This is a genomic window from Rhodothalassium salexigens DSM 2132, assembly GCF_004341375.1.
GTDB lineage: Bacteria > Pseudomonadota > Alphaproteobacteria > Sphingomonadales > Rhodothalassiaceae > Rhodothalassium > Rhodothalassium salexigens.
This window is the reverse complement of record NZ_SLXO01000004.1, coordinates 1-111,498: the sequence shown is the minus strand read 5'-3', so window position 1 is coordinate 111,498 and position 111,498 is coordinate 1. Positions and strand designations below refer to the sequence as shown.

107 protein-coding genes, 1 tRNA gene and 1 pseudogene (1 of these 109 only partly in view) are annotated in these 111,498 nt (G+C 69.2%); 55 read left to right on the top strand and 54 right to left on the bottom strand.

Annotated elements, in window-relative coordinates; translation table 11 throughout:
* Together EV659_RS07015 and EV659_RS07010 are read right to left on the bottom strand one after the other, a co-directional pair.
* Positions 1-738 carry the 5' portion of a methyltransferase gene (locus EV659_RS07015; protein WP_132708162.1) on the bottom strand. It extends 504 nt beyond the left edge of the window, so 738 of the gene's 1,242 nt are visible here — the first part of the coding sequence; it begins with the start codon at positions 736-738; its stop codon lies off the left edge, out of view.
* A gap of 48 nt (positions 739-786) precedes the next feature.
* A complete protein-coding gene (locus tag EV659_RS07010; RefSeq protein ID WP_132708161.1) occupies positions 787-1,665 on the bottom strand; it encodes a polyprenyl synthetase family protein in 879 nt (292 codons plus the stop codon).
* Positions 1,666-1,967: 302 nt separating this feature from the next.
* Here EV659_RS07010 and EV659_RS07005 point away from each other — a divergent pair, with 302 nt between their 5' ends.
* Positions 1,968-2,807 (top strand): M23 family metallopeptidase, encoded by an 840-nt coding sequence (locus EV659_RS07005; RefSeq protein WP_132708160.1) that lies wholly within the window; start codon positions 1,968-1,970, stop codon positions 2,805-2,807.
* A 26-nt stretch (positions 2,808-2,833) separates the two neighbouring features.
* On the opposite strand, the gene EV659_RS07000 is transcribed toward EV659_RS07005, so the two are convergent.
* The 5 genes from EV659_RS07000 to EV659_RS06980 form a co-directional block, all read right to left on the bottom strand.
* A complete protein-coding gene (locus EV659_RS07000; RefSeq protein WP_132708159.1) occupies positions 2,834-3,277 on the bottom strand; it encodes a DUF2948 family protein in 444 nt (147 codons plus the stop codon).
* Positions 3,278-3,405: 128 nt separating this feature from the next.
* Positions 3,406-4,707: a UDP-N-acetylglucosamine 1-carboxyvinyltransferase gene (gene murA / locus EV659_RS06995; protein ID WP_132708158.1), complete on the bottom strand. Its 1,302-nt coding sequence runs from the start codon at positions 4,705-4,707 to the stop codon at positions 3,406-3,408.
* 58 nt (positions 4,708-4,765) lie between these two features.
* On the bottom strand, positions 4,766-5,320 hold the full coding sequence (gene dcd / locus EV659_RS06990) for a dCTP deaminase (protein ID WP_132708157.1): 555 nt from the start codon (positions 5,318-5,320) through the stop codon (positions 4,766-4,768).
* 94 nt (positions 5,321-5,414) lie between these two features.
* On the bottom strand, positions 5,415-5,609 hold the full coding sequence (locus tag EV659_RS06985; protein WP_132708156.1) for a hypothetical protein: 195 nt from the start codon (positions 5,607-5,609) through the stop codon (positions 5,415-5,417).
* On the bottom strand, positions 5,606-6,841 hold the full coding sequence (locus EV659_RS06980; RefSeq protein ID WP_132708155.1) for a tetratricopeptide repeat protein: 1,236 nt from the start codon (positions 6,839-6,841) through the stop codon (positions 5,606-5,608). The genes EV659_RS06985 and EV659_RS06980 overlap by 4 nt, the downstream gene beginning before the upstream one ends.
* A gap of 276 nt (positions 6,842-7,117) precedes the next feature.
* On the opposite strand from EV659_RS06980, the gene EV659_RS06975 reads away from it, so the two are divergent.
* Positions 7,118-7,531 carry an Hsp20 family protein gene (locus tag EV659_RS06975; protein WP_274600068.1) on the top strand — a complete coding sequence of 138 codons (414 nt, stop codon included), beginning with the start codon at positions 7,118-7,120 and terminating at the stop codon, positions 7,529-7,531.
* A gap of 3 nt (positions 7,532-7,534) precedes the next feature.
* Positions 7,535-7,762 (top strand): DUF1150 family protein, encoded by a 228-nt coding sequence (locus EV659_RS06970; protein WP_132708153.1) that lies wholly within the window; start codon positions 7,535-7,537, stop codon positions 7,760-7,762.
* Between the two features lie 145 nt (positions 7,763-7,907).
* Here EV659_RS06970 and ptsN read toward each other — a convergent pair whose 3' ends face one another.
* The 8 genes from ptsN to EV659_RS06930 all read right to left on the bottom strand — a co-directional run bounded on the left by ptsN (position 7,908) and on the right by EV659_RS06930 (position 14,448).
* A complete protein-coding gene (gene ptsN / locus EV659_RS06965) occupies positions 7,908-8,369 on the bottom strand; it encodes a PTS IIA-like nitrogen regulatory protein PtsN (RefSeq protein WP_132708152.1) in 462 nt (153 codons plus the stop codon).
* Positions 8,370-8,452: 83 nt separating this feature from the next.
* A complete protein-coding gene (hpf, locus tag EV659_RS06960) occupies positions 8,453-9,067 on the bottom strand; it encodes a ribosome hibernation-promoting factor, HPF/YfiA family (RefSeq protein ID WP_132708151.1) in 615 nt (204 codons plus the stop codon).
* A 115-nt stretch (positions 9,068-9,182) separates the two neighbouring features.
* The gene (gene rpoN / locus EV659_RS06955) at positions 9,183-10,745 is read right to left on the bottom strand and encodes an RNA polymerase factor sigma-54 (protein WP_132708150.1); all 1,563 of its coding nucleotides are present in this window, start codon (positions 10,743-10,745) and stop codon (positions 9,183-9,185) included.
* A gap of 49 nt (positions 10,746-10,794) precedes the next feature.
* Positions 10,795-11,619, bottom strand: a complete 825-nt coding sequence (gene lptB / locus EV659_RS06950) for an LPS export ABC transporter ATP-binding protein (protein WP_420877607.1) — start codon at positions 11,617-11,619, stop codon at positions 10,795-10,797.
* A gap of 208 nt (positions 11,620-11,827) precedes the next feature.
* Positions 11,828-12,376: an LptA/OstA family protein gene (locus EV659_RS06945; RefSeq protein ID WP_132708148.1), complete on the bottom strand. Its 549-nt coding sequence runs from the start codon at positions 12,374-12,376 to the stop codon at positions 11,828-11,830.
* The gene (lptC, locus tag EV659_RS06940) at positions 12,373-13,128 is read right to left on the bottom strand and encodes an LPS export ABC transporter periplasmic protein LptC (protein WP_132708147.1); all 756 of its coding nucleotides are present in this window, start codon (positions 13,126-13,128) and stop codon (positions 12,373-12,375) included. The genes EV659_RS06945 and lptC overlap by 4 nt, the downstream gene beginning before the upstream one ends.
* 58 nt (positions 13,129-13,186) lie before the next feature.
* Complete coding sequence (locus EV659_RS06935; RefSeq protein WP_132708146.1) at positions 13,187-13,801, bottom strand: ribonuclease D; 615 nt, start codon at positions 13,799-13,801, stop codon at positions 13,187-13,189.
* A gap of 179 nt (positions 13,802-13,980) precedes the next feature.
* Complete coding sequence (locus tag EV659_RS06930; RefSeq protein WP_132708145.1) at positions 13,981-14,448, bottom strand: MaoC family dehydratase; 468 nt, start codon at positions 14,446-14,448, stop codon at positions 13,981-13,983.
* Positions 14,449-14,649: 201 nt separating this feature from the next.
* Between EV659_RS06930 and EV659_RS06925 the strand changes: the two genes are divergently transcribed.
* Positions 14,650-15,489 carry a ferritin-like domain-containing protein gene (locus EV659_RS06925; RefSeq protein ID WP_132708144.1) on the top strand — a complete coding sequence of 280 codons (840 nt, stop codon included), beginning with the start codon at positions 14,650-14,652 and terminating at the stop codon, positions 15,487-15,489.
* Between the two features lie 175 nt (positions 15,490-15,664).
* Here the strand turns inward: EV659_RS06925 and EV659_RS14835 are convergent, their stop codons facing one another.
* The 4 genes from EV659_RS14835 to EV659_RS06910 form a co-directional block, all read right to left on the bottom strand.
* Positions 15,665-15,847: a hypothetical protein gene (locus tag EV659_RS14835; protein WP_200287841.1), complete on the bottom strand. Its 183-nt coding sequence runs from the start codon at positions 15,845-15,847 to the stop codon at positions 15,665-15,667.
* A gap of 62 nt (positions 15,848-15,909) precedes the next feature.
* Positions 15,910-17,556, bottom strand: a complete 1,647-nt coding sequence (locus EV659_RS06920; RefSeq protein ID WP_200287843.1) for an amidohydrolase family protein — start codon at positions 17,554-17,556, stop codon at positions 15,910-15,912.
* 57 nt (positions 17,557-17,613) lie between these two features.
* A complete protein-coding gene (locus tag EV659_RS06915; protein WP_132708143.1) occupies positions 17,614-18,522 on the bottom strand; it encodes an alpha/beta fold hydrolase in 909 nt (302 codons plus the stop codon).
* A complete protein-coding gene (locus EV659_RS06910) occupies positions 18,506-19,507 on the bottom strand; it encodes a bifunctional riboflavin kinase/FAD synthetase (protein WP_132708142.1) in 1,002 nt (333 codons plus the stop codon). Before EV659_RS06910 ends, EV659_RS06915 begins: the two co-directional genes overlap by 17 nt.
* Before the next feature lie 348 nt (positions 19,508-19,855).
* Between EV659_RS06910 and EV659_RS06905 the strand changes: the two genes are divergently transcribed.
* Together EV659_RS06905 and EV659_RS06900 are read left to right on the top strand one after the other, a co-directional pair.
* Complete coding sequence (locus EV659_RS06905; protein WP_132708141.1) at positions 19,856-20,242, top strand: response regulator; 387 nt, start codon at positions 19,856-19,858, stop codon at positions 20,240-20,242.
* Position 20,243: 1 nt separating this feature from the next.
* Positions 20,244-21,419 carry a protein phosphatase CheZ gene (locus EV659_RS06900; RefSeq protein ID WP_200287845.1) on the top strand — a complete coding sequence of 392 codons (1,176 nt, stop codon included), beginning with the start codon at positions 20,244-20,246 and terminating at the stop codon, positions 21,417-21,419.
* A 27-nt stretch (positions 21,420-21,446) separates the two neighbouring features.
* On the opposite strand, the gene EV659_RS06895 is transcribed toward EV659_RS06900, so the two are convergent.
* Positions 21,447-22,322 (bottom strand): TIGR01459 family HAD-type hydrolase, encoded by an 876-nt coding sequence (locus EV659_RS06895; RefSeq protein ID WP_165878767.1) that lies wholly within the window; start codon positions 22,320-22,322, stop codon positions 21,447-21,449.
* A 325-nt stretch (positions 22,323-22,647) separates the two neighbouring features.
* Between EV659_RS06895 and EV659_RS06890 the strand changes: the two genes are divergently transcribed.
* The 4 genes from EV659_RS06890 to EV659_RS06875 all read left to right on the top strand — a co-directional run bounded on the left by EV659_RS06890 (position 22,648) and on the right by EV659_RS06875 (position 25,739).
* Positions 22,648-22,938: an SCP2 sterol-binding domain-containing protein gene (locus tag EV659_RS06890; protein WP_132708138.1), complete on the top strand. Its 291-nt coding sequence runs from the start codon at positions 22,648-22,650 to the stop codon at positions 22,936-22,938.
* A 203-nt stretch (positions 22,939-23,141) separates the two neighbouring features.
* A complete protein-coding gene (locus EV659_RS06885) occupies positions 23,142-24,338 on the top strand; it encodes an acyl-CoA dehydrogenase family protein (RefSeq protein ID WP_132708137.1) in 1,197 nt (398 codons plus the stop codon).
* A 54-nt stretch (positions 24,339-24,392) separates the two neighbouring features.
* Positions 24,393-24,932 (top strand): DUF1499 domain-containing protein, encoded by a 540-nt coding sequence (locus EV659_RS06880; RefSeq protein WP_132708136.1) that lies wholly within the window; start codon positions 24,393-24,395, stop codon positions 24,930-24,932.
* 240 nt (positions 24,933-25,172) lie between these two features.
* On the top strand, positions 25,173-25,739 hold the full coding sequence (locus EV659_RS06875; RefSeq protein ID WP_132708135.1) for a hypothetical protein: 567 nt from the start codon (positions 25,173-25,175) through the stop codon (positions 25,737-25,739).
* Positions 25,740-25,749: 10 nt separating this feature from the next.
* Here EV659_RS06875 and EV659_RS06870 read toward each other — a convergent pair whose 3' ends face one another.
* Positions 25,750-26,937, bottom strand: a complete 1,188-nt coding sequence (locus tag EV659_RS06870; protein WP_132708134.1) for a glycosyltransferase — start codon at positions 26,935-26,937, stop codon at positions 25,750-25,752.
* A gap of 71 nt (positions 26,938-27,008) precedes the next feature.
* Entirely contained in the window at positions 27,009-28,337 is a 1,329-nt protein-coding gene (locus tag EV659_RS06865; protein WP_132708133.1) for a glycosyltransferase family 4 protein, read from the bottom strand.
* 408 nt (positions 28,338-28,745) lie between these two features.
* Here EV659_RS06865 and EV659_RS06860 point away from each other — a divergent pair, with 408 nt between their 5' ends.
* The 4 genes from EV659_RS06860 to EV659_RS06845 all read left to right on the top strand — a co-directional run bounded on the left by EV659_RS06860 (position 28,746) and on the right by EV659_RS06845 (position 38,121).
* Positions 28,746-30,710 carry a TonB-dependent receptor gene (locus tag EV659_RS06860; protein ID WP_165878766.1) on the top strand — a complete coding sequence of 655 codons (1,965 nt, stop codon included), beginning with the start codon at positions 28,746-28,748 and terminating at the stop codon, positions 30,708-30,710.
* Positions 30,711-30,844: 134 nt separating this feature from the next.
* Complete coding sequence (locus EV659_RS06855; protein ID WP_132708131.1) at positions 30,845-31,378, top strand: PepSY domain-containing protein; 534 nt, start codon at positions 30,845-30,847, stop codon at positions 31,376-31,378.
* Between the two features lie 62 nt (positions 31,379-31,440).
* Positions 31,441-34,653, top strand: a complete 3,213-nt coding sequence (locus EV659_RS06850; protein ID WP_132708130.1) for a VPS10 domain-containing protein — start codon at positions 31,441-31,443, stop codon at positions 34,651-34,653.
* A gap of 81 nt (positions 34,654-34,734) precedes the next feature.
* Positions 34,735-38,121 carry a VPS10 domain-containing protein gene (locus EV659_RS06845; protein ID WP_132708129.1) on the top strand — a complete coding sequence of 1,129 codons (3,387 nt, stop codon included), beginning with the start codon at positions 34,735-34,737 and terminating at the stop codon, positions 38,119-38,121.
* Between the two features lie 88 nt (positions 38,122-38,209).
* Here EV659_RS06845 and EV659_RS06840 read toward each other — a convergent pair whose 3' ends face one another.
* The 11 genes from EV659_RS06840 to ccrA all read right to left on the bottom strand — a co-directional run bounded on the left by EV659_RS06840 (position 38,210) and on the right by ccrA (position 49,851).
* Positions 38,210-39,541 carry a hypothetical protein gene (locus EV659_RS06840; protein ID WP_132708128.1) on the bottom strand — a complete coding sequence of 444 codons (1,332 nt, stop codon included), beginning with the start codon at positions 39,539-39,541 and terminating at the stop codon, positions 38,210-38,212.
* 1 nt (position 39,542) lies between these two features.
* Complete coding sequence (locus EV659_RS06835) at positions 39,543-40,328, bottom strand: energy transducer TonB (protein ID WP_132708127.1); 786 nt, start codon at positions 40,326-40,328, stop codon at positions 39,543-39,545.
* A gap of 5 nt (positions 40,329-40,333) precedes the next feature.
* Positions 40,334-40,867, bottom strand: a complete 534-nt coding sequence (locus EV659_RS06830) for a MotA/TolQ/ExbB proton channel family protein (RefSeq protein ID WP_132708126.1) — start codon at positions 40,865-40,867, stop codon at positions 40,334-40,336.
* The gene (locus EV659_RS06825) at positions 40,854-42,332 is read right to left on the bottom strand and encodes a MotA/TolQ/ExbB proton channel family protein (RefSeq protein WP_132708125.1); all 1,479 of its coding nucleotides are present in this window, start codon (positions 42,330-42,332) and stop codon (positions 40,854-40,856) included. Before EV659_RS06825 ends, EV659_RS06830 begins: the two co-directional genes overlap by 14 nt.
* On the bottom strand, positions 42,329-43,264 hold the full coding sequence (locus tag EV659_RS06820) for a DUF3450 domain-containing protein (protein ID WP_132708124.1): 936 nt from the start codon (positions 43,262-43,264) through the stop codon (positions 42,329-42,331). The genes EV659_RS06825 and EV659_RS06820 overlap by 4 nt, the downstream gene beginning before the upstream one ends.
* A 176-nt stretch (positions 43,265-43,440) precedes the next feature.
* On the bottom strand, positions 43,441-44,316 hold the full coding sequence (locus EV659_RS06815; protein ID WP_132708123.1) for a 3-hydroxybutyryl-CoA dehydrogenase: 876 nt from the start codon (positions 44,314-44,316) through the stop codon (positions 43,441-43,443).
* Between the two features lie 104 nt (positions 44,317-44,420).
* Entirely contained in the window at positions 44,421-45,353 is a 933-nt protein-coding gene (locus EV659_RS06810) for an electron transfer flavoprotein subunit alpha/FixB family protein (RefSeq protein ID WP_132708122.1), read from the bottom strand.
* Position 45,354: 1 nt separating this feature from the next.
* Positions 45,355-46,101 (bottom strand): electron transfer flavoprotein subunit beta/FixA family protein, encoded by a 747-nt coding sequence (locus EV659_RS06805; protein WP_132708121.1) that lies wholly within the window; start codon positions 46,099-46,101, stop codon positions 45,355-45,357.
* A 198-nt stretch (positions 46,102-46,299) separates the two neighbouring features.
* Positions 46,300-46,500, bottom strand: coding sequence for a twin transmembrane helix small protein (locus EV659_RS06800; protein ID WP_200287849.1), 201 nt, complete (start codon positions 46,498-46,500; stop codon positions 46,300-46,302).
* Between the two features lie 156 nt (positions 46,501-46,656).
* Complete coding sequence (locus EV659_RS06795; protein WP_132708305.1) at positions 46,657-48,309, bottom strand: acyl-CoA dehydrogenase family protein; 1,653 nt, start codon at positions 48,307-48,309, stop codon at positions 46,657-46,659.
* Between the two features lie 258 nt (positions 48,310-48,567).
* Positions 48,568-49,851: a crotonyl-CoA carboxylase/reductase gene (ccrA, locus tag EV659_RS06790; RefSeq protein ID WP_200288141.1), complete on the bottom strand. Its 1,284-nt coding sequence runs from the start codon at positions 49,849-49,851 to the stop codon at positions 48,568-48,570.
* A 466-nt stretch (positions 49,852-50,317) separates the two neighbouring features.
* Here ccrA and EV659_RS06785 point away from each other — a divergent pair, with 466 nt between their 5' ends.
* The 13 genes from EV659_RS06785 (at position 50,318) to irrA (ending at position 67,377) form a co-directional block, all read left to right on the top strand.
* A complete protein-coding gene (locus EV659_RS06785) occupies positions 50,318-52,333 on the top strand; it encodes a protein meaA (protein WP_132708119.1) in 2,016 nt (671 codons plus the stop codon).
* 640 nt (positions 52,334-52,973) lie between these two features.
* Positions 52,974-54,146 (top strand): methionine adenosyltransferase, encoded by a 1,173-nt coding sequence (gene metK, locus EV659_RS06780; RefSeq protein ID WP_132708118.1) that lies wholly within the window; start codon positions 52,974-52,976, stop codon positions 54,144-54,146.
* 81 nt (positions 54,147-54,227) lie between these two features.
* Positions 54,228-54,995 (top strand): tRNA (guanine(46)-N(7))-methyltransferase TrmB, encoded by a 768-nt coding sequence (gene trmB, locus EV659_RS06775; protein ID WP_132708117.1) that lies wholly within the window; start codon positions 54,228-54,230, stop codon positions 54,993-54,995.
* Positions 54,996-55,147: 152 nt separating this feature from the next.
* Positions 55,148-55,684 carry a ribosome maturation factor RimP gene (gene rimP, locus EV659_RS06770; RefSeq protein ID WP_132708116.1) on the top strand — a complete coding sequence of 179 codons (537 nt, stop codon included), beginning with the start codon at positions 55,148-55,150 and terminating at the stop codon, positions 55,682-55,684.
* A 4-nt stretch (positions 55,685-55,688) separates the two neighbouring features.
* On the top strand, positions 55,689-57,458 hold the full coding sequence (nusA, locus tag EV659_RS06765) for a transcription termination factor NusA (protein WP_132708115.1): 1,770 nt from the start codon (positions 55,689-55,691) through the stop codon (positions 57,456-57,458).
* An 11-nt stretch (positions 57,459-57,469) separates the two neighbouring features.
* Positions 57,470-58,336 (top strand): RNA-binding protein, encoded by an 867-nt coding sequence (locus tag EV659_RS06760; protein ID WP_132708114.1) that lies wholly within the window; start codon positions 57,470-57,472, stop codon positions 58,334-58,336.
* An 11-nt stretch (positions 58,337-58,347) separates the two neighbouring features.
* Complete coding sequence (gene infB, locus EV659_RS06755; protein ID WP_132708113.1) at positions 58,348-60,999, top strand: translation initiation factor IF-2; 2,652 nt, start codon at positions 58,348-58,350, stop codon at positions 60,997-60,999.
* A 181-nt stretch (positions 61,000-61,180) separates the two neighbouring features.
* Complete coding sequence (rbfA, locus tag EV659_RS06750) at positions 61,181-61,600, top strand: 30S ribosome-binding factor RbfA (protein ID WP_200287915.1); 420 nt, start codon at positions 61,181-61,183, stop codon at positions 61,598-61,600.
* Between the two features lie 4 nt (positions 61,601-61,604).
* Positions 61,605-62,504, top strand: a complete 900-nt coding sequence (gene truB / locus EV659_RS06745; RefSeq protein ID WP_132708111.1) for a tRNA pseudouridine(55) synthase TruB — start codon at positions 61,605-61,607, stop codon at positions 62,502-62,504.
* 18 nt (positions 62,505-62,522) lie between these two features.
* Entirely contained in the window at positions 62,523-62,792 is a 270-nt protein-coding gene (gene rpsO, locus EV659_RS06740) for a 30S ribosomal protein S15 (protein ID WP_132708110.1), read from the top strand.
* Between the two features lie 221 nt (positions 62,793-63,013).
* A complete protein-coding gene (gene pnp, locus EV659_RS06735; RefSeq protein ID WP_132708109.1) occupies positions 63,014-65,158 on the top strand; it encodes a polyribonucleotide nucleotidyltransferase in 2,145 nt (714 codons plus the stop codon).
* A 198-nt stretch (positions 65,159-65,356) separates the two neighbouring features.
* On the top strand, positions 65,357-66,754 hold the full coding sequence (locus EV659_RS06730) for an NAD(P)H-dependent flavin oxidoreductase (protein ID WP_132708108.1): 1,398 nt from the start codon (positions 65,357-65,359) through the stop codon (positions 66,752-66,754).
* A gap of 173 nt (positions 66,755-66,927) precedes the next feature.
* The gene (gene irrA / locus EV659_RS06725) at positions 66,928-67,377 is read left to right on the top strand and encodes an iron response transcriptional regulator IrrA (protein ID WP_132708107.1); all 450 of its coding nucleotides are present in this window, start codon (positions 66,928-66,930) and stop codon (positions 67,375-67,377) included.
* Between the two features lie 91 nt (positions 67,378-67,468).
* On the opposite strand, the gene EV659_RS06720 is transcribed toward irrA, so the two are convergent.
* Positions 67,469-68,035, bottom strand: coding sequence for an SH3 domain-containing protein (locus EV659_RS06720; RefSeq protein ID WP_132708106.1), 567 nt, complete (start codon positions 68,033-68,035; stop codon positions 67,469-67,471).
* A gap of 185 nt (positions 68,036-68,220) precedes the next feature.
* On the opposite strand from EV659_RS06720, the gene EV659_RS06715 reads away from it, so the two are divergent.
* Positions 68,221-69,213 carry a 2-hydroxyacid dehydrogenase gene (locus EV659_RS06715; protein ID WP_132708105.1) on the top strand — a complete coding sequence of 331 codons (993 nt, stop codon included), beginning with the start codon at positions 68,221-68,223 and terminating at the stop codon, positions 69,211-69,213.
* Positions 69,214-69,287: 74 nt separating this feature from the next.
* Here EV659_RS06715 and EV659_RS06710 read toward each other — a convergent pair whose 3' ends face one another.
* The 5 genes from EV659_RS06710 to EV659_RS06690 all read right to left on the bottom strand — a co-directional run bounded on the left by EV659_RS06710 (position 69,288) and on the right by EV659_RS06690 (position 73,746).
* Positions 69,288-70,058, bottom strand: coding sequence for a HesA/MoeB/ThiF family protein (locus tag EV659_RS06710; protein WP_132708104.1), 771 nt, complete (start codon positions 70,056-70,058; stop codon positions 69,288-69,290).
* Positions 70,059-70,227: 169 nt separating this feature from the next.
* Entirely contained in the window at positions 70,228-70,713 is a 486-nt protein-coding gene (locus tag EV659_RS06705; RefSeq protein ID WP_242463636.1) for an RrF2 family transcriptional regulator, read from the bottom strand.
* A 140-nt stretch (positions 70,714-70,853) separates the two neighbouring features.
* Entirely contained in the window at positions 70,854-71,342 is a 489-nt protein-coding gene (dut, locus tag EV659_RS06700) for a dUTP diphosphatase (protein WP_132708102.1), read from the bottom strand.
* On the bottom strand, positions 71,339-72,598 hold the full coding sequence (gene coaBC / locus EV659_RS06695; RefSeq protein WP_132708101.1) for a bifunctional phosphopantothenoylcysteine decarboxylase/phosphopantothenate--cysteine ligase CoaBC: 1,260 nt from the start codon (positions 72,596-72,598) through the stop codon (positions 71,339-71,341). Before coaBC ends, dut begins: the two co-directional genes overlap by 4 nt.
* 122 nt (positions 72,599-72,720) lie before the next feature.
* Positions 72,721-73,746, bottom strand: coding sequence for a GNAT family N-acetyltransferase (locus EV659_RS06690; protein WP_132708100.1), 1,026 nt, complete (start codon positions 73,744-73,746; stop codon positions 72,721-72,723).
* Between the two features lie 81 nt (positions 73,747-73,827).
* Here EV659_RS06690 and EV659_RS06685 point away from each other — a divergent pair, with 81 nt between their 5' ends.
* Entirely contained in the window at positions 73,828-74,034 is a 207-nt protein-coding gene (locus EV659_RS06685) for a hypothetical protein (protein WP_132708099.1), read from the top strand.
* Between the two features lie 52 nt (positions 74,035-74,086).
* A complete protein-coding gene (locus tag EV659_RS06680; RefSeq protein ID WP_132708098.1) occupies positions 74,087-74,947 on the top strand; it encodes an ion transporter in 861 nt (286 codons plus the stop codon).
* Positions 74,948-75,024: 77 nt separating this feature from the next.
* Here EV659_RS06680 and bamJ read toward each other — a convergent pair whose 3' ends face one another.
* Positions 75,025-75,603, bottom strand: a complete 579-nt coding sequence (bamJ, locus tag EV659_RS06675; RefSeq protein WP_132708097.1) for a BamJ family beta-barrel-assembly machinery protein — start codon at positions 75,601-75,603, stop codon at positions 75,025-75,027.
* Between the two features lie 127 nt (positions 75,604-75,730).
* On the opposite strand from bamJ, the gene EV659_RS06670 reads away from it, so the two are divergent.
* A complete protein-coding gene (locus EV659_RS06670) occupies positions 75,731-76,063 on the top strand; it encodes a DUF1491 family protein (protein ID WP_132708096.1) in 333 nt (110 codons plus the stop codon).
* 9 nt (positions 76,064-76,072) lie between these two features.
* Positions 76,073-77,041, top strand: a complete 969-nt coding sequence (locus EV659_RS06665; RefSeq protein ID WP_132708095.1) for a DMT family transporter — start codon at positions 76,073-76,075, stop codon at positions 77,039-77,041.
* Between the two features lie 22 nt (positions 77,042-77,063).
* On the opposite strand, the gene EV659_RS06660 is transcribed toward EV659_RS06665, so the two are convergent.
* The 4 genes from EV659_RS06660 to tsaD all read right to left on the bottom strand — a co-directional run bounded on the left by EV659_RS06660 (position 77,064) and on the right by tsaD (position 80,165).
* Entirely contained in the window at positions 77,064-77,525 is a 462-nt protein-coding gene (locus EV659_RS06660; RefSeq protein ID WP_132708094.1) for an EVE domain-containing protein, read from the bottom strand.
* Positions 77,522-77,827 (bottom strand): YciI family protein, encoded by a 306-nt coding sequence (locus EV659_RS06655; RefSeq protein WP_132708093.1) that lies wholly within the window; start codon positions 77,825-77,827, stop codon positions 77,522-77,524. Before EV659_RS06655 ends, EV659_RS06660 begins: the two co-directional genes overlap by 4 nt.
* Position 77,828: 1 nt before the next feature.
* Positions 77,829-78,875, bottom strand: coding sequence for an NAD(P)H-dependent glycerol-3-phosphate dehydrogenase (locus tag EV659_RS06650; RefSeq protein WP_132708304.1), 1,047 nt, complete (start codon positions 78,873-78,875; stop codon positions 77,829-77,831).
* Between the two features lie 135 nt (positions 78,876-79,010).
* Entirely contained in the window at positions 79,011-80,165 is a 1,155-nt protein-coding gene (tsaD, locus tag EV659_RS06645) for a tRNA (adenosine(37)-N6)-threonylcarbamoyltransferase complex transferase subunit TsaD (protein WP_132708092.1), read from the bottom strand.
* Positions 80,166-80,217: 52 nt separating this feature from the next.
* Here tsaD and hemC point away from each other — a divergent pair, with 52 nt between their 5' ends.
* From hemC to EV659_RS06610, 7 genes are all read left to right on the top strand, one after another.
* Positions 80,218-81,171 (top strand): hydroxymethylbilane synthase, encoded by a 954-nt coding sequence (gene hemC / locus EV659_RS06640; protein ID WP_200287835.1) that lies wholly within the window; start codon positions 80,218-80,220, stop codon positions 81,169-81,171.
* Between the two features lie 4 nt (positions 81,172-81,175).
* Positions 81,176-81,916, top strand: a complete 741-nt coding sequence (locus EV659_RS06635) for a uroporphyrinogen-III synthase (RefSeq protein ID WP_132708090.1) — start codon at positions 81,176-81,178, stop codon at positions 81,914-81,916.
* 25 nt (positions 81,917-81,941) lie between these two features.
* The gene (locus tag EV659_RS06630; protein WP_132708089.1) at positions 81,942-83,813 is read left to right on the top strand and encodes a COG4223 family protein; all 1,872 of its coding nucleotides are present in this window, start codon (positions 81,942-81,944) and stop codon (positions 83,811-83,813) included.
* 10 nt (positions 83,814-83,823) lie between these two features.
* The gene (locus EV659_RS06625) at positions 83,824-85,185 is read left to right on the top strand and encodes a heme biosynthesis HemY N-terminal domain-containing protein (protein WP_132708088.1); all 1,362 of its coding nucleotides are present in this window, start codon (positions 83,824-83,826) and stop codon (positions 85,183-85,185) included.
* Between the two features lie 127 nt (positions 85,186-85,312).
* Positions 85,313-85,388: transfer RNA gene (locus EV659_RS06620), tRNA-Thr, on the top strand.
* Positions 85,389-85,808: 420 nt separating this feature from the next.
* Positions 85,809-86,111 (top strand): hypothetical protein, encoded by a 303-nt coding sequence (locus EV659_RS06615; protein ID WP_132708087.1) that lies wholly within the window; start codon positions 85,809-85,811, stop codon positions 86,109-86,111.
* Between the two features lie 194 nt (positions 86,112-86,305).
* Positions 86,306-86,968 (top strand): glutathione S-transferase family protein, encoded by a 663-nt coding sequence (locus EV659_RS06610; RefSeq protein ID WP_132708086.1) that lies wholly within the window; start codon positions 86,306-86,308, stop codon positions 86,966-86,968.
* 90 nt (positions 86,969-87,058) lie between these two features.
* Here the strand turns inward: EV659_RS06610 and EV659_RS06605 are convergent, their stop codons facing one another.
* The 4 genes from EV659_RS06605 to EV659_RS06590 form a co-directional block, all read right to left on the bottom strand.
* Complete coding sequence (locus EV659_RS06605) at positions 87,059-88,324, bottom strand: SAM-dependent methyltransferase (RefSeq protein ID WP_200287833.1); 1,266 nt, start codon at positions 88,322-88,324, stop codon at positions 87,059-87,061.
* 99 nt (positions 88,325-88,423) lie between these two features.
* Complete coding sequence (locus EV659_RS06600; protein WP_132708085.1) at positions 88,424-89,242, bottom strand: DUF1365 domain-containing protein; 819 nt, start codon at positions 89,240-89,242, stop codon at positions 88,424-88,426.
* Positions 89,239-90,624 (bottom strand): NAD(P)/FAD-dependent oxidoreductase, encoded by a 1,386-nt coding sequence (locus EV659_RS06595; protein WP_200287830.1) that lies wholly within the window; start codon positions 90,622-90,624, stop codon positions 89,239-89,241. Before EV659_RS06595 ends, EV659_RS06600 begins: the two co-directional genes overlap by 4 nt.
* Positions 90,621-92,057, bottom strand: a complete 1,437-nt coding sequence (locus EV659_RS06590) for a cryptochrome/photolyase family protein (RefSeq protein ID WP_132708084.1) — start codon at positions 92,055-92,057, stop codon at positions 90,621-90,623. Before EV659_RS06590 ends, EV659_RS06595 begins: the two co-directional genes overlap by 4 nt.
* Positions 92,058-92,205: 148 nt before the next feature.
* Between EV659_RS06590 and EV659_RS06585 the strand changes: the two genes are divergently transcribed.
* Complete coding sequence (locus EV659_RS06585) at positions 92,206-93,084, top strand: D-amino-acid transaminase (protein ID WP_132708083.1); 879 nt, start codon at positions 92,206-92,208, stop codon at positions 93,082-93,084.
* Here the strand turns inward: EV659_RS06585 and EV659_RS06580 are convergent.
* The 4 genes from EV659_RS06580 to EV659_RS06565 form a co-directional block, all read right to left on the bottom strand.
* A complete protein-coding gene (locus EV659_RS06580) occupies positions 93,081-93,662 on the bottom strand; it encodes a periplasmic heavy metal sensor (RefSeq protein WP_132708082.1) in 582 nt (193 codons plus the stop codon). The two genes, EV659_RS06585 and EV659_RS06580, sit on opposite strands and share 4 nt — an antisense overlap.
* Positions 93,659-94,090: a hypothetical protein gene (locus EV659_RS06575; RefSeq protein WP_132708081.1), complete on the bottom strand. Its 432-nt coding sequence runs from the start codon at positions 94,088-94,090 to the stop codon at positions 93,659-93,661. Before EV659_RS06575 ends, EV659_RS06580 begins: the two co-directional genes overlap by 4 nt.
* Positions 94,091-94,152: 62 nt before the next feature.
* Complete coding sequence (locus EV659_RS06570; protein ID WP_132708080.1) at positions 94,153-94,734, bottom strand: sigma-70 family RNA polymerase sigma factor; 582 nt, start codon at positions 94,732-94,734, stop codon at positions 94,153-94,155.
* Between the two features lie 119 nt (positions 94,735-94,853).
* Entirely contained in the window at positions 94,854-95,330 is a 477-nt protein-coding gene (locus tag EV659_RS06565; RefSeq protein ID WP_132708079.1) for a PaaI family thioesterase, read from the bottom strand.
* Positions 95,331-95,496: 166 nt separating this feature from the next.
* Between EV659_RS06565 and EV659_RS06560 the strand changes: the two genes are divergently transcribed.
* The 14 genes from EV659_RS06560 to EV659_RS06495 all read left to right on the top strand — a co-directional run bounded on the left by EV659_RS06560 (position 95,497) and on the right by EV659_RS06495 (position 108,025).
* Positions 95,497-96,723: a pyridoxal phosphate-dependent aminotransferase gene (locus EV659_RS06560; protein ID WP_132708078.1), complete on the top strand. Its 1,227-nt coding sequence runs from the start codon at positions 95,497-95,499 to the stop codon at positions 96,721-96,723.
* A 115-nt stretch (positions 96,724-96,838) separates the two neighbouring features.
* Positions 96,839-97,531, top strand: coding sequence for an ATP phosphoribosyltransferase (hisG, locus tag EV659_RS06555; RefSeq protein ID WP_132708301.1), 693 nt, complete (start codon positions 96,839-96,841; stop codon positions 97,529-97,531).
* Positions 97,521-98,855, top strand: coding sequence for a histidinol dehydrogenase (gene hisD / locus EV659_RS06550; protein ID WP_132708077.1), 1,335 nt, complete (start codon positions 97,521-97,523; stop codon positions 98,853-98,855). The genes hisG and hisD overlap by 11 nt, the downstream gene beginning before the upstream one ends.
* On the top strand, positions 98,852-99,352 hold the full coding sequence (locus EV659_RS06545; protein ID WP_132708076.1) for a UPF0262 family protein: 501 nt from the start codon (positions 98,852-98,854) through the stop codon (positions 99,350-99,352). The genes hisD and EV659_RS06545 overlap by 4 nt, the downstream gene beginning before the upstream one ends.
* A 4-nt stretch (positions 99,353-99,356) precedes the next feature.
* Positions 99,357-99,854: an arsenate-mycothiol transferase ArsC gene (locus EV659_RS06540; protein WP_132708075.1), complete on the top strand. Its 498-nt coding sequence runs from the start codon at positions 99,357-99,359 to the stop codon at positions 99,852-99,854.
* A 136-nt stretch (positions 99,855-99,990) separates the two neighbouring features.
* Entirely contained in the window at positions 99,991-100,209 is a 219-nt protein-coding gene (gene infA / locus EV659_RS06535) for a translation initiation factor IF-1 (RefSeq protein WP_132708074.1), read from the top strand.
* Positions 100,206-100,922 carry a Maf family protein gene (locus tag EV659_RS06530; protein WP_132708073.1) on the top strand — a complete coding sequence of 239 codons (717 nt, stop codon included), beginning with the start codon at positions 100,206-100,208 and terminating at the stop codon, positions 100,920-100,922. Before infA ends, EV659_RS06530 begins: the two co-directional genes overlap by 4 nt.
* Positions 100,919-102,316: a ribonuclease E/G gene (locus EV659_RS06525; RefSeq protein ID WP_132708072.1), complete on the top strand. Its 1,398-nt coding sequence runs from the start codon at positions 100,919-100,921 to the stop codon at positions 102,314-102,316. The genes EV659_RS06530 and EV659_RS06525 overlap by 4 nt, the downstream gene beginning before the upstream one ends.
* 126 nt (positions 102,317-102,442) lie before the next feature.
* Entirely contained in the window at positions 102,443-102,667 is a 225-nt protein-coding gene (locus EV659_RS06520) for a DNA gyrase inhibitor YacG (protein WP_132708071.1), read from the top strand.
* Positions 102,668-102,736: 69 nt separating this feature from the next.
* Positions 102,737-103,081 carry an Mpo1-like protein gene (locus EV659_RS06515; RefSeq protein WP_132708070.1) on the top strand — a complete coding sequence of 115 codons (345 nt, stop codon included), beginning with the start codon at positions 102,737-102,739 and terminating at the stop codon, positions 103,079-103,081.
* 163 nt (positions 103,082-103,244) lie between these two features.
* Positions 103,245-104,783, top strand: coding sequence for a flavin monoamine oxidase family protein (locus tag EV659_RS06510; protein WP_165878765.1), 1,539 nt, complete (start codon positions 103,245-103,247; stop codon positions 104,781-104,783).
* Positions 104,784-105,152: 369 nt separating this feature from the next.
* Complete coding sequence (locus EV659_RS06505) at positions 105,153-105,362, top strand: hypothetical protein (RefSeq protein WP_132708068.1); 210 nt, start codon at positions 105,153-105,155, stop codon at positions 105,360-105,362.
* A gap of 5 nt (positions 105,363-105,367) precedes the next feature.
* Positions 105,368-107,095, top strand: a complete 1,728-nt coding sequence (locus EV659_RS06500) for a GGDEF domain-containing protein (protein ID WP_132708067.1) — start codon at positions 105,368-105,370, stop codon at positions 107,093-107,095.
* Between the two features lie 105 nt (positions 107,096-107,200).
* Positions 107,201-108,025: an SAM-dependent methyltransferase gene (locus EV659_RS06495; RefSeq protein ID WP_132708066.1), complete on the top strand. Its 825-nt coding sequence runs from the start codon at positions 107,201-107,203 to the stop codon at positions 108,023-108,025.
* 292 nt (positions 108,026-108,317) lie between these two features.
* Here the strand turns inward: EV659_RS06495 and EV659_RS06490 are convergent, their stop codons facing one another.
* Complete coding sequence (locus tag EV659_RS06490) at positions 108,318-109,616, bottom strand: glycosyltransferase (RefSeq protein ID WP_132708065.1); 1,299 nt, start codon at positions 109,614-109,616, stop codon at positions 108,318-108,320.
* Positions 109,617-109,792: 176 nt separating this feature from the next.
* Here EV659_RS06490 and EV659_RS06485 point away from each other — a divergent pair, with 176 nt between their 5' ends.
* Positions 109,793-110,728: an IS110 family transposase gene (locus EV659_RS06485; RefSeq protein ID WP_132708064.1), complete on the top strand. Its 936-nt coding sequence runs from the start codon at positions 109,793-109,795 to the stop codon at positions 110,726-110,728.
* A gap of 61 nt (positions 110,729-110,789) precedes the next feature.
* On the opposite strand, the pseudogene EV659_RS15020 reads toward EV659_RS06485, so the two are convergent.
* A pseudogene (locus EV659_RS15020) lies at positions 110,790-111,381 on the bottom strand (IS5 family transposase); the annotation flags it as partial.
* Positions 111,382-111,498: the final 117 nt, after the last annotated feature.

Here is a 111,498-nt window from a genome sequence, read left to right as displayed (position 1 = left end):
CAGATGGCGGTGCCGGCGGAACGGATAGGCGGCGACCACCTCGTCGACCACCATGGCCTGCGACGCGGCCATCAGGGCGCTATAGGCGTCGACCGCGTCGGCGCCGATCGCCGCCCCCGGCACATCGGCGTCGCCGGCCGCCCGGCCGGCATAAGCCCAATAGGCGCCGAGCCGGGTCTGCCCGGCCTCGCCTTTCAACAGCGGCACCGGGTCGGCCAGATCGTCATAGAGCAGATGGTGGTGGGCGATCATCGCCCGGATGCCGGGGTCGCCGTGAACCGCCGCGCCGAGCACGCCGAGGCCGTAGCGCCCGCCCGGCCGACGGTCGACCAGGCGCAGGCTGACCGCCGCAGCCAGCAGACGATCGGCACCGCTTTCGGGCAGGCCGGTCAGCGCGCCGATCTCGGCGGCCGTGCGGGGGCGTTCGGCCAGGAGCGCGAACACGTCGAGTCGCACGCAGGTGGCCAGCACCTGGGAATAGACGAAGCCGGCGCACAGGTCGAACAAGGCGCGGGCGTTGCGCCGCGCCATCGGTCGGGTCAGGGGGAAAGACGCCGCGGCATTGCGGAACGTCCGGCTGGCCACCAGCCGGTCGCGCAACCGCCACAACCATGCCCGCAGCCGCACGCCCCGGCCCGCCACACCGGGCGCGGCGCCAAAGGCGCGTTCCGGGGCGGCGTCGCCAACCGGCGCAGGCGCGCCATCGGCTTTGCCGGTGCCCTGGTTGCCGTCGCGCATGGTTTAATCTCTCGGCTTTCGTCTCGGGATCGGATCGACGCCCGCGGGTCAGTCGGCCAGCGCCCAGATGGCTTTGGGCAGAAATGCCTGGGCCTGCTGTTCGACCGACGCCACCAGGGCGGTGCGCCCGGGACAGGCCGGGATCTCGGCGGTCGCGCCGTCGACGAGTCGCGTCAGGCGCTGCACCGCACCGCGCAGGCCCAGCGTCATCGCCGCATTGGGCCGGCCGAGCGCACCGTCCTGGCCCACGGGCTTGCCCTCGTCTTCGGCATTGCCGGCCACGTCGCGGATATCGTCGGCGACCTGATAGGCCTCGCCCAACCGCTCGCCAAAGCCGCGCCAGGCCTCGTGATTGGCCTGGCCGGCGGCCGCAGCACCGGCCACCGTGGCGCCGGCGAACAGCGACCCGGTCTTGGCCTGCTGATAGGCCGACAATTCGGCGCGCGGCTCGCATTCCCACGCCTGGCCGGCGGCGATGCCCATGGGCGCGCCCACCGACTGCGCCAACACCGCCATCAGCGGGCCGGCGCGCTCGGGCGTCTCGGCCGCCGCCACGCCGTGGGCCACGGCGTCGAACGCCATGACGATGAGCGCGTCACCGGCCAACACCGCCAAGCGCTCGCCGAACTTTTTGTGCACGCTGGGCTTGCCCCGGCGCATGTCGGCATTGTCGAAACAGGGCAGGTCGTCGTGGATCAACGACGCGCAGTGCAGGAGCTCGATCCCGGCAGCCGCTCCATCGACCGCCGGCGACAAGGGCTCGCCACAGGCCGCCGCCACCGCCAGGGTCAGCTTGGGCCGGATGCGCGCGCCGCCGGGCATGACCGCATGGCGCATGGCCGCCGCCAGAAGCGGCGGCGAACCGGGCCCTTCGCCGCGGTCCAAAGCCTGTGCCAGGGTCCGTTCGATACGGGTCGATGGGTCCATGATGCCTTCCCCCATGATGCCTTAGCCCGGTCGCGCCATCGCTAATGTCAGGCCGGAGTGTCACATATCAGTGTCAACTTGTATAGACATTCCGACCTGTCCAGGCAATCTGACAGTGGCGCCATCACCGGCCGCGAGCCGGTCCAGGCCGCCACGCCCGGCCGTCGCCGCGCCCCGAGCGACCCCGACCGGCCCCGCCGGCCCCCGTTCGGGCAGCAGCCGCCAGACCTTTTCGCTGCCACGATCCGCCGCTAGGCTGGCGGGGCCGACAAATCCCCCCCCGGTCCGAGGAGACTGCGTCCATGCGCTTGGTGGCCATCTTATTGTGTCTGTTGACGGTCGCGCCGATGGCCCGGGCGGTCGAGTTCGACGGCGCGTTCACCCAAGGCGGGCTGGTGCGCGGCAAGGCCAGCCCGGGCGCGCGGGTGACCCTGGACGGGCAGACGCTCAAGGTCTCGGCGGACGGTGATTTCGTGTTCGGCTTCGGGCGCGACGAGACCGGCCCGGTGACGCTGACGGTGACGCGCCCCGACGGCACCGACCTCGCCTATCGCTTCGCCGTGGCGCCGCGCGACTACAACATCCAGCGCATCGACGGGCTCGATGAAGACAAGGTCACGCCGCCGCCCGAATACTATGCCCGGCGCAAGCGCGAGACCGGCCGGGTGGCCGCCGCGCGCGGCTACCGCACCGACGCCCTCGACTGGACCGGCGGGTTCGACTGGCCGGCCGCCGGGCGCATCTCGGGCGTCTACGGCTCGCAGCGCATCCTCAACGGCAAGCCGCGCTGGCCGCACTATGGCGTCGACGTGGCCGCCCCGGCGGGCACGCCGGTGGCAGCGCCGGCGGCGGGCGTGGTGCGGCTGGCCGACTCGGACTTTCTGCTCGAAGGCGGCATCGTGATCATCGACCACGGCTTCGGCGTCACCTCGACCCTGTTCCACCTGCAACGGGTCGACGTGGCCGAGGGCGAACGGGTGGCGCGCGGCCAGACCATCGGCGCCATGGGCGCCACCGGCCGTGCCACCGGCGCCCATGTGGACTGGCGCATCAACTGGGGCCGCGTGCGGCTCGACCCGCAACTGATCGCCGGCCCGCTGCCCGATCAGCCAACGACGCCCCACCAACAAGCCGCCGAGTGACGCGCCAGCGGCCTTAGTCGGCGGCCTCAGTCGAGGGCGTGTTCGGGGCGGCGGCGGGCGCGCCAGGGCTGGGAGATGTCTTCGAGCACCAGCTCAAAGCCGTCCACGGTGAGTTCGATCGCGGCACCGCCGGCGAACACGAAGGTCAATGTTTCCGGGCCGCCCTCGCGCACCTCGGCGCGAATCGCCAACAGGTCGAGCACGGTTTCGTGCTGGTCGAGCGACAGGTTCTGCACCCGCGCCGCCTGGACGAAGTCGGCGTGGACACCGGCGCGCACCCGTTCGCCCCGGCGCCGGCGGCGGCCGTCGCGGCCTTCCCACCGATAGCGGTTGACCACGCAGGCGAAGCGCCGCTCGCCCGGGCGATAGGTCATGTCGCCCACCTTGACGGTGGCGTCCTGCAACAAGGCCGAGACGACCTCCACATCCTCGGTGGTCCGCGCGACCAGTTTGAGCGGTTTCTTTGCCATCGCTGTCTCTGTTTTTGTTCTCACCGGATTGTCGTTACGCCTGCCGGCCCATGGCCCCTTTCCCCGCGAGCGGCCGGGCCGCTTCAGGCCGCCGCGAGCGACTGCGCCGCCTCAGGCCGGGACGCGCTCTAGGCCGGGACGCGCTCGATGTCGGCGCCGGCGCCGGCCAGTTTCATCTCCAGACGCTCATAGCCCCGGTCCAGATGATACAGCCGATTGATCTCGGTCTCACCCTCGGCGGCCAACCCCGCCAGCACCAGCGACATGGACGCGCGCAGGTCGGTGGCCATCACCGGCGCGCCGATCAGCCGCTCGACCCCGGTGACCCGGGCGGTGCCGCCGTCGATGTGGATGCGCGCGCCAAGCCGCAACAGCTCCGACACGTGCATGAACCGATTCTCGAAGATCGTCTCGCTCAAGGTGGCGGTCCCCTGGGCCAGGGTCATCAATGCCATGGCCTGGGCCTGCATGTCGGTGGCGAAGCCCGGAAACGGCGCGGTCTCCACGTCGACGGCGCGGATCGGCCCGGCCACCCGGCGCACCCGCAGGCCGTCGGAGCTCGCCACCACCTCAGCCCCGGCGGCGCGCAAATAGTCGACCGTCGCCGCCATCAGGTCGGCGCGCGCGCCCACCAGGTCCACATCGCCGCCGGTGATCGCCGCGGCCATGGCATAAGATCCGGCCTCGATCCGGTCGGGCAGCACCGCGTGGGTCGCCGCGCCGAGCGCGGCCACCCCTTGGACGCGAATGGCGGCGGTGCCGGCGCCGTCGATGTGCGCGCCCATGGCGGTCAGGCACTGGGCCAGGTCGACGATCTCGGGCTCGCGCGCGGCGTTTTCAATGACCGTTTCGCCGCGCGCCAGGCTCGCCGCCATCAGCGCGTTCTCGGTCGCCCCCACCGACACCTTGGGAAACACGATCCGGCCGCCGACCAGCCCGCGCGGGGCCGAGGCATGCACATAGCCGGTCTCAAGCGCGATCTCGGCGCCCATGGCGCGCATGGCGTCCAGGTGCAGGTCGATGGGCCGGGTGCCGATGGCACAGCCCCCGGGCAGCGACACGATCGCCTCGCCGCAGCGCGCCAGCAACGGCCCCAACACCAGCACCGAGGCGCGCATCCGCCGCACCATATCATAGGGTGCCACGGTGTCGGCGATGGTCGCCGCGTCGAGCACCATGGTGCGGCCGGCCGGCTGGCCCGCGCCGCCGCCGGCGCCGCCATTGCCGCCCTCAAGCATCACCGACACGCCCAGATGGTTGAGCAGGTCGGCCATGGTGGTGATGTCGGCCAGGCGCGGCAGATTGGTCAGGCGCAGCGGCCGGTCGGTCAGCAGGGCGGCGGCCATCAACGGCAGGGCAGCGTTCTTGGCGCCCGAAATGGCGATGCGCCCGGCCAGCGGCCGGCCACCGCGGATCAGCAGTTTTTCCATGCCCCTCCCTTCAAGGCGTCTGGTCTCGTCCCACGCCCCGGCTTAGGCGGCGAATGCGTCAAAGCCTGGGCAGGGTGACCCCGGTCTGGCCCTGATACTTGCCCAGGCGGTCGGCATAGCTCACCTCGCAGCGCTCATTGCCTTGCAGGAACAGGAACTGACACGCCCCTTCATTGGCGTAGATCTTCGCCGGCAGCGGCGTGGTGTTGGAAAATTCCAGCGTCACATGCCCCTCCCACCCGGGTTCGAGCGGCGTCACATTGACGATGATGCCACAGCGCGCATAGGTGGACTTGCCGAGGCAGATCACCAGCACGTCGTCGGGCACGCGGAAATACTCCACCGTGCGGGCAAGCGCGAACGAATTGGGCGGGATGATGCACACGTCGCCGGGGCGGTCGACAAAGCCCTTGGGCGAGAAATCCTTGGGGTCGACCACCGCCGAGTCGACATTGGTGAACACCTTGAATTCGCCGGACACGCGGGCGTCATAGCCGTAGGAACTCAGGCCGTAGCTGATCGTGCCGTCGCGCTGTTGGGCGTCGACGAAGGGTTCGATCATACCGTCGGTGCGGGCCCGGTCCCGAATCCATCGGTCGGACATGATGGCCATGGCGGGCCTCCTTGGCTTGGGGGGCAGGGTCGTCACAAGAATACGCGCGGCAAGGCGGCGCAATGGCCCTTGTTAGAAGGCTCGGTGCGGCGCTTCAAGCGGTGCCTTGACGACCATCGCCGGGATCGTCCCCGGCCGCTACTGGCGGCGCCGGGTCGGCGGCGCGATCCTTGGCCCGGGCCTGGCGCTTGCGCCGTTGCAGGTTGGCGCGCAGGGCCTGCGCCAGACGCTCGTCGCGGTCATCGCGCCGGCCCGCAGCGGCGGGCTTGGAGGGGCGATCGGCGGTCATGGTACGGCTCCGCTGACTGGCTCGGGCGCGACCACATAGCATCCCTGACCGGCCCGGCGGAAGCCGGCACAGGCGGCCCGCGCCGCCGCCTCGTCGTCGAAACCGAAGACCCGCAGCCGGTAGAGCGCGGCACCGGCGCTGTCGGCGGACGCCACGGTCACGGTGCGGCCGGCCAACAGGTCGCCGTGCCGGTCGGTCAAGGCGTCGGCCTGGGCGCGGGCGCGCCCGCCATCGCTCATGGCGCCCAGTTGCACGCCCCAAGCGCCGGGCCGCGCCCGCTGCTCGGCGGCGCGCGCAGCCCGCCGGGACGGCGCCGGGCGGTCATCACCGGGCGACGCTGCCCCGGGCTCGGAGACGGTAGAGCCGGACGCGCCAGGCGCGGCAGCGGCGCGCGGCTCCACACGGCGCAAGGCCAGCGCGGGTTCAGCGTCAGGGCCAGACGCCATGCCAGACGCCACCATGCCCGGCGCCATGTCAGATCCGGGATCGGAAGCCGTCCCGGAGCCGGCGACCGGGCCGGTCGGTGGCGCGGCGACCCGCCCGGCGGCGAGCCAAGCGGTCAGGCGCGCCTGGGCGGCGCGCGCCTCGGCGGGTCCTAGTCTGGCGGTCATGGTCTCGACGCGGGCGGCGGCCCCCGGTGCCCGACCCGCCGCCGCAAGGTGCATCCAGGCCAGCGCGGCGCTGCGGTCGCGGGCCGCGCCGCGACCGTCCCACAGCGCCTCGGCGAGCGCCATCTGCGCCGGGCCGACGCCGCGTTCGGCCGCCAGGCGCCACCAGCCCACCGCCTCGCGCGCCGCAACCGACCCGCCGCCGGACCGCCCGGCCAACAACTGGGCATAGAGCGCCTGGCCCTTGGGGTGGCCCTGACCGGCGCTTTGCCGGGCCAGGGTCAACGCCTGCGCGTCATCCCGGGGCACGCCGCGCCCCAACCGGTAGGCCTGGGCCAGGTTCAGTTGCGCGCCGGGGTCGCCGGCCTCGGCCAGGGGTCGCCAGATCGCCACCGCCGCAGCGGCGTCGCCGGCGCGAAACAGCGCCACCCCGCGGGCCAGCCGTTCGGCCACGCCGGCCGCGCGCGGCGCCGGCAGATCGGCCGGCCCGTCGGCCAGGACCGTCGCCGCAACCGACCCGCGCTCCAGCGCACGCGGGGCCGGGTCCGTCCGCTGTTCATCAGCGCCCGACGCCGCCGCCGTTACCAGCAGCACCGCCAGGGCCGGACCGATCATGCCTGTCATGCTCACGACGCCGACCTCACCACCACACCGTTACCACGGGCGCACCGCGCGGCATGCCGCCGCAGGCCAGGGGCGCACCGCCCTTGAACCCCGCCCCGTATTGACCACTTATCAGAGGCGGACATTCGCCGAAAGTCGGGGATGTCCGGCTGCATTGCCGCGACCCTCGGGTGCGGCCAACGGAAACCGGGTTGCTTCGTAAAGGAGAACCACGTGTCGGGATCAGGTCTGACCAATAGTCCTTTTCTCTTGGGCTTCGACGAGTTGGAGCGGGTCATGGACGCCGTTGCCAAGTCCGGCAACAACGGCTACCCGCCCTATAACATCGAGGAACTGGACAGCCACCATCTGCGGATCTCGCTGGCGGTCGCCGGCTTTTCGCAGGACGAGCTCGATGTCACCGTCAAAGACAATCAACTCGTCATCCATGGCCGCCAGGACGACGACGACCAGCGCACCTATCTCTATCGGGGCATCGCGGCGCGCCAGTTTCAGCGCCGCTTCGTGCTCGCCGACGGGATCACCGTGACCGGCGCCCATATGGACAATGGGCTGCTGCACGTGGACCTCGCCCGGCCGGAACCCGAAAGCGTGGTGCGCAGCATCAAGATCGAGACGGCGCCGGCGGCGCCCCGATCCGTCGTCCCCCAGAGCCGTAGCCGTCAGGGCGATCCCAAACAGGAGGTATGAGTCATGTCCGATCAAACCGTCACGCGCCCCACCGGGCAATTGAGCCAGCAGGATTTCCGAGCGCTTGGCACGCCTAATCTGGTCTATATCCGCCCAGTGATCGACGACGACGGCAACCGCCAATTCTATGTCCACGCGGCCGACGGCGAAGCCTTGGGCGCAGCGGCGTCCTATGCACAAGCGGTAGCGGAAGCGCGCGTCCATGAACTGGAGCCGGTCAGCCTGCACTGAGCGCCGATCGCACCGCTGGCCGGGCCGGAAGCCCCGCCCTGACCATAGAGCGTTTCGCCATCGGGGAAATGCGCAGTCCGGGTCGGCTTGACCAAGCCCCCGCCACCGGGGCGCGGAGCGTCACCCAGGGCCACCGGCGGACGCGTCAAGCGGCGCCGACGCGCTCTTGCGTCAGGGCGGCATGCACGCCCTGACGCCCATCGGCGGCCCGCAGCGCCTCGCGCACATCGCCGGAGCGCAACTGGCGCGACACCTGGGCCAGCGCCTTGAGATGTTCGGCGCTGGCATCCTCGGGCGCCAACAACAGAAACACCAAATCCACCGGTTGATTATCGACGGCGTCGAAGGCAATCGGCTTTTTCAGCCGCGCGAAGGCGCCCGCCACCCGGTCGAGCCCGGCCATCTTGGCGTGCGGGATCGCCACGCCGTGACCGACGCCGGTGCTGCCCAGCCGCTCGCGCTTGAGCAGGGCGGTGACGACCGCGTCCTCATCCAGACCGGTCTTGCCGGCCGCCAGGGTCGCGATGTCCTGCAACGCCTGTTTTTTGCTCCGGGGCTCGGCCGACGCGATGATCGCGTCGGGCCCGATCAAGTCGGCCATATCCATGCGCGCGCCTCTGCGATCCTTCCGCCTTGCCGGCTGGTTCGATCCCTTGCGGCGCCCACATGCAGCCCCGGAGCGTCAGGCGGCTATTCCGCCGCCTTGCTCCGACTGTCCGCCGGCGCGGGATCGATCCAACCGATATTGCCGTCCTGACGACGATAGACCACGTTCACAGCCCCCGATCCGGGGTTCCGGAACACCAGCACCGGCAGGTCGCGCAGATCCATCATCATCACCGCGCTTTCAACACTGACCGTCGGCACTTCGGTTCGGGTCTCGGCGATCACCGCCGGGCCGCCATTGGCGTCGACGGCGTCCGAGTCGTCGTTATCGGCCTCGTCGCCTTCGGGTGCGAGCACATACGCCTGCGCTATCAGGGTTTCAACCCCTTCCCGACGGCTGAGCGCGGAGTGGTCCTTGAGCCGCCGCTTGTACCGGCGCAACTGCTTCTCGATCTTGTCGGCGACCCCGTCAAACGTGCCATAGACATCGCCACCTTCCGCGCGGGCCTGCAACACCGTGCCCTGGCTGGCATGAAGGGTACAGTCGGCACGGTACAGATGGGCCTGCTTGGACATGGTCACTTGGGCTTCGATGGCCCGGTCGAAATACTTTTCGACGATCGCGTTCAGCCGGTCGGTTATGTGGCTTCGGAACGCATCACCGATGTCCAGATGGCGTCCCGTTACGCTTATTTGCATGGCGATCCTCATGACGTTGGGGTACCAGGGCGACCGCTTCACAACCCGGCCGCCAACCCCGATGGTCGCCCTTTAAAAGGGTCGGGCGCAAGCCCAAAAGGCCGGCCCGCCCAAGTCACGAAGACAATCGCATGCGCTTCTGGCGGCGGCGTTCGACCGACGAACCGATTCTCATCGCTTCGCGATACTTGGCGACCGTTCGCCGCGCGATATCGATCCCTTCGCCGCGCAGGATCGCAACGATCTTGTCATCGGACAGGATCTTCTTCGGGTCTTCCTTGTCGACCAATTCGCGAATCCGATCGCGCACCGCCTCGGCCGAATGGCTGTCGTCGCCGCCGCCGGCGCCCCGGATCGCCGCGGTGAAGAAGTATTTAAGCTCGAACACGCCACGGTCGGTGGCGACAAATTTGTTGGAGGTGACCCGGCTGACCGTGCTTTCGTGCATGTCGATGGCCTCGGCCACATCGCGCAGGGTCAATGGCTTCAAGTGGCGCACGCCGTGGCGGAAAAAGCCTTCCTGGGTGCGCACCAGTTCGCTGACCACCTTCAGAATCGTGCGCTGGCGCTGGTCGAGGGCGCGCACCAGCCAGTTCGCGTTGCTCAGACATTCCGACAGGAACGCCTTGTCCTCCTTGGCGCCCGTGCGGGTCGACAGTTCGGCGTAATAGCTTTGGTTGACCAGCACCCGCGGCAGGGTGTCGGTGTTGAGTTCCACCAGCCAGCGCCCGCCGGGCCCGCGGCGCACGAACACGTCGGGCACCACCGGGTCGGCCGGCGCCTCGCCGAACGCCAGCCCCGGCTTGGGGTCGAGCGCGCGCAGCTCCAGGATCATCTCGGCCAGGTCTTCGTCGTCGACCCCGCAGGCGCGCTTGAGCCCGGCGCGGTCGTTGTTGGCCACCAGGTCGAGCCGGTCGAGCAGCGCCGCCATGCACGGGTCGAAGCGGTTGCGCTCGACCAGTTGCAAGCGCAGGCATTCGGGCAGGTCGCGCGCGAACACGCCGGCGGGGTCGAGGGTCTGAAGCCGCACCAGCACCGTCTCGACGGCCGCCGGCGCACAGCCGAGCCGGTCCGCCACCTCGTCCAGATCGACGCGCAGATAGCCGGCCTCGTCCACCAGGTCGATCAGATGGGCGGCGATCACCCGGTCGGCCGGGTCGGTGACCGCGATCGGCATCTGCTCGGCCAGATGCTCCTGCAAGCTCGGCGGCCGGGTCAGGGTCTGTTGCAGGTCGGGCAACTCGTCGCCACCGCCGCCACCGGGCGCCGACACGCCGAGGCCGACGCCGCCGTCAGCGCGGTCGGCGGGCGCGTCATGGTTGAAGACATTGTCCTCATAGTCGGCGTCGAGCGGCGCGTCATTGGCCTCGCGCGCGCCGTCGGCGAGCCCCTGGTCGGCGCTGGTGGCCGCGGGCTGCGCGTCGGTCCCTGGCCCGGCGGCGGGGTCGCTCGCGCCATCCGCCGCGCCGCCCGGACCGCCCGGGTCGGCGCCTGGGTCCGCGTTCGACCCGGCATCGTCGCCGCCCAGATCAAGCAGCGGGTTCTTCTCCGCTTCCTGGGCCACGAATTCGCCCAGCTCCAGGTTGGAATACTGCAACAGCTTGATCGCCTGCTGAAGCTGCGGCGTCAGCACCAATTGCTGCGACTGGCGCAGGTCGAGGCGCGGGCCTAGGGCCATCGGCGGCGCTCCGGCAAACGCGGCGAGAGGGGCGGCACGGGCTCTGCACTCATCGGGTGAACCGCTCGCCCAGATAGACGCGGCGCACCTCGGGGCTGGTCATCACGTCGTCGGCGCTGCCTTCGAGCAGGATACGCCCGTCGAACACGATATAGGCCCGGTCGATGATATCGAGGGTCTCGCGCACATTGTGGTCGGTGATCAGCACGCCGATGCCGCGATCCTTGAGATGGGCGGTCAGGTCGCGGATTTCGGCGATGGCGATCGGGTCGATGCCGGCGAACGGCTCGTCGAGCAGCACCACACGCGGGTTGGTGGCGAGCGCGCGGGCGATCTCGCAGCGCCGGCGTTCGCCGCCCGACAGCGCCAGGGCCGGCGTGCGGCGCAGATGGGCGATCGAGAATTCGTCGAGCAGATCGTTGAGCCGCGCCTCGCGCCGCTCGCGATTGGGTTCGACCATTTCCAGCGCAGCCCGGATATTGTCGCCGGTGGTCAGGCCGCGAAAGATCGAGGCTTCCTGCGGCAGATAGCCGATGCCGAGGCGCGCGCGGCGATAGAGCGGCAGCCGGGTGACGTCGCGCCCGTCCATCTCGATGCGCCCGGCATCGGGGCGCACCAGCCCGGTGATGGCATAGAAACAGGTGGTCTTGCCCGCCCCATTGGGGCCGAGCAGACCGATCACTTCGCCCTGCCGGCAACTCAGCGAAATGTCGCGCAGCACGGTCTTGTCGCCGAACGACTTGGCCAAGCCGGTGACCCGCAAGCCGGCGTCTTCGGGCGGCACGCGCCCATAGCCCGCGGCCTTGCCGGCGGGACGCGGCGACGCGCCGGCTCCGCCGGACGCGGAGACAGGCGAGGCGGCGGTGTCGGTCAAAGAGGTCAAGGGCACACGCCTTCTGCCAGAACCAACCGGCCACCACGACGCACCGGGCTTGCCACGCCCCATCAGGGGGTTGGCCCGATTCGTGCATAGCGGCAACGCCTCGTTCATACCGCGTGGGCCGGGCAGTGCCTAGAGCCTTTTTCGGCGGATCTTTGCTCGATCCTCGGCGGATCGGGGCGAGCGCGCGCCGGCGGTCGCGCTATTGCGGCGCGTCGGGAACGGCGAATTCGCCCGAAACGCCGGCGGCGTCGGCGCCTTCGAACTGCCACAGGCCGGTTTCCAGGTCGACCACCAGCCGGTCGGCGGTCAGCCGGTCGCCGGTTTCCTGGCTGAAGGTCACCGGCCCGCCCATGGTCACCCGACGCGCCGCCACGTCATAGATGGCCCAGGCACCGCGCGCCGCCCGCCGCGCCGAGCGAATCACCACATTGCCCCGGGCTTCGACCCGCTCGGCCTGGTCGGTATCGGCCGAAAACAGCGCGATCAGGCGGTCGGCATCCAGTTGCAACACGCCCTGGACGGCGCGCACGGCGCCCTCGAACACCACCTGATTCTCGCGCTGGCGAATTTCGGCCGAACGCGCTTCGATGTCGATCGGCTGGCTGGTGTCATGGTTGCGCAGGCTGTCGGGCACCGCCGCCGCCTCGCCGGATGCCGGCGGCGCGTCTTGCGCCGCCACCGGCGCCGCCGCGCCCCACAGCCCCCCACAACCGAGCAGCAACCACAGGAGCAGCGAAACGCGGGTCATGGTGTTCCATCCTCGGCGGGCACTTTGTCGTCGGCAGGCGTTTTGTCGTCGGTGGGGGCCTGGTCCTCGGGGCGGGTCTGATCCTCGGGGGCCGCTTGATCCCCGGGCGCCGGGCGGCTCACCTGATCGGGCAAGATGCGCATGGTCACGCCGCCGTCAAGGCGCAGCACCCGGTCCTCGGCGGTCAACACGGCCGCCCCGGCCTCGAACCGGCCCAGGCGCGAGCTGCCGGTGACCGGTCCCGCCGAGCGCGCGGTCTTGGCCGGCAGGTCGACGGTGGCGCCGGCGGTGTCGACGCGCATGCCATCGGTGGTGGTCAGGCGCACACCGCCCTCGGCGTCCAACACATGGTCGTCGAGCGCGTAGAGGCCGCGCGCGGCGTGCACACCGGCGGCATTGTCGTCGCTCAGGGTCATGCGCGCCTCCAGGCCCTCGATCAGCACGCGGCGCGCCGCCGGGGTGTTCTGCAACGCCTCGACGGCCTTGACCTCGAAGCGCTTGCCGGTGCGGTCGCGCCCGGCATAGCGCGCGCCGAGCACCCGGATGGTGTCGTCGCGCTTGACCAGCTCCTCGCGCGACAGGGTGAAGCTCGCCTCGCGCTCATTGACCAGCGGCCACAGCAAGGCCGCCGCACCGACCGCCAGCGCCGCCAGCGGCAATACCAGCCGCATGACCGCGACGAACCGGTCATAGGCGGTAGCGTCGCCGGCGCGGGCGAAATCGGCAAGCAGCGGGGCGAGGATCGGACGCATGGCGCGAACGGCGTCTCCTTGACACGGGTGGGGGCCGGTTTCGAACCGGCTCAGGGCCTCAATGGGCGAAAATGTCGGTATCGTCCCAGCCGAGCAAGTCCAAGCGCGCGCGCGCCGGCAGGAACTCATAGGCCGCAGCGGCCAGATCGGCGCGACCCTCGCGCGCCAACAGCGGGTCGAGCGCCGCCTTGAGCGCGTGCAGGTGCAGCACGTCGTTGGCGGCGTAGGCCATCTGCGCCTCGCCGATCTCGTCCGCGCCCCAGTCGGAGCTTTGCTTTTCCTTCGACAGCTCGACGCCGAGCAATTCCCGGCACAGATCCTTGAGGCCGTGGCGGTCGGTATAGGTGCGCACCAGCTTGGACGCGATCTTGGTGCAATAGAGCGGCCGGGTGTCGACGCCCAGATAGGCGCGGAACACGGCGATGTCGAAGCGCGCGAAGTGGAACAGCTTGAGCACCGCGGGGTCGGTCAGCAGCCGGCGCAGATTGGGCGCGGCATAGTCGGCCCCGGCGTCGAACTTGACCAGATGCGCGTCGCCGTCGCCGGCCGACAACTGCACCAGGCACAAGCGGTCGCGGCGCGGGCGCAGGCCCATGGTCTCGCTGTCCACCGCCACCACGGGGCCCAGATCGAGGTCGCCGGGCAGGTCGCCCCGGTGCAGATGAATGTTCATGGCGTTTCCTTGGCTGGCCGTCGCGAAGACCCCGGTCCTACTCCGCCGGACCGGGGCGGCGCAAGCGTGGCACCCGCCCCGACCGGCCCCGATAAGCCCGGGCCCGCCCGGACGGCTTCGAGCGGGAGCCCCTGAGCGAGGTCACGCGGGCGGGCTCAGATCGGCCGGGTCGGACGGGTTCAGGCAGGGTCGACCGCGTAAAGCATCAGCGCCTCGGCGATCAGCGCCGGCTTGGGGGCGTCTTCGATTTCCACCGTGACCTCGTTGGTCATCAACAACTGACCGGGCTTCTTTTCGGTCACATCGCGCAGGATCACATGCGCGCGCACCCGCGATCCGGCACGCACCGGGTTCAAAAAGCGCACCTTGTTGAGACCGTAATTGACCGCCATCTGCACCCGCTCGGGCATCACACCGGCTTGCTCCAGCAGATAGGGCAGCAGCGACAGGCTCAGAAACCCATGGGCGATGGTGCCACCGAACGGCGTCGCCGCGGCCCGGTCGGGGTCCACGTGAATGAACTGGTGATCGAGCGTCGCGTCGGCAAACAGATTGATGCGCTCCTGGTCGACCTCGAACCAATTGCTGGGCGTCACATCCTTGCCGATCCACTGGTCGAGCTTTTCCGGTTCAATCACGGTCGCCATGTCCCATGCCTCCTTGGTTACAAAATTTCGCCCACCTTAGGCAGGTTATGTCGCAATGCAACCCACAGGCCGGCGGCTCAGGATCTCCGACCCTTGACAGGTGGGTTCGGGCGCCAAGATTGAGGCTTGAACCGATTGTCGCAGTGCAGAATTCCAAGCCGGGCTGCGAACAGGGGAAACCGCATCAGGGAAGGGGCGACCATGAGCAAACGTTGGACACTCGACGACATCGACTGGGGCGCCTTCGCCCCCGACCGCGTCGATCCCGATCTGGTGCCGGTGATCAAGACCGCCGCGCTGGTCGAAGCCAACAGCGCCGACTATGTGCACTATCTGCGCAACGTATTCGACGGCGACGACGCGTTCCTGGCCGCCGCCGACCAGTGGGGCGAGGAAGAAGCCCAGCACGGCGCCGCTCTCGGCCGGTGGGCCGAGTTGGTCGACCCCGGGTTCTCGTTCGAAGCGGCCCTCGACGCGTTTCGTCGCGGCTATTCGCTGCCGCTCGACGCCGAGACCTCGGTGCGCGGCAGCCGAGCCGGCGAGTTGATCGCCCGCTGCGTGGTCGAATCGGGCACCTCGTCCTTTTATTCGGCAATACGCGATGCCACCGACGAACCGGTCCTGACCGAGATCGCCAAGCGCATCGCCACCGACGAGTTCTTCCATTATCAACTGTTTCACAAGCACTTCAAACGCTATCGCGACCAGGCCCGGTTGAGCCGGCTGGCCAAGCTGCGCATCGCCGTCGGCCGGGTGCAGGAGGCCGAAGACGACGAACTGGCCTATGCCTACTATGCCGCCAACGTGCTGCCCCGCGACGCCCATGCGGCCTATGACCAGGGCGCGTTGGCCAAGGATTATTGGCGCCGCGCCATGGGCGTCTATGACCGCCCGCATCTGGAGAACGCCGCGCGGATGATCCTGCGCGCCGCCGACATGCCGCCCGACGGCCGGCTCGCCAACTGGGCGGTGTCGGGCTTTTGGGCCTATGTGAAGTGGCGACGCGACCGCCTCGCCCGCTCCATGGCCAAGGCCGCCTGAAACCGCCGACCCCGACCTGGCGCCGATCGCCCCCGGCCCCCTCGCCGCCGCCCCCGAGCCGCCGCCCCCTGGCCGCCGGCAGCGATCGCAACCGCGTCGACCGGCACAGAAGACACCGATACCAGCAACCGCACCGGCACCGACAAAGGCACCGGCAACCGCACCGGCGGCCGGCTTATTCGGCGGCCAGGGCCGCCGGTGCGGGCGGGCGGTGGTTGGCGGCGCGCAACGCTAGCCCCATCCGGTCGCTGCCAAGCGCGGGCGTCACCGCGGTGCCGTCCCAGGCCCGCTGGCCGGCAATCCAGACGCCCGCCACGACGCCATCCGAGCGATTGACCAGTTGTTCGTGGTCGAACACGTCGCGATGGACGCGGCGCGTCTGCGCCTCGCTGTCATAAGCCGCCAGGGCCGCGGGGTCGATCAGCGCCAGGTCGGCGCCGGCTCCAGACCGAGGAAGATGGCCGGCTCGACGGTCAGCCGGCGCACCATGCGGGCCACCTGCGCCTCGCCTTCGCCCTGGGCGATCTGCAAGGCGCGCAGATTGCCGTCGTAAAAGGCCATGTTGGTCAGATGCGCGCCCGAATCGTTGAAGCCCGGCAACAGGCGCGGGTTGAACAGCAGGTCGCGCATCACCCCAGGATCGCGGTTGGCCGACACCGTCCACCATACCAGGTCCCGGTCATAGGCGCGCAACAGGTGCAGCAGGAAAGCGGCGTCGTCGCGGGCGTTCGTCGGCACGGCGTCGAAGGCGGCGCGCTCGTCGGCACTGCGCGCCGCCGCGGCATCGCCGGCACGAAAGCGGCCGAAGCGCGCGAACACCGCCGCCAGGGTCTCGCCCTGCCAATCGGCCACCGGGGCGCGGTCGACCACCATGTGCGCCAGGTCGCGGCTGATGGCATAATCCTCGCGGGCCACCAGCCGCTTGAACCGGGCCAGGGTCAGCCCGCGCTTGCCGTGGCGCCACATGGCCAGAAAGCGCCGCTGCCAGTCGGGGTCGTCCATGATCGCCGCACGCGCCGCCCGGTCGTCCAGATCGGGCTCGTTGAGCGCCCGCAGTTCGGGAATCTCTTCGGCGAGCGGCGTGATCGCCCCCTCGCTCCAGGTCTTGAACGGCGCGGCCAGCGCCTGCAAGCGGAAGCGGCCGTCGACCAGCCGGCTGTTGAGCAGCCGGGCCAGCAGGCGCGCCAGCGGCGCCAGCGTCCGGTTGGTGGCCACATCGAGCGCGGCCACCGCGGTCAACCGCACCGGGCGGCCGTAGAGCCGGCCGCTGGTCAGTGCAAACAACCGCGCGGTGGCCAGGGGGTTGTCCTTGGGCGGCGTCGCCTGCCACAGCCGGTCGTGGCGGCGCACCACGTCCACCAACCGCTTCAGTTCGGCGAAGCTCCCATATTGGGCCGGGATGCGGCGGCGCTGGCGCGGCGCATTGGCCAGATAGTGAAACGGCAAGGCGTCGGTGGAGAAGCCCGCATAGCCCTCGGCCATCGCCTTGTCGAGCAGCGCCTCCATGCGCGCCAGTTCCGACGCGTCGGGCGCGCGAGCGACGCTGTCGGCCAAGCCCATGACCTCGATCCGCAACATGGAATGGGGGATCAGTGGCACGATGTTCGGCCCCAGGGGCAGGGTGTCCAGATGGGCCAGATAGTCGGCGCTGTCGCGCCACACCGCACGCTCGGCGACCTGGGCCAGGATCGCCTTGGGGATGTTCTCGACGCGCGCGAAACAATCGACGATCGGGTCTTGGCCGGCGCGGCGCTGGTTGCCGAACGCCAGACCGAGCGAGCAATTGGCGACCACCACGGTGGTGGTGCCGTGGCGCACCGCCTCGGGCAGGCCGGGCGCCAGTTCCACCTCCAGGTCGAAATGGGTGTGGATGTCGAGCAGACCCGGCATGAGCCACAGGCCGCGCGCCTCGACGACCCGGTCGGCCCGCGCCGCCGACAAGCGAGCCCCGCGCGCCGCGATGCGCCCGTTGGCCAACGCCACATCCTCAAAAACCGGGGCCGCGCCGGTGCCGTCGAACACCCGCGCGCCGCGGATCAGCGTGTCCCAGCCACCGGCCTGCGCCATGCATCCACCCTCCCCTCGCCGGGGTCGCGCCCCGTGCAGCGGCGAGTGTCCCGCGCCTCACCGGGTTGAGTCAATGAACTCCGAATAAGCCGCAATCACGGCAGCAGGCGCTTCCATCTGCGGATAGTGGCCGATGCCCGGCAAGGCGACGATGGCGTCATCGTCCCGCACCAATTCGGCGTAGCGCGCCACCATGTGCGCGCCCGAGACCGGATCGGCCGAGCCGTTGATCAGTTGCACCGGGCAGTGCGCGTCTTGGAGCGCGCCGACCCAGCGCGCGCGATGGGCGCGCCGCTCGGCCATATAGCCGATCAGGCGGGCCAGCACGGGCTGACCGCGCCGCTCCGACATGATCGCCCAGAAGGCGTCGATCTCGTCGGCGGTCGGTTGGGTTTCGGGTCCGAAAACCGCCGCCAGGCCGGCCATGAACCGCGCCTTGGACGCCAGCCGGGCGACCACCGGACCCACGGGCGAGGCAAGCAGATGCTGGATCGGCCGGGCGCGATGGGTCTCGGGAAACAGGCCGCCGTTGAGCAACGACACGCTGAGCAGGCGGCGCCCGGCGTCCGGCCGGGCATTGTCGCGCGCCAGCAATTCCTGCGCAACCGTGTCGCCATAGTCATGGGCCAGAAGGTGCACCGGCGGCAGTGCCAAACGATCCATCAACGCTTCGACCAAGTCGGCCTGTTCGGCGATGGTGTAGCGATGGCGCTGCGGTTTGTCGGAAAAGCCGAAGCCCAGCAGGTCGGGCGCCACACAGCGGTGGTGGCGGAGCAGCGCCGGCCAGATGCGATGCCAATCCCAACTGCTGGTGGGATAGCCGTGCAGCAGCACCACCGGCGGGCTGTCCACCGGCGCGGCCTCGTCGATCACGAACAGCCGATGGCCGCCGAGCGACAGCACCTGGCCGCGGGCGCGCCACGCCTCGGGCGGCACGAAGGCGGCGAGATCAGGCGTCGGATTCATCGATCACGCCACCCAGATGCGGCGGCTTGAGCCGCGCGCGGGCATGAGCCGGATCGGCCAGCAGGGCGCGCGCGGTATCGCAATCGGCGGCGATCTGCGCCTTGAGCGCGTCGAGGCCGTCGAACTTGCGTTCGCCGCGCAACCGCTCGACCAATTCGACGCGCAGCGACTGGCCGTAGAGATCGCCGTCGAAGTCGAACAGATAGGTCTCCAGCAGCACAGCCTGTCCATCGAAGGTGGGCCGCCGGCCCAGATTGGTGACGCTGTCGACGACCCGGCCGTCGGGCAGGATGGTGCGCGCGGCATAGACGCCGAAGGCGGGCTCCAGGGTCTCGCCCAATTGGATATTGGCGGTGGGAAAGCCGATGGTCCGGCCGCGCTGGTCGCCGCCGACCACGGTGCCGGTGATCCCCCACCAATGGCCAAGCAGATCGGCCGCCCGGCGCGCTTCGCCGGCGCATAGCGCCTGGCGGATCTGGGTCGACGACACTGGTTCGGGCTCGCAGTCGCCGAGGCAGAAGGCGTCGACCACGGCCAGGTCGAAGCCGAGTTCGCCACCGCGGCGGCGGAGCAGATCGGCATTGCCGGCGCGTTTGTGGCCGAAATGATAGTCATAGCCCACGACCACCTGGGACAGACCGAACGCCTCGTGCAGATAGCGTTCGATGAACGCGTCGGCCGAGGTGGCGGCCAGCGCCGCGTCGAACGGCATCTCGATCAACAGGTCGACGCCCATGGCGCTGAGCAGGCTGCGCCGTTCGGCCCGCGGCGTCAGCCGGAACGGCGGCGTATCGGGTTTGAAAAAACGCCGCGGGTGCGGTTCGAAGGTGATCACCGCAAACGGTCGCCCGCGGCGGCGGGCCTCGGCCGCGGCCTGGCCCAGCACCGCCTGGTGGCCCCGGTGCAGGCCATCGAAATTGCCGAGTGCGGCCACCCCGCCTCGCCAGGCCGCCGGCAAAGGCGTCGAATCAGCGTTGATCCGCATTCCCAAACTCCGCCGTTCCAACACTGCCCGGGGCCGCTGATGTGCGCTCTCCCCCGGCCGCGGAGGTCTCCCCCGCGTCAGGGGCGATAGCGTTGACCGTCACGGGCGCGCAAGCCGCCCGCTTGCATGACCCGCGGACCTTAGGCACAAACGTCCGGTCCGGCAAGTTGACCGCGCGGTCGCCGCCGATCGTTGCTTGGACGACGAGGTGTTGCATTGGCGACGAGTTAACGAGTTTTTTAGAGGGCGATCGCTAGGTTGCAGCCCAAGCACCCACGCTGCGCCGGGTTCGGCGCGTCGGTCCTGTCTTCGCGTTTGCCGCGGTAAAACCAGAAAAGTGGACACACCATGGCCGTTGATTTCAATATGCCGATCCTGATCGTCGACGATTACAAGACGATGCTGCGGATCGTTCGCAATCTGCTCAAGCAATTGGGCTTCGACAATGTGGACGAGGCCACGGACGGCTCCATGGCGCTGGAAAAGCTCCGCGCGAAAAGCTACGGGTTGGTCATTTCCGATTGGAACATGGAACCGATGACCGGCTATGAACTGCTCAAGGAAGTGCGCGCCGACGGCCAGTTGAAAAACACGCCGTTCATCATGGTGACCGCCGAGTCCAAGACCGACAATGTGGTCGCCGCCAAGAAGGCCGGCGTGAACAACTATATCGTCAAGCCGTTCAACGCTCAGACCCTGAAGCAGAAGATTTCCGCCGTCCTCGGAGATTTCTAGGATGTCGTCGTCGTCGTTGCCCGAGCAGATAGAGGCTCTGGTCGACCGGCTTCGGCAAAACCGGAACGAGGACCTGTCGATGGCGGACGTGGCCGCCATCACCGAGGTGTTGATCGGCAGCATGCGGATGTTTTTCCGCGGCATCGACACGAAGATTTACCGCGAATGCCGGGCGATGTCGGAATACATCATGAACGCCCGGCACGAGATCGCGTCCCTGCAGCCGCGCGACCTGGAGAGCGCCCGCATCCCGCGCGCCGGCCAGGAGCTGGACGCCATCGTCCAGCAGACCGAGGAAGCCACCAACACGATCATGGAATCGGCCGAGGCGATCATGAACGCCGATCCGGCCGACAGCGACGAGTATCGCAACCAGGTGCAGGATCATATCCTGCGCATTTTCGAGGCGTGCTCGTTTCAGGACATCACCGGCCAGCGCATCTCCAAGGTGGTCGAGACCCTGACCTTCGTCGAGGATCGGGTGCACGAGTTGCGCACCCTGATGGGTGTCACCGAGACCGACATGGAGGCGGCGTCCTACGAAGAACAGCAGACCCAGCGCGAGCGTCACGACCCGCTGGCGCGCGGCCCGTCGCTCGAAGGCGAAGGCATCGACCAGTCGCTGGTCGACGAATTGCTCGGCGGCGACGCCAGCGCCGCGCCGGCCACGCCGGCGCCGCAAGGCGGCACCCCGTCAGCGCCGGCACCGAGCGCCCAGACACCGAGCGCCCAGACACCGAGCGCCCAGACGCCGAGCGCCCAGACACCGCCGCCAACCGACACCGGCAAAGGCGCCGACGATCAGCCGAGCGCCGATCCGGCCGCCCCGGCCCAAACCGGCGCCGCGGGCGAAACGGGCAAAGCAGGTGAGGCGGGCGGGTCATCGGGTCCATCGGCCGCCGGTGCGACCGGCGAGAAGCCCGCCAGCGGCAGCCAGACCGGCAAGACGCAACCCGACCCCAAACCGGCGCCGAAGCCGGATGCGAAACCGGCGCAAAAACAAGCCGGCAAATCGGCCGAGGCGGGAAAATCCGCCCAGGCGGCGAGCGCGCCGGCACCGGCCGGCAAGCCCACGCCGGGCCAGGACGACGCCGGAGCGGACAAAACCGACGGCGACGACGAGTTTCCCAGCGGCGGCGACGTCACCCAGGAAGACATCGACTCCCTGTTCAACTGACCCTTGACGGGCGCAGCCGGGGCGGCCTCAGCCCCGCCAACGCAGGCTTTCGAGCGTGTACGTGGGACGGTGGCGCGCCAGACCCGGTCGGGGCGCAGGCGCGGCGCTGCCGCCGGGTGCGCTGTGCAGGCCGCTTTCGATCAGCACACAGTCGAGCCCCATGCGCTCGGCGCCGGCGATATCGGTTTCCGGCCCATCGCCGATGACCAGGATCTCGCGCCGGGTCAGCGGGCGGTCGGCCAGCCCCGACAGCGCCTCGATGGCAGCCTCGAACGCCTCGGCGAAGGGCTTGCCGCAGCGCAGCGCCCGGCCGCCCATGGTCTCGTAGCGATCGGCGAACAGCCCCGCGCACGGCGCCAGCCGGTCCCCCGACGGCGCCCAGCGATCGGGGTTCGCGCAGATCATCTCATGGCCAGCCTCCAAAGCGGCGCACAATGTCGGCTCGTAAGGCGCCAAATCCAGGCTGTAACCGGGGTCGAACCCGCAGGCCAGAAACAGGTCCGCCGCGCCGGCGTCGTCGGTGACCGTCACGTCCAGATCCTCGATGATCTCGCGGTCGCCGGCCTTGCCGATGAACAACACCCGAACCGGCCCGCCCTTTTTGGCGATCGCCGTGCGCAACACGTCACGCACCAACGAGCCCGAACTCATCACCCGGTCATAGGCCGTCGCGGGCAGCCCCATGGCGGCAATCGAGCTTGAGATCGTGCGCGCCGACTTGGGCGCGTTGGACAGCAGCACCACCGGCCCCATGTTGGCGCGCAAGCCAGCGAGCGCGTCGCCGACACCGGGATAGAGCCGCTGGCCATTGTGCAGCACCCCCCAAACGTCGCAGATGACGCCGCGATAACGGCCGGCCAGATCGGCCAGACCGTCAAGCGCGATCGGCTCGGCCACGCTCATACCGACGGCTCGGGGTACTGGGCGGCGAAAACGGTCGGGCTGGACAACATGGTCGACACTCTCCATCACGCGAATGAGCAGCGGGGATCGCTTGCCGCTCGATCTACAGGATTTGGCCCGCCCCGACACCCCCCTAAAGCGATCGGTTGGCCGGCCAAAGCCGCGGCCAAAGCGCGTCGCCGCGCCGCATTCCCGGCGCCCCGGCGTCGTCTCCACCACCCCCGCGTGCAGCCCCGGTGCGCCTGAAAAACACTGGCTGCCCCCGAAGCGCCATGCTAGCGTCCAAGCCCTGCGGAACCATCGCAAAGCGGGAGGAGAGGGCCCCATGAGCCTTGAAGACATGACCAACAGCGTGCGCGAAAAAGTCAGCGGCGCGTCGCTCAACGCCACCGTCAAGTTCGACATGGGCGACACCGGCGTGATTCGCCTGATCGGCGGCAATCCGCCCGAAGTGGACAATGACGACGCCGCCGCCGACTGCACCATCAAAGTGGCGCAAAGCGACCTGCAAGACATTCTCGACGGTGCCCAGGACGCTCAGACCGCTTTCATGATGGGCAAGCTGCAAGTGGAAGGCGACATGGGCGCGGCGATGCAATTGGCTGGAGCGCTCTGAACCGGCGAACCGCCCACGCTCGCCACGACGGGGCGGCCGGCATCCCCGCCGCCCCGGATTGGCTCCGCGCCGGACGCAGGCCCCGCGCCAACCCCGGCCCGCAGCCCAATAGCAAGGCCGGCCTAACGCAACACCCAAGCCCGGCCCCCAAAGCCACCCCCAAGCCCGACCGGTACGCCGGCGGCAACAGCAAGAGGACAGTCTTGGACCTGAGCTTCACCCCGGAAGAGGCGGCGTTCCGCGACGAGGTGCGGGCGTTCTTTCGCGACGCGCTGCCGCCCGCGATCGCCGACAAGCAACGCCGCGGCGAAGAGCTGACCAAGCAGGACCATGTGTCCTGGCAAAAGATCCTTTACGAGCGGGGCTGGATCGCGCCGGCCTGGCCCGAGCGCCATGGCGGCTGCGGCTGGGGCCCGACCCGGCAATATATCTTCAATACCGAGCTCGGCCTGTCGGGCGCGCCGCGACCGATCCCGTTCGGCCTCAACATGGTCGGCCCGGTGATCTACACCTTCGGCACGGACGAGCAGAAGGCGCAGCACCTGCCCGGCATCCTCACCAGCGACGTATGGTGGGCGCAGGGCTATTCCGAACCCGGCGCGGGCTCGGACCTGGCCGCCTTGCGTATGACCGCCGAGCGCGACGGCAATGATTATGTCCTCAACGGCACCAAACTCTGGACGACCCTCGCCCATTATGCCGACTGGATCTTCTGTCTGGTGCGCACGTCGAAGGAAGCCAAGCCGCAGGAGGGCATTTCGTTTCTGCTGGTGGACATGACCAGCCCGGGCATCAGCGTCGACCCGATCATCACCATCGACCGCGCCCACCACGTCAACCAGGTGACGTTCGAGGATGTGCGCGTGCCGGTGGCCAACCGGGTCGGCGAAGAAGGCATGGGCTGGACGTGCGCCAAGTTCCTGCTTGCCCACGAACGCCAGACCATCGCCGACGTCGGCACCAAGAAGCGTCAATTGGCGCTGCTGCGGCGTCTGGCGCGCACCTTGCCGGCGGGCGCCGGGACGCTGGGCGACGACCCGAGCTTCCGACACCGCCTGGCCGATCTGGAAATCCAGGTATCGGCGCTTGAATACACCGAACTGCGCTATCTCGACGCCCAGCACACCGGCACCGAGCGCGGCATCGAGCCCTCGGTGCTGAAGATCCGCGGCACCGAATTGCAGCAGAAGATGACCGAACTGGCGGTCGAGGCGCTCGGCTACTACGCCCTGCCCTTCCCCGCCCCCGGCGACAGCGCCGGCAATGTGCCCGACTTGGCGCCCGACGGCAGCCGCCAAGCCATCGGCGACTTCCTGTTCGCCCGCGCCGCCACGATCTATGGCGGCTCGAACGAAATCCAGCGCAATATCCTCGCCAAGATGCTGCTGCGCGCCGCCTGACCACGGTCGCCCATCTCCGGCGTCCCAGGCCCAAGCCCCAAGGAGAGCCCGTCCATGGCCATGTCCGGCTTCGATGTCTTCCGCCTGACCGTGATCGGTCTGAGCGTCGCCGTCCTGATCCTCGGCGCCGTGCTGCTCGGCCTGATCTATTCCGGCCGCACCGCCTGGCTCGAAGACCTGTTCGGCCCCGGCGAGTTGACCGAGATCGACTTCGCGACGCTTGAACGCCAGAGCGCGAGCAACAGCTATCTGGCCTGCCCCGAGGGCCTGTGCACCGCTTCGCGCGTCGACCGGACGGTCCCGGTCTATCCGGTGTCCATCGACACCCTGCAACAACGGCTGATCGATTGGGTCGACGGCAAGCCCGACGTGACCCTGCGCCGGCTGGAGCCCGAAAAGCGCCAATACCATTTCGTCGCCCGGACACCGCGCATGCGCTTTCCCGACCTGGTGACCATCCAGTTGCTGGAGCGTGGCGCCGAGCGCTCGACGCTGGCCATCTACAGCCGCTCGGTCTACGGCAAGTCCGACCTGGGCAAGAACGAAGCGCGGGTGAGAACCTGGCTGGAAGTGCTGGCGCCCGAGACCCGGTAAGCGCCCCACCGCCAGCGCGTTCATAGCTGGCGCCGGGGGGCGCCGTGGCGATAGACTGGTCGGACCGGCAGCGAGCCAGGGGGACGGTCAAGCCCCTATGGCCGAGCCCGGGCCAGGAAGCCCCGGAGCCTGGGAGCCCCGAATAGACGAAGACTAAGCCGACATAACCCGTACCGAGAGACCCGAGCCGACGCCCCCGGAACCGATGCCCCGCAGACGCCCAGCGCCGAGGTCAAGCCGATGCCCCACGCCATCGCCCGCCGTCACGCCGCCGCCCAAGCCGTCGCCTTGCGGGCGTTGGGCCTGCTCGTTTTGCTGACCGCCGCGGGGGCGGCCGGCGCCACCACGGCGCGCGCGCAGACCTGCGTCGGCGCCGAGGAGGCCGCGGCGTTTCAACTGCGCCATCTGCAAACCCAATTGATGGTCGGGGCGCTGCAGTGCCGGGGAGTCCACGCGCTCGGCCAGCGCACCTACTACAACCGGTTCGCGACCCGGCACGCGGCCCTGATCGACGGCGCCAACGCCACCCTGAGCCGCTTCTTCGACCGCCATTTCGACGGCGCGGCGCGCGCCCGGCTCGACGCCTATGTAACCGGCCTGGCCAACGACGTGTCGGCAGCCAGCCGGCGCACCGACGCCTATTGCGTGCGCGTGGCCGCCCTGGGGCTGGCGCTCGCCGGCAATGACCGCCGACCGCTCGCCGGCGCCGCCGCCGAAGCGCCGCTCGCACCGCGGTCGCCGTTCCCCGCCTGCACCCGACAACAAGCCGCCGCCACGCCCGGCACGGACCGGGGCCTCAACCGCTAAGCCCGGTCGATCAAGCGGCGGCGGCCGACCGGCGGCGAGCGATCACCGTGTCATAGTGCGCAAACAGGGCGCGGAAATGCTCTTCGGGGCTGTGCACCCGTTGGGCGGCAGCGCGCGCCGCCGCGGCCGACAGCTCGGCGCGGTCGCGCCCCAACAGCCGCTCCACCGCCGCCGCACAATCGGCCGGGTCGCCGGCGCGATAGGTCTCGGCGCACGCAACGTCGGCCAGATCGGCGGCGCCGCCGCGGTCGGGGACCACCAGGGGCAGGCCCGACGCCAATGCCTCGGCCAGCACCAGCCCGAAGGTCTCGGCCGCGCTGCCGTGGAGCATGGCATCAGCGCTGGCGAGCGCGCGCGCCAGCGCCGCCCGGTCGCGCAGATAGCCGGCCACATGGACCTGGGGCACCCTGGCCGCCAGCCGGTCGATACGCTTGCGAAACGGTCCATCGCCGATGAGGTAGAGCCCCACCGGGCGCCGCCGGTTGAGCCGGGCGATCGCCTCGATCATCGGGCCGATGCGCTTTTCGGGGTGGTGGCGGCTGACCGAGATCAACAGCAGCGCGTCGTCGCGACCGTCGAGCCCGCAGGCGGCGAGCATTTCCCGCCGGGTCTCAAGGTCGCGCAAACCGGGCGAGAAGGCGTCCTTACGCACGCCGAGCGGCACCGCGTGCAGGTGGCGCAGGCCGAAGCGCGCCAGCCGGTCGGCGAGCCACTGGCCGGACACGATCGAGGTGTCGTAGCGGTTGTTGAGCCGGCGCAGATAGCGCCAGAACCAGAAGAACAGCCGGTCGACCGTGTCGGGGCCCAAGCGCCGGTCGAGAAAAGTGTGGGGATAGACCGCCACCGGGTCCTGGTGGATGAAGAAGGCGCGCGGGCCCGGCCCCGGCCAATCGGCAACGATCCGACCGCCGGCCCAGGGCGACGAGCCCTCGACCATGTCGGGCGCCTCGCGGTCGAGCGCGGCGTGGACGGGCGCGGGGTCCTTGAAGCGGTGATAACGCGGATCGAGCGGCTCGACCGGGCTCTTGAGCCAGACGATGCGGCCGCCTTGGCGCGCGTCGACCCGGTCTTCCGGGCCCGGCGCCAGGATCACCGTCTCGTGGCCCAGCGCCGCCGAGGCGGCCAGCTTCTGCTCGATATAGGTGCGCACGCCGCCGCCCTGCTCGCTGTAGAACTCGGCCACGTCGACGAGCTTCATGGACAATCCCCGACAACCACAAACAGATCAGGCGGACACGGACCGAGCGACCGCCCAGCCAACCGCCAAGCTTAGCGCACCGCGTCGACCGGAGCGTCCGCGGACAGACTGGCAACGCCCTCGGCGGCTCGGGCCTGGGTGGCGGGCGCCGCGCGCGCGACGACGGCCCGACCGGGCGCACCGGCCACCGGCACGGCACGCACCGGCCGGCGATAGGCGTCGAGCACGTCCCAATAATTGTCGATCATCGAGTCCATGACCGCTTGCCAGTCATAGCCGCACGCCGCGCGCCGGCTCGCCTCGCCCATGCGCCGGCGCAAGGCGGGCTCGCGCACCAGCCGGGCAATGTGGTCGGCATAGGCGGCGGCATCGCGCGGCGGCGCCAGGAAGCCGGTTTCGCCCGCGCGCACCAACGACCGGCTGCCGGTGGCGTCGGCGCATACGCACGCCAAGCCCGAGGCCATGGCCTCCAGGGTCACCTGGCCGAAGGTCTCGGTTTGGCTGGGGTTGAAGAACAGGTCCGCAGAGGCGTAGGCGCGCGCCAAATCGGCGCCTGACAGGAAGCCCGCGAACACCGCGTCGGGCAAGCGCGCGGCCAGGCGCTCGCGCTCCGGCCCGTCGCCGATCACCAACACCCGGTGGGCGACGCCGCGCTGCTGGAGCACGTCGACGGTGTCGGCAAAAGCGTCGAGGCCCTTCTCGCGCACCAACCGACCGCAGAACGCCACCACCACATCGTCGTCGTCGAAGCCCTGTGCGCGCCGCCAGTTCAGGTCGCGCGCGTCGGGGGAAATCTTGGCGGACTCGACGCCACGGCTCCACAGGCGCAGATTGCCCTCGATCCCATCTTCGCGCAGGATCTGCGCCAGGCAGGCCGACGGCACATAGACATGGTCGCAGCAGCGGTAGAAATGGCGGATATAGCGCCGGCCGAGGGTTTCGAGCGCGGCAACGCCATAATACTGCAGATACGTGTCGTAACGAGTGTGGAACGATGACACCACCGGCAGGCCGTGGCGCCGGCCGTAGCGCAGCGCCGTGTAGCCCAGCAGGTCGGGCGCCGCGATGTGCATCACATTGGGCGCAAACGCCGCCAGCCGCCGGCGTACCCGCGGCGTCAGGCCGAGGCCGAGACGATACTCGCCCCGCCCGGGCACCGGCACCGACGGCACCGAGACCACCTCGCCCACGCTGTCGAACGCCGGGCGCTCGGCGGTGGGCGAAAACACCAGCACCTCGGCGCCTTGTGCCTCCAGATGCCCCACCAGGCGGTTGAGCGTCACCGCCGCACCGTCCTTGTGATAATCGTAATTGCCGGATACCAGGGCGATGCGAAGGCCTTTGGCGGCACCGCCCACGCCTGAGTATGGCGCCGGCTGCTGGAGGGCTGCGATTGTCATCGGCGACTCTTTGTTCCGTTCTAAGAAAATCGTGCGGCCGTGCGAGCCGCCAAACTGACAGGGTTGTGTGACAGGGAGAACACAGCCGGTGTGCGCCGATCCCGGCTTCCAGGGCCTAGGTGGTCATCAAACAGCACAATGCCAGCCCTCCGGCGCGTTAGAAGATAAATTCGCCGAGGTGTTAGTCGTTTCGCCAAAGATCGCACAGGTGTCAATCCCTTAATGGCCGTGAAACCGCACGCAACAGGGCCTCTTGACCCCGGCAGGGCGGCCGGACGACGGTCGAGTGATACCCAACCCCTCTAACGCCCAAGCCACGGACTCATGCTGCATTCGGTTCAATTGCGTTGTTTTGCCGCCCGGCACCCACGCCGGACACGCCGTCCCTTGCTTGTGATCGCCGCGCTGATGGCGTCCGCACCGGCCCTTGCCGTCCCCGATGCGCCGATGGAGGAACTGGTGATCACCGGCCGGTTTATCGACCCCGCGCCGGCCACCGCGACGCAGACCCGGCTGAGCGCCGAACAGATCGACCAGGCCCGGCCGCGCTCGCTGGCCGACGCGCTGCGGCTGGCGCCGGCGGCCCATGTGACCACCAATTCGCGCGGCCAGACGCTGGTATTCCTGCGCAACAGCGGCGAACGGCAGACGGCGGTGTTCTACGACGGCGCGCCGATCACCGTGCCGTGGGACTTCCGCCTCGACCTGGGGCTGGTGCCGGCCGCGGCCCTCGCCGACATTGCCGTGACCAAGGGGCCCACCTCGGTGCGCTTCGGACCCAACACGGTCGGCGGTACCATCGAACTGGTGCCCGCAGCCCCGCCCGAAGACGGCCTGCGCCTTGACCTGCGCGGCGAGGCCGGAGCGCTGGCCAGCCGGGCCGGCGAGGCCACCGCGCTGATCGGCGCCGGCGCCTGGGACATCACGCTTGGCGCCGGCATCCGCGACCGCAACGCCCTGCCCCTGCCCGACGGCGCCGACCTGGCGTTCTCGCAACCGGCCGACAGCGACCGCCGGCTCAATACCGACCGCCGCCGGGTCAACGGTCTGGTCCGCGCCGCGCGCGCGGTGCCCGGCGGCGAGGTAGCGGCATCGGCGCTGATCGTCGACAGCCGCTTCGGCATCGCGCCGGAATCCAACGTGGACCCGGCGGTCGACCGGGTGCGGTTCTGGCGCTACCCCGACCATCGCCTGGCCATGGGCGTGTTGAGCGGCGAGTTCTCGGTCGGCCGTGCCACCACGCTCGAAACCAGCGCCTGGGTGCAAAAGTTCAGCCAGACCATCGAAAGCTACACCGACGCCGGCTATGACACCGTCGCCGATACCCAGGCCGACGACGACCTGACGCTCGGCCTGCGCACCGCCGTCGACCACCGGGTCGGCCGCCACACCCTGCGCGGCAGCGCGCAACTGTTCGTCGCCACCCACAAGCAGCGCGACACCGCGTTCGCGGGCGGCGAACCGCCGAGCCAGATGCCGGCGCGCGACGTGTTCCGGCAACGCTCGATCAGCCTGGGCGGCGAATATGGCTATGCCGCCACCGCCGACCTGGACCTGTTCCTCGGCGCCGGCGGCGACTGGCTGACGCCGACGCGCACCGGCGGCCGGCCCGATACCGGCCGCTTCGGCGACTATAACCTGATCGGCGGCGCGCGCTGGCGGGTCGACGAGCAGTGGACGCTGCGCGCTTCGGCCGGGCGCAAGGTGCGCCTGCCGACCCTGCGCGAACTGTTCGGCGAGGCCATCGACCGGTTCCTGATCAACCCCGACCTTGAGCCCGAGCGCGCGCTGCTGGCCGAGTTGGGGGCGCAATGGCAGGGCCGGTTCCTGACCGTCGAGGTGGTGCCGTTCGCGAGCCTGGTGGACGACACCATCGACCAGCGCAACGTCACCGTCGACGGCCGCCGGCTGCGCCAGCGGATCAATCTGGAGGGCAGCCGGGTGTGGGGCGTGGAGACCAGCCTGCGCGCCCAACTGACCGAGCATCTGAGCGTACTCGGCCACCTGACCGGCATGCACGTGCGCCGCCAGCAGGACAGCGCGGACGACCCGGTGCGGATCGCCGAAAAGCCGGCGGTGCGTGCGCGCCTGCAACTGGCCTATGAGGGGCCGCAGGGGCTCGGCGCCGTGGCGTCGCTCGACCATACCGGGCGGGCGTTTTCGTTCACCAACGACGATCTGTTCGTGCCGCTCGAACGCTCGACCGTGGTCGACCTGGAGGTCAGCTACGATCTGGCCACCTGGTGGCCGGCGCTGCGCCAACTGCGCGCCTATCTGCGCGTCGACAACGCCTTCGACACGCTGGTCGAACCGCAACTGGGCCTGCCCGGTGCCGGCCGGCTGATCCGGGGCGGCGTCCACTGGCGCTACTGACCGGCAGAGCAGAGCCACCGCTACACCAAAGACATAGGCATATTTTCTGAGCGACGACCCGGCCAAAGGCGGTTCAAGCGATCGCGCAAACCTTCTACCGTCATGGTTTCTTGCCCATTGACCTTGGAGTCGCCGTGAAGCCGCGCGTTTTCTTTCGTAAATTCCACCACTGGTCGTCGGTGATCGTGGCGGTGCCGGTGATCATCATGACGGTCACCGGCATCTTGCTGCTGCTGAAGAAAGACATCGCCTGGATTCAACCGTCGAGCCAGCGCGGCGCCGCCGTGGGCGTACCGACCCAAAGCCTGGACACGCTGTTCGCCGCCGCCGCCGGGGTGGAACAGGCCGGGCTCGACCACTGGAATACGCTCGACCGGGTCGACATCAAGCCGGGCAAGGGCATCGTCAAGTTCATCGGCGACAACAACTGGGAAGTGCAGGTGGACACCCACACCGGCGAGGTCCTGGCCGTGGCCTATCGCCGCTCGGGCATCATCGAGGCGCTGCACGACGGCACATTCTTCGCCGACTGGGTCAAACTCTATGTTTTTCTGCCCAGCGGGGTTATTTTGCTGCTGCTTTGGGGCACCGGCTTGTATTTGTTTTTCCTGACCCAAAACCAGCGCAACCGCAAAGCGCGCGCGCCCAAGCCGACCCGACGCCCATAGACGCCCGATAACCGACCGGCCCGACCGATCCGCCGGGCTCAGAAACCAAGGAAAGAACCGCCATGTCCGTCGCCCGACACCCCCTTCGTTCCCGTCTGACCGGCTGCGCCATGGCGGCCGCTCTGGCGCTCACCGCGCCGGGCGTGCTGGCCCCCTCGGCCGCGGCGGATGACGACGACTATGCCGTCGACCCGGCCCATCTCGACGCGCTCGAATACCGCAATATCGGCCCGTGGCGCGGCGGCCGGGTGACCGCGGTCGCCGGCCACCCCGACCAGCCCGCCACCTTCTACATGGGTGCCGTGGGCGGCGTGTTCAAAACCACCAATGCCGGGCAGAGCTGGCAGCCGGTGGGCGACGACCAGCTCAACTTCGCGTCGGTGGGCGCGCTCGCCGTGGCGCCGTCCAACCCGCAGGTGGTGGTGGCGGGCTTGGGCGAGTCGCCCTATCGCGGCGTCGCCTCGTCCTATGGCGACGGCGTCTACCGCTCGGTCGACGGCGGGCGCAACTGGACCCATTTGGGGCTGGAAGACGCGCGCCAGATAGCGGCCATCGGCATCGACCCGGCCGACGAAGACCGCTTCCTGGTCGCGGTGCAGGGCGACCCCTGGGCCGAGACCGAGACCCGCGGCGTCTACCGCACCGAAGACGGCGGCCAGACCTTCGAACACGTGCTCTATGTGGACGAGACCACCAGCGCCATCGACCTGCAGATCAACCCGGCCAACCCGCGCATCGTCTATGCCGCCCTGTGGGACAATCACCGCGAGGCGTGGGAGGTGCGCTCAGGGGGGCCGGGCAGCGGGCTTTACAAGTCGACCGATTTCGGCCGCACCTGGGAGCGCATGACCGACGGCCTGCCCGAGGTGATGGGCAAGGCCGGCATCGCGCCGTCGCCCGCCCAAGACGGCCGGGTCTGGGCGATCGTCGAGGCCGAGGGCGACGCGGGCGGGCTCTACCGCTCCGACGACGGCGGCGAAAGCTGGTCGCACATCAACGGCAATCGGCGGCTGCACGCGCGGTCCTGGTACTATATGCACATCGCCGCCGACCCGCAGAACCCCGACACGGTCTATGTGCAGAATTCGTCGTTCCAGAAGTCGATCGACGGCGGGCGGACTTTCCAGCGCATCGTCGGCCGCCACGGCGACCACCATGCGCTGTGGATCAACCCCGACAATCCGCAGCTCATGATCGACGGCAATGACGGCGGCGCCTCGGTCAGCTTCGATGGCGGCCAGACCTGGTCGACGATCATGAACCAGCCGACTGCCCAGTTCTATCGGGTCAATGCCGACAACGCCTTCGCCTACAAGGTCTATGGCGGTCAGCAGGACAACACCACCGTGGCGATCCGCTCGCGCGGCCATGACGGGCGCATCGGGCGCGAGGATTTCCACAGCGTCGGCGGCTGCGAATCCGCCCATGTGGCGTTCGACCCGGACAATCCGCGCTATGTCTATGCCGGCTGCTATCTGGGCCAGATCAGCGAGTATGACCGCCAGACCCGGACCACCCGCGACATCCGCGCCTATCCCGAGACCGCGTTCGGGGTGCCGCCCAAGGACCGTCGCTACCGGTTCAACTGGAACGCGCCGATCCTGGTCTCGGCCCACGACCCCCAGACCCTCTATCACGGCGGCAACATGGTGCTGAAAAGCACCGATCGCGGCCATAGCTGGACCGAGATCAGCCCCGACCTGACCAAGGACCAGGACGACCGCCAGGGCCCCGGCGGCCGGCCGATCACCAACGAGGTGAGCGAGAATTACAACACGCTCTTGTCGCTGGCCGAGGACCCGCGCGACCCGGCGGTGCTGTGGGCCGGCAGCGACGACGGCAAGCTGCACGTGACCCGCGACGGCGGCGACACCTGGGACGACGTGACCCCGCCGCGCCTCGGCGACGCCATGGTCAACGCGATCCATGTGTCGGCCCATGACAGCGACCGGGTCTATGTGGCCGCCATGGGCTACAAGCAGGGCGACTACGAACCGCGCCTCTACCGCACCGAAAACGGCGGGCGCGGCTGGCAACGCATCGACCAGGGCCTGCCCGAAGGCGTCGTGTCGCGGGTGGTGCGCGAGGACACCGAGCGCGCCGGGCTGCTGTTCGCCGGCCTGGAAACCGGCGTGTTCATCAGCTTCAACGACGGCCGCGACTGGCAACCCTTCGACACCAACATGCCGCCGGTGCCGATCACCGACCTGAAGGTGCACAAGGGCGATCTGCTGGTGGCGACCCAGGGCCGGGCGTTCTGGGTGCTCGACGACATCACGCCGCTGCGCCAGATGACCGACGACACCCGCGCCGCCGCCGCCCATCTCTACCGCCCGCGCACCGCCTATCGCCTGCTGACCGAGGGCACGGCGGACGAAGAACCGGGCGCCAACCCGCCGGCCGGCGCGGTGCTGACCTTCTCGCTCGCCGACGACCCGGACGCTGAAACGCCTGAAGACGCAGCGGACGACACGGCGGAGCCAGACACCGAGACGACCGAGCCGCATATCGACATCCTCGACGCCGACGGCCGCATCGTCCGGCGCCTGGACGCCCAGGCGCTCAAGGCCGAACGCGGGCTCAACCGGGTCACCTGGGACCTGCGCGCCGAAGCGCTCAAGCCGGTCGACGATCTGTGGTTCGTGGGCGGCGGCGACGACGGCCGCTTTGCCGGCTATCCGGTGGCGCCGGGGCGCTACACCGTGCGGCTGACCGTGGGCGACGCGGTGTCGGAACAACCGCTCGACGTGGCCATCGACCCGCGCGTGACGATCGCCGACGACCAACTCGCCGCCTGGGCGGAGATGACCCGCGCGGCGCACGACCGGGTGGCCGACTTCCACGGCAGTGTGGTCGGCCTGCGCGCCCTGCGCGACCAGGCCCAGGCCAAGGTGGCGCGGCTTGAAGAGCAGGACGCCGACGCCGAGCTGATCGCCGCCGGCCAGGCGGTGGTCGACGCGGTCGACGACTGGATGGCCGGGCGCATCAACCCCGAGCGCAGCTTCTTCCAGGACGTGCTCAACTGGCCGGACAAGCTGCATTCGGACCTGTTGTTCCAGGCCCTGACCGTGTCGGGCGCGATCCAAGGGCCGACCGCCGGCATGGCTGAGCGCCAGGCCGATCTGGCCGACCGCTTCGCCGCCGCGATCACCGCGCGCGACGCCATCGTCGACGGCCCGGTCAAAGCCTTCAACGACGCCGTGGCCCAGGCCCGGACGCCGGCCGTTCTGGTGCCCGCCTTCACCGGCACCGCCGCCTTCGACCCGACGCGCTGACCGGCGCCGCGTTTGTTTATCCCCGGCCCGGGCCCGCGCCCCGCACGGCCCCGGCCGGCCTTCACCATCCCGGAGGAACCGATGACGTCACCCACTCCCACACCCCTTGGTCCCACCGCCGCCGGTGCGCCCCGCCCCGACGGCCGCCGCGCGTCGAACCTTGGCGGTCGCTTCGGCCGCCGGCTGGCCCGCCTGATGGGGACCAGCGCCGCGGTTGCGCTGGCGTTCAGCGCCGCCGGGGCGACCGCGGCCGCCGCTGAGTTGGACATGAGCCTGCTCGACGGGCTCAAGGCGCGCAATGTGGGCCCGGCCGGCATGTCGGGCCGGATCACCGACGTGGCCGCGCTCAAGTCCGACCCCAATGTGATCTATGCCGGCGCGGCGACCGGCGGCGTCTGGCGCTCGACCAATGGCGGGCTGACCTGGGAACCGATTTTCGACGACCAGCCGGTGCACTCCATCGGCGCGGTGGCGGTGCACCCGGCCAACTCGGATGTGATCTGGGTCGGCACCGGCGAGGGCAACCTGCGCAACTCGGTCTCCTACGGCAACGGCGTCTACAAATCGATCGACGGCGGCGAGACCTGGACCCATGTGGGCCTGGAGAACAGCGAGCATATCAACCGCATCGCCGTCCACCCCACCGACCCCGACATCGCCTATGTGGCGGCCCAGGGCACGCTGTGGAGCGACAATGAACAGCGCGGCGTGTTCAAGACCACCGACGGCGGCGAAACCTGGACCAAGGTCCTTTATGTGGACCAGGAAACCGGCGCCACCGACATCAAGATGGACCCGTCGAACCCCAACAAGCTGTTCGCGGCCATGTGGCAGTTCGACCGCAAGCCCTATGAGTTCACCTCCGGCGGCCCGGGCTCGGGCCTCTATGTCAGCCACGATGCGGGCGAGACCTGGACCCGGCTGACGCCTGAGGACGGCATCCCCGAAGGCGATCTGGGCAAGGCGGTGTTCGCCATCGCGCCGAGCGACCCCGACCGGGTCTACGCCCTGGTCGAGGCGGAGAAGAGCGCGCTGATCCGCTCCGACAATGGCGGGCGCGACTGGCAGACGGTCAATGCCGACACCAATGTGGCGGTGCGCCCGTTCTACTACACCGAACTGGCAGTGGACCCGGAAAACCCCGACCGGGTCTACAATGTGGAAAGCCGCGTGCAGGTGTCGATCGACGGCGGCCGCCACTTCTCCTATATCGAGCCGATCGACTGCTGCGCGCCCGGCGGCGACATCCACATCGACACCCACACCATGTGGATCAACCCCGCCGACCCCCGGCACATGATCGTCGGCAATGACGGCGGTCTGGCGATCAGCCGCGACCAGGGCGCCACCTGGCGGTTCGTGGAGAACCTGCCGCTGGCCCAGTTCTACCACGTCGCGGTCGACGACGCGCAGCCCTACAACATCTATGGCGGCTTGCAGGACAATGGCTCGTGGCGCGGGCCGTCCGAGGTCTGGCAGGCCGGCGGCATCCGCAACCACCACTGGCAGGAAGTGGGCTTCGGCGACGGCTTCGACACCCGGCCATTCCCCGACAATCCGCGCGCCGGCTATACCATGAGCCAGGGCGGCAATCTGGTCCGCTGGAACCTGGACACCGGCGAACAGCGGCTGATCAAGCCCAACCCGCCCATGGGCGAGGACGGCGTGCCGGTGGACCTGCGCTTCAACTGGGACGCGGGCTTCGCCCAGCACCCCACAGACCCCGACACGATCTTCTACGGCAGCCAGTTCGTCCACAAATCCACCGACCGGGGCGAAACCTGGACGGTGATCAGCGACGACCTGACCAGCAACGATCCCGACAAGCAGACCTTCAAGACCAGCGGCGGCCTGACCAAGGACGTCACCGCAGCTGAGAACCACACCACCATCACGGTCATCGCGCCGAGCCCGGTGGACCCGGACGTGATCTGGGTCGGCACCGATGACGGCCGGCTGCACGTCACCCGCGACGGCGGCGGCTCGTGGACCAGCCTGGAGTCCAAGGTGCGCCGGGTGGTGGACGGCGCCTGGGTGGCGTTCATCGACCCGTCGCCCCATGACGCCGACACCGCCTTCGTGGTGTTCGACGACCACCGACGCGGTGACATGGACCCTTATGTGTTCAAGGCCGACGGTTTCGGGGGCCGGTTCACCCGCATCGTCGGTTCGGAAAACGCCGCCGGCCACGCGCTCGCCATCCGCCAGGACCGCCACGACCCCGACTTGATGTTCCTCGGCACCGAGATGGGGCTGTACCTGTCGCTCGACGGCGGCCGGGATTGGCACAAATGGACCGCCGGTGTGCCCACCGCCTCGGTCATGGACATGGCGTTCCAGGCCCGCGAGGACGATCTGGTGATCGCCACCCACGGCCGCGCGGTCTATGTGATCGACGATATCGGCGCGCTGCGGAATCTGGACACGGCCGATTTCGACACCCGGTTCAAGCTGCTCGATACCGCCGACGGCCAGCTCTACGACACCAAGCCGACCCGCGAGTCGCGCTTCGCCGGCTCGGGCGAGGCGTTGTTCGGCAACGAGGCCAAGGGGGTCATGCTGACCTTCCTGGCGTCGGGCGACGACCTGCCCCACCCCGACGAGGACAAGGAGCGCGCCCGCCTGGCCCAAAAGCGCGCCGAGGCCCAGGCGCGGCGCGACCAGGACGCGGACGACGACGCCGAGACGGACGCGACGCCCGACCTGACGGTCACCGTGACCGACGCCGACGGCGCGATGATCCGCACCTTCCAGGCCGATGTGCACCAGGGCGTCAACCGGGTGGTCTGGGACATGCGCCGCGACGGCGTGGCGCCCATGCCGCCGGCCAAGCGCGACGACGACACCCTGCCGCCGGGCGCCGAAGTGCCGCCGGGCACCTATAAGGTGACGCTCAAGCTCGGCGACGAGGCCGAACAGAGCGCCGAGGTCCGGGTTCTGCCGCACCCGCGCTGGGACTACACCGAGGCCGACCTGGCGGCGCGCTACGAGGCGATGCTGGGGCTTCAGGCGCTGTCCGCGCGCGCCGTGGCGGCGGTCGAGCGGATCTACGACGCCCGGCGCGACATCGACACGGTGTTGACGCTGGCCGCCGACGCCAAGGCCGGCGCAAACGACGACGGCGAAGACGACCCGCTCGCCGCGCTGCGCAAGGACGCCAAGGCGCTCAAGACGCGGCTCGACGAGCTTGAAGCGCGCTTCCGGGTGCCGCCCGACACCAAGGGCATCGTCTATGACGACGACAAGGTAATGAGCCGTATCGGCCGGGCCGGCTATTATCTGGCGTCCACCTACGACGCGCCGTCCGAGCCCGCCCGCGCCGCCATGGCGCGCGCCGAAGCCAGCCTCGACGCCGCCCTCGCCGACCTCAACGCCGTGTTGAGCGACGACCTGGCCAAGCTGCGCACCGCCGTCGACACCGCCGGCCTGACCCTGCTGGGCCAGACCCCCGTGGGCGACGACGACTAAGCGACGCCTGGCGACGCGATCGGCGGCCGGGTCCATGCCACAGGGCAACCCGGCCGCCGATCACCCCCACCACGGCCCGGCCCGGCGATCAGTCGAGCGTCCGGCCGGCGGCTAAGTCGGCGATCCAGGTCTCGGCCATGGCGGCGACGCCGGCGTGATCGCGCGCCCGGCGCAAGGCGGCCAGGGCGGCGTCAGGGCGACCGGCGCGGGCCAGCGCGATGCCGTAATTGAGCTCGGCGGCGCCGGGGTTGGTCAGATCGCCGCCGGCGAGCGCGCGTGCAAAGGCGTCGGCGGCCCCGGCCCAGTCCTCGTCACCGAGCCGCAATTGCCCGAGCCGGAACCATAACCGCCCGTGCCCCACCTTGGGCGCCGCCCGGACCAGCGCGGCACGGGCCTTGTCGGTCTCGCGCGCCGCCGACCAGGCGCTCGACAGCAGGTCCAACGCGGCGGCGGTGTCGCCAGCGCCGGAACCGGCCCCCCCTGAATCGCCAGCGCCCGAATCGGCAGCGCCCGGATCGGTCGGGGCTGTGTCGGCGGCCTCGCTGCCGGCCGGCTCGGCGTCCCCCGCCAGGGTCTGGTGCAGAACCTGCGCGCCCAACACCGGCACCCGTTCATTGACCGTCAACTGGGTCAGGAAGCGGATTTCGTTGGGCTGGTCCAACAAGCCGCGCGCCTCGGCCAGTTGCAGGGTGGCCAGCGCCTTGTCATAGGCGCCGGTCTCGGCATGGAGCGACGCCAGGTGCACCCACAGCCGCCGTGCGTCGGGATAGAGCAGCACACCCTGGGCCAGCCAGCGCTCGGCCGTCTGCCACCGCTCCAGCCGGATCGCCACCCCGGCGGCGAACCCGTACCAACTGGCCTGCGGGCGCTGGCCGTTGGTCAGCGCGGCGCGTGCCGCATCGAGCGCCGGCGGCAGCCGCTCGGCCTGGGCATAGGCCATGGCGAGCGTCATCAGCCCCTGGTTGGACGGCACCGCTTCGGCCGCGCGCCAGCGTTCGAGCCACTGGATCGCCGGCGCCACCGCGTCGAGCGCCATGTGCAGCTGGCCGATGTTGAACATCAGGTCGTTCGCGGCGCGCGCTTCGAGCACGCCGCTGTCCACCGCCTTGGCGAACGCGGCGATGGCGGTGCGATAGTCTTCGCGCTGGGCGGCGATATAGCCGCGCGTGCGCCAGACCACCGCCGCCTCGAAGGCCGAGGTCTTGCGCTTGGCGATGGCGTCCAACAGCCGACCCGCCGCGTCATAGTCGTCGCGAGCCATGGCCGCGTGCACCGCTTCGAGTTGTTCGTGGACGCGCGGCGACAGGAAGTTGGTGGTGCGCGGCGGCTGCGCCTGTGCTGCGGTCGTCGCCATCGCCGCGGCCAAGACGACCGCCACCGCCGCCCTCACCGCCTTGGCCCGAAGCCGGCGCCGGGCCATGTCAGCGCTCCCCCCGCATCGCAGCACCCGCATCGGGGGCCTGGTCGAAGGTCAGCTTGATCAGCATGTTGGGCACCGGCTGCGGCGTGCCGTCCACCAGCTTGGGCTTGTAGCGCCATTTCTGGATCGCTTCGAGCGCCGCCTTGTCGAACAGCCCCACGGGCTCGGAGCCGATCACCCGGGCATTGGCCACCGCGCCCTCGCGGGTGACGTCGAACTCCACCAGCACATAGCCGGTGATCTTGCGAATGCGCGCCGCCATGGGATAAATCGGGCTGACCCGCACCAGCGGCTGGGCGTAACGGTCCTGGTTGGGGCCGATGGCGGTCATGCCGCCGGCGCCGAAGCCCGACAGGGCGACCCGGTCATAGCCCGCGCGCACGCCGGCCAGCCCGGCGTCGGCGCGCGGTGCCAGGAGGTCCGGGCGGATCACCACCTCGTCGCGCAATGCCTGGGGCTCGGCCTTGACCTCGCGCACCTCGCGCGGCGTATCGCTCGGCGGCGGCGGCAGTTGGCGGGTGCGCCGTTCGGGCGCCTCGATCAGCTCCACCTTGGTGAAGTCCATGATCACCGGCGCGCGCGCCTCGCTCAGGTCGGGGTCGGGCGCCATCACCAGGCGCATCATCAACACCAGCAGCGCCAGGGTCACCGCAGCGCCCAACAGCACCGGCAGCCCCCGCTCGACCACGGCGCCATAAGCGGCGCTGAGCGCCGAATGTGCCGGGCGAGAGGGCTGAACCGGGCGCGGGGGCGACGGTTGAGCGGCTTGGGATGCGTGCGACGCCATCGATCCTAGCCCTCGTCGAGCGCGCGGATGAACCGCCGCCGCGCCGCCTGTGCCCGGCGTGCCAGGGCGTTGGAGACCAACAGGCCCGACAGCGCCACCACCATGCCGGCCATGGTGGTGATGGTCGCCTTGGAGATGCCGGCGGCCATGGCGCGGGCGTTGCCATTGCCGGCCACCGCCATGACCTGGAACACCTCGATCATGCCGATCACCGTGCCCAGCAGCCCCAAAAGCGGGCAGATCTTCACCAGGGTGGCGATCAGCCGGTTATTGCGCACCAGTTGCATCTGATGCTCCGAGATCAACCGGCGGCGGATCTGCTGGGCATGCCAACCATCCTGGCCGCCGAGTTGCCGCCACCGGTCGAGCGCGCGCGCCCGGTCGGCGGCCACCGGCCCGGCGAAATAGCGCAGCCGGGCAAAGATCATCGTCCACAAGGCGAACGCGGCGGCGACGATCAGCACCAGCGGCCAGCCGCCCCGGCCCAGGAAGGCCGCCAGATCGTACCACAGGCCGGAGACCAGGCTATTCAGCGGCATGGGCCTGCTCCCCCGGCGCGGGCAAGGCGGCGTGTTCGGCCACCAGCCCCGCCGATTGTTCCTCCAGAATCTCCACCAGCGTGTCGGAACGGCCCTTGGCCAGCGCGTGCAGGATCAACAGCGGGATCGCCGCCATCAGCCCGAGCATGGTGGTCACCAACGCCTGCGAGATCCCCCCGGCCATCAGTTGCGGGTCGCCGGCGCCGAACAGCGACATCAACTCGAAGGTCTGGATCATGCCGGTGACCGTGCCCAACAGGCCCATCAAGGGCGCAGCGGCGACGATCACCTTGACCAAATTGAGCCCGCGATCGAAGCGCGCGCGCTCCTTCATGATCACCTCGGCCAGGTGATAGTCCAACTCCTCCGTGGCGTGGCCGCGCCAGTGCGCCGGCGCCACCGCCAGAACCCGCCCCAGCGGATTGCCCGCCTGCGGGCGGTCGGGGTGGCGCAATTGCCGGCGGGTCTTGGCCATTACCAGCGACAGGGTGACGATCCGTTCGAGCGCGATCACGAAGCCCACTGCGGCCAGGGCGATCAGCACATAGCCGATGACGCCGGCCTGCTGGAGCTGTTCGAGAAAGTCCGGCGCCTGGACCACGCGCGACAGGATCGCGCCGCGCGACGGGTCAAGCACCGCCGGTGCCAGCGCCGCACCGGTCTCAGCCGCCGCCTCGAAGCGCCGCGCGATGCCGGTATAGGGGCCGTTGGGCTGGCGGTCTTGTTGAAGAAACGCCCGGTCGTCGGGCAGATAGTCGAGGAACCGGCCGCCCGCCGTGGCGGTGAACGGGCCGATGCGGGTCACCGGCGTGATCGCGGTTTCGCCCGTGGGCCGGATCACCGGCGCCTCAAACCGGACGACGCGACCCAACTCCACGGTTTCGCGCTGGAGTTCGTACCACAGCCGCTCCAGGTCGGCGACGCTCGGCACCGTGCCGTCGCGCGCCAATTGGCTCAGAAAGGCGACCCGGTCGTCCGACTGGGCATTGACCGGCGAGACGCGCAACGCACTGGCCGCCTTGCCCGAGACCTCGCGCACGGTGCCGAACAACTCGCCGAAGGTGCCCATGCGCTGGCGCAACAGGCTCTCCATCCGCTCCAGGTCCAACTCGTTCTCGGTGAACGCCGTCTCCAACCGCGTCGCCCGGTCGCGCGCGGCGGCCAGTTCGGCTTCGGCCTCGGCCAGCAGGGCGGCGCGGCGGTCGCGCTCGGCCACGAAGCGGGCCAGGCGCGCGCGTTCGCTCGCGGTCTCGCGCGCCCGGCCGGTGCGGATCTGCCGCAACAGCATCTCTACCGTAGCGGCCGGATCGGCGGGCCCGGCCGCGTCCGGGCGCGCGGTTTCAGGCGCGGCGGTCGCAGCCGGGTCTGCCGCTTGGGCGCGCGCCGCCGGCGTCGCCGTCAGCGCCGCCGCCAGCGCCATCACCCCCAACAGTCCCGCCGTGACGATCTTGCTGCGTGAGGTCATGGCGCGTCTCCGGCGATCGGCAAGCGATCCGCGACGCCGGCAGCGGCCGCCACCGGTGTCGGCAGGATCAGCAATTGCGGGGCCGCCTGCTTGCGGGCGATCTTGAACGCGCTGTCGAGCGTGCGGCGATAGCGGCCGGGCAGCGGCGCCCAGTCGTGCGCCTCGCGGTCCCAATAGCCGAGGTCGCGGCCGTCGAGCGACCGGTAGATCAAGGCGATCCGGCCGACACGCAGCAGGTCCACGGTGCGGTCGGTGCCGGGCAATTCGGCCTTGTAGGCGCCGAGCGTACGGCCGTATTGCGCTTCGGTCTGATAGGCGTCGAGCACGGCGCGGAATTTCTCGGCCGTGGGCACGTCGGCGCGGTCGAGCGCGGCGCGCAGGGCGGCCACCCGGTCGCGCCGTTCGCCCAGCAGGAACGGCGTGTCGGCCTCGATAAACCGGGCCAGATGGTCGACCATGTCGAGCATCAAGGGCACCACGCGCCGCTTGGTCTCGCCGACCCGGTCCAGGCGCGCCTCGAAATCGGCCTTTTCGGCCTCTTGAGCGGCGATCAGCCGGGCCACCTGGTCGCCATAGCGGCGCGAGGTCGCCAGGGCGTCGAGGGTCTGGCGATAGCGGTCGAGCATCCGCCGCGCCTCGTCGTCCAGCCGGTCGATGCGCGCCTGGGTCTCGGCCAACGCCTCATTGGCCTCGATCCGCGCGGCCAGCACCCGGTCGAAGGCGGCCGGGTCGGGCGGCGTGAAGGCGGCACCGGGGCCGGTCGGCCCGCCCGTCGGTGCGGGGGCCTGGTCCTGGGCGTGGGCGTGGTGGGTGTGGCCGGCCGCCGTCACCGCCGCGGCCAGCGCCAGCGCGAGGCGACGGCGCGATGGGGCCGCATGGCTGTCGCCGGGTGGCGGTCCGGCCGCCCGCGTCGATCGCCGCTGTCGGGTCATTTCTCCCCCCGTCGGTTATGAGACCGGGCGGCGGTTCAGCCGGCCGGCGGTCGCTCCTGACAGGGTCGGATTATAACAAGGTGCGCCTGGCGCTGCAGCGCAGCATCGACGCTGTCGTCAAAAATTCACAAGCGCGCAACAACCTGCTTTGCGGTCGATGACGGCGGGCCAGGCGGTCAGCGGGTCGGCACCGGGCCGTTTTCGTGGCGATAGTCGTAGAAGCCACGGCCGACTTTGCGGCCGACCCAGCCGGCTTCCACATACTTCACCAGCAGCGGACAGGGGCGATACTTGGAGTCCGCCAGCCCCTCGTGCAGCACCTGCATGATCGACAGGCAGGTATCCAGCCCGATGAAGTCGGCCAGTTGCAACGGCCCCATGGGGTGGTTGGCGCCCAGCTTCATGGCGGTGTCGATGGCCTCGACCGAGCCGACGCCCTCATAGAGCGTGTAGATCGCCTCGTTGATCATCGGCAACAGGATGCGGTTGACGATGAAGCCGGGGAAGTCTTCGGCGCTGGCGCTGTCCTTGCCCAGACGGTCGGTGAACGCGCGGGCGATCTTGTAGGTCTCTTCCGAGGTGGCGATGCCCCGGATCAGTTCGACCAGCTTCATCACCGGCACCGGGTTCATGAAGTGCATGCCGATGAACTTTTCCGGCCGGTCGGTGGACGACGCCAGCCGGGTGATCGGGATCGACGAGGTGTTGGTGGCGATGATCGCCTCGGCGCCCAGATGCGGGCACAATTCGCGCAGGATCGCCTTCTTGAGCTCTTCTTTCTCCGACGCCGCCTCGATCACCAGATCGGCGCCGTCGAACAGGGCCATGGTGCTGCCGACCCGGAGCCGGCCCATGGCGTCGCGAAACGCCTGGTCGGTGATCTTCTCCTTGCGCACCTGGCGGTCCATGTTGGCGCGGATGGTGTCGAGCCCGGCCTCGGCGCGGGCGTCGTCCACATCGGTCATGACCACGTCATAGCCCGCCAGGGCCGCCACATGGGCGATACCGTTGCCCATCTGACCGGCGCCGATCACTCCGATTTTCTGGACCATGTGCTCGCTCTTTCCCTTCTGAACGCTCGACAATCCGACCGGCGACGGGCGGTCAAAAAAGCCCCGCGCCAGGACGGCGCGGGGCTTGACGGATCAACGGCCGGTCAGCCGATCTGCTTCTCCAACTCGGGCACGGCCTCGAACAGGTCGGCCACCAAGCCATAGTCGGCGACCTGGAAGATCGGCGCCTCTTCGTCCTTGTTGATGGCGACGATGATCTTCGAGTCCTTCATCCCGGCCAGGTGCTGGATGGCGCCCGAGATGCCCACGGCGATGTAGAGCTTGGGCGCCACGATCTTGCCGGTCTGGCCCACCTGATAGTCGTTGGGCACGAAGCCCGCGTCGACGGCGGCGCGGCTGGCGCCCACGGCGGCCCCGAGCTTGTCGGCCAGGCGTTCGATGATCTCGAAATTCTCCGCCGAGCCGAGCGCGCGGCCGCCGGAGATGATCACGTCGGCCGACGACAGGTCGGGCCGGTCCGATTCGTTGAGCTCCTGGCTGATGAAGCTCGACAGCGCCGGCGCGTCGACCTTGGCCACCGGCTCGACCGCCGCGCTGCCGCCCTCGCCCGGCGCTTTGTCGAACGAGGTCGGGCGGATCGTCACCACCTTCTTGGCGTCGCTGCTCTTGACCGTGGCGATGGCGTTGCCGGCGTAGATCGGCCGCTTGAAGGTGTTGGCGTCGACGATCTCGACCGCTTCGGACACCTGCGCCACGTCGAGGGCGGCGGCGACCCGCGGCATGAAGTTCTTGCCCATGGTCCCGGCCGGCGTGACCAACTGGTCGTAGCCGTCGGCGAGCGAGATCACCAGCGCCGACAGCGCCTCGGCCAGGCCGTGGTCATAGGCCGGGTCGTCGGCCAGCAGCACCTTGGCAACGCCGGCGATCTTGGCCGCCTGATCGGCCACCGGCGCGCAGCCCGAACCGGCCACCAGCACATGCACATCGCCGCCGAACGCCTGCGCGGCGGTCACCGCACTCAGGGTGGCGTCCTTCAACTCGTCATTGGTGTTTTCGGCAATAACCAGAACGGCCATCTCAAAGGGCTCCCTTTTCCTTCAGCGCGGCCACAAGGTCCGACACGCTCTCGACCATCACGCCGGCCTGCCGCTCGGGCGGCTCCTCGACCCGTTCGGTGCTCAGCCGCGGGGTCATGTCGACGCCGTAATCGGCCGGCGTCTTCATGGCGATTTCCTTCTTCTTCGCCTTCATGATGTTGGGCAGCGAAGCATAGCGCGGCTCGTTCAGGCGCAGGTCGGCGGTGACCACCGCCGGCATCTTGAGCTGGATGGTCTCCAGCCCGCCGTCGATCTCGCGGGTCACGTCGACCGTGCCGTCGCCGGGCGTCACCTTGGAGGCGAAAGTGCCCTGCGACCAGCCGAGCAGTTGCGCGAGCATCTGGCCGGTCTGGCTGCAATCGTCGTCGATCGCCTGCTTGCCCAGCACCACCAGATCGGGGTTTTCCTCGGCCGCGATGGCCTTGAGCAGCTTGGCAACCGCCAAGGGCTCGGTCTCGGCGTCATACTCCACCAAGATGCCCCGGTCGCCACCCATGGCGAGGCCGGTGCGGATGGTCTCTTGGGCCTGCTTCGGGCCGATCGAGACCACCACCACTTCCGTGGCGGTGCCCGCTTCCTTCAGACGCACGGCTTCTTCCACCGCGATTTCGTCGAAGGGGTTCATGCTCATCTTGACGTTGGCGAGTTCGACGCCCGAATTGTCCGCCTTGACGCGGACCTTGACGTTATAGTCGACAACCCGTTTTACCGGGACCAGCACCTTCATAGGCGAGACGCTCCTATCCTTTGTCATGGACGGTGGCAGGCCGGCGGCGGGGTGCCCAGCGGCTGCCGCAAGGTCTTGAGACCGGACGCCAAGGCGTAAGCCATCGCCCCGGCCAAGTCAACGCGACCCGCACCGAGCCCAAACGCCCGCGTCAAGGCCGAAACGCCCGCCGCAGGCGCTTTGGCGCAGACCAAGCGGTCAACCCGCCAAGACGCTGAACGCGATGAAGGCGAGCAACAGCGCGATGGCCTGGAAAGCCACGCGCAATTGCATCAGCTTGTTCTGACGTTTGGGATTATCGGGGTCGTTGCTGCGCGCCATGTTGAGCACGCCGATGAACACCACGACAAGCGCGGCGAACATGGCGATCAGGATCAGCGGGGTCAGTATTGCATTCATAAAATATCTTATAGTTGAGCCGCCGTGCCATGCCTACCCCCCGCCGATCGCCCGGCCCCCACCGCCCGGCCGGGACCGGCGCGGCGAGCCAGGGCTTGGGGAGCGGCCTGGGCAGAGGCTGGACCAGGGATCGCCCGCGGCGAGGGCCGGCGCGCCCTATTGCGACAACAGGCGCGAGGCGATCACATTGGCCTGGATTTCGGCCGCGCCCTCGAACACGTTCAAGATGCGCGCGTCGCACAGCACCCGGCTGATCGGGTATTCAAGCGCGTAGCCGTTGCCGCCGTGGATCTGCACCGCATTGTCGGCGGTAGCCCAGGCGACGCGCGCGGCGAGCAGCTTGGCCATGCCCGCTTCCAGGTCGCAGCGGCGGCCCGAATCCTTCTCGCGCGCGGCGGCATAGGTCAGTTGGCGCGCCATCATGATCTCGACCGCCGCCATCACCAGCTTCATCCACACACGCGGGAAGCGTTGCAGCGGCTTGCCGAACTGCACCCGGTCGCGGGCATAGGTGAGGCCCAGTTCGAGCGCGTTCTGCGCCACGCCCACGGCGCGCGCGGCGGTCTGGATGCGCGCCGATTCGAACGTCGCCATCAATTGCTTGAAGCCCTTGCCCTCCTCGGCGCCGAGCAGATTGTCGGCCGGCACGGCGAAGTCGTCGAACGCCAGTTCATATTCCTTCATGCCGCGATAGCCGAGCACCTCGATCTCGCCGCCGGTCATGCCCGGCGCCGGGAACGGCTCGGCGTCGGTGCCGCGCGGCTTTTCGGCCAGGAACATGGACAGGCCCTTATAGCCGGGCTCGTCGGGGTTGGTGCGGGCGAGCAGGGTCATCACGTCGGCGCGCGCGGCGTGGGTGATCCAGGTCTTGTTGCCGGTCACCTTGTAGGTATCGCCGTCGCGCACCGCGCGGGTCTTGAGCGAGCCCAGGTCCGAGCCGGTATTGGGTTCGGTGAACACCGCCGTGGGCAGGATCTCGCCCGAGGCGATGCCGGGCAGCCAGCGCCGCTTCTGGTCCTCGGTCCCGCCGAGCAGGATCAACTCGGCAGCGATCTCGGCGCGGGTGCCAAGCGAGCCCAGGCCGATATAGCCGCGGCTCAGTTCTTCCGAGACCACACACATGGCCGCCTTGCCCATGGCCGCGCCGCCGAACTCTTCGGGAATGGTCAGGCCGAAGATGCCCATCTCGGCCAGCGACCCGATCACGTCGAGCGGGATCAGATCGTCCTTCAGGTGCCATTCATGGGCCTGGGGCGCCAGATCGTCGGCCATGCGGCGAAACTGGTCGCGCACCATGTCGAGCGTCTCGTCGAGGCCGAGCGCGCCGAAATGGCCGCTGTCGAGCGCGCCGTCGAGTTGCCTGGCCAGCCGCGCGCGGGTTTCCGCCGCCGTGCCGTCCTGGATCAGCGCGTGCACCGCCGGCGCGTCGAGGGCTGCCAGCCCCTTATGGTCGACGCCCAGATCGGCGGGGCGGACGATCTCGTTCTGGCTGATCGGCAGGCCGCCGCGCAGTTGCGCCAGATACTCGCCGAAGCCCACTTCCAGAATCAGCGCTTCGAGGTCGCCCAACTGGCCGGCCTCGTCGCAGCGCCGCGCCCAATCCAACGTCTCGCCAAGGGTCTGCACATAGGTGGCGACCCAGGCGAGGCCGTGGGCGGCGATTTGCTCCTGCTCCATGAGCGCGCGGTCGGGCCGGCCCTCGCGCACCACCTTGGCGGTCACACCGGCCTTGGCGGCGGCCAGAAAGGTCTGAGCGGCGACCAGCGCGGCGTCGCAGCGGTCGAGCAGGTCGGCTCGGGCGTCGGTCATGGTCAGCATGGGCAATCTCCTGGACAAGAATGACGGCCGCAAAGCCGGCCGGGCCGCAAGACTTTAATTCGCGACGGTGCCGCGATCCGATCAGCCTGCGCAAGCGGGACCGATCGCCGCAAGCCCGCCAAAGGTCGGGGCCGGGGCGATGGCCGCACCGGCCCCCGCGAGGTTCCGCGAGGTGCCGGCTGCCTCCAACCGCCGGCCCTGACCACCGGCAACCGGCAAACCGTCAACCGCGATCCCGTGGCCGCCCGATCAGCGGCGGCCGGCCTCGACCACATCTTCGAGCGTGCGCAGACCCGGCTGCCGGGCCGAGACCAGCACGCCCATGTTACCCGGCTTGTGCTTGTTCTGGCGCATCAGTTCGTGGGCGCGCGGGATGTCTTCCCAGGCGAACACCTCGGACATGCACGGGTCGATGCGCCGTTCGATGACCAGTTGGTTGGCTTGGGCCGCCTGCTTCAGGTGCGCGAAGTGGCTGCCCTGGATACGCTTCTGGCGCATCCACACGAACCGGGCGTCGAAGGTCAGGTTGAAGCCCGTGGTGCCGGCGCAGAACACCACCATGCCGCCGCGCTTGACCACGAAGCAGCTGACCGGGAAGGTCACCTCGCCCGGGTGCTCGAACACCACGTCCACGTCGTTGCCCTTGCCGGTGATCGCCCAGATCGCCTTGCCGAACTCGCGGACCTTTTTCATATAGGCGCCATAGGCCTCGACCTCGCCGACCGGCGGCAGCTGGCCCCAGCAATCGAAATCCTTGCGGTTGATCACGCCCTTGGCGCCCAGCGACAACACATAGTCGCGCTTGGATTCGTCGGAGATCACGCCGATGGCGTTGGCGCCGGCGGTGGCGATCAACTGGATCGCCATCGAGCCCAGGCCGCCCGACGCGCCCCAGACCAGCACGTTCTGGCCCGGACGCAGGATGTGCGGCCGGTGCCCGAACAGCATCCGATAGGCGGTCGCCAGGGTCAGCGTATAGCAGGCCGACTCTTCCCAACTCAGGTGGCGCGGGCGCGGCATCAACTGGCGCGACTGCACCTTGCAGAACTGCGAGAACGAGCCGTCGGGCGTCTCATAGCCCCAGATGCGCTGGCTCGGCGAGAACATCGGGTCGCCGCCATTGCATTCCTCGTCGTCGCCATCGTCCTGGTTGCAGTGGACGACCACCTCGTCGCCGACCTTGAAGCGCTTGACCCGGCTGCCCACCGCCCAGACGACGCCCGAACAGTCCGAGCCCACGATGGCGTAGTCGGCCCCATGGGTCTTGAACACCGACACCGGCTGACCCAGGCACGCCCAGACGCCGTTGTAATTGACCCCGGCGGCCATCACCAGGATCAGCACCTCGTCGGGTTCGAGCGTCGGCACGTCGACCACTTCGGTCTGCATGGCGGTTTCGGGCGGCCCGTGCCGGTCGGGCCGGATCACCCAGCCATACATCTTCCCGGGCACATGGCCCAACGGCGGAATCTCGCCAATCTCGTAGAGATCCTTTTTCGGCAGATCGGCCGTGGTCGAAGAAGCTGCAGCCAACTCAGACGCCATGCTGAAATAATATGTCGTTTAAGACATATCCCCTTGTTTCAATTCCGCCTCACCAACTTGTGCGCTGCGAAAATTTGTATAGGCTCTCTAAAGCGAGGGCAACCCATGCTAGGCGCTCGCCGAGCCGATGAGCGACCCCAATGGCGCTCCCTCCGGGTCCCATCATGGCGTCCCCGGGAACCGCCCGGCAAGCCATGACCGGCGGCCGCAGCGATCGCCGGCGGCCGTCTTTGGTCGGACTTGCCCAACGGCTCGACGGCCTGGAAACTCGTGCCCCAGCCTGCCGTGGCGAGGGGCAAGTTGACCCTGGGGGCGACCGCCGGGGCGCCGCTGGTCAGGAGAGGCAGCCAGAGCGGCCCGCTGCGACAGAAGAGCGGCCCGCCGCGACAGAGACGTGACATTGGTGATATCAACGTGTGCGCGATAAGGGCGTGACGTGACAGGAGACGAGCGTATGACCGACCAGGCGACCCCCGAGGCCAGCAGCGCGCCCGCTGAGCGCCCAGAGCGCGACCGGCCATGGCTGATCCGCACCTATTCGGGCCATTCCTCGGCCGCCGCATCGAACGCGCTTTACCGGACCAATCTGGCCAAGGGGCAGACCGGGCTGTCGGTGGCCTTCGACCTGCCGACCCAGACCGGCTATGACAGCGACCATCCGCTCGCCAAGGGCGAGGTCGGCAAGGTCGGCGTGCCGGTCAACCATCTCGGCGACATGCGCGCGCTGTTCGACCAGATCCCGCTCGACCAGATGAACACCTCGATGACCATCAACGCCACCGCGCCGTGGCTGTTGGCACTCTATATCGCGCTCGCCGAGGAACAGGGCGCCGACCCGTCCAAGCTGATGGGCACGGTGCAGAACGATATCATCAAGGAATATCTGTCGCGCGGCACCTATATGTTCCCGCCCGAGCCGAGCCTGCGCCTGATCGGCGACGTGGTCGCCTACACGGTCAACCACATGCCCAAGTGGAACCCGACCAATGTGTGCAGCTACCACCTGCAAGAGGCCGGCGCGACGCCCGAACAGGAACTGGCCTTTGCGCTGGCCACCGCGTGCGCGGTGCTCGACACCGTCAAGGCGCAGGGCCAGGTGGCCGAGGCCGACTTCGCGCGCGTGGTCGGGCGGATCAGCTTCTTCGTCAATGCCGGCATCCGCTTCGTCACCGAATTGTGCAAGATGCGCGCCTTCACCGAGCTGTGGGACGAGATCTGCCGCACCCGCTACGGCGTCGAGGACCCCAAGTTCCGCCGCTTCCGCTATGGCGTGCAGGTCAACTCGTTGGGCCTGACCGAGCAGCAGCCCGAAAACAATGTCTATCGCATCCTGATCGAGATGCTGGCGGTGGTGCTGTCCAAGAAGGCGCGCGCCCGGGCGGTGCAATTGCCGGCCTGGAACGAAGCGTTGGGCCTGCCGCGGCCGTGGGACCAGCAATGGTCGCTGCGCCTGCAACAGATCATGGCGCAGGAGACCGACCTGTTGGAATATGGCGACCTGTTCGACGGCTCGCCGGTGGTCCAGGCCAAGGTGGACGACTTGAAAGACAAGGCGCGCGCCGAATTGGCGCGCATCGACGCCATGGGCGGCGCGGTCGCCGCCATCGACAACGCCTATATGAAGCGCAAGCTGGTGGAATCGAACGGTGTCCGAACCGTTGGCATCGAATCGGGCGAGCAGGTGGTGATCGGCGTCAACGCCTATACCGAGACCGAGCCGAGCCCGCTGACCACCGGCGACGGCGACGGCATCTTGAAGGTCGACGAACGGGTCGAGGCCGAGCAGATCGCCGCGCTCAACGCCTGGCGCGACGGCCGCGACCAGGCCGCCGTCGACGCCGCCCTGGCCGAGCTCGACGCCGCGGCGCGCGACGGCGGCAACATCATGGGCCCGTCGATCGCGCTCGCCAAGGCCGGCGGCACCACCGGCGAGTGGGGCGAGACCCTGCGCCGGGTGTTCGGCGACTATCGCGCGCCCACCGGCGTCGGCACCGCCATGCGCGACAGCGCCGCCGACCTGGCCGAGGTGCGCGCACAGGTGGACGCGGTGTCCGAGCGGCTCGGCCGGCGGCTGAAGTTCCTGGTCGGCAAGCCGGGGCTCGACGGCCATTCCAACGGCGCCGAACAGATCGCCGCGCGGGCGCGCGACAGCGGCATGGAGGTGGTCTATGAGGGCATCCGCCTGACCCCGGCCGAGATCGTCAACGCTGCGGTCGAAGAAGGCGTGCACGTGATCGGCCTGTCGATCCTGTCGGGCAGCCATGTGGCGCTGGTGCGCGACGTGATGGAGCGGCTGGCCAAGGCGGGCATCGCCGAGGTGCCGGTGGTGGTCGGCGGCATCATCCCGCCCGCCGACGCCGAAACGCTCAAGGCCGCCGGCGTGGCGGAGGTCTACACCCCCAAGGACTTCCAGATCACCCGCATCATGGCCGAGATCGCCGCCCTGGTGGACGCCCGCGCCGCCGCCTGAGCGCTGGCCCCGGCCTGCCGGTGCGGCGACCGGCCCCGAGCGGATGGACGAGGCCCCGTCCGCCCGCCCCTCAACCGCCCCGTCCCCGGCGCCGGTTGCCTGGTGCCCCGCGCCTGTCGGTTGGCGGGGCGGTATGATCGGACGGACGGAAAAACGCCCGCCTAGCCCCCTTGTCCTTGCGAACGCAGCGACGTCATTCAGTCGCCGCCGCCCCTCGGCGCGGGGCCCCAAGCCCGGGCCGCGCCGCGGCCGCGGACACACATGCCCGGTCGCTCGGACGCCCCCGGGACAGGCCGCCACCGCCCATCCGGGCGTGAACGACGCGCGCGCAAGCCAGCCGTGACCGGCGTAGCGCCTAAGGCGATCCATCGAGCCCCAACGCCGACCGCCGGGCGCATCACCGGACGAAACCGCCCGAAAGTCCCCCGCCCCAAGTCGGACGGGGCGTCGGCAGAGCCTGCGCCAACCTCCGATGGACAGAAAAAAGCGCTTCTGGATCAAAGTGTTATTGTCCACATAACGATATAAAGATTTCTTTATGCTTGTTGTCGCAGGGGCATCTTGTTATGACCCGAGCCAATTCGACGCGGCATCCGGCTCGGATCGCCTCGCTGGTCCCTCGATAAACAGGAGACTTTTCGTGAGCCTCAAAGATTATATGTTCACCAGTGAATCGGTATCTGAAGGTCACCCCGACAAGGTCTCGGACCGTATTTCCGACGCCGTGCTGGACACCTATCTGGAAGCCGATCCCACATCGAAGGTCGCCTGCGAAACCCTGGTAACCACCAACCGCATCGTGTTGGCCGGCGAGGTGCGCGGTCCCAAGCAGATCACCCACGACACGCTCGAACAGGTGGCGCGCGAAGCGGTCAAGGACATCGGCTACGAACAAGACGGCTTCCACTGGCAGAAGTCGGCGTTCGACTGCTATCTGCACGAACAATCGGCCGACATCGCCATGGGCGTGGAAGAAGGCCAGGGCGCGTTCGAGGAAGAGGGCGCCGGCGACCAGGGCATTATGTTCGGCTTCGCCACCAATGAGACCGACGCGCTGATGCCCGCGCCGATCCAGTTCAGCCACGAAATCCTCAAGTCGATGGCCAAGAGCCGCAAGTCGGGCGCCGAGCCGATGCTCGAACCCGACGCCAAGAGCCAGGTGACGCTGGAGTACAAGGACGGCAAGCCGGTACGCGCCACCACCGTTGTCGTCTCCACCCAGCACAAGGAAGGCGTCGATCAGAAGGACCTGCGCGAGATCGTCCGTCGACATGTGGAAGGCGTGCTGCCCGAGGGCTGGATGCCGCCCGAAGACGAATTCTACGTCAATCCCACCGGCCAGTTCATCATTGGCGGCCCCGACGGCGACGCCGGGCTGACCGGGCGCAAGATCATCGTCGATACCTATGGCGGCGCGGCTCCGCACGGCGGCGGTGCGTTCTCGGGCAAGGACCCCTCCAAGGTCGACCGTTCGGCCGCCTATGCGGCGCGCTACTTGGCGAAGAACGTGGTCGCCGCCGGCCTCGCCGAGCGCTGCACCATCCAACTCAGCTACGCTATCGGCGTCGCCAAGCCGCTGTCGGTCTATGTCAACACCGACGGTACCGGCCGGGCGAAGGAAGCCAAGATCGCCCAGGCGCTGCGCGACCTGGTCAACCTGTCGCCGCGCGGCATTCGCGAACATCTGCAACTGGCCCGGCCGATCTATGCCCGCACCGCGGCCTATGGCCATTTCGGCCGCACCCCCGACGCCGATGGCGGTTTCAGCTGGGAGCGCACCGATCTGGTGGACGAACTGAAGAAGCTGCTGTAAGCGCCGGGTCGTTCCGATCCATTGGGCGGGGGCCGCGTCGGGACACCGGCGCGGCCCCTCGTCGTCTCAAACGGGGCCGCCATGACCGACCCAAGCCGACCCACCGACGCGGACACGGACGCCGACCGCCCCGACCCGCTGCGCCGTTTCTTCGGCCGCCGACGCGGCCCGCGCCTGTCGCCGCGCAAGCAGGCGCTGATCGACACCCTGCTGCCCCGACTGCGCGTCGGCCTACCCGACCCGGCCGACCCGGCGTCGGCCGCCGGTGCCGATGGGCTCGACCCGGCGCGGCTGTTCGACCGACCGATCGACGACCTGTGGCTGGAAATCGGCTTCGGCAAGGGCGAGCATCTGGCCTGGCAGGCGGGCGAGAACCCGCGCATCGGCTTCATCGGCTGCGAGCCCTATCAGAACGGCCTGGCCGCCCTGCTCGACCGGATCGACGCCGACGGGCTCGCCAATGTCCGGGTCTATGACGACGACGCGCGCGATGTGATCGACGCCCTGCCCGACGCCAGCGTCGGCCGCATCTTCCTGTTGCAGCCCGACCCGTGGCCCAAGGCCCGCCACGCCCGGCGCCGGCTGGTCAACCCCGAGCCGCTCGACGCCATGGCGCGCATCCTGCGCCCCGGCGGCGAGTTGCGCCTGTCCACCGACGACCCCATCTACAAGGCCTGGATGGCGGTGCAGATCGCCCAGCGCAGCGATTTTCGCTGGACCGCCGAGCGCCCGGCCGACTGGCGCCGACCCAGCGCCGACTGGCCGATCACCCGCTATGCCAGCAAGGCCGAGCGCGAAGGCCGCACGCCGGTGTTCTTCCGTCTGGTGCGCACCGACAGCCCGACCTGAGCGCCGCGCACCCCGGGGCCGGGCCACGCAAAGCTTGCATCGGCCAGCGATTTGCCTTACCTAAAAGGTCCAGACGCAAGCTGATTGCGAGTGGGTCCAGCCTTGGGCCCGCTCTTTTCGTATTTGACATGCTTCATAGTGCAGGGATCGCGATGACCGCGTCCGACGACCGTAGCGATATCCGCCGCCTGATCGAACCCACGGCTGAGGCTCTGGGCTTTGAACTGGTGCGCGTGACCTTCACCGGCGGCGGCAGCCCGGTGCTGCAGATCATGGCCGAGCGCGCCGACGGCACCATGTCCGTCGACGATTGCGCCACGCTCAGCCGCGAGGTATCGACGCTGTTGGATGTGGAAGATCCGATCCCGGGCGAGTACAATCTCGAAGTGTCGTCGCCGGGCATCGACCGGCCGTTGACCCGGCCCAAGGATTTCGAACGCTGGGCCGGCTTCGACGCCAAGGTCGAGTTGGATACCCCGCGCGACGACGGTCAGCGCCGCTTCAAGGGGCGGCTGCGCGGGCTTGAGGCGGCCGAGGTGCTGCTGGACGTGGGCGCGGAGACCCTCCGCCTGCCGCTCGCCCATGTGGCCAAGGCCAAACTGATCTTGACCGATGACCTGATTGCGGCGGTTACCGCCGGGCAGCCCGATGGCCCGACGCCGCCCAACGGCCCGTCCAGAGGGGAATGAGACGATGTCGACGGTGAGTGCCAACCGGCTGGAACTGTTGCAGATCGCCGACGCCGTGGCGCGCGAGAAGCTGATCGACCGGGACCTGGTCCTGGGCGCCATGGAAGACGCGATCCAGAAGGCCGCGCGCTCGCGCTACGGCCCCGAGCACGAAATCCGCGCCCAGATCGACCGCAAGAACGGCGACATCCGCCTGTTCCGGGTCATGGAGGTGGTCGAAACCGTCGAGGACCCGGCGACCCAGATCGGCCTGAAAGACGCCAAGGTGGAAAAGCCCGACGCCCAGATCGGCGACTTTCTCGCCGACAGCCTGCCGCCGCTCGATTTCGGCCGCATCGCCGCCCAGACCGCCAAGCAGGTGATCGTCCAGAAGGTGCGCGATGCCGAGCGCGAGCGCCAGTACAACGAATACAAGGACCGGGTCGGCGAAATCGTCACCGGGGTCATCAAACGCCTGGAATACGGCAATGTGATCATCGACCTGGGCCGCGCCGAGGCGATCATGCGCCGCGACCAGGTGATCCCGCGCGAGCATCTGCGCCAGTCCGACCGCATCCGCGGCTTCATCTATGACGTGCGCCGGGAAACCCGCGGCCCGCAGATCTTCATGAGCCGGACCAAGCCCGAGTTCATGAGCCAGCTGTTCGGCCAGGAAGTGCCCGAAATCTACGACGGCATCATCGAGATCCGCGCGGTCGCGCGCGATCCGGGCAGCCGCGCCAAGATCGCCGTGATCTCCAACGACTCGTCGATCGACCCGGTGGGTGCGTGCGTCGGCATGCGCGGCAGCCGCGTCCAGGCGGTGGTCAGCGAGTTGCAGGGCGAAAAGATCGACATCATCCCCTGGTCGCCCGAGGCCGCCACCTTCGTGGTCAACGCCCTGGCGCCCGCCGAGGTCACCAAGGTGGTGCTCGACGAGGAAGCCGGCCGCATCGAGGTGGTGGTGCCCGACGACCAGTTGTCGCTGGCGATCGGCCGGCGCGGTCAGAATGTGCGCCTGGCCAGCCAACTGACCGGCTGGACCATCGACATCATGACCGAGGCCGAGGAATCCGAACGCCGCCAGAAAGAGTTCGAGGAGCAGACCAAGTACCTCATCGAAGCGCTGGACGTGGACGAGACCCTGGCTCAGTTGCTGGTCGCCGAAAACTTCACCGACCTTGAAGAGGTCGCCTATGTGGACCTCGACGAATTGCTGACCATCGGCGGCTTCGACGAGGACCTGGCGCAGGAGCTGCAACGCCGCGCCCAGGAAGCGATCGAGCGCGAGGAACAGCGACTCGACGACAAGCGTAAGGAACTGGGCGTCGAGGACCCCATCGCCGAGATCGACGGCCTGACCGCGGCCATGCTGGTCAAGCTGGGCGAAGCGGGCGTGCTGACGCTCGAAGACTTCGCCGGCTTCATCGCCGAGGAGTTGATGGGCGACAAGGACGCGCCGCTGCGCGGCATGGGGGTTAGCGAATCCGACGCCACCACCATGATCATGGCGGCCCGCCTCAAGGCCGGCTGGATCACCCCTGAGGACCTGAAAACCGCCGAGAGCGCCGCGGAAGAAGCCGAAGCGGCGATGCGCGCCGCCGGCGTCGACCAGGCCAAGATCGACGAGGTGACCGAAGAGATCGCCGCCGCCGACGCCGCCCGCGCCGAAGCGGAAGCCGGGGCCGAAGCGGAAGTCGGGGCGGACGCCGCGGCGGCCGAGGACGCCGACACGCCCGGCGATACGCTCGGCGACGGAACCGACAAGAAAGCGGACGAAGGGTCCGCCGACTGAGCCGGCGCGCGATGGCCAAATCCTCGCCCAAGCGCCGAGCCGGGGCCCGAGCCGGTGGCAGAGCGCCTGCCGGGTCGCCGCCGCCCCGGGCCAAGGCCCGGCGGCGACCGCACCGGGGCCAGGGCGCGCGCGACGCGGCCGAGGCCGACGGCACCGGCACGGGTGATAAGGCCGCCAACGACACCGGCAAGGGCACGGACGGCGGTGCTGACCGCCCGGCGCGCGCCGCAACGCCCGCGCAAAGGCGCAAGGCGGCGCCCGAGCGACGCGGCATCCTGACCGGTGACACGGCGCCGGCGGAAACCCTGATCCGCTTGGCGCGTGGCCCGGCGGGCGAGATCGTCCCCGACGTGGCGGCCAAGCTGCCCGGGCGCGGATGCTGGCTGGAGCCCGACCGGGCGGCGCTGGAAACCGCGTTGGCCAAGCGGCGCTTTCAGGGCCTGGCAGCGCGCGGCTTCAAGGCGCCGGTGGCGGCCGAGCAGGTGCCGGGCGACCTGGCCGACTGGATCGACCGGCTGCTGGCGCGGCGCTGCCTGGACCGTTTGGGTCTGGAGCGCGGCGCGGGCCATGTGGTCACCGGCTTCGAGAAGGTCGCCGAAGCGCTGCGCCGGGGTCAAACGGCGGTGCTGATCCACGCGGCCGACGCCGCCGCGGATGGCCGCGCCAAGCTCGACCGGCTGGCCGGTGCGGGCGTCACGGTGGTCGACCTGTTCGACCGCCAGGAATTGTCCTTGGCGTTGGGCCGGGGAAATGTGGTACACGCCGCTGTTAATCCTAGCGGCGGCGCGCGAACACTGCTGCTTGATGTCAAGCGGCTAGCCCGGTACCGAGGCATCGAGACCGGACATGCCGGGATTGTTCCCGACGAGAAAGGTTGAATTGAAGCGGCATGAGTGACGAAAAAAAGCTGACACTTTCGGGACGCGGAACGCTCGGCGCCGGTAAGGGCGTGGAGACCGGCAAGGTGCGCCAATCGTTCAGCCACGGCCGGTCGAAGCCCGTGGTGGTCGAACGCAAGCGCAAGCGGACCCTGAAGAAGGGACCGGGCGCCGCCGCGGACGCCGACGCCGCGACCAACGAGCAGGCCGCCCCGCAGAAAACCGGCGAGGCGAAACCCGCGCCGACCGGCGGCGGACGCGGCGGGGCGCAGAAACCGCGCCGGCCCCAGGGCGGCGGACGCGGCGGTCTGACCCAGGCCGAGATCGCGGCGCGCACCGGCGCCCTGCGCCAGGCGCAGGAAGAGGCCGAACGGCGCAAGGTCGAGGAAGAACGCCGCCGGCGTGAAGAAGAGGCGCTGCGCAAGGCGCGCGAGGCCGAGCAGGCCCAGGCTGAACAGGAAGAGGCCGCCGCCGAGACCGAAGCCCGGCGCCGGGCCGAGGAAGCCGCCAAGCAGGCCGCCGAGGACAAGGCTCGCAAGGCCCGCGAGCAGGAAGAGCGGCGCAAGGCCGAAGAGGCCGCCCGGCTCGAACAGGAGAGCGAGGAGGCGCGCAAGCGCACCGAGCGCGCCCGGGCCGCCGCGCGCGCCGCCGGGACGCCCGAGGCCGAGTCGGCCGACAGCGCCGGCGCGCGCAAGAAGAAGGGCGCCAAGGGTGCCGCCGCCAAGAAGGCCGAGGCCGCCAAGGCGTCCAAGGGCCGGGGCGAGGAAAAGCGCCGCAGCGGCAAGCTGACGGTGACCCGCGCGCTCGCCGACGACGACGAACGTCAGCGCTCGGAAGCCGCCGCCAAGCGGCGCGAACGCCGCCGGCGCCAACGCGAAATCGCCGGCGATGGCGACAAGGCCGAGCGCAAGAGCCGCGAGGTGGTGATCCCCGAGGCGATCACCGTCCAGGAACTGGCCCAACGCATGGCCGAAAAAGCCCCTGCCGTCATCAAGGCGCTGATGGGCATGGGCGTCATGGCGACGATCAATCAAACGCTGGACCAGGACACCGCGCAGCTCGTGGTGGAAGAGTTCGGTCACAAGGTGAAGCGCGTGTCGGAAGCGGATGTGGAAGAAGGCCTGATCGGCGACGAGGACGATGCCGGCGATCTGCGCTCGCGCGCGCCGGTGGTCACCGTCATGGGCCATGTGGACCACGGCAAGACCTCGCTGCTCGACGCGCTGCGCAAGACCGACGTGGTCGCCGGCGAGGCCGGTGGCATCACCCAGCATATCGGCGCCTATCAGGTGCAGTTGGGCGACGGCAACAAGATCACCTTCCTGGACACCCCGGGCCACGAAGCGTTCACCCAGATGCGCCAACGCGGCGCCGGCGTGACCGACATCGTGGTGCTGGTGGTCGCCGCCGACGACGGCATCATGCCCCAGACGGTCGAGGCGATTAACCACGCCAAGGCCGCCGAGGTGCCGATCATCGTGGCGATCAACAAGATCGACAAGCCGGGCGCCGATCCGACCCGGGTGCGCAACGAACTGCTGCAACACGAGTTGGTGGTCGAAGCCATGGGCGGCGACATCCAGGATGTGGAAGTGTCGGCCTTGCAGGGCACCAATCTGGACAAGCTGGAAGAGGCCATCCTGCTGCAGTCGGAATTGTTGGAACTCAAGGCCAACCCCGACCGCAACGCCGACGGCGTGGTCATCGAGGCCAAGCTGGAACGCGGTCGCGGTCCGGTGGCCAGCCTGCTGGTCCGGCGCGGCACGCTCAAGGTGGGCGATGTGTTCGTCGCCGGCGCCGAGTGGGGCCGGGTGCGCGCGCTGGTCGACGAGCGCGGCCAGCAACTGAAGAGTGCCGGGCCGGCCCAGCCGGTGGAAGTGTTGGGCTTGCAGGGCACGCCGTCGGCCGGCGACGATTTCGCCGTGGTCGAGAACGAAGCGCGCGCCCGCGAGATTCACGAATACCGCCAGGAAAAGCTGCGCTCGAAGCGCACCACCGCCGCCCCGGCGAGCCTGGAGAGCATGTTCTCGGCGATCCGCGAGAAGCAGGCCACCGAATTCCCGATCGTCGTCAAGGGTGACGTGCAGGGCTCGGTGGAGGCGATCGTGTCGTCGCTGGAGAAGATCGGCAACGAGGATATCCGCGCGCGGGTGCTGCACGCGGCAGTCGGCGGCATCACCGAAAGCGATGTCACCCTTGCAGCGGCATCCGAAGCGATCATCCTGGGCTTCAACGTCCGCGCCAACAAGCAGGCCCGCGACGCCGCCGAACAGAACGGCGTGGCGATCCAATATTATGCCGTCATCTACGACCTGATCGACGACATGCGCGAGTTGATGGCCGGGCAGTTGGCGCCGGAAGTGCGCGAGGAAACCCTGGGCCTGGCCGAGGTGCGCGAGGTGTTCACCGCCGGCAAGCGCGGCCGGGCGGCCGGCTGTCTGGTGCTCGACGGCAAGATGCGGGCCGGCGCCAAGTGCCGGATCCTGCGCGACGATGTGGTGGTCTATGAAGGCGACATCGCCTCGCTGCGCCGCTTCAAGGACGATGTGCGCGAGGTCGAGGCCGGCACCGAATGCGGCCTGATGTTCGCCAACTTCATGGACGTGAAGAAGGGCGACCAGATCGAGTGCTACGTGCAGACCGAGCACGCGCGCCAGCTCTGACCGCCGGCGGGCGGCATGACGCCGCGACCCCGGGCCGCCGAGCGACTTCGGCGGCCCGGTGCCGTTTGCGCGCCCGCCGCGTCGCGTGTGCGGGCCCGCACCCGACGCCCTCGGGCCCCAATGCAAGAGGACAGCCACCGTGGCGGCAAAGAAGACAGCCGGCCCGTCGAAGGGGCCTAGCGTGCGACAGTTGCGCGTCGGCGAAAGCCTACGCCATACCCTGTCGGACATCCTGCGCGGCGAGGACCTGCCCGACCGCGCCATCGATCCGCTGACCCTGACCGTCACCGAGGTCCAAGTCAGCCCCGATCTCAAGAACGCCACCGTGTTCATCGTGCCCTTGGGCGGACGCGGCGAGACGGCGGCGGTCGAAGCGCTCAACCGTCACGCCAAATATCTGCGCGGCCGGCTCGGCCGCCGGGTGGTGCTCAAACATACCCCGGCGCTGCGCTTCGCGCTCGACGACAGCTTCGACGAGGCCGACCAGATCGACCGGGTGCTGCGCTCCGACAAGGTGCGCCGCGACCTCGATCCGGCGCCCGACGACTCAGACGCCGACGCCGCCCCCGACCCAAACGACCAAGAACAGAAGAAGGACTAGCCCCATGGCCCGGCGCCGTCGCGGCAATAAACTCAATGGCTGGATCGTGCTCGACAAGCCCGCCGACATGACCTCGAACGCCGCCCTGGGCGCGGTCAAGCGTCTGGTCAAGCCCCAGAAGGCGGGCTTTGCCGGTACCCTCGACCCGCTCGCCACCGGCATCCTGCCCATCGGCCTGGGCGAAGCCACCAAGGCCATGGCGTTCATCGTCGACAACACCAAGACCTACGACTTCACCATCGCCTGGGGCGAGGCGCGCGACACCCTCGACCGCGACGGCCAGGTCACCGAGACCGGCGGCGCCACGCCCACGGCGCCGGCGATCGAGGCGCATCTGGACGACTTCGTCGGCACCATCGACCAGGTGCCGCCGGCGTTCTCGGCGATCAAGGTGGACGGCCGGCGCGCCTACGACCTGGCGCGCGAGGGCGAGATCGTGGAATTGGAGGCCCGGCCGGTGGAAATCGACAGTCTGGAGCTGGTCGAACACAATGACGTCGAGGGCTGGTCGCGCCTGGAGATGAGCTGCGGCGCCGGCACCTATGTGCGCAGCCTGGCGCGCGATCTGGCCGAGGCCCTGGGCACCCTTGGCCATGTCTCGGCGCTGCGCCGCACCAGCGTCGGCCCGTTCGACGAAAGCCAAGCGATTTCGCTGGAAAAACTGGAGGCGCTCAGCCATAGTGCGCCGCCGGAGGAGATCCCTCTTCCCGTGATGACCGCGCTGGCCGACATCCCGGCACTGGCCGTCACGGAAGGCGAGGCGGATCGTGTGCGCCACGGTCAAGGCCTCCGTCTCCCCACAACGCAGGAAGGGTTGGTCCGGATCGTCCGCGGCGAGGGCCTGATTGCCGTCGCCGAATGTTGGTCCGGAGAAGCCCAGCCCGTGCGTGTGTTCAATCTTTAGCGCCTTAGGAGTTGGCCGATGTCGATTACGCCTGAACGCAAGCAGGAACTGATCAAGCAATATGCCACCAAAGACGGCGACACCGGGTCGCCCGAAGTGCAGGTGGCGGTGCTGACCGAGCGGATCACCAATCTGACCGAACACTTCAAGACCCATAAGGGGGACAACCACTCCCGCCGTGGGCTTCTGAAGCTGGTCAACAAGCGGCGTCGTCTGCTTGATTACCTCAAGCGCAACGACCAGAACCGCTACAGCGCGCTCATCAAGAGCCTGGGCTTGCGTAAATAGTCACTGCCGAAGGCCGGCGCACCCAACGTGCCGGCCTTTTGCTGTTCGGGTAGCCCCTTGCGGCGCCGCCCGGACGAAGCCCACATCATAGGCTTCCGGCTCGTTCCACTTCTTTCGCCGGGGGCACGCCGTATGAGACAGGGGCGGGGCATAGGGTCCCGCCGACGCCGGTGGCAGGGGAGTGGCACACCCACCGGCCATGACAAAGGCATAGCGAAGGCATGTTCGATATCTACCGTAAGACCCTGGAATGGGGTGGTCGCACCCTGACCATCGAGACCGGCCACATCGCCCGTCAGGCCGACGGAGCGGTGCTCGCCACCTATGGCGAAACCGCGGTGCTGTGCACCGTGTGCGCCGCGCGCTCGGTCAAGCCGGGGCAGGACTTCTTCCCGCTGACGGTCAATTATCAGGAAAAGACCTATGCGGCGGGCAAGATCCCGGGCGGTTTCTTCAAGCGCGAAGGCCGGCCGTCGGAAAAAGAGACGCTGACCAGCCGGTTGATCGACCGGCCGATCCGGCCCTTGTTCCCGGCCGATTTCAAGAACGACACCCAGGTGATCTGCACCGTCTTGAGCCACGACATGGAAAACGACCCCGATGTGGTCGCCATGATCGGGGCGTCGGCGGCGCTGACCCTGTCGGGGATCCCGTTCCTCGGCCCGATCGCCGGCGCGCGCGTCGGCTACACGGACGGCCAGTATATCCTCAACCCGACGCTGGCGCAGATGGAAGACACCGCGCTCGACCTGGTGGTCGCCGGCACCCAGCAGGCCGTGCTGATGGTCGAGTCGGAGGCCAAGGAACTGGACGAAGAGACCATGCTCGGCGCGGTCATGTTCGGCCACAAGCAGATGCAGCCGGTGGTCGATGCGATCATCGAACTGGCCGAGGAAGCCGCCAAGGAGCCGTGGGACCTGCCCGAACCGGCCGACCATGGCGCGCTTGAAGCCGAAATCCGCGACCTGGTGCTGGCCGACCTGGAAGCCGCCTATCAGATCACCGAAAAGCAGGCCCGCACCCAGGCGGTGGCGGCCGCCAAGGACAAGATGGTCGCCGCCTTCGAGGGCCGCGACGACATCGAGCCGCTGCTGTTGGCCGACCTGTTCAAGGGCCTGGAAAAGAGCATCGTGCGGGGCAACATCCTGGACGGCAAGCCGCGCATCGACGGCCGCGCGCTCGACCAGGTGCGGCCGATCCTGTCGGAAGTGGAAGTGCTGCCGCGCAGCCACGGCTCGGCGCTGTTCACCCGCGGCGAAACCCAGGCGCTGGTGGTGGTCACCCTCGGCACCGGCGAGGACGAGCAGATCGTCGACGCGCTCAGCGGCAGCTACCGCGAGCACTTCATGCTGCACTACAACTTCCCGCCCTATTCGGTGGGTGAAACCGGCCGGGTCGGCTTTACCGGCCGGCGCGAAATCGGCCACGGCAAGCTCGCCTATCGCGCCATCAAGGGCGTGATGCCGACCCGCGACGCCTTCCCCTACACGATCCGCGTGGTCTCGGAGATCACCGAGAGCAACGGCTCGTCGTCCATGGCCACCGTGTGCGGCACCTCGCTCGCGCTCATGGACGCCGGCGTGCCGATCACCCGGCCGGTCTCGGGCATCGCCATGGGGCTGATCAAGGACGGCGACCGATTCGCCGTGTTGTCGGACATCCTCGGCGACGAGGACCATCTGGGCGACATGGACTTCAAGGTCGCCGGCACCGACGAGGGCATCACCTCGCTGCAGATGGACATCAAGATCACCGGCATCACCGAAGAGATCATGTCCAAGGCGCTGGCCCAGGCCAAGGGCGGGCGCGACCACATCATGGGCGAGATGGGCCGGGCGATTTCCGACAGCCGCACCGAAATGTCGCGCTACGCTCCGCGCATCGAGACGATCAGCATCCCGACCGAGAAGATCCGCGAAGTGATCGGCACCGGCGGCAAGGTGATCCGCGAGATCGTCGAGACCACCGGCGCCAAGGTGGACATCGAGGACGACGGCACCATCAAGATCGCGTCGGCCGACGGCGACAAGATCGAGGCGGCCAAGAAGTGGATCACCGGCATCGTCGCCGAGCCCGAGATCGGCCACATCTACGACGGCAAGGTGGTCCGCATCATGGACTTCGGCGCCTTCGTCAACTTCATCGGCAGCCGCGACGGCCTGGTCCACATCTCGGAACTGACCGAGGACCGGGTCAACAAGGTCACCGACGTGGTCAATGAAGGCGACATGGTGAAGGTCAAGGTGCTCGACGTGGACGACCGCGGTAAGGTGCGCCTGTCCATGCGCCTCGTGAACCAGGAAACCGGTGAAGAACTGGAAGACACCCGCCCGGCCAAGAAGCCCGGCGGCGGTCGGAAGGGCTGAGCCAGATCATGACCGGCGCGGCAGGATGCCACAGGGTGACTGCCGCGCCGTGTCGTCACGGTGACGGGGCGGGGTTGCTTGTCTGGGCAATGCCGCCCATGTCATATCTATCGAACACGGACTATTTCAGTCCTGTTTAGCCCGATCGGGCATGGCCAGGACCGCCTGTTTCGTCCCGTGTTGTGTTGGGGGATTGCTGTGATGAAAACCTTGAATCCGATCCGCCTCGGCGGCCGCGAGATCCTGCCCTTGATCGAAGGCGGCAAGGGCGTTGCCGTGACCTCGGGCGCGTCGTCGGGGCCGTGGGCATTGGCCGGCGGCGTCGGCACCGTCTCGGCGGTCAATGCCGACAGCTATGACGAAAACGGCGACGTGATCCCGCAGATCTATCACGGCCGGACCCGGCGCGAGCGCCATGAAGAACTGGTCGCCTATGCGATCCGCGGCGGCATCGACCAGGTGCGCCGGGCCTATGAGGTGTCCAAGGGCTTGGGCGCCATCAACATCAATGTGCTGTGGGAAATGGGCGGCGCCCAGCGGGTTCTGCACGGGGTGCTCGAACGCACCCGCGAACTGGTCCACGGCGTCACCTGCGGCGCCGGCATGCCCTATCGCCTGGCCGAGATCGCGTCGGGGTATGGCGTCTATTACTACCCCATCGTGTCGTCGGGCCGCGCGTTCCGAGCACTGTGGAAGCGCGCCTACAGCAAATTCTCCGACTATCTCGGCGCGGTGGTCTATGAAGACCCGTGGAAGGCGGGCGGCCATAACGGGTTGAGCAACGCCGAAGACCCGACCCAGCCGCAAGACCCCTATCCGCGCGTCAAGGCGCTGCGCGAGACCATGCGGGCGATGAACGTGCCCGAGGTGCCGATCGTCATGGCCGGCGGGGTCTGGTACCTGCGCGAATGGGAACAGTGGATCGACAATGACGAATTGGGCCCGATCGCGTTCCAGTTCGGCACCCGGCCGCTGCTGACCCAGGAAAGCCCGATTTCGGACGCCTGGAAACAGAAGCTGCTGGCGCTCGACGAGGGCGACGTGTTCCTGCACCAGTTCTCGCCCACCGGCTTCTATTCCTCGGCGGTCAACAACCCCTTCCTGCTGGAGCTGCAGGCGCGCTCGGAACGCCAGATCCCGGTGGCCGGCGCGCCCGAGGGCGAGTTGTCGGTGCCGCTGTTCGACAGCGGGCGCAAGGCGCTGTTCGTGTCGCCCGACGACAAGGCCAAGGCCGAACAATGGCTGGCCGCCGGCTTCACCGAACCGCTGAAGACCCCCGACGATACGCTGATCTTCGTAACGCCCGAAAAGGCGGCGGAAATCCGCAAGGATCAGGCCGATTGCATGGGCTGTCTGAGCCAGTGCAGCTTTTCCAACTGGGCCGACAACGACAAGAACTCGACCGGGCGCAAGGCCGACCCGCGCAGCTTCTGCATCCAGAAGACCCTGCAGGACGTGGCACATGGCGGCAGCGTCGAAAACAACCTGGTGTTCGCCGGCCACAATGCCCACAATTTCGCCCGTGATCCCTTTTATTCGAACGGCTTCGTGCCCACCGTCCGGCAGTTGTTCGATCGCATCCTCACAGGAAATTGAACAGGGTTGACATAGCGCCCTAGAATGATCTAAATAAGAACATTAAGAGCTCGTCGTGCACCTCAAAGCGCCGGAAATCCGCGCGAAAGCGCACCGCTTTGATGACACGACGATTTTCTTGATCAGAAAAATGAACAAAGTTTACACATTGTAACAAGGAGAGAAGACAACCCATGGCTAAGCCGAATATTGATCACGCGGCATCGGAGAATCTGCGTCCCTACGCCGTTCTCCTGGAAAAGCTGCGTCAGGCCGGCCTGCGCCCCACCCGTCAACGTCTGGCGCTCGCCCGTCTGTTGTTCGACCATGAAGGTGACCGTCATGTGACCGCGGAATCGCTGCACGAAGATGCCGTGACCGGCGGCATCAAGGTCTCCCTGGCCACGGTGTACAACACCCTGCACCAATTCACCGAAGCCGGGCTGCTCAAGGAACTGGTGATCGAACCCTCGCGGACCTATTTCGACACCAACACCGAGGATCACCACCACTTCTACTTCAAACAGTCCGGTGAATTGAAGGACATTCACCAGGACGAGGTGGTGGTCTCGAAGATGCCCGAGGCGCCGCGCGGTAAAGTGGCCAACGTCCACGTCATCTTCACCGTGGACGAAGCCGCCTGAGCCGCAGGCCTTTAGCCCGCTTCCGGGGCGGCCAACCGCCGACCCCGATCGCCGGCCTCGCACCGGCACCGCTTTGAAACCCCGTGACGGACTACCCACCCGTCCGGGGTTTTTTTTCGCCCCGTCGACCGGGGCGCTCGGCGAACACACCCCACAGCCGCGCCCGCGGCAACCAGCCGGTGCGCGCGCCGATCCGCACCTCGCACCAGGCGCCCGTGCAGCCGAGCAGATCGCCGGTGACCCCCGGCTCGGCCTCCAACAGGCCCGGTGCGCCCGCCTCGGCTCTGTGACGCAACACCGCCGGGCGCTGACCCGCGACCATGACCGTGCGCGCGCCGGTCAACAGCGCCACGTGCATCCAGCCGGTATCGCCTTCGGGGTCGCGCACCTCGCGCCAAACGTCGAACTCACCGACCACCAGCAACGGCAGGCCCGGACGCCGGTATTGCCAGCGGATTGGATACTTGCGATCGGGGCCGACGCGCATATTGGCCTTCGAGGCACGCAGCGACACGAAGCGCGGGACCGGCTGGCCCGACGGCCCCGCGGACACATGGTCGCGCGCCACCGGCTGCGCACCGGCGCCGGACGGCCCCGCAGCGACCGCCACGGCCAGCGCCCCCAGTGCCAGACAGACCTGCCGAACCTTGCGTCTCATGGCCCATGTTGTGCGCTGCCGTGCGACCGCCGGTCAAGCGCCCGGGCGCCGCGGCCGCGACACCGGCCGGGCCTGGCGCCACAGTGGGGCGGGGCGGGCGCGCAGTTGCGCCGTCCGCCCGGCTGCTTTAGGAAGCCAGAACAGTCTGTTTTCAAGACCATTCTCCCCAACGGTGAGGATCTGCCATGGCTGACCCCCGGCCGCGCCCGAAAGTTGTCGTCACCCGCACGCTCCCGGCCCCGATCGAAACCCGCATGGCGGAGCTGTTCGACGTGCGCCTGAACCAAGACGATGCGCCGATGGACACCGCGGCATTGCGCCAGGCGGTCGCCGAGGCCGACGTGCTGGTGCCCACGGTCACCGACCGCATCGATGCCGGCGTGCTCAGCGCCGCCGGCCCGCAGCTCAAGCTGATCGCCAATTTCGGCAATGGCATCGACCATATCGACCTGGCCACCGCGCGCCAGCGCGCGATCACGGTGACCAACACCCCCGGCGTGCTGACCGAGGACACCGCCGACCTGACCATGGCGCTGATCCTGGCGGTGCCGCGGCGCATGGCCGAGGGCATCCGCCTGCTGGCCCGCGACGAGTGGCACGGCTGGTCGCCCACCGGGCTGCTCGGCCACCGGATCTGGGGCAAGCGGCTGGGGATCATCGGCATGGGCCGGATCGGCCAGGCGGTGGCCCGGCGCGCCAAGGCGTTCGGCCTGTCGATCCACTATCACAACCGCACCCGCCTGCCCGAGGCGGTCGAGCGCGAGTTCGAGGCCACCTATTGGGAGAGCCTGGACCAGATGCTGGCGCGCATGGACATCGTGTCGGTGAACTGCCCGCACACCCCGGCAACCTTCCACCTGCTGTCGGCCCGGCGGCTCAAACTGTTGCAGCCGCACGCCTATGTGATCAACACGTCGCGCGGCGAGGTGATCGACGAGAACGCGCTGGCACGCATGCTGGAAGCGGGCGAGTTGGGCGGTGCCGGGCTCGACGTCTATGAGCACGAACCGGCGGTCAACCCCAAGCTCAAGGCGCTCGACAATGTGGTTTGCCTGCCGCACATGGGCTCGTCGACCCACGAGGCGCGCATCGACATGGGCGAGAAGGTGCTGGTCAACATCAAGACCTTCGCCGACGGCCACACACCGCCCGACCGGGTGCTCGAAGGGCTGTTCTAAGCGCGCCGGTCGGCCCGACGGACGGGCCCGGGTCTCGCGACACCGGGCGCACACGGCCCCCGCCCGGTCAGGGATCAAGCGGTGCGCGCCGCCCCCTGGCCGCCACAGGCCGGGCACGCCGGATCGGGCGCGATGGCCACCGTGCGGGTGCGGTTGGTGAGCGCGTCCACGAGCATCAGCCGGCCCAGGAGCGGTTCGCCCGCACCGGCGACCCACTTGATCGCTTCGAGCGCCGCCCACGAGCCCAGGAGCCCGGCGAGCGCCCCCATCACCCCCACCTCGGCACAGCGGTCGCGGTCGCTCTCGGGCGCCGCGCCCACGAAGCAGCGATAACACGGCCCGGCCAGCGCCGGCGCGAACACCCCCACCTGACCCTCGAAGCGGGCGATGGCGGCGCTGACCAGCGGCCGGCCGGCGGCCACGCAGGCGTCCGAGACCGCCAGCCGGGTGGCGAAGGTGTCGCTGCCGTCGACCACCAGATCCACCGGCGCGACCAGATCGGCGGCATTGTCGGCGGTCAGGCGCCGCTCGTGGACCACCACCCGCACATCGGGGTTGAGCGCCGCCAGCCGCTCGGCCGCCACCTGTCCCTTGGCGCGGCCGATATCGTCGGTGGCGAACAAGACCTGGCGTTGCAGGTTCGACAGGTCGACCCGGTCATCGTCGATCAGATGCAGACAGCCAATACCGGCGGCGGCCAGATAGGCCAGCACCGGCGCGCCCAGGCCGCCGGCGCCGACCACCAGCACCCGCGCCGCCAACAGCCGGCGTTGGCCCGGCCCGCCCACATCGTGGAGCACCAGATGGCGCGCATAGCGGTCGAGTTGATCGTCGGTCAGGGCCATGGGGCAGGGCTCTCGGTCGGAACGGCGGACCGCTCCCTTGTGCCACAGCCCGCCCGACGCCGTCACGCCCCGCCCGCCAACCGCGGCAGCGATAGTCGCCATCGCCCGCCACTGGCAGGCCCCATCGGCGTTCGCCTCCAGACCGGTCCGATCCCCGGCCGAGCCGGGGTCAGGACGTGGGCACGGCGGCCGCGCTCATCGGTTTGAACCCCGCATGGGCGCGCCCGACGACCGCCAGCGCCCCGGCCTGATCGGCGCGCACCACCAGGTCGGCCACGGTCAGCGCGCCAAGCCGCTGCATCAGCGAGCGCTCCAGGTCCAGAAACAGCGGCTGGATGACCGCCGCACCGATCTCCGACTTGGTCTCATAGGGGCTGTCCGGGCTCTCGCCCTCGGCTTCCAGCGTCGCGCGCACCACCGCACTCAGCGGAATGTCGTCGGGCCGGCGGGCCAGCCGATAGCCGCCCCGCGGTCCGCGCACACCTTCGAGGATGCCGTCCCGCACCAGACGTTGCAGGGCCTGCTCCAGATAGCGCGCCGGGATCTGCTGTCGTTCCGCCAGGGCCCGCGAGGCGAGCGGGCCGCTACCCGCGGTGCGCGCCAATTCGACAAGGGCCTCAAACACATACGCTACCTTACGAGGGAGTTTTATCATGGCAGCACCTTCGTGTTCAGCACAGCCGCTGGTTGGCATTGGAGTTACTATAAATGAAAGTGCCGCGACTCACGTGCAAGTCACAGACTTGTGTTGTTGATCCCATTCTTAAAAAAGTGCCGGGGGGCGCCCTGGCCGGCTCAATGCCCGGTGGAACCGAAGCCACCCTCGCCGCGCGCCGTGGCGTCGAGTTCCGCCGCCTCGACCAGCGTCGCCCGGGTCACCGGGGCGATCACCATCTGCGCGATGCGCATGCCGTGTTCGATCGTCACCGCTGCTTGGCCATGGTTGATCAGCGGCACCTTGATCTCGCCGCGATAGTCGGCATCGACGGTGCCGGGGCTGTTGAGCACGGTCAGCCCCAGCCGCACCGCCAGCCCCGAACGCGGGCGCACCTGCGCCTCATAGCCCGGCGGCAGCGCGATCGCCAAGCCGGTGGGCACCAGCGCGCGGGCGCCCGGCGCCAGCACCAGCGGGTCGGCCGTCACGCCCAGGGCGGCGCGCAGGTCCAACCCGGCCGCGCCGGCGGTCTCATAGGCCGGTAACGCCAGGTCGGCCCCATGGGCCAGCCGCCGCACCGCCACGCGCACCGGTTGCCGCCCGGCCCGGTCGCCCGCGTCGGCGGTCACGCCGTGGTCTCCGGCGTCGGCGTCAAGGCGGCGGCGATGCGCGCGGCCAGCGCCTCGGCCACCGCCACCTTGGACCCGGCGGGCAAGGCGTCCTCGCCGGCGTCGGTGATCACCGTCACAGCGGTGTCGTCGCCGCCCATGATGCCGGTGGCCGCCGAGACGTCGTTGGCGACGATCCAGTCGCAGCGCTTGCGCGCGCGCTTGGCCCGCGCGTGGTCGAGCACCCGGTCGGTCTCGGCCGCGAAACCCACCACCAATGCCGGCCGGCCGGTCTCAAGCTGCGCCAACGTCGCCAGAATGTCCGGGTTTTCGGTCAGGGCGAGCGCCGGCGGCGCGCCGCCCGTGGCGTCCTTCTTGAGCTTTTGCGCGCCGGTCTCGGCAACCCGCCAGTCGGCCACCGCCGCCACGCAGATGGCGGCGTCCACCGGCAAGGCGTCGCGACACGCCGACAGCATCTCGCGCGCCGTCTCCACATCGACCCGGGTGACCCCGGCGGGCGTCGCCAGGGCGCACGGCCCGGCGACCAGCACCACCTCGGCCCCGACCCGGGCCAGGGCGCCCGCCAGCGCGAAGCCCTGCTTGCCCGACGACCGGTTGGCCAGATAGCGCACCGGGTCGATGGGCTCGTGGGTCGGCCCGGCGGTCACCAGCACCCGCCGGCCGGCGAGCGGCCCGGACGCCCCGGCAGCAGGGGCCAGACCCGGCGCCGCCGTCCCCAGCCGCCGCGCCACGGCGGCGACGATGTCGGCCACCTCGGCCAGGCGGCCGGCGCCGGTCTCGCCGCACGCCAGATCGCCCACCCCCGGCGCCACCATGCCGATGCCGTCGCGCTCAAGCGTCGCCAGGTTGCGCCGGGTCGCCGGGTGTTGCCACATGAAGCTGTTCATCGACGGCGCCACCAGCACCGGCTTGTCGGTGGCCAGCAGCACCGTCGACGCCAGATCGTTGGCGTGGCCATGGGCCATCTTGGCCATCAGGTCGGCGGTGGCCGGCGCCACCAGCACCAGATCGGCCTCGCGCGACAGGCGGATATGGCCCATCTCGGCCTCGTCCTTGAGCGAGAACAGGTCGGTGTAGCAATGGTCCTCGGCCAGCGCCGCAGCCGACAAGGGGGTGATGAACTCGGCGCCGCCGGCGGTCAGCACCGGGCGCACCCGCGCCCCCGCCTCGCGCAGCCGGCGGATCAGGTCGAGCGCCTTATAGGCCGCGATACCGCCGCCGATGATCAGCAAAATCCGCTTGCCATCCAATAGCATCGCCGCCCTCCTTCAGATCGGGTCAGAACCGCCGCCCGCGTCCGCCGCCCGCGCATTCCCCGAACACGGCCCCGCCGCTATAACCGCCGGGCGGTGGCGCCACAAGCCGGGCCATGGGGCGCCTAAAGCCAGGACCCCACCTGCACCTGCGGTTCGGCGCCGGTACCGAGCTTGAAGCGCGCGATGCCGGCGCCCGCGGCGGTGTCCACCGGCCCCAGGTCGAGCCAGCGCACGCCGCGCGCCCGCAATGCCAGCATGGCCCGCCACAGCAGCAGATTGTGCGCCCCCGTCGCCCGGCCGGCCTCGCCGCTCCAGCCGATATGGTAGGTGGCAGTGGCGCCGTGAACCAGGAACAACTGCCCGGCCAGCTTGTCGCGGCCGTCGAGCGCGGTCAGCGTCAGCACCGGCGCTGTCGGCGGCTTTCGCTCGGGGCTCTTGGCCGGCTTGGCCCCGCGCGCCCGGCCGCCGCCTCTCTGGCCCGGCTTGGCGCCCGCCTCGGCCTTGGCAAACGCCTCGACCATGTCCACCGGCGGCGCCAGATAGCCGGCCAGCCCGCGCTGCGCCACCTCGCGCGCCAGCAGCCATTGATAGGCGCTCGCCCGGGCGCCGCCTTCCACCACCTCCAGGCCCGCCGCTTCGGCCCCCTTGAGGGCGTTGCGCCATTTGCCCTTGAGCCCGGCGCGCAACTGCTCCGGCTCGGGCGCCAAGTCAAGGCGCACCGGCGCGACCCCGGTCATCACCCGACGCAGGCCGGCCCGGCGCAGCACCCGCCGCGCCGCGTCGGTGTCGGCCAGGTCGGGCTGAACGATCAGAAAACGCCGGCGAAAGCGTGGGTGGGCACGACGCAGATGGCGCACCACCGCCGCCTGCACCGCCGGGTCGGGCTCGGGGTCGATCCAGGCCGGCCCGCCCATCAACAGGGTCAAGCGCACCAACCCGCCGGCCAACCGCCGCCCGGCGGTCTGGGCGAGCGCCACCGGCCGGCCGTCGAGCTCGACGCACAGCCGCTCGACCGCCGCGCCCTGCTCGGCCACCGCCGCCCCATAGCCCCAGCTTTGCTGCAAGGGCTGCGGCCCGCGCTCGACGAGCGGCGCCCACAGCTTTGCCCAGTGGTCAAAGCGCGTTACGCTGCGCGATTGGATATCCACTCGAACGCTCTCCCACCCTCGGCGCTGGCCCGGCGCGCTGACCGCCAAGGGGGCGAAGCGCCGCCGATCAAGGGGCAAACCATGGCCAAAGGACGCGCGAAAGTCGAGACGGTGATGGGCCATCGCCTGGCCGGCCCGAAACTGACCCTCTGGGCGCCGATGCTGGTGGGGCTGTACCTGTTCGGCCCGCTTTTGGGGCTACTGGCATTGCTGGACCTGGTGCTCTATCTGGTGTTTCGCTTCGCGCTCGACCGCTGCTACGGCGTCTTCTGCCTGCTGGCCGGATAGGCGCCGGCGATCCCGCGCGACCCATCCGACGAGACGCCAGGAGAGACAGGCCATGCGCGAGACGGTGGAACGCTGGGTCTATCACCCGACCACGGTCCGGATCATCACCGGGCTCATTCTGATCAATGCGATCGTTCTGGGGCTGGAGACCTGGGACCGGGCGATGGCCGTCGCCGGACCGGCGATGATGGCGGTCAACCGGCTGGTCCTGGCCGTGTTCGTGGTCGAGATCGCCGCCAAGATCTACGCCCGGCGTCACGATTTCTTCCGCAATGGCTGGAACCTGTTCGATTTCGTCGTGGTCGCGATCGGCCTGCTGCCCGCCGCCGGCGCCTTGGAGGTGTTGCGCGCGCTGCGGGTGCTTCGGGTGCTGCGGCTGATGTCGGTGGTGCCGCAGATGCGCCGGGTGGTCGACGCGCTGCTGGCGGCGATCCCCGGCATCTCGACGGTGGCCGCGCTGTTGCTGCTGATCTTCTATGTGGGGGCGGTGATCACCACCAATCTGTTCGGCGACCAGTTCCCCGACTGGTTCGGCTCGATCGGCGCCAGCCTCTACACGCTGTTCCAGATCATGACCCTGGAGAGTTGGTCGGCCGGCATCGTGCGCCCGGTGATGGCGGTCTATCCCTATGCCTGGGCGTTCTTCGTGCCGTTCATCCTGGTCACCTCGTTCGCGGTGCTGAACCTGTTCGTCGCCATCGTGGTCGACAGCATGGCCGCCGTGCACAAGGCCGAACAGGAACGCGCCGTCGCCGCCATGGCCGAGACCGCCGAGGCCATCTCGGCGGCCGAGGAGGCCCGGCTTCTGGCCCGGCTCGACACCATGGCGCAGGACCTGACCGACCTGCGCGCCGACATGGCCCGCCATCTGCACCAGGCCACCGCGGAGGGCGGTCCAAAGGCCGGCTCATAAGGCCCATACCGGGTCGGGGCGACCGGGGCGACCCGGCCGGGCGACGCCCGGACGAGCCCCCGACCGGTAAGCGCGGGTCAGCCGCCCGGCTGGCTGACCACGTCGAGCAGCGAGACCTGGAACACCAGGGTCGCGCCGCCGGGGATCTTGCCCTTGCCGCCGGCGCCATAGCCGAGGTCGGCCGGCACCACCAACTCCCAGGTGTCGCCTTCCTGCATCAACGCCAGCGCCTCGACCCAGCCGGCGATCAACCGGTCGGAGGGGAACACCGCCGGCTCGCCGCGGCTGTAGGAGCTGTCGAACTCGCTACCGTCGATGAACTGGCCGCGATAGTGCACGCGCACCATGGCGCCGGGCTCGGGCGTGGCGCCGTCGCCTTCCTCGATCACCCGATAGAGCAGGCCGCTGTCGCGGCGGATCACATCGTCGCGCTGGGCATAGACCTTGAGGAACGCCCGGTCCTGGGTCATGTCGCCGGTGCCCATCTCCATGAGCTCGGCATAGGCTTTCGACACCGCCGCGTCGTCGCCCGCGGTCGCCGTGGGCTCGACGGGGGCGGTGGCATCGGCGCTGCGGTCGTCGGCCGGCTTGTCGCAGGCGGCAAGGGCCGGCAGAAGCGCCACCAGGGCGGCGGCGATCAGGGGTCGTCGGTGCATGGCTCTCCATCCCTCGGGCGACCGACGCACGCGCGGCCGCTCCGCTACGGTTTGCAGGGGTCGTCACCGGCGGTCTATAGAGGGCCGCCAGACCCTTTGACAATGCGCCGATCTATGGGGCCAAACCATGACCCACCGCCTGACCGCCGCGATGCGCGCCGAGGGGCTGATCCGCCTGGCCCAGGCGCAGGGATTGTTCGCCGCCCTGCGCCACCGGGGCGAGGCCGAACGCGGCGCGCTGCTGGTCAAGCTCGACCGCTTCGACGCCGGCTGTCTGATGCTCGAACCGGTGACCGGCTTCGACGGCGCCGCGCTGTGGCGCGGTCTCGACGGCCCGGCGGTCGCGGGCCCGCGCGCCGAGGAGATCATCGCCAAACGCCGCCGGGTCGATACCGACCTTTGGGTGATCGAGATCGAAGACCCCAAGTCGGTGCTGGACCCCGCCGCCTGGCCGGCGTAAGCGAGGGTCATGACCGACCGTTCCGCCGCCGCACCCGCCCCCGAAACCGCCACCGCCCCGACCGCCGAGCCGGGCGCGCGTCTGGCGCTGCCCTTGTTGCTGGCCGGCGCGGTCGGCATCGGCTTCGCACCGATCTTCGTGCGCCTGGCGAGCGAGGCGGGCGTCGACCCGGTGGCCTCGGCGTTCTGGCGCATGGCGCTGGCGACGCCGCTTTTGGGTCTGAGTGCGGCCTGGGTGGCGAGGGCCAACGCCGCCCGGCGCGGCCCGCCGCCCGACGGCGCCCTGCCCGCCCCCGGCCACCGGCGCGGGCTGGTGTTCATGATCGCGGCGGGGCTGTTCTTCGCCGCCGATCTGAGCCTGTGGCACTGGTCGATCACCCTGACCAGCGTCGCCAACGCGACCCTGCTGACCAATCTGTCGACCGTGTTCGTGCCGCTGTTCGGCTTCTTCGTGCTGGGCCAGCGCTTCCGGGGCAGCTATCTGGCCGGGGTGGTGCTGGCGCTCGGCGGCGCGGCACTGCTGGTCGGGCTGTCGCTCGACCTGGGCGGCACGCGGCCCTTGGGCGACCTGTTGGGGGTCGCCACGGCGGTCATGTACACGGGCTATTTCCTGTCCACCGCCGCCGCCCGGCGCTATGTGTCGACGCCGGTCACCGTGCTGGCGGTCACCGGCGGCGCGGCGCTGGCGTTGTTGCCGGTGGCGATCTTGAGCGGCGACAATTTCTGGCCCACCAGCGCCATCGGCTGGGCGCCGCTGATCGGCGTGGCGCTGATCAGCCAGGTGGCAGGCCAGGGGCTGATCATCTTCGCCGTGCGCCACCTGCCGCCGGCGTTCACCGTGGTCAGCCTGCTGATCCAGCCGCTGGTCGCCGCCCTGGTCGCCTGGGTGCTGTTCGGCGAGGCGCTGGGCCCGGTGGAACTGGCCGGCGGTGCCATGGTGCTGATGGGCATCCTGCTGGCCCGGCGCGGCGCCCGCTAGCCCCTGGCGCGGCGCGCGTTGGTTAGTCCTTCATTGCGTCGAGCCCGCCGAGCGCCAACAGCGCGGCGAAGCTGGCGGCGTCCACCGGCAGCACCGACAGGCGCGGCTGGCGCACCAGGGCCAGATGGTCGAAGCGGCCGTCGGCCTTGACGGTCTTGAGGGCGACCGGCCGGGGCAAGGACCGCTCGGCGGTCAGGTCGACGAGCCCCGAGCGCGGGTCTTGGGCGTCGTCATAGAAGGTCCGGGCGACCCGCGTCAGCCCGACGATCCGCCGCTCGCGCCCCGAATGGTAGAACAAGACCGGGTCGCCCAGCCCCATGGCCCCCATATGGCCGAGCGCCTGGGCGTTGCGCACCCCGTCCCACGGGCAGGTGCCGGCGGCGACCATCTGCTGCCAGCCCCAATCCTCGGGCTCGGACTTGACCAGCCAGCCGCCGCCCGGCGCGTCGCCCGGGTGATCGCTGGACTGACCGGCCGCGCTCATGCCTTGGCGGTCTCGGCCCACGGCCCGAACAGCGGGTTGAACGGCCGTACCTCGACGCTTTCGAACAATCCGGCCTGGAAATAGGGGTCGGCCTCGGCCGCCAGCCGGGCCGCCGACAAAGACGCCGCCTCGACCACGATGACGCTGCCCGCCGGGTGGTCCGCACCGTCGTGCAGGCGCAGCGGCCCGGCCACCTTGAGCCGGTCGCCCATGCCCTTGAGGTGCTGGAGATGGGCGTGGCGGGTCTCGGTGCGCAGGCCGACCGCGTCGGGCTTGTCCTTGGCGATGATGATGTAGAGCATGTCAGGTCTCCTCGGCTTTGAACGGCCGGGTCAGCAGGTCGGCGACCGCCCGGTCGAGGCTCAAACCCCGGTTAAGCACCGCGTCGACGGTGCGGGTGATCGGCATGTCGACGCCCAGCCGCTCGGCCTCGGCGGCCAGCACCTGCGCGGTGATCGCGCCCTCGGCGACGCTGCGCCGACCGGCCAGCACGGTGGCCGCGTCGCCGCCCCGGCCGATCTCATGGCCCAACGACATGTTCCGCGATTGCAGGCTCGAACAGGTCAGCATCAGGTCGCCGAGCCCCGACAGGCCCTGCAGGGTCTCACGCTCGGCACCGCGCGCGAGGCCGAAACGGGTCATCTCGGCCAGGCCGCGGGTGAGCAGCGCGGCGCGCGCGTTCTCGCCCAGTTCCAGGCCGTGGACGATGCCGGTGGCGATCGCCATGACGTTCTTGACCACGCTGCCGATCTGCGCGCCGACCACATCGCCGCTGGCATAGAGGCGGAAGGTGGCGAGGCCGAGCCGGGCGATGATCCGCCGGCACAAGACCGGGTCATCGGCCGCCAGCGTCGCCGCCGAGGGCAGGCCGCGCGCCAGTTCGGCGGCGAAATTGGGCCCCGACAGCACCGCCACCGGATGGCCCGGCGCCGCCTCGGCGACCACCTCGCTCATCAGCTTGGCGGTCTTGGCCTCCATGCCCTTGGAACACAGCACCAGCGGCACCGAGGCGGCTAGGTGGCCGGCCAGGGCCTCGGCCAGCCGGCGCATGTGTTGGGCCGGCGGCACCATCAACACCAAGTCCCGGTCGGCCAGGTCGGCCAGGTCGGCGGTCGCCCGGACACCGGGGTCGAGCGGCACGCCGGGCAGAAAAGCGGGATTGCTGGCGGTGTCGTTGATCGCCTGGACGGTCTCGGCCTCATGGGCCCAGATCAGCGGCTCGGCGCCGCCGCGCCGGGCGGTTTGGGCGAGCGCGGTGCCGAACGCGCCGGCGCCGACCACGCCGACGCGCGGGCCGAGGGGCGGGCCGAAGCCGGGCGAGCCATCGCCGCCCGTTTCGGGCTCGGCCATGGCGGGTGTCTCGAAACGCGTGTTCATCCCTGCTCCATAGCCCGACCGGCGCGCCGCGTCACGCCCTGGCTGCGCGCCGGGTGTACGACCGCCGCCCCGGCCCGAAGCGGGTTCCAAAGCGGGCCCCAAACCGGATCAGGCCTTAGCACCCTTGCGGCCGCTGCCATAGACCGGCGCGCCGGCCTCGTCGAGCGGCCAGCGCGGGCGCGCCGGCACGTCCAACGGGTCGGTGAAGCCAAGGCGAAACCGCTCGACCCCGGCCCAGGCGACCATGGCGCCATTGTCGGTGCACAGCCACAAGGGCGGCGCCTGGAACGTCCGGCCGGCGTCCGCCGCCACCTGCGCCAGCCGCGCGCGCAGCGCCTGGTTGGCCGCCACGCCGCCGGCGACCACCAGCGCCGCGCCGGCGGGCCCCCGGTCGAGGGCGCGCGCCACCCGGTCGGCCAGACAGTCGGCCACCGCCGCCTGAAATGCCGCGCACAGATCGGCCTTGTCGGCGTCGCTCAGCCCGCCTTGCTCGGCCAGCAGCCGTTCGCCCTGGCGGCGCAGCGCGCTTTTGAGGCCCGAGAACGAGAAATTCAGCGACCGGTCGCCGACGAACGGCCGCGGCAGGTCGAAGCGCGTCGGGTCGCCGGCGGCGGCCAGCCGCTCGACCGCCGGGCCGCCGGGATAGCCGAGCCCCATGAGCTTGGCGGTTTTGTCGAACGCCTCGCCCACCGCGTCGTCGATGGTGCTGCCAAGCCGCCGATAGCGACCGACGCCCTCGACCACCAGGATCTGGCAGTGCCCGCCCGAGACCAGCAACAGCAGATAGGGAAAATCCAAATCGGGCTCGGTCAGCCGCGGCGACAGCGCGTGCGCCTCCAGATGGTTGACCGCCACCAGGGGCTTGCCCGCCGCCAGCGCCAGCGCCTTGGCGGTGACCAGGCCGACCATGACGCCGCCGATCAGCCCAGGCCCAGCGGTCGCCGCCACCGCGTCCACATCGCCGAGCGCCAAACCGACATCGTCCAGGGCCGCCTTGACCAGCCGGTCCAGATGCTCAATATGGGCGCGGGCCGCGATTTCCGGCACCACGCCGCCATAGGCCGCGTGATCCTCGATCTGGCTGACCAGCTTGTGGGCCAGCACGCGCCGGGCACCGTCCACCAGGGCGACCGCCGTTTCGTCGCAGCTGGTTTCGATCCCGAGCACGATCGGTCGAGGCACGACGGGTCCAGCCCCCTCGGGGGTGTGGGCCTCGGGGTCAGGGGCCGCCGGTCGGTCGGCGGGCGTGGCGGTGTCGGTCATGGTGGGGCCCTGCGTTCAAGGATTGTCCCGGCTACACCCAAGGATCAAACTCGTGCAAGACGGTCTTCGTATCGGTACCCGTAAAAGCCCGCTCGCCATGGCCCAGACCGAGCAGATGCGCCAGCGCATCCTGGCCGCCAACCCGTCCCTGTCGGACGAGGCCACCGTGCTGGCGCCCATGACCACCACCGGCGACCAGATGCTGTCGGGGCCGTTGATGGAGGTGGGCGGCAAGGGCCTGTTCACCCGCGAGTTGGACGACGCGCTGCTCGCCGGCGCCATCGACCTGGCGGTGCACTCGGCCAAGGACCTGCCGACCGTGCTGCCCGACGGCATCGAGTTGATCACCATCCCCGAGCGCGAAGACCCCTATGACGCCTGGATCGGCGCCGACAATATGACCGTCGACCAGTTGCCCCAGGGCGCCAAGCTGGGCTCGGCGTCGCTGCGCCGGCGTGCCCAGATCCTCGCCCGCCGCCCCGACCTGGTGCCGGTGGTGCTGCGCGGCAATGTGGGCACCCGGCTCGACAAGCTGGCGCGCGGCGACGCCCACGCCACCATGCTCGCCCATGCCGGCCTGCGCCGCCTGGGCAAGACCGACGTGATGACCTGTGTGCTCGACGAAGCGCTGTGCCTGCCCGCCCCCACCCAGGGCATCCTGGCGATCACCGCGCGCACCGGCGACGAGCGCGTGGCGCGTATCCTGGCGCCGCTCGAAGACCCCACGGTGCGCGCCCAGGCGACCGCCGAACGCGCCTTCCTGGCCACCCTCGACGGCTCGTGCCGGACCCCGATCGCGGCGCTCAGCCGGGTCGAGGGCGACCGCGTGCACCTGACCGGCCGGGTGCTGCCGCCCAACGGCAGCGAGTGCTACGAGATCGCCGGCGACGCGCCGGTGGCCGAGGCCGAGGCGCTGGGCCTGCAACTGGGCCGCGACATGCGCGCCAAGGCCGGCGAGGCGTTCTTCGCCGCCCTGCCGCAGATGGTGGCGGACGCCTGGGGTTGACCCGGTGACCACCTTACTGCTGACCCGGCCGGCAGCGCTCGGCGCCAAGACCGCCGACCGGCTGACCGCCGCCGGGGCGCAGGTGCTGTCGAGCCCGGCCATGACCATCGAGGCCTGCGGCCCCCATCGGGTGCCGGTGGGTGACGCCCAGGCGGTGCTGATCACCTCGATCCACGGCGCGCAACTGGGCCTGCCCCGGCTCGCCGGGCCCGAGCGCCCGGTGTGGGCGGTGGGGCCGGCGACCGGCGAGGCGGTGGCCGCCACGGCGCGCGCCGACGGCCCGCCGCCGGGCGCCATCCACTGCGCCGAGGGCGATGCGGTGTCCTTGTCGGGCCAGTTGATCGCGCGGCTCGACCCGGCCGACGGGCCGCTGCTCTATCTGGCCGGCGCGGTGCGCAAACCCACGCTCGAAGCCCGGCTCGCCGAGGCCGGCTTCGACGTGCGCACGGTCGATGTCTACGACGCCCACGCCGCCGAAGCGCTGACCGCCGAGGCGCGCACCGCGCTCGCTGAAGGTCGGGTCGACGCGGTGTTGCTCTATTCGCCGCGGACCGCACGGATCGTACGCGACCTGGCCGAACGTGCCGGGGTGGCGGCGGCGCTCAAGGGCGTGACGGCGGTGTGCATCAGCCCCGCCGTGGCCGACGAAGTGGCCGGCCGGGTGGGCCGGATCGCCACCGCCCACAGCCCCGACGAACCCTCGCTCTTGTCCGCGCTCAGAGATGCGGTAGGCTTAGGCCTGTAACCGCGATCTGAGTGAGGGCGTTACGGTGACCGACAAGAAAACCGACAGCGACAGCGACACCGGCCAATCCGCCGACCAGCCCAGCGACAAAAAAGCACAGCCCTCGGGCGCCCCGCGCGGCCCCGGCGCTGCGCCGAGCGGCGCCCGAACGCCGGCGGGTCCGGCCGGACCGAAGGGCCAACCCGGCAGCGCGCCGGAGGTGGAGGCCGAAATCGTCGACGAGCCGGGTGCGCCAGGCACCAAGAACGGGCCCGAGTCGGCGGCCAAAACAAGCGCCGAAGCCACGCCCGACAAGGCGAGCGGCCCGAAAGAGGCCCCGAAAGCGGCCCCGAGCGACGCCGCCAAAGGCGCCCTGAAAGCCAGCCCCGGCGCCGCTGCGCCATCGAACGGCGCCACCAAGCCGGTGCCGGCAAAGGCTGACACCGAAAAGACGCCAGGATCGACCCCTGGGGCGGCTCAAGACCCGGCCCCGGGGTCGGGTTCCGAGTCGGGTCCAGGCTCGTCACCGGGCTCGGCCGGGAAGACCGCGCGCGACGCCAAGGCGTCCAAACGACGCGGCGGCAAGGGCGACGCTGCCGGCAAGGCTGGCAAGACGCCGCCGCCGCCCAGTGACGGCGACGGTCCGACGCCTGAAAAACCGGCCAAGGCGGCGCGCAAGCGGGGCGGCGCCCTGCCCTGGATTCTGGTGCTGCTGTTGTTGGTGTTCGTCGGCGGCGCGGCGGCCGGGCCCTTGTTGATCGACAATCTGGCGCGCCTCGGCCTGCCGGTCGACCGCCTGTTGCCGGCGCCAAGTCCCACCGGCGATGCCACCGGCGCCGCGCCCCGGTCGGACGGCACGGTCCGCGCCCTGAAATCCCGTCTCGACCAATTGCGCACCGACCTGGCCGACCAACAGGAGCGCGTGGCGCGGCTGGCCCGGGATCTGGACGACGCCCGGTCGGCGGCCGAGACCGCCCGCCGCACCGCCGAGCGCGCGCTGACCCAGAGCGCTCAAGCCACCCAGGCGGGCGACGCGCCGGCCGCAGCACCCGCGCCGGCCATCGACACCAGCCGATTCGCCGACGCCGACGCGCTGGCGGGCCTGCGCGACCGGGTCGACAGCCTGGCCAACCAGATCGCCGCGACCGGCGACGACGGCACCCAGGGCGCCATCGGCGCCTTGCAGGACCGGGTCGCCGCGCTCAAGACCCGCGTCGACACATTGGCGCGCACCAAGTTGGAGCCCGAGGAATTGGACACCCTGCGCCAGAGCCTCGGCGGCCGGGTCGACACCCTGGAGCGCGAGGTGGCGCAACTGGCCAGCGAGGTGACCGGGGTCGCCCAGCGCAGCCGCACCGGCGCGACCGGACCGTCGCTCGCCTATGAGGTGGCCAAGCTGCAACGCAAGCTGGACAGCGGCGAGCCGTTCAAGGGCGATCTGCGGGTGATCGAAAGCCTGCTGGCCGAGACGCCGTCGCTGCAGGGCCGGGCGGCCGAACCCCTGGCGACGCTGAACCGCTTCGCCGACGGCGGCATCGCGCCCCACCCGGTGCTTGCCGACCGGTTCACCGCGCTGTCGGCCGAGGTGATGCGTCAGACCGCCAAGGCCCAGGCTGAAGAAGGCGGACTGTGGTCGAACCTGGAAGCGACCGCGTCGTCGTTGATCACCGTGCGCCCGGCGACCCCCGACGAGGCCGACGCCAGCCTGGCCGCCGACATCACCCGCATCGAACGCGCGGTGCGCGCCGACCGGTTGGCTGCGGCACTGGCGCTGGTCGACGCCCTACCCCAGGCGGGTCAGGACGCGCTCACCGGCTGGGTCGATCGGGTCCGCGACCGATTGGCGGCCGAACGCGCCGCCGACCGGCTCTATGGCCTGGTGACCGGCAAGAGCCCGTCGTCGGGCGACCAGAACTGAGGGCCCCGCCATGCTGCGTTTGTTTTTCTTCCTGCTTTTGGTTTTGGCGGCCGCGTCGGTGGCCGCGTTCCTGGCCGAACAGCCGGGCCAGGTGACCATCGCCTGGCTCGGCCAGCGTATGGACACCTCGGTGGCCGCGCTGGTGTTGATCGCGGTCGGGCTGATGCTGGTTACCTGGGTGGTCGCACAGGTGATCCTGCGCCTGGCCATGGCGCTCGGCTTCGCCCGCCAGCGCGCCGAACAGAAGCGCAAGGAACACGGCTATGAAACGCTCAACCGCGCCATGGCCGCGCTGGCCAGCGGCGAGGAGCGCGAGGCCAAGCGGTTGACCGGCCGGGCGGCGGCGCTGCTGCCCGACGAACCGCTGAGCCATGTGATGGCGGCCGAGGCGGCGCGCCTGGCCGGCGACGAGGGGCTCCGGCGCGAGCATCTGGCCAAGTTGGCCGAACGCGAGGACACCGCCTTTCTGGGCCTGCGCGGCCAGGTGGAGGCGGCACGCCGCCAGGGCCGCACCGGCGAGATGCTGACCCTGCTCGACCGGGCGCTGACGCTGCGCCCCAAAAGCCGCTGGGCCCGGCTCAGCCGGCTGGAGACGCTCAAGCTCGCCGGGCGCTGGGCCGAAGCGCGCGACGCCATCGATCCGGCGGTCAAGGCCGGCGCCGTGGGCAGCGACGAGGCACCGCGCATGAAGGCGGTGCTCGGCCATTGCATGGCGGTAGAAGCCGAAGCGGCCGGCCAGGTGGACGACGCGCGCCGCCTGGCCCATGCCAGCCACAAGGACCTGCGTGGCTTCGTGCCGGCGGCGATTCTCGACGCCCGGCTGGCCAATCTGGCCGGCGAGCGGGCCAAGGCGCACCGGATCTTGAAACAAACCTTCGTCAAGCGCCCGCACCCCGACCTGGTGGAAGCCGAGGCGGCGATCTTCAAGGCCGAGACGCCACAGGCGCGACTGGAGCGGCTGAAGGCGCTGATGCCGCGCGGCGACGTCCCAGGCGAGGCCAAGCTGCTGCTGGGCGTCGCCGAGGCGGAAGCCGGCAATGAAGACGCCGCCCACGCCCTGCTCGACCCGCTGACCCGCGCCCATGATGACAGCCGCGCCATGGCCGCCATGGCCCGCGCGGTGGAGGCGATCCGCGGCCCGGACGACCCGGAAGCGCGCAAGTGGCAAGACCTGGAACGGACCACGCCGGTGCGCTCGGGCTTCTGGCAGTGCGATAGCTGCGCCAACATGCGCGCCAACTGGACACCGCTGTGCCCGACCTGCCAGGCATTCGACAGCCTGCGCTGGATCGGCGTCGGCGAGCCGCCGGTCGAACCGCGCGCCCCGGCGCTTGCCGACACCGACGAGCATGTGCTGTTGGAAGGCGCCTGATCGGCCGCCGCCGGCCGGCGTCTCGGGTGGGGCGTCGGCACGTTTTTCCGCTTGCAAGCCGCCCAGGGGATGCGTAGTGTCCCGGCGCGCATCGGGGGCCGTGATCGCCACGGTCACCGGCAATCGGGCCGCCTTAGCTCAGTCGGTAGAGCAATGCATTCGTAATGCATGGGTCGCGTGTTCGAGTCACGCAGGCGGCACCATCCCACCCCCCCCTCCACGCCTCACTCGATTGCCAGACCATGGCCCAGCCACCCGGCTGCGGGCCTGCCCGGTCACGCCGCCATTGCGGGCCGCCTGATGGCGGCGCGGCAATCCCCCGGCGCCGGCCGGCCGGATCGCGACCTGAGAGGGGCCGGCGCCTGGCGGCGGCGGTTGAATCGCTTCGCTGCGCCGGTCATGACGGCTGGATGATCACCGGGGGGCGGCGGCCCGTCCGCACATCTGAGCACACCGCATCACCAACAGACAGGGGCGCGGGATCAGACGGCGATGTTAGCACTCAGACCCGGCGAGTGATAAAATTGCGTCACCCGCCCTTCCGCCCTCATCTTATTGCGCCGTTAACGCTTTTGGGTCACTGTTTTGGGACCAAACCAGGGGTCAATACGGAGATCCGCTTCATGACCAGACCGGACACACCGACCACCCGGGCCATCGACCGCGAGCGTCAAGCCAAGCTGCTGGCCGGCTATCAGTTGGCGACGGCGGAGATTCTTTATCGCCTGCCCGATCACCCGAGCTTCCTGCAAACCTTCGTCTGGCAGGATTTCGACCTGGTTCCCCGCTATCCGGTGCTCAAGCGCTTTCTGGGCTTTTGGGAAGACAATCTTGACGGCGCGCTGCACAGCGTTCGGGTGACGTCGGCGAAGGTTCTGACCACCGGCGATTGGCGCACCGACCGCGACGGCTTCGTGCTGCCCTGAGTTGCCCTGAGTTGCCCTGAGCCGCCCCGGCGCGCGCCCCAGCCGCGCAGCCTCACGCCCCGAGGCCCAGTTCCGGAGGCTCGGACACCCCGACCGTCCGACCGGCCCCCAGGCGGTGGGCGCCCCACCGCCCCTTTCGTTTCGGGGCCGAGCGCCTACCTGTTGGGATGACCCTCGACCCAACAGGAGCCGCCATGATCGATCTTTATTCCGCCGCCACGCCCAATGGGCACAAGGTCTCGATCACGCTCGAAGAACTGGGCCTGCCCTATCGCCTGCACAGCATCGACCTCGGCGCCAACGAACAAAAGCAGGACTGGTTCCTCAAGCTCAACCCCAATGGCCGCATCCCGGTGATCGTCGACCGGGACAATGGCGACTTCCCGGTCTTCGAGTCGGGCGCGATCATGCTCTATCTGGCCGAAAAGGCGGGCGGCCTGTTGCCCGGCGACGCCCGCGCGCGGTCGCTGGCCATTCAGTGGCTGATGTTCCAGATGGGCGGGCTCGGCCCCATGCAGGGCCAGGCGCACGTGTTCACGCGCTATTTTCCGTCCAAGATCGACGCCGCCATCGCCCGCTATCAGGGCGAGACCCGGCGGCTCTATGAAGTGCTCGACGGCGCGCTGGCCGACCGCGCCTATCTGGCCGGCGACTATTCGATCGCCGACATCGCCAGTTGGACCTGGGTGCGCTGGCACCACTGGGCCGGCGTAGCCATCGACGATCTGCGCAACCTGACCGCCTGGGTCGAGCGCATCGCCGCGCGCCCCGCCGTCCAGCGCGGGCTCGAAAACCCGCCGCAAACACCCCAGGACGACAAGGCGGTCGAGGCTGCCCGGTCCATGCTGGCGAAATAGCCACGACGCCAACGGACGGAGCGGCCGGACCACCGCGCCGCCCCGAACGGCTTCCAAGCGGCTTTCGAGCCGACCACGCGGCGTGGCGGCTTAGGGGCGCCCCAGCGCGATCTGCGCCACGTCGATCGAACCGCCGCGAAAGCCGCCCTCGCAATAGCACAGATAATAGGTCCACAGGCGCCGGAACCGCTCGTCGAAGCCGGCGGGCAGGCGGCCGGCGTCGAACGCCGCCTCGAAGCGGCCGCGCCACGCCTTGAGCGTGTCGGCATAAGAAGGCCCGAACGTCCGGTCGCCGTCCCACACCAGCCCCGCGCGCGCCACCTGGTCGCGCAAGGCGGCCGGCGACGGCAACATGCCGCCGGGAAAGATGTACGCCTGGATGAAGTCGGCGCCGCGGCGGTACTGGTCGAACAGATCGTCCTCGATGGTGATGATCTGCAAGCCGGCGCGACCGCCGGGCTTGAGCACGTCGCGCAGCTTGGCGAAATAGGCCGGCCAATAGCGCTCGCCCACCGCCTCGAACATCTCGATCGACGCCACCCGGTCGAAACGCTCGTCCACATCGCGATAGTCGCGCAGCTCGAAATGGACCCGGTCGGCCAGGCCGGCCTTGTGGATGCGCTGGGTGGCATAGTCATACTGTTCGCGCGACAGGGTGATGCCGGTGACCCGGGCGCCGCGTTCCTTGGCCGCGATCTCGGCGAAACCGCCCCAACCGCAGCCGATCTCCAGCACATGCTGGCCGTCGCGCAGGTCCATCCGGTCCATCAGCGCGCGGTACTTGGCCCGTTGCGCCTCGACCAGGTCGGTCTGACCGGCCTCGAACAGACCCGAAGAATAGGTCATGGTCTCGTCGAGCCACGGGCCATAGAAATCGTTGCCCAGGTCGTAATGGTAGGCAATGTTGCGCCGGCTGCCCGAGCGGGTGTTGGCGCGCACCAGATTGCGCAGATCGTTCCAGGCCCGAACCAACCGGTTGCCGGCGACGCTGTCTTCCATGGCGTGGCGGTTGAGCGCCGTCACCTCGATCACCTTCTCGGGCGCCGGGCTGTCCCAGTCGCCGTCGATGTAGGACTGCGAGAAGCCCAGGCCGCCACCGAGCAAAAAGCGGGTCAGGGTGCGCCAGGAATGGACGATGATCTCGGCCGCCGGGCCGCTGGCCGGGTCGCCGAAGCTGCGCCGACTGCCGTCGGGCAGGGTCAGCGTAAGCGCCCCCACCGCCACCCGGTTTTCAAGCAGGCGGAACACCCGATCCGGCGCATGGGCCGCCATCAGCCGGCCCAGCCAACCGCCATCGACACTGAAACCGCGCACACCCTGGGTCACCGCTTCGCCGCGGCGCGTGGTATCCGACATCGCCTTTCTCCCTGCCGGGGCGGCGAGCGTGCAGCCCCCCCTGCCCGAGGCAAGGCCCGAGGCAGGGGGACGGCCCGCGCCCGTACGATCGCAAAGCGCTCAGTCCCGGCTTGTGCCGGTGTCCTGAGCGTCTCCCAATCCTTTATGAATAGTAACGTTTGGCGTCACCGGAACAAGAGGCGCCGGGGGCCGGGGATGGTAGGTCGCACCCTTGAGAAACAGCCGCAGCGCCTCCCAATGGATGCCGCCGATCACCTTGTGCGCCAGCACCGGATGGGTGACCAGCCGGCGCGCCAGGCGCGCATCGGTCAGCGGCTCGCGCACCGCGTCATGGGTGGCGACGAACCGGTCGGCGCCATCGACGCGCAGCCGGATCGCCAGCGAATAGCGCGCGTCCGGCACCACCAGGCGGAACCGATAGGCACCCTCGACGGCGTTGAACGGCGACACATGGAACACCTTGTCGGCGCCGTGGCGGTGGCGCGGTGCCGGGTCGTCGGGGTCGAGCGGCGCGGCATAGCAGTGCCGGTCGCCAAAGGTGTTGTTGACCTGATAGAGCACCGCCTGCGGCCGGCCGTCGGCACCATAGCCCACGAACACCGCGATCGGGTTGAACTGATAGCCCAGCACGCGCGGGAAACACAGCATGCCGAGGCCGTGGGTGGCGTGGCCCAACCCGGCGTCGGCCAGACGCGCGCGCGCCCACCCGGCCAGATCGCCCGAGCCGTCGCCATGGTCGCGTTGGCGGAAGCTGACCAGATTGGGCCGGTCGGCCGAAAACAGGCGCAGCCGGCGGCTCAGCGCGTCGAGCCGATCCACGTCGAGCCACAGCGACACCACCCGATAGGCGAAGGCGTGGCGCGCCTTGCCGTAGCGGATATGGCCGACCCGGCCGGTATAGAGCGCCGGCTCGATCATGCCACCGCCACCCGGGCCAAGGGGGCCAGCTGGCGTTCCTTGGGCAAGGCCGCCATCCACGGCGCGGCGATGCCGAAATCGGTCGCCACGGCGATGGCGCTTTCCAAGCCGTCCTCGTGGAAGCCGTAGCCGAAATGGGCGCCGCAGAACCACACCCGGTCGACGCCTTGCAGGCTGGCGAACTGGCCCTGGGCCTTGAGTGCTGCGGCCGAATACATCGGATGGTCGTAGGTGAATTCGGCCACCGTGTCGCGGGGGCGGTCGGCCGGGTTCAAGGTGACGAACACGTCGTGGCGCGGGTCGAGGCCCTGCAGGCTGTTCATCCAATAGGTCAGCGCCAGCTTGCGGTTGGCGCCCTCGCCGCGCTCCAGATAGTTCCAACTGGCCCAGGCGCGGCGGTTGACCGGCATATAGGCCGGGTCGCGGTGCAGCACGGCGCGGTTGGGCTCATAGCCGAAGGTGCCCAAAAGCCGGCGTTCGTTCCGCGACGGCTGGTCGAGCAGCTGCAAGGCGGTGTCGGCGTGGGTGGCCATGATCACCGCGTCGAACTCGGCGGCCGGCCGGCCGGCCGCCTTGACGGTCACCCCGGCGGGGTGGCGCACCACGGTCTCCACGGGCGTGGCGGTCAACAGCGACGCACCGGGGCGCGCGGCGATGCGATCGCTCAGCCGCGAGACATAGGCCCGGCTGCCGCCGGTCACCGTGCGCCACTGGGTGCGCCGGACCAGCTTGAACAGGCCGTGATTGTCGAAGAAGCGGATGAAGCTGTCGGCGGGGAAGTCGAGGATGCCTTCAAGCGGCGTCGACCAGATCGCCGCCGCCATGGGCAGCATATGGTCCTGGATGAAGCTGTCGGAATAGCCGAGCTTGGCCAACAGGCCGCCCAGCGACAACTCGGTCAGGTCCCATTGCTGGCGCAGCCGGGTGGCGCTGCGGTAGAAGCGCACCAGGTCGGCCAGCATCCGCCAGTGCTGCGCGCGCACCAGGTTGCGGCGCTGGGCGAACAGGCTGTTGGACGAATACTCCACCGCCCCGTCGCGCATCGACGCGGCAAACGACATGTCGCTTTCGTGGGTCGCGACGCCCAGATGGTCGAACAGCGCGGTCAGATGGGGATAGTTGGGCGGGTTGAAGACGATAAAGCCGGTGTCCACCGGCGTCGGCGTGCCGCCGAGGTCGATGTCCACGGTGTTGGAATGGCCGCCCAAGCGGTCGTCGGCCTCGAACAGCGTCACATCGTGTTCTCCCGACAACAGATAGGCCGCGGCGAGCCCCGAAATGCCCGATCCGATCACCGCCAGGCGGCAGCGCCCGGTGCCGATGGGGGGCTTGGGGCCGGGCTCGACGGGTGACGGGGACGGCGGGTCGAAAGGCATGCTCATGCGGCGTTCCTCTGTGCGGCCTTGACGTGTTCGTATCCGGCAAGCGCTGCCTGCCGGGCGGCCTTGTGGTCGACGATGGGATGGGGGTAGGTGTCGCCCAGACGCACGCCGGCCTGCGCGCGCTGCGCCGCCGTCGCCGTCCAGGGCTGGTGCAGGACCCGGTCGGGCAGCGCCGCCAGCTCGGGCACATAGTGGCGCACATACGCGCCCTTCGCGTCGAACTTCTCGCCCTGGGTGACCGGATTGAAGATGCGGAAATAGGGCGCCGCGTCGGGCCCGCAGCCGGCGATCCACTGCCAGCCCATGGCGTTGTTGGCCAGGTCGGCGTCGACCAGCGTGTCCCAGAACCAGCGCTCGCCCAGGCGCCAGTGCAGGCGCAGATGCTTGACCAGAAACGACCCGACGATCATGCGCACCCGGTTGTGCATCCAGCCGGTCTGCCATAGCTGGCGCATGCCGGCGTCGACGATCGGATAGCCGGTGCGGCCCCGCTGCCAAGCGGCCAGCGCCCGATCGTCGTCGACCCACGGGAACGCCTTGAACTCGGGCTTCATGGGCAGGTCCGGCAGGTCGGGCATGAAGTGCAGCAGATGGTGGGCGAAGTCGCGCCACGCCAGCTCGCGCAGGAACGGCCGGGCGACCTCGTCCGGGCAGCGCGCCCGGGTGCGCGCCCAGACGGTGCGCGGCGAGATCTCGCCATGGGCCAAGTGCGGCGACAGCGCCGAGGTGGCCGACACGCCCGGATGGTCGCGGCCGGTCTCATAGGCCGCGATGCGCTGGTCGAGAAAGCGGTCGAGCGCTGCCTCGGCACCGGCCTCGCCCGGGGTCCAGTGGGGCGCCATCTTGGCCGCCCAGTCGGGCGCCGTGGGGCATAGGCCCAGCGCCGACAGGCCGTCGTCGGCCGGCGGGGTCGCGACCCCGGCGAGCCGCGTCGGCGTCGCCGGCACCGAGCCCGGCGGGTCGAGCGTCTGAAGCGCCCGCCAGAACGGCGTGAACACCTTGTAGGGCGTGCCCTGGCCGGTCAGCACCCGGCCCGGCGGGTAGAGCAAATCGGGCGCATGGGTGTGCAGGGTCAGCCCATCGACGGCGGCGACCCGGTCGTGCAGCGCGCGCACCCAGGGCTCGACGCCTTGCGTGGTGTGGATGGCCCCAGCGCCGGTCGCGGCGGCCAGCCGGGTCAATACCGCCACGCTATCGCCGCGATAGACGCGCAGACCAACGCCCAAGAGGCGCAGTTGGGCGTCCAGCGTGGCCAGGCTGTGGTGCAGCCACCAGCGCGCCGCGCCGCCGGGCGCCCAATCGCCGGCGGCCGCATCGTCGGCGACGAACACCGGCAAGACCGGCGCGCCGGTGGCGGCGGCGGCCAGGAGGGCGGGCTGATCGCCGACCCTTAGATCGTCGCGAAACCAAAGGATGACGGGGGCTTGGGCCATGGGCTAGGAAGGACCGACGAGCGTGAAACGGCGCGGGTCACGCCCGCGATACTGCGCTGAATTACGAAATGGAATGGCGGCGGGATCACACGGCGCACGCCGCCGACCGGCCGCCTTGGTGTTTGTCATCGCTCCAAGGAACCCCCCAATGCCCCGAATCGCTTACCTGAACGGTCAGTACGTACCCCATGGCGACGCGATGGTCCACATCGAGGATCGGGGCTATCAATTCTCGGATGGCGTGTATGAAGTCACGCTGGCGCTCGGCGGCCGGCTTCTGGACGAGGACCGCCACCTGGCCCGGCTCGGCCGCTCGCTGGCCGCCCTCGACATCGCCCCGCCGCTGGGAGAGCCGGCGCTTAAGGTGGCGATGCGCAAGCTGGTGGCGCTCAACCGCCTGCCCGACGCCCTGCTCTATCAACAGGTCACCCGGGGCGTCGCGCCGCGCGGCCATGCCTTCCCCAAGCGCCCGGTGCGGCCGGCGCTGGTGATGACGGTGCGACGTTTCGACCCGGCGGCGGTGGCGGCGCGCCAGACCCAGGGCGCCGCGGTGGTCACCGTGCCCGACCTGCGGTGGCGGCGCTGCGACATCAAGTCGGTATCATTGTTGGGCAATGTGCTGGCCAAGCAGGCGGCGAGCGCGGCCGGCGCGCAAGAGGCGTGGATGGTCGACACGGTGGGCGTCACCGAGGGCGCGTCGACCACCGCCTGGATCGTCACCCAGGGCGGCGAGGTGGTGTCGCGGCAATTGTCGCAAAGCCTGTTGCCCGGCGTGACCCGGGCGGTGATCGCCGACGCGCTGGCGCCCCTGGGGGTGCGCTTCGTCGAGCGGCCGTTCACGGTCGCCGAAGCACAAGCGGCGGCCGAGGCGTTCTTCACCTCGACCACCAGCTTCGTCATGCCGGTGACATCGATCGACGGCCAGACCGTCGCCGACGGCCGGCCCGGCCCGGTGACCCGGGCGATCCAGGCGGCGCACTGGGCGCATGTGAGGGCTGCGACCGGCCGGCCGCAGTCGCCCCGCTAACGCCAGCGGCGCTCGTCGCCCCGGTCGCGATCATCGTCCCGGGCGCGATCGTCGTCATGGTCGTCATCATGATCGTGGTCGTCATGATCGTCGCCGTCCGAGCGCCGGTCGCGGTCGTGGCGGCCGTGGCGCAAGATGCGCTCGGCCAACTGGCGGCGGACCTCCAGCGGCAGATCCGCCGCGACCGCCACCAGGGCATCCTGCGCCGGCTCCTGCACCGCCCCGGTCAGCCGCCGCAATTCGGCGAATTGCGCCCGCAGCGCCTCGGTATCCACCCGCGCGGCGGTCAGTTCGTCGGCGATCCGCTCGCGGGTCTCGTGCAGGGCATGAAAGATCGGCCGCAGGGCGTCGCGCTGGTCGCGCAGGCCGGTGCGCAGCTCGGCGCGCGCCTCGCGCGGCAGGTCGCGCGCCAGGGCGTGGAGCGCGAAATCGGGCCCGGGGGTCCGGCCGGCCCAGCGGTCGACCGGCGCCGGACGCGGCGGCGCGCTGACCCGGGCCAACAGATAGCCCGCGCCGAACAGGTTGAGCGCCAGCGACAGCACCGCCACGCCGGCGAGGATCTGCACCGGCCGGCTCATGGCGCCACGTCCGCGGCGTCGAGCGTGTCGGCCGGGCCCAGCACATAGCCCGACATGTCGACCAGGTCAGCCCCGCCGCCGGGCGCCTGAAGCAGGCCGAACACGACGCCCAAGACCAGCGCCAGCCCAAGCGCCCCGCCTTGCGCGGCCAATGGCTGCGGGCGCAGCAGCGGCGCCAGATCGGGCGCCGCCGCGCGCCACCGGGCCAGCAAGGGCAGCCGCTGGACGACCTGGTGGGGCACCGCCAGCAACCGCGCCATGAGCGCCGGCGACACCGCCGGGGGCGGCGGCGCGGACCGGGCCAGCGCGGCCAAGGGGTCGCCCGCCAGCGAGGCCGCCTCGGCGTCCAACGGGGATTGCGCCACGGCGTCCGAGCGGGGCTTGGTCCGGCGGTCGGCCGGGTCGCGGTGGTCTGGGCTGCGGGTCATCGCCGGTCTCCTTCACCCCGCCGGCCGGTCGCCGGACGGGTAGATTTGGTACGTCCAAGGGCTCACGCGTCCTTCGCCAGCGGCGCCAACAGCACCGCCCGGTCGGCGCCGAGCCGCTTGCGCAAGCCGCCGCGCGCCCGGGTCAGCAGCGATTCCAGCGCCTTGACGTGCACGTCCAGCACCGCCGCCGCCTCGGCGTTGGACAAGCCTTCCAGATAGCACAGGGTCACCGCCAAGCGCTGGCGCTCGGGCAGCGCATCGAGCGCCGCGCCCAGCAGCCGCGCCCGGTCGCGTTCGACCAGGCGGTCTTCGGCGGTCGGGCCGTCATCGGCCTGGTCGAAGCCCTCGGGCAGCGGCTCGGGCCGGCGCTTGCGGCGCAGGTCGAAACAGCGGTTGGCGACCACCCGGTAGAACCAGGTGGTAAAGCGCGCCTTGCGGGCGTCGAACCGGTGCGGCTGTTGCCACAGCTTGGCGAACGCGTCCTGCACCGCCTCTTCGGCCATGCCGTGGTCCACCGACAGGCGGCTGGCGAGCGCCAGATAGCGCTCTGCGTGGCGCCGCACCAGCACGCCATAGGCGGCGGCCGAGCCCTCTGCCACGCGCTGCATCAACGCCTCGTCGCTATCGCCCGGTCCAACCGTCATCCACACCGCCCGACACACGGGCCCACCGGGCCCTGGTGGCCTTGCTACGTCCCGGGGCCGGGCCACCCTTCGCAGCGATTGCGCGCCCCGGGGGGCGGCGGCGGCCGGCGGCTGGGGCGTTAGAGCGGCACGATCAGACAGGTGGTGGTACCGTGGGCGGCGAGCTTGCCGCGCGCGTCGAACAACTGCGCCTCGGCGGTGCCGGTGCGCCGGCCGCGGTGGACGATGCGGCTTTCGCACACCACCTCGCCGGCGTCCGGGCGCAGGCCGCGCACCAGATTCACCTTGAATTCCAGCGTCGTGTAAGCCTCGCCCCGGTCGAGCGTGCTGTGCACCGCGCACGCCAGCGCGGTGTCGAGCAGGCTCGCCGCATAGCCGCCATGGATGCTGCCGATCGGGTTCATGGCCCATTGCCCCGGCCGGCCGCGCCAGCGGGTCCAGCCCTCGCCCACCGCATCGAGCCAGAAGTCGAGCGTCGACGCCATCGGCGGTCGGTCGCCATTGTCGAGCATGCGTTGCAGATAGGTCAAGCCGTCGCTGTCCTTGACCCGGTCGGCCAATGGCGCGGGGTCTTGCCAGGTGTAATGGCGCTCCATGGGGGCAACTCCTTGCGAACGAAACGGGTGGGGGGCGAAACCGGGCGCGGCGGCCGCCGCCGGGGTGCCGGGTTCAAGGGTGGGGGTTCCTCATAGGCAAGGGCGTCGGCGCGCGCTAGAGTAGGCGCTTACCCGCCGGTCCGATTATCTGAACAGGGAGAGTTCCATGCCCGATACCGCCCGCCTGCCCGACCTGCGCCTGGCCCAGCGCCTGGACGCCATCAAGCCGTCGCCGACCATGGCCGTCACCGCCAAGGCCGCGGCGATGAAGGCGGCGGGGCAGGACGTGATCGGGCTCGGCGCCGGCGAACCCGACTTCGACACCCCCGACCATGTGAAACAAGCCGCCGTCGACGCCATCTGGGCGGGGCGGACCAAATACACCCCGGCCGCCGGCACGCCGAGCCTGCGCCAGGCGATCGCCGACAAGTTCAAGCGCGACAACGACCTGACCTACGCACCCGAGCAGGTGATCGTGAACGCCGGCGGCAAGCACACGCTGTTCAACGCGCTCATCGCCACCCTCGATCCCGGCGACGAGGTGGTGATCCCGGCGCCCTATTGGGTGAGCTACCCCGATATGACGCTGCTGGCCGGCGGCACGCCGCGGATCGTCGAGACCCGTGCCGAAGACGGCTTCAAGCTGACGCCCGGCGCGCTCGACGCCGCCATCGGCCCGAAGACCAAGTGGGTGGTGTTCAATTCACCGTCGAACCCGACCGGCGCGGCCTATACCCGCGACGAGGTGGCGGCGCTGTGCGCGGTGCTGGAGCGCCACCCCCATGTGTGGGTGATGAGCGACGACATGTACGAGCACATCGTCTATGACGGCTTCACCTTCACCACGCCCGCGCAGGTCAACCCCAATCTCTACGACCGCACCCTGACCTGCAACGGCGTGTCCAAGGCGTTCGCCATGACCGGCTGGCGGATCGGCTATGCCGGCGGGCCCGAAGCGCTGATCAAGGCGATGACCAAGGTGCAGTCGCAATCCACGTCGAACCCGTGTTCGATCTCGCAGGCTGCGGCCGAAGCGGCGCTCAACGGGCCGATGGATTTCCTGGCCCAGCGCAACGCCGCGTTCCGCGACCGGCGCGACATGGTGGTGCGCGAACTGAATGCCGCCGAGGGGCTCGATTGTCGCACGCCCGAGGGCGCCTTCTATGTGTTCCCCAGTTGCGCCGGCCTGATCGGCCGCACCACGCCCGAGGGCAAGCGGCTCGACAGCGACCTGGACGTGGTGACCTATTTCCTCGAGTCCCAGGGCGTCGCCGCGGTCCATGGCAGCGCCTTCGGGCTGTCGCCGTTCTTCCGCGTGTCCTACGCCACCGACACCGACAGCCTGCGCGAAGCCTGCCGCCGCATCCAGGAAGCCTGCGGCGCGCTCAGCTAAGTCACGTTCCGCCTGGCGCGCCGCCGCCCACGCGCCAGGCGGGATGTGCGTTCCCGTCCCACCCGGCCGGCTTGCAAACCGCCGGCAGTCCTGGCAAAGCGAGGCCATGAGCCAAATGCAACCAGACGAGCCGTTGGTCCTGGCCCTGCCCAAGGGCCGCATCCTCAAGGAAGTGATGCCGCTGATCCGTGCCGCCGGCATCGACCCCGAACCGGCGTTCGACGACGACGACGAACGCCGGCTGCGCTTCGCCACCAACGTGCCGGGGCTGCATATCATCCGGGTCCGCGCCTTCGACGTGGCCACCTTCGTGGCGTTCGGCGGCGCGCACCTGGGCGTCGCCGGCAACGATGTGCTGATGGAGTTCGCGTATGACGATCTCTATGCACCGCTCGACCTGGATATCGGCCATTGCCGGCTGTCGCTGGCCGAACCCGACCCGGCGGGCCCCTTGGGCCACATGGTCACCGACGCCGCCGGCGACACGCCGCACAATGTGGGCCACATCCGTGTGGCGACCAAATATCCCAACATCACCCGGGCGCACTTCGCGCGTCACGGCATTCAGGCCGAATGCGTCAAGCTCAGCGGCGCCATGGAACTGGCGCCGGCGCTGGGGCTGTCGCGGCGGATCGTCGACCTGGTCAGCTCGGGCTCGACGCTGAAGGCCAATCATCTGCGCGAAGTGGCGGTGATCGCCCATGTAACGTCGCGGCTGATCGTCAACCGCGCCGCGTTCAAGACCCGACCCAACACGGTCGGGGCCTGGGTCAATCGGTTTCGGGAGGTCGCCGCTCATGCCGCTTAAGCTCAACAGCCGGGACGCCAATTTCACCGAACGCTTCCGCGCCTTCGCGACCGCCGAGCGCGCCCCCGCCGCCGACGTGGCCGACACCGTGCGCCGGATCATCGCGCGCGTCCGCGCCGAGGGCGACGCGGCCCTGATCGACCTGACCCGCCAGTTCGACCGCACCGAGTTGACCGCCGAGACGCTGCGGGTGCCCCAGGGCGACATCCGCGCCGCGCGCAAGTCGCTCAACCGCAAGACCCTCGAAGCGCTGGAACTGGCCGCCGACCGGATCAGCGCCTTCCACGAGTCGGAGGTGCCGAAAAGCCGCCGCTTCACCGACGCCGCCGGCGTGTCGATGGGCTTTCGCTGGCTGCCGGTGGACGCCGCCGGCCTGTATGTCCCCGGCGGCACGGCGGTCTATCCCTCGTCGGTATTGATGAACGCGCTGCCGGCCAAGGTCGCCGGGGTCAAGCGCCTGGCGATGACCGTGCCGACCCCCGACGGCCACATCGACCCGCTGATCCTGACCGCCGCCGACATCGCCGGCGTCGACGAGATCTACCGCGTGGGCGGCGCGCAGGCGATCGCCGCGCTCGCCTTCGGCACCGAAACCGTGGCCCCGGTGGACGTGATCACCGGCCCCGGCAACGCCTATGTGGCCGAGGCCAAGCGCCAGGTCTTCGGCCAGGTGGGCATCGACAGCATCGCCGGGCCGAGCGAGATCCTGGTGGTCTCGGACAAGGCCAACGACCCCGCGGTGATCGCCGCCGACCTGTTGAGCCAGGCCGAACACGACCCGGTGGCGCAAGCGGTGCTGATCACCGACGATGCCGACTTCGCCGCCCGGGTCGAAGCGGCGGTGGCCGAGCATCTGGAAACCCTGCCCCGGCGCGACATCGCCGCGGCCAGTTGGGCGCAATGGGGGGCGATCATCCTGGTCGAAGACCTGATCGCCGAGACCGGCACCCTGGTCGACCGGTTGGCACCCGAGCATCTGGCGCTGGCGGTCGACGACGCCGAGGCGCTGGCCGACACCATCGCCCATGCCGGCGCCATCTTCCTCGGCCGCCACACGCCCGAGGCGGTCGGCGACTATGTGGGCGGCCCCAACCATGTGCTGCCCACCGGGCGTCAGGCGCGCTTCGCCTCGGGCCTTGGGGTCACCGACTTCATGAAGCGGTCGACCATGCTGCACTGTTCGCGCGACGGGCTCGACCTGATCGGCCCGGCGGCGGTGACGCTGGCCGATGCCGAGGGACTCGACGCCCACGCGCGCTCGGTGGCGCTGCGGCTGGGACAGGCGCCGGCGTCGGACCGGTCATCGGACCCGGCGGCGCGATGACCGCAGCCGCCACCGCGCCCGACCCGCGTCTGATCGACGTCACGGTGGACCAGCCGGGCGTCGTGTCGTGGAACGCGGATATCGAGCACGAGCGGCGGGTGGCCATCTTCGACCTGCTGGAGACCAACCATTTCGCGCCGCGCATGCCGCTGCCCGGTGGCTATGCCGGGCCGTTCAAGCTGACGCTCGGCGCGCGCGAATCGCGCCTGGTGTTCGCACTCGCCGACACCGACGACAATCCGCTCGAACAGTTCCGCCTGTCGGTGACGCCGTTCCGGCGCATCATCCGCGACTATTTCAAGATCTGCGAAAGCTATTTCGAGGCCATCAAGACCGCCGCACCGTCGAAGATCGAGGCGATCGACATGGGCCGGCGCGGCGTCCACAACGAGGGTGCCGAATTGTTGGTGGAGAAGCTCGCCGACAAGGTGGAAATGGACTTCGACACCGGCCGGCGGTTGTTCACCCTGGTCTGCGTGCTGCACCTGAAGGGCTGAGCGGATGACCCCCGCGCCGCCGCCGCGCAGCGTCTTGTTCGTGTGCGGGCGCAACACCATCCGGTCGATCCTGGCACACCGCCTGTGCGACCGGCATTGCCGGCGCCGGGTGTTCGTCGAGTCGGCCGGGATCGCCCCAACCGACCCCGCCGGCCCCGATGCCCCAGATACCCACGACTCCGACCAAGCCACCCCCGACCCGTTCGTCGAAGCGGTGCTGCAAGAGGTGGGATTGTCGGCCGAGGGGCTGACGCCCAAGGGCTTGGACCAGGTGGCGGTCGACCGGTTCGCGCTCGTCGTCTCGCTCAGCCCCGAAGCGCACCACCGCCTGTGCCGCGATCGCGCCGACCCCGACCAGCCGGTGGAATACTGGCCGGTCCAGGACCCCGGCGACATCGGCGGCAGCCGCGAGCAGCAACTGGCCGGCTATCGGCTGCTGCGCGACCAGTTGGCCCACAAGATCGCCGAGCGGTTCGACTTCACGCCGCCGGGCCGGGCTTGACAGCCACGCCGCGGCCCTTGCAATTGGCGCGACGAACCCCCAGAAGAGAGCCAAACGCAGCGTCCCCCACCGGATCGTCCGACCGACCATGCAGCCGGCGCCCGTGCCCGGGGGCTTACCCATATCTGGAGCGCGAATGAGCAAGGAAGAAGTCTTGGAAATGCGCGGCACGGTCACCGAACTGCTGCCGAACGCGATGTTTCGGGTCAAACTGGAAAACGGCCATGAAGTCCTCGGCCACACGGCGGGCAAGATGCGCAAGAACCGCATCCGCGTGCTGACCGGCGACGAGGTGCTGGTCGAACTGACGCCCTACGACCTCACCAAGGGCCGCATCACCTACCGCTTCAAGTGACGCCACCCGCACAGCCCGCCCCACCATCCGGGCCGACCGCCGGGCCGACCGCCAGCCCGACCGGTCCGAGACCGACGCTCACCCTGGCGTCGGCGAGCCCGCGCCGGCGCGACCTGCTGGGCCAGATCGGCATCGTGCCGGACGCCGTGGCCCCCGCCCATATCGACGAAACGCCGCGCCGCGACGAACCCCCGCGTGCGCTCGCCGAACGCCTGGCGCGCGAGAAGGCCGCCGCCGCCCACACAGCCCTCGCCGCCGAGACCGCCGGGGTTGGCCCGACCGCCCAGGCGCCCGCCTATCTGCTGGCCGCCGACACGGTGGTGGCGGTGGGCACCCGGGCGCTGCCCAAGGCGCTCGACCGCGCCACCGCCGGGCGCTGTCTGGCGCTGTTGTCGGGGCGCCGGCACCGGGTCTATTCAGGCGTCTCGCTGATCGCCCCCGACGGCCGTCAGACCGTCCGCGTGGTCCAATCCACGGTCGCCTTCAAGCGCCTGTCGCACGCCGAGACGACGCTCTACCTCGACCAGGGCGACTGGCACGGCAAGGCCGGCGGCTACGCCATCCAGGGCCTGGCCGCGGCGTTCATCCGCTTCGTCCAGGGCTCCTATTCCAACGTGGTCGGCCTGCCCCTGTTCGAGACCGCGCAGATGCTTGCCGGTGCCGGCTTCCCGCTGGCCCGTGACCTGCCCCCCAGCCCCGAGACTCCGTCATGACCCGATCTGAGTTGCTGTTGACCGAAAGCCCGGGCGAGATGCGCGCGGCGCTGCTCGAAGACGACCGGTTGGTCGAACTGGGCCACTGGCGCACCGCCGGCCCCGGCGGCAGCGACGACCCGGTGCGCCCCGGCGCCATCTTCGGCGCCCGGGTGACCGCGATCGACGGCGGCAAGGGCATCTGCCGGCTCGACCTCGGCGACGGGCTCGACGCGATCATGCCCGACCGCCAGGACCGCCGCGGCTTCACCGAGGGCGCGCTGGTGACCGTGCAGATCGCCGCCCTGCCCAGCGCCCACGACCCCGACAAGAAACCGGTGGCGCGCCGACGCCTGGTGCTCGAAGGCCGCACCGTGACCGTGGAGACCGGTCGCCGGGTCACCGTGTCGCCGCGCTTCGACGGCGACGACGGCCACGAAGCCGCCCTGGTCTCGGCGCTCGACCCAGTGGGCGCGCGCGTGCGCGTCACCGTCGAGGCCGCCGCCGCCCATGCCACCCCCGAGGCGGTGCGCGCCGAGGCCCAAGCCTTGGGCGGCATCCTGCTGACCGTGACCGAAGACGACAGCGCGCCGTGCCTGCTGCTCGCCGCCCCCGACCCGGTGGTCGACGCGCTGACCCGGCTGGCCCCCGCCGGACCGGCAACCGTGACCGTCGAGGGCCGCGACCTCGCCCGCCGGGTGCGCCACCATCTGGCGCAAAGCCCCGACACCGGGCTCGCCCTCAACGCCTGGACCGAGCGCGCCGACCTGTTCGCCGAGCGCGGCGTCGACGACGCCATCGACGACGCCCTGGCCGCCGAGGTCGACCTGCCCGGCGGCGGTTCGCTGGGCATCGACCAGACCCGCGGCGGCGCGGTGATCGACGTCAACCAGCGCGGCCGCGACGGCGCCAGCCTGGAGACCAACCGGCTGAGCCTCAACCTGGCCGCCGCCGAGCACGCCGCGCGCCAGATCCGCCTGCAAGACCTGGCCGGACAGATCTTCATCGATTTCGTCGGCCTCAAGCGCGCCGACGATTGGGACCGGGTGCTCGCCGCGCTCGACGCCGGCCTCGCCCGCGACCCGCGCCCGACCCGGCGCCACCAGGTCAAGGCGGCCGGGCTCGTGGTGGTCAACCGCCAGCGCCGCGGCCTCAGCCTGCGCGACCGGCTGTTGACCCCGGCGCGCCCGCAACTGTCGGTGGAGACCCGGGCGCTCGCCCTGGTGCGCCAGGGCCTGCGCACCGCCGAGACCGAGCGCCGCCCGGGCACGCTGGTGTTACGCGCCCCCGAGGCGGTCGCCGGCTGGCTCGACAAGACCGAGCCCGTATGCCAGAGGCTAAGCGAGCAGACCGGGCGATCGGTGCGGGTCGAGACCGGCAGCCCCGCCGGCGCCCATGTGTCCACCGGCGGCTGAGCCCCGACCAACACCACCCGCCCGCCCGACACCGACCGCCGGACACCGCCGCCACGGGCCCGCGACCGCGAACACCGGCTGGCCCGTGCCGGACCCCGCTCAGCCCCTCAAGCCAGCAGGTCGCCCATGGCCCCGCCCCCGACGCCCGCACCGCCCAGCCAGCCATCGACCGACACGGCCTCGGCCGCCGGGCGCTGTCCGCTGTGCGACAAGCCCACCGACGCCGGCTACCGGCCGTTCTGTTCCAAGCGCTGCGCCGACGTGGACCTGCACCGCTGGCTCGGCGAGGGCTATGTGCTGCCCGGCACCACGCCCGCCGACCCCGACCACTGGCCCACCGACGACGGCTGAACGCCCCCGCCGGCCCTTTGCCCCGCCCCGCTTTAGGCGTATACTAATCGCCCGAAGGGGAGGCTGCGCGTGACCCAAAGCAACCGAATCGCCACCTATGGCGCGTTCTTTCTGTTTTACCTGCGCGAGCATAGCGCGCCGGCGACCCGCGCCTGGCACTATCTGGCGGCGGCCGGCTCGCTCGGGGTGGCGCTGTGGGCGCTCCTCGCCGGGCCGCTCTGGCTGCTCTTGGCCATGCCGGTGGCGGGCTATGGCCCGGCCTGGCTCTCCCACGCGCTGATCGAGCGCAACCGCCCCGCCACCTTCCGCTATCCGCTGTGGTCGCTGGTCTCGGACTATTACATGACCTGGCTGTGGATCACCGGCGGGCTTGGCCCGAAGCTTGCCGAAGCCGGCGTCGCGCGGCCCGCCTGACCGTGGCCACAGGCCCGGAAAAGTTTTCCCCGCGACACGGGTATAAAATTTTTTGAGAATGGACACCTCCGCGCATTTCAGGAATACTCCTGCCCGCACTTGAAACCGACGGAAACGGCGCCGCCACGCACCGACGGCGTCGGGTGCGATGGGCGGGGGGAAGATGGGTGCAGCGTATGACATTGCGATCGTCGGCGGTGGCGTCTCGGGCGCCTATGCCGCCGATCGGCTGAGCCGGGAGCGCCCGGGCGCCCGCATCGCCCTGTTCGAGGCATCGGAGCGACTTGGCGGTCGCCTGTGGTCGGTGGAACTGCCCGAGGTTCCCGGCGTGATCGCCGAACTGGGCGGCACCAATTTCTCGGCTCAACAACCTCTGGTCACCGGCTTGGTCGACGCACTGGGCCTGGCCAAGACCGAGGTCGATGCTGGCGTTTGGTTGTCCTATCTGCGTGACCACCGCTTGGTGGAGGCCGATTTCGCCGACGCTGACAAAGTGCCTTACTTCGTGACGCCCGAAGAAGCGGGACAGAATCCCTATGCCCTGCTGATGGCGGCGCTGTTCGACGCCCTGCCGGGCCTGCAAGACCATCTGCCCGTGACCGCCGAGACACTGGACGCGTTGATCGCCTATCTGCGCACGGCGACGGTGGACGGGCGCCCGCTCCACAGCCTCGGGTTCGCCAACATGCTCAGTGCACGCCTGTCGCCCGAAGCATTCGCGCTGGTGCGCGACAATACCGGCCACCCGACCGCGGTTGCCAATGGCAACGCCTATAACATGACCCTGCATCTGCTGGTCAGTTCGGCGGGCCCCTTCTATGTCCTGGATGCGGGCTTCCAGTCGCTGGTCGAGGCCCTCGCGGCACGCGCGCACGACGCCGGCTGTACGGTCCGGAAGGGCCACCGGCTCACCAGCCTGCGCTTCGCCGGGGCCGACGACGGCGTCGCGCTCACCTTCGCCACGGCGCACGGGCCCGAAACGATCGAGGCGGCACAGGTGATTTGCGCCCTGCCGCCGGCGGCCTTGTCCGGCATTCGGTTGACCGACGCCGACGCGACACCCCGAACTTGGCCCGTCGACCTCGACAAGGTGGTCGGCTTGCCGGCTGCCAAGACGTTCCTCGTCTATCCCGAGCCCTGGTGGCAGGACCTGCCGGGCGGTCCGGGCCAGATCACCCGCTCGGCCATGACAATCTCGAACACCAACCTGCCGCTCTGCGCCTGCTATTATTGGGGAGCGGCCGACTATGGCGACAGCGGTCCCGCGCTGCTGCTCGGCGCCTATGCCGACGGCGACTGTGTGGACTTCTGGTCCGGGATGATGCCGCCCGACGCCGCCCCATGCGCCGGCATGGATCCGGCCGAAGCGCCACGCCAGGCACCCGCCGCCTTGACCGCGCGCCTGAACGAGCAACTGTCCGAGATGCACGCCGCCGACCTTCCCGCCCCCCGCTACGGCGTCTTTCAGAACTGGGCCAACGCACCTTTCGGCGGCGGCTACCATAGCTGGACGCCCTTCGTGCGCAGTTGGGACCTCTCGGCCGCCTTGCGCCAGCCGCTCGCCGACCGCCCACTATACCTGTGCGGCGAAGCCTATGCGGATTTGCAGGGCTGGGTGGAAGGCGCGCTCATGGATACCGAAACCCTTCTCGCCACGGCATTCGCAGGACAACCGAAAGGGTCGCAAGACGCGGCCGCCTGACGGACAGCGCCATGCAGACTGTGTTTTGCAAGAGAAGGACATGTCAAAAACAATGGTTTTTTGGCGCCAAATGCAAAATACTCGTCCGCTCAAACCGGAAAACAAACTGATTTTAAAAACGAAATAGACTGAATTATCTTGAAAGCATGACTATAGCGTTTTCATTTAGAGGCGACAAGAAAACGTTTCGACATTTCTCGATAATCAGTAGACTGGCACCTCATTATTCAGAAAGGACTATTGGAACGAAGCAAAAATCAAGCTGTAACCCGACGACCGACCACCCGGGCGCCCCAGCACCGCTGGCCTACGAAACCGCCCCCAATCAATCCCGCACCACATGCTTGGTGTAAAAAAAAGAGGCCCCCCATGTCGAACCTCGCCAAACTGCTCGCTGACATGAATAGCTCGCAAGACGTCGGCAAGCGTTACCAAACCGATCTCAACCAACTCGCAAACGACTATGATCTTTCAGAGCCAGAAAAGGCGGCTCTGGCATCGGGTTCTGAAGAAAAGATTCGCTCGGCGATTGGCGACAAGGTTGGTGATTTTGTCATTGCGTTGATCGAAACACCTTAGAAGAAATGCTGAAAAACGGCATAAGAGTTTTTATCCGTCTTACCGCTAAGACCATGGTCTTGGCGGCAGCTTTCTTTAGCGCTCAAACACTCGCATTTGCAAATGACAATGTCAGCGTGAAGCGTGAGATTTCACGCCTTTTAGATGACGGTAAATTCAAAGACTTGGAGCCAATAGCCAGAAAGTTCCTGCGTGATTCCGAAAACCTATACGATAAGGCATTTGCCTTTATTGCTTTGAACGTGTCCCTCTTGAGTCAAAACGACTTTTCGGGGTCTTTTGCGCTCATTGAAAGGATATTGCCCCTTATTGAAAAAATCGACAATCCGTCTTTTCAATTAGCTGCTAAATATCAGGTGTCCCTCTCATATCGTTTCATCGGCCTGAGCGATGAGCGTCGAGACCATGCGAATGATCTGCTGGAACAAGCAGAAGCGGCAAACCTGCCGCTTTGGGCATGCTTAGCAAAACTCGAACTGGCTTACTATTATTTGGACGCTGCTCCCCAAGAGTTTTCTGATGCGGTCCAGACCGGCCGCAATACATGCGAAAGAATTGCCAGAGAGAAAAAACAAAAGACAAATAATGAAAAAAAGATCCTTACAGCAGCTTTGTATGACTTCAGATTTTTGCAGGGAAAGTTTTTACTTTTCAGAGAAGAAAAAAAAGACCTTATGAAAGCAAATAAAATTCTTGATTCTCTGAACGCTGAATATATTCCCGAAGCCGATAAATTAAAGCGAATATATCCTATCGCGCCTTTGACAAAATCTCTACTTGCCGAGAGCTACAGGCGGTTGGGTGAATTGGATAACGCTATTAGATTAGCCAATGATGCACTGAGATATACAGAAGAAAACGGCATTATGCTTCATGCCTCTAGGGCATATGAGACCCTTTACTTATCAAAAAAAGAACAAGGCGATATGGCGGCCGCGCTTGAGTATCATGAAAAACTCCTCCGCACTCGCCACCATGTCACCGATATCAAAACGGCCGGCAAGATCGCCTTTTATCAAATGCGTTACCGGTCGGCCGAAAAGGATCGCGAAATCGCCGATCTGAGCCGGGAAAACCGCATCCTGGCGCTGGAACAACAGATCAATCGCCAACAGACCCGGCTGACGCTGGTGGTCACGGCGTTGGCGCTGGTCCTGTTGCTCATCCTGGCCGTTTTGGTGCTGAGGCTGCGGCGGGAGCGGGCGTCGTTCGCGCATCGGGCGCGCCATGACGGCCTGACCGGCGCCGCCAATCACCAACACTTCATGGCCGCCACGGAACGCGCCCTGGCCCATTGTCGTCAGGTCGACAAGCCGCTGAGCATCATCGTCTTCGACCTGGACCATTTCAAACGCATCAACGACGCCCATGGCCACGGCGTCGGCGACGATGTGCTGCGCGCCGTGGCCGAGGCATGCCGACCGGTCTTGCGCACCGACGACTTGCTAGGCCGGCTCGGCGGCGAGGAATTCGCCATCCTGCTGCCGGGCTCGACGCCCGAGGACGCCACCGACATCGCCGAGCGGTGCCGCGAGGCGATCACCGAAATCCCGGTCGCCGCCGGCCTGCCGGTCGACGCCTTGTCGGCCAGCTTCGGCATCGCCGGCCTGGCCGCCCAGGAGGAGCCCAGCCTGCGCCACAGCGAGTTGATCGCGCGCGCCGACCAGGCGCTCTACGCCGCCAAGAACGCCGGCCGTAACCGCATCGACCTCTACGACACGGCGGCCGCCTGAGCCGCTCGCCCTGAGCGGTCCCCCCGCCACCCTCCCTTCCAGCCGGGCGCCGGCGTGCGCCTGCCGCTTTTCTCCGCCCCCAACCCAGAAACGGACCCCCACCCCATGACAGACAAACCCGGCCGCCTGGTGGTCGTCGGCACCGGCATCAACATCGCCGGCCAGTGCACGCTGATGGCCAAGAGCCGCATCGAAACCGCCGACCATGTGTTCACCCTGGCGACCCCAGTGATCGCCGAGTGGCTGACGACGCTCAACCCCAAGGTCAGCGACCTGCGCACGCACTATGACTATGCCAATGGCAAGGACCGGCTGGACAGCTATCGCGGCATGGTCGCCGACTTGGTGGCCGCCGTGCGCGCCGGCCGCAATGTGGTCGCCGCCTTTTACGGCCACCCCGGCGTGTTCGCCTGCGTCGGCCATTGGGCGATCGAACAATTGCGCGGCGAAGGCTATGAGGCATGGATGGAACCGGGCGTCTCGGCCGAGGATTGCCTGGTCGCCGACTTGGGGCTGGACCCCGGCGCGCGCGGCTGCCTGAGCTACGAGGCGACCCATTTCATGCTATACGACTGCCCCATGGACGCCTCGGCGCTGTTGATCCTGTGGCAGATCGGCATCGCCGGCGACCATACCCGCACCACCCGCTTCGCCACGCCCGAGCGCCTGGCCGTGCTGGTGGACCTGCTGTCGCGCGCCTATCCGCAGAGCCACGAGGCGATCGCCTATGAAGCGCCGGTGCTGACCCCGTTCGAGACCGCGCGCATCGATCGCTTTCCACTCGCCGACCTGCCCAAGGCCCAGCTGACCGCCACCACCACCCTGGTGATCCCGCCGGCCACGGGCAAGACCGAACGCCCGGGCATGGCCGAGACCCTGGCCGCGCTGATCGCCACCGAACCCGCCTGGCCCGAGGCCACCCAAGCCTGACCCGCCAGACAAGACGGTTCGGCGCCGTTCAGCACCGCTCGGGGGAGCGGGCTCCCTTCCACACCTGCGATGCGACCTCACCGACAACAGACAGGGGGGGGATACCGGCGAAACATCGACCTTCTCTGCCTTCCAGAATCTGATCACGGGCGACATGCTCTAACCACGACCGGCCCTGGACATCTCTACCGGTCTCCCCGCGCCGGTAAATCACATGAATCAGAGGTCGGTTCCCATGCCCCACCCAATCCGCTTTAATCAAGACAGGATCATGCTCTGCCTGCGCCTATTGTCAGTTTGCAATGGAAAGGGCTGCTTCAATATCCGCCAGCAAACGACAATTGAGGGTATCCCAGTCACGCCCCTTGATGCTCGCGCGCATGCTGACCTGCAACTCTTGCCGTCGGTCTGGATTGCCAACGGCATGGATGGCCTCGGCAATTGCCTCGCTGAAGCTCGCAGCGTCGTATCGTGCGATGAAACCGTTTTCGCCGTGCCGTAGCAAAGCCCGCACGCCGTGTCCGTCTGTGGCGACAGGAACAAGCCCCTGGCTCAGGTATTCCACCACCTTGACGGGATAGGCATAACGATAATTCAAGACGTCAGGGTCAGTGGGGCAAAGCCCGATATGGCAGGACCGCATGATGTTTAGGACCGCGTCATGGTCGATGAGGCCATGACGGACAAGGCGCAAGCCGTGTTGCATCGCCTCATCGCGCACGGCTTCCAGGGCAGCAACGCCATCAGGGGTTTCCCAGCCCATAAGATGAAGGCACGCAGGCGGTCCTTCGTAGCATCGTGCCCACTCAGCGATCAGACCTGCTCCCCGCCGCATGCTGATATGTCCAGCATAACAGAGGGATATTTCCCGATCGCTCGTCCATTGAGGGGGCGGACCTGATGTCTCCCTTACACCCGGTCCGTCGGCCATAACGAGCCGACACTCGCGCTTCGGCATGGGCAAGTGTGACAGAATTCCCGGATGCATGCCGATGATCCAGACATCTGCCAATTTCAACATCGGTGAAAGTAGCAAACGCCAGAGACCGGCCTTTGCCACCCGGCCTGCGCCCCGAGACGTGCTCCATGTGAGCGACGGATGATCATAAAGATCGTAGACCCAACGACACTGCGCCAACACTCGACAGAGGAACCCTGCGAGCAACAGGCGCGGCGCGTAAACGGTATGAACCACCACCCGGTCTTCATGACCCAGGCGCCGCGCCAGTTGTAGGCTGGTCCGGAGCAGGGATAGATGCTTGCCGACAACATGGACGGCCTGCGCCCGAGCTTCGAGAGATGGCGGGAGTGGTTTCGGGGTCACAACATCAAGCCGGTAGGCACCAGCCAGCGCGAAAACTCGCTGGAAGCGAATTTGGTTCGGCGCGTCGTTGACTGGGCCGATAATCAGAATACACCGAGTTGCCATTCCAGATTGGTCTTTCGCTGCCCTACAGCCAAAATTTTTTCCTGCTGTAAAGTACGGGGCCGGTCTACGATAGGCGAAAATTTGGAAAAGTGCCGATGGGAGTTTTAAGGGAAAAGAACGATGAGCATCATAAAAACTTGCCTTATGGTTTTCCCGGCTCATCAAGCGATGATGAGCCGGTACGGGGGAGTGGCCACTCCCCCGTACCGGCAGGGTCGGACCGGGAAAATGCTGGCCGCACAGGGCCGAGCTAGAGTGGGGTCGCCCCGTCTTTTCCAACAGACCTGAACGGATACCTGGGCCGCACGGCCCGTATGGCAAGCACAGGATTGGAAAAGATGACCGAGATTAGCATCGGGATCGACATCTCAAAAGACCATCTGGATGCCTATCGCAGCCACGATGGTGCGGAAAAGCGCTTCACCAATGACCGTTCCGGTTGCCGGCGGCCGGTGGCCTGGATCGGCGCCGAAGCAGAGCGCATCGTTTATGAGCCGACCGGACGCTATCACAGGCTCGTGGAAGACATCCTGAGCAAAGCGGGACTTCCGCTGGCAAAGGTAAACCCGCGGCAAGCCAAGCGTTTCACGGAAGCCATCGGCGTGCTCGCCAAGAGCGACCGCGTCGATGCCAGGGTTCTTGCCCAAATGGGAAGGGTGCTGGATCTGCCTTGCCACCAATCGGCCAGTGCCGAAATGGACGCGCTCAAGGAATTATGCGTCATGCGCCGGGCCCTGCTGAAGGACAGGACTGCCGCCAAGAATCGCGAAAAGGGCGCCCGCCTTCCCTTGATCAAGCGACAGCTCGCCGCCCGTCTCCGCCACATCGACCGTCAGGTCACGGCCATCGATGCGGCCATCCGCGAACGCATCAAGGCCGATGCCGCTCTCACGGAGCGGTTCGATATCCTGGTTTCCATCCCCGGCATATCCGAGATCACGGCCGCCGTCCTGTTGGTCGAAATGCCTGAGCTCGGAACCCTCGATGGAAAGCAGGTCGCCAGCCTCGCCGGCCTGGCGCCCGTCTCCCGCCAATCCGGCAAATGGCAGGGGAAAGCCTTCATTCGGGGCGGACGACGTGGTCCACGCGAAGCCCTCTATATGCCCGCTCTCGTCGCCATGCGCTTCAATCCGGACTTGAAGCGCATGTACGAGGCGCTGCGCGCACGCGGTAAACCGCCAAAGGTCGCCATCACCGCCGTCATGCGCAAGCGGGTGATCATCGCCAATGCCTTGCTGCGGGATCACCGACCTTGGGCACCTCATCTGGCTTGACCATCACGGATACTCTTAGTGTCGACCATGTCCTCGTTGGTGGTGTCATTCAAGGTTGGCCTGTCGACCATCGTCGGGCCCAGCGGCAGAAGGCGAAGAAGTCCTTTCGATTGACCTTCGGAGGCATGTCGGCCCATGCCTTCCGCTCGCCAGCTTTGGCCCGGATGGCGTTACGGTCGCGGCCTCTGTCGGCCGGCAGGAGTCGCCTTCGCCAAGATCATCGGTCAGCGCCTCGGCCTCCACACCCGGCGACCTAACCGCCGGTCCGGCGGAAGGCGACGGGGCGTCCTTCGGCATCGACGAGCGCGTGGGTCTTGCTCGTGAGCCCGCCCGCCGCGGGAACGTCCATGCCGCCATCCCAACCATGCCCTTTTTTCCGTGGCTGCGTGCTGATGGACGCGAACACATGTGGCATCGATCATGACGATGTCGCTCTCGTAAGCCTCGGAAACCGCTTCGAGAAGCCGCCCCCAAGCGGCGGCTTTCCGCCAACGGAGGAAGTGGTTGTAGCAGGTCGTCGGCGGGCCATAGCGCTCCGGGATATCCGCCTAGGGGGACCTCCTCCGAAACCGCCAGAGGATGCCGTCCAATACCCGGCGATCATCGACGCGGAGAACGCCGCGCGGCTTGTTGGGAAGCAACGGCTGGACAATTGACCACTCGTGGTCGGTGAATTCCTAGGCCATAAACTCATAAACGGGATTCCTTTGTCGTCAGTTTTGTGATTCACGTTTTTCCTCATTGCAGAGGAGGAACGATGAGCCGGCGCC

What these genes read in the sequence shown, in the direction of transcription:
- EV659_RS07010 (WP_132708161.1), bottom strand. Translation starts at nt 1,665, where the DNA reads ATGGACCCATCGACCCGTATCGAACGGACCCTGGCACAGGCTTTGGAC.
- EV659_RS07005 (WP_132708160.1), top strand. Translation starts at nt 1,968, where the DNA reads ATGCGCTTGGTGGCCATCTTATTGTGTCTGTTGACGGTCGCGCCGATG.
- EV659_RS07000 (WP_132708159.1), bottom strand. Translation starts at nt 3,277, where the DNA reads ATGGCAAAGAAACCGCTCAAACTGGTCGCGCGGACCACCGAGGATGTG.
- murA (WP_132708158.1), bottom strand. Translation starts at nt 4,707, where the DNA reads ATGGAAAAACTGCTGATCCGCGGTGGCCGGCCGCTGGCCGGGCGCATC.
- dcd (WP_132708157.1), bottom strand. Translation starts at nt 5,320, where the DNA reads ATGGCCATCATGTCCGACCGATGGATTCGGGACCGGGCCCGCACCGAC.
- EV659_RS06985 (WP_132708156.1), bottom strand. Translation starts at nt 5,609, where the DNA reads ATGACCGCCGATCGCCCCTCCAAGCCCGCCGCTGCGGGCCGGCGCGAT.
- EV659_RS06980 (WP_132708155.1), bottom strand. Translation starts at nt 6,841, where the DNA reads ATGACAGGCATGATCGGTCCGGCCCTGGCGGTGCTGCTGGTAACGGCG.
- EV659_RS06975 (WP_274600068.1), top strand. Translation starts at nt 7,118, where the DNA reads ATGGACGCCGTTGCCAAGTCCGGCAACAACGGCTACCCGCCCTATAAC.
- EV659_RS06970 (WP_132708153.1), top strand. Translation starts at nt 7,535, where the DNA reads ATGTCCGATCAAACCGTCACGCGCCCCACCGGGCAATTGAGCCAGCAG.
- ptsN (WP_132708152.1), bottom strand. Translation starts at nt 8,369, where the DNA reads ATGGATATGGCCGACTTGATCGGGCCCGACGCGATCATCGCGTCGGCC.
- hpf (WP_132708151.1), bottom strand. Translation starts at nt 9,067, where the DNA reads ATGCAAATAAGCGTAACGGGACGCCATCTGGACATCGGTGATGCGTTC.
- rpoN (WP_132708150.1), bottom strand. Translation starts at nt 10,745, where the DNA reads ATGGCCCTAGGCCCGCGCCTCGACCTGCGCCAGTCGCAGCAATTGGTG.
- EV659_RS06945 (WP_132708148.1), bottom strand. Translation starts at nt 12,376, where the DNA reads ATGACCCGCGTTTCGCTGCTCCTGTGGTTGCTGCTCGGTTGTGGGGGG.
- lptC (WP_132708147.1), bottom strand. Translation starts at nt 13,128, where the DNA reads ATGCGTCCGATCCTCGCCCCGCTGCTTGCCGATTTCGCCCGCGCCGGC.
- EV659_RS06935 (WP_132708146.1), bottom strand. Translation starts at nt 13,801, where the DNA reads ATGAACATTCATCTGCACCGGGGCGACCTGCCCGGCGACCTCGATCTG.
- EV659_RS06930 (WP_132708145.1), bottom strand. Translation starts at nt 14,448, where the DNA reads ATGGCGACCGTGATTGAACCGGAAAAGCTCGACCAGTGGATCGGCAAG.
- EV659_RS06925 (WP_132708144.1), top strand. Translation starts at nt 14,650, where the DNA reads ATGAGCAAACGTTGGACACTCGACGACATCGACTGGGGCGCCTTCGCC.
- EV659_RS06920 (WP_200287843.1), bottom strand. Translation starts at nt 17,556, where the DNA reads ATGGCGCAGGCCGGTGGCTGGGACACGCTGATCCGCGGCGCGCGGGTG.
- EV659_RS06915 (WP_132708143.1), bottom strand. Translation starts at nt 18,522, where the DNA reads ATGAATCCGACGCCTGATCTCGCCGCCTTCGTGCCGCCCGAGGCGTGG.
- EV659_RS06910 (WP_132708142.1), bottom strand. Translation starts at nt 19,507, where the DNA reads ATGCGGATCAACGCTGATTCGACGCCTTTGCCGGCGGCCTGGCGAGGC.
- EV659_RS06905 (WP_132708141.1), top strand. Translation starts at nt 19,856, where the DNA reads ATGGCCGTTGATTTCAATATGCCGATCCTGATCGTCGACGATTACAAG.
- EV659_RS06900 (WP_200287845.1), top strand. Translation starts at nt 20,244, where the DNA reads ATGTCGTCGTCGTCGTTGCCCGAGCAGATAGAGGCTCTGGTCGACCGG.
- EV659_RS06895 (WP_165878767.1), bottom strand. Translation starts at nt 22,322, where the DNA reads ATGAGCGTGGCCGAGCCGATCGCGCTTGACGGTCTGGCCGATCTGGCC.
- EV659_RS06890 (WP_132708138.1), top strand. Translation starts at nt 22,648, where the DNA reads ATGAGCCTTGAAGACATGACCAACAGCGTGCGCGAAAAAGTCAGCGGC.
- EV659_RS06880 (WP_132708136.1), top strand. Translation starts at nt 24,393, where the DNA reads ATGGCCATGTCCGGCTTCGATGTCTTCCGCCTGACCGTGATCGGTCTG.
- EV659_RS06875 (WP_132708135.1), top strand. Translation starts at nt 25,173, where the DNA reads ATGCCCCACGCCATCGCCCGCCGTCACGCCGCCGCCCAAGCCGTCGCC.
- EV659_RS06870 (WP_132708134.1), bottom strand. Translation starts at nt 26,937, where the DNA reads ATGAAGCTCGTCGACGTGGCCGAGTTCTACAGCGAGCAGGGCGGCGGC.
- EV659_RS06865 (WP_132708133.1), bottom strand. Translation starts at nt 28,337, where the DNA reads ATGACAATCGCAGCCCTCCAGCAGCCGGCGCCATACTCAGGCGTGGGC.
- EV659_RS06860 (WP_165878766.1), top strand. Translation starts at nt 28,746, where the DNA reads ATGGCGTCCGCACCGGCCCTTGCCGTCCCCGATGCGCCGATGGAGGAA.
- EV659_RS06850 (WP_132708130.1), top strand. Translation starts at nt 31,441, where the DNA reads ATGTCCGTCGCCCGACACCCCCTTCGTTCCCGTCTGACCGGCTGCGCC.
- EV659_RS06845 (WP_132708129.1), top strand. Translation starts at nt 34,735, where the DNA reads ATGACGTCACCCACTCCCACACCCCTTGGTCCCACCGCCGCCGGTGCG.
- EV659_RS06840 (WP_132708128.1), bottom strand. Translation starts at nt 39,541, where the DNA reads ATGGCCCGGCGCCGGCTTCGGGCCAAGGCGGTGAGGGCGGCGGTGGCG.
- EV659_RS06835 (WP_132708127.1), bottom strand. Translation starts at nt 40,328, where the DNA reads ATGGCGTCGCACGCATCCCAAGCCGCTCAACCGTCGCCCCCGCGCCCG.
- EV659_RS06830 (WP_132708126.1), bottom strand. Translation starts at nt 40,867, where the DNA reads ATGCCGCTGAATAGCCTGGTCTCCGGCCTGTGGTACGATCTGGCGGCC.
- EV659_RS06825 (WP_132708125.1), bottom strand. Translation starts at nt 42,332, where the DNA reads ATGACCTCACGCAGCAAGATCGTCACGGCGGGACTGTTGGGGGTGATG.
- EV659_RS06820 (WP_132708124.1), bottom strand. Translation starts at nt 43,264, where the DNA reads ATGACCCGACAGCGGCGATCGACGCGGGCGGCCGGACCGCCACCCGGC.
- EV659_RS06815 (WP_132708123.1), bottom strand. Translation starts at nt 44,316, where the DNA reads ATGGTCCAGAAAATCGGAGTGATCGGCGCCGGTCAGATGGGCAACGGT.
- EV659_RS06810 (WP_132708122.1), bottom strand. Translation starts at nt 45,353, where the DNA reads ATGGCCGTTCTGGTTATTGCCGAAAACACCAATGACGAGTTGAAGGAC.
- EV659_RS06805 (WP_132708121.1), bottom strand. Translation starts at nt 46,101, where the DNA reads ATGAAGGTGCTGGTCCCGGTAAAACGGGTTGTCGACTATAACGTCAAG.
- EV659_RS06800 (WP_200287849.1), bottom strand. Translation starts at nt 46,500, where the DNA reads ATGAATGCAATACTGACCCCGCTGATCCTGATCGCCATGTTCGCCGCG.
- EV659_RS06795 (WP_132708305.1), bottom strand. Translation starts at nt 48,309, where the DNA reads ATGACCGACGCCCGAGCCGACCTGCTCGACCGCTGCGACGCCGCGCTG.
- EV659_RS06785 (WP_132708119.1), top strand. Translation starts at nt 50,318, where the DNA reads ATGACCGACCAGGCGACCCCCGAGGCCAGCAGCGCGCCCGCTGAGCGC.
- trmB (WP_132708117.1), top strand. Translation starts at nt 54,228, where the DNA reads ATGACCGACCCAAGCCGACCCACCGACGCGGACACGGACGCCGACCGC.
- rimP (WP_132708116.1), top strand. Translation starts at nt 55,148, where the DNA reads ATGACCGCGTCCGACGACCGTAGCGATATCCGCCGCCTGATCGAACCC.
- nusA (WP_132708115.1), top strand. Translation starts at nt 55,689, where the DNA reads ATGTCGACGGTGAGTGCCAACCGGCTGGAACTGTTGCAGATCGCCGAC.
- EV659_RS06760 (WP_132708114.1), top strand. Translation starts at nt 57,470, where the DNA reads ATGGCCAAATCCTCGCCCAAGCGCCGAGCCGGGGCCCGAGCCGGTGGC.
- infB (WP_132708113.1), top strand. Translation starts at nt 58,348, where the DNA reads ATGAGTGACGAAAAAAAGCTGACACTTTCGGGACGCGGAACGCTCGGC.
- truB (WP_132708111.1), top strand. Translation starts at nt 61,605, where the DNA reads ATGGCCCGGCGCCGTCGCGGCAATAAACTCAATGGCTGGATCGTGCTC.
- rpsO (WP_132708110.1), top strand. Translation starts at nt 62,523, where the DNA reads ATGTCGATTACGCCTGAACGCAAGCAGGAACTGATCAAGCAATATGCC.
- pnp (WP_132708109.1), top strand. Translation starts at nt 63,014, where the DNA reads ATGTTCGATATCTACCGTAAGACCCTGGAATGGGGTGGTCGCACCCTG.
- irrA (WP_132708107.1), top strand. Translation starts at nt 66,928, where the DNA reads ATGGCTAAGCCGAATATTGATCACGCGGCATCGGAGAATCTGCGTCCC.
- EV659_RS06720 (WP_132708106.1), bottom strand. Translation starts at nt 68,035, where the DNA reads ATGAGACGCAAGGTTCGGCAGGTCTGTCTGGCACTGGGGGCGCTGGCC.
- EV659_RS06715 (WP_132708105.1), top strand. Translation starts at nt 68,221, where the DNA reads ATGGCTGACCCCCGGCCGCGCCCGAAAGTTGTCGTCACCCGCACGCTC.
- EV659_RS06710 (WP_132708104.1), bottom strand. Translation starts at nt 70,058, where the DNA reads ATGGCCCTGACCGACGATCAACTCGACCGCTATGCGCGCCATCTGGTG.
- EV659_RS06705 (WP_242463636.1), bottom strand. Translation starts at nt 70,713, where the DNA reads ATGATAAAACTCCCTCGTAAGGTAGCGTATGTGTTTGAGGCCCTTGTC.
- coaBC (WP_132708101.1), bottom strand. Translation starts at nt 72,598, where the DNA reads ATGCTATTGGATGGCAAGCGGATTTTGCTGATCATCGGCGGCGGTATC.
- EV659_RS06685 (WP_132708099.1), top strand. Translation starts at nt 73,828, where the DNA reads ATGGCCAAAGGACGCGCGAAAGTCGAGACGGTGATGGGCCATCGCCTG.
- EV659_RS06680 (WP_132708098.1), top strand. Translation starts at nt 74,087, where the DNA reads ATGCGCGAGACGGTGGAACGCTGGGTCTATCACCCGACCACGGTCCGG.
- bamJ (WP_132708097.1), bottom strand. Translation starts at nt 75,603, where the DNA reads ATGCACCGACGACCCCTGATCGCCGCCGCCCTGGTGGCGCTTCTGCCG.
- EV659_RS06670 (WP_132708096.1), top strand. Translation starts at nt 75,731, where the DNA reads ATGACCCACCGCCTGACCGCCGCGATGCGCGCCGAGGGGCTGATCCGC.
- EV659_RS06665 (WP_132708095.1), top strand. Translation starts at nt 76,073, where the DNA reads ATGACCGACCGTTCCGCCGCCGCACCCGCCCCCGAAACCGCCACCGCC.
- EV659_RS06660 (WP_132708094.1), bottom strand. Translation starts at nt 77,525, where the DNA reads ATGAGCGCGGCCGGTCAGTCCAGCGATCACCCGGGCGACGCGCCGGGC.
- EV659_RS06655 (WP_132708093.1), bottom strand. Translation starts at nt 77,827, where the DNA reads ATGCTCTACATCATCATCGCCAAGGACAAGCCCGACGCGGTCGGCCTG.
- EV659_RS06650 (WP_132708304.1), bottom strand. Translation starts at nt 78,875, where the DNA reads ATGGCCGAGCCCGAAACGGGCGGCGATGGCTCGCCCGGCTTCGGCCCG.
- tsaD (WP_132708092.1), bottom strand. Translation starts at nt 80,165, where the DNA reads ATGACCGACACCGCCACGCCCGCCGACCGACCGGCGGCCCCTGACCCC.
- EV659_RS06625 (WP_132708088.1), top strand. Translation starts at nt 83,824, where the DNA reads ATGCTGCGTTTGTTTTTCTTCCTGCTTTTGGTTTTGGCGGCCGCGTCG.
- EV659_RS06615 (WP_132708087.1), top strand. Translation starts at nt 85,809, where the DNA reads ATGACCAGACCGGACACACCGACCACCCGGGCCATCGACCGCGAGCGT.
- EV659_RS06610 (WP_132708086.1), top strand. Translation starts at nt 86,306, where the DNA reads ATGATCGATCTTTATTCCGCCGCCACGCCCAATGGGCACAAGGTCTCG.
- EV659_RS06605 (WP_200287833.1), bottom strand. Translation starts at nt 88,324, where the DNA reads ATGTCGGATACCACGCGCCGCGGCGAAGCGGTGACCCAGGGTGTGCGC.
- EV659_RS06600 (WP_132708085.1), bottom strand. Translation starts at nt 89,242, where the DNA reads ATGATCGAGCCGGCGCTCTATACCGGCCGGGTCGGCCATATCCGCTAC.
- EV659_RS06595 (WP_200287830.1), bottom strand. Translation starts at nt 90,624, where the DNA reads ATGAGCATGCCTTTCGACCCGCCGTCCCCGTCACCCGTCGAGCCCGGC.
- EV659_RS06590 (WP_132708084.1), bottom strand. Translation starts at nt 92,057, where the DNA reads ATGGCCCAAGCCCCCGTCATCCTTTGGTTTCGCGACGATCTAAGGGTC.
- EV659_RS06585 (WP_132708083.1), top strand. Translation starts at nt 92,206, where the DNA reads ATGCCCCGAATCGCTTACCTGAACGGTCAGTACGTACCCCATGGCGAC.
- EV659_RS06580 (WP_132708082.1), bottom strand. Translation starts at nt 93,662, where the DNA reads ATGAGCCGGCCGGTGCAGATCCTCGCCGGCGTGGCGGTGCTGTCGCTG.
- EV659_RS06575 (WP_132708081.1), bottom strand. Translation starts at nt 94,090, where the DNA reads ATGACCCGCAGCCCAGACCACCGCGACCCGGCCGACCGCCGGACCAAG.
- EV659_RS06570 (WP_132708080.1), bottom strand. Translation starts at nt 94,734, where the DNA reads ATGACGGTTGGACCGGGCGATAGCGACGAGGCGTTGATGCAGCGCGTG.
- EV659_RS06565 (WP_132708079.1), bottom strand. Translation starts at nt 95,330, where the DNA reads ATGGAGCGCCATTACACCTGGCAAGACCCCGCGCCATTGGCCGACCGG.
- EV659_RS06560 (WP_132708078.1), top strand. Translation starts at nt 95,497, where the DNA reads ATGCCCGATACCGCCCGCCTGCCCGACCTGCGCCTGGCCCAGCGCCTG.
- hisG (WP_132708301.1), top strand. Translation starts at nt 96,839, where the DNA reads ATGCAACCAGACGAGCCGTTGGTCCTGGCCCTGCCCAAGGGCCGCATC.
- hisD (WP_132708077.1), top strand. Translation starts at nt 97,521, where the DNA reads ATGCCGCTTAAGCTCAACAGCCGGGACGCCAATTTCACCGAACGCTTC.
- EV659_RS06545 (WP_132708076.1), top strand. Translation starts at nt 98,852, where the DNA reads ATGACCGCAGCCGCCACCGCGCCCGACCCGCGTCTGATCGACGTCACG.
- EV659_RS06540 (WP_132708075.1), top strand. Translation starts at nt 99,357, where the DNA reads ATGACCCCCGCGCCGCCGCCGCGCAGCGTCTTGTTCGTGTGCGGGCGC.
- infA (WP_132708074.1), top strand. Translation starts at nt 99,991, where the DNA reads ATGAGCAAGGAAGAAGTCTTGGAAATGCGCGGCACGGTCACCGAACTG.
- EV659_RS06525 (WP_132708072.1), top strand. Translation starts at nt 100,919, where the DNA reads ATGACCCGATCTGAGTTGCTGTTGACCGAAAGCCCGGGCGAGATGCGC.
- EV659_RS06520 (WP_132708071.1), top strand. Translation starts at nt 102,443, where the DNA reads ATGGCCCCGCCCCCGACGCCCGCACCGCCCAGCCAGCCATCGACCGAC.
- EV659_RS06510 (WP_165878765.1), top strand. Translation starts at nt 103,245, where the DNA reads ATGGGTGCAGCGTATGACATTGCGATCGTCGGCGGTGGCGTCTCGGGC.
- EV659_RS06505 (WP_132708068.1), top strand. Translation starts at nt 105,153, where the DNA reads ATGTCGAACCTCGCCAAACTGCTCGCTGACATGAATAGCTCGCAAGAC.
- EV659_RS06500 (WP_132708067.1), top strand. Translation starts at nt 105,368, where the DNA reads ATGCTGAAAAACGGCATAAGAGTTTTTATCCGTCTTACCGCTAAGACC.
- EV659_RS06495 (WP_132708066.1), top strand. Translation starts at nt 107,201, where the DNA reads ATGACAGACAAACCCGGCCGCCTGGTGGTCGTCGGCACCGGCATCAAC.
- EV659_RS06490 (WP_132708065.1), bottom strand. Translation starts at nt 109,616, where the DNA reads ATGAGCCGGGAAAACCATAAGGCAAGTTTTTATGATGCTCATCGTTCT.
- EV659_RS06485 (WP_132708064.1), top strand. Translation starts at nt 109,793, where the DNA reads ATGACCGAGATTAGCATCGGGATCGACATCTCAAAAGACCATCTGGAT.